This window comes from Sphingopyxis sp. (genome assembly GCF_016793825.1).
Lineage (GTDB): Bacteria > Pseudomonadota > Alphaproteobacteria > Sphingomonadales > Sphingomonadaceae > Sphingopyxis.
In genome coordinates this window covers 1-113657 of record NZ_JAEULM010000023.1, presented here as the reverse complement: position 1 = coordinate 113657, position 113657 = coordinate 1, and the positions used below count along the sequence as shown (strand labels likewise).

110 protein-coding genes, 2 tRNA genes, 1 other RNA gene and 1 riboswitch (1 of these 114 running past the window's edge) are annotated in these 113657 nt (G+C 64.2%); of the genes, 46 read left to right on the top strand and 67 right to left on the bottom strand.

Going from position 1 to position 113657, the window contains the following annotated elements; translation table 11 throughout:
* Positions 1-788, bottom strand: partial view of a phosphoserine phosphatase SerB gene (serB, locus tag JNM03_RS07790; protein WP_294035875.1) — the 5' portion only. 97 nt of this gene lie to the left of the window's left edge; the window shows 788 of its 885 coding nt (coding positions 1-788); its start codon is at positions 786-788; its stop codon lies beyond the left edge, outside the window.
* Between serB and miaA the strand changes: the two genes are divergently transcribed.
* The 8 genes from miaA (at position 787) to JNM03_RS07750 (ending at position 9623) form a co-directional block, all read left to right on the top strand.
* On the top strand, positions 787-1755 hold the full coding sequence (gene miaA / locus JNM03_RS07785) for a tRNA (adenosine(37)-N6)-dimethylallyltransferase MiaA (RefSeq protein ID WP_294035874.1): 969 nt from the start codon (positions 787-789) through the stop codon (positions 1753-1755). The two genes, serB and miaA, sit on opposite strands and share 2 nt — an antisense overlap.
* Positions 1756-1842: 87 nt before the next feature.
* Entirely contained in the window at positions 1843-3597 is a 1755-nt protein-coding gene (ilvB, locus tag JNM03_RS07780) for a biosynthetic-type acetolactate synthase large subunit (protein WP_294035873.1), read from the top strand.
* A gap of 163 nt (positions 3598-3760) precedes the next feature.
* The gene (gene ilvN, locus JNM03_RS07775) at positions 3761-4276 is read left to right on the top strand and encodes an acetolactate synthase small subunit (protein ID WP_294035872.1); all 516 of its coding nucleotides are present in this window, start codon (positions 3761-3763) and stop codon (positions 4274-4276) included.
* Positions 4277-4400: 124 nt separating this feature from the next.
* Positions 4401-5441 (top strand): ketol-acid reductoisomerase, encoded by a 1041-nt coding sequence (ilvC, locus tag JNM03_RS07770; RefSeq protein WP_294035870.1) that lies wholly within the window; start codon positions 4401-4403, stop codon positions 5439-5441.
* A gap of 187 nt (positions 5442-5628) precedes the next feature.
* Positions 5629-6231, top strand: a complete 603-nt coding sequence (locus JNM03_RS07765; RefSeq protein ID WP_294035868.1) for a DUF6151 family protein — start codon at positions 5629-5631, stop codon at positions 6229-6231.
* Positions 6232-6310: 79 nt separating this feature from the next.
* Entirely contained in the window at positions 6311-7444 is a 1134-nt protein-coding gene (locus tag JNM03_RS07760) for an 8-amino-7-oxononanoate synthase (RefSeq protein ID WP_294035866.1), read from the top strand.
* Positions 7441-8067, top strand: a complete 627-nt coding sequence (bioD, locus tag JNM03_RS07755; protein WP_294035864.1) for a dethiobiotin synthase — start codon at positions 7441-7443, stop codon at positions 8065-8067. Before JNM03_RS07760 ends, bioD begins: the two co-directional genes overlap by 4 nt.
* A 296-nt stretch (positions 8068-8363) precedes the next feature.
* Positions 8364-9623, top strand: a complete 1260-nt coding sequence (locus tag JNM03_RS07750; protein ID WP_294035862.1) for an adenosylmethionine--8-amino-7-oxononanoate transaminase — start codon at positions 8364-8366, stop codon at positions 9621-9623.
* Positions 9624-9663: 40 nt separating this feature from the next.
* Here JNM03_RS07750 and JNM03_RS07745 read toward each other — a convergent pair whose 3' ends face one another.
* Complete coding sequence (locus JNM03_RS07745; RefSeq protein WP_294035860.1) at positions 9664-10077, bottom strand: hypothetical protein; 414 nt, start codon at positions 10075-10077, stop codon at positions 9664-9666.
* 151 nt (positions 10078-10228) lie between these two features.
* On the opposite strand from JNM03_RS07745, the gene JNM03_RS07740 reads away from it, so the two are divergent.
* The 13 genes from JNM03_RS07740 (at position 10229) to JNM03_RS07680 (ending at position 21336) form a co-directional block, all read left to right on the top strand.
* Positions 10229-10630: a hypothetical protein gene (locus tag JNM03_RS07740; RefSeq protein WP_294035858.1), complete on the top strand. Its 402-nt coding sequence runs from the start codon at positions 10229-10231 to the stop codon at positions 10628-10630.
* 103 nt (positions 10631-10733) lie between these two features.
* Complete coding sequence (locus tag JNM03_RS07735; protein WP_294035856.1) at positions 10734-11387, top strand: YceI family protein; 654 nt, start codon at positions 10734-10736, stop codon at positions 11385-11387.
* 106 nt (positions 11388-11493) lie between these two features.
* Positions 11494-11982, top strand: a complete 489-nt coding sequence (locus JNM03_RS07730) for a rhodanese-like domain-containing protein (protein ID WP_294035854.1) — start codon at positions 11494-11496, stop codon at positions 11980-11982.
* Between the two features lie 203 nt (positions 11983-12185).
* Entirely contained in the window at positions 12186-13868 is a 1683-nt protein-coding gene (gene leuA, locus JNM03_RS07725; protein ID WP_294035852.1) for a 2-isopropylmalate synthase, read from the top strand.
* Between the two features lie 49 nt (positions 13869-13917).
* A riboswitch (cobalamin riboswitch) is annotated at positions 13918-14122 on the top strand.
* 115 nt (positions 14123-14237) lie between these two features.
* Positions 14238-16556: a 5-methyltetrahydropteroyltriglutamate--homocysteine S-methyltransferase gene (gene metE / locus JNM03_RS07720; RefSeq protein ID WP_294035850.1), complete on the top strand. Its 2319-nt coding sequence runs from the start codon at positions 14238-14240 to the stop codon at positions 16554-16556.
* Positions 16546-16938 (top strand): acyl-CoA thioesterase, encoded by a 393-nt coding sequence (locus JNM03_RS07715; protein WP_294035848.1) that lies wholly within the window; start codon positions 16546-16548, stop codon positions 16936-16938. The genes metE and JNM03_RS07715 overlap by 11 nt, the downstream gene beginning before the upstream one ends.
* A gap of 88 nt (positions 16939-17026) precedes the next feature.
* Positions 17027-17986, top strand: coding sequence for a hypothetical protein (locus tag JNM03_RS07710; RefSeq protein ID WP_294035846.1), 960 nt, complete (start codon positions 17027-17029; stop codon positions 17984-17986).
* A 315-nt stretch (positions 17987-18301) separates the two neighbouring features.
* The gene (locus JNM03_RS07705; RefSeq protein ID WP_294035844.1) at positions 18302-18508 is read left to right on the top strand and encodes a cold-shock protein; all 207 of its coding nucleotides are present in this window, start codon (positions 18302-18304) and stop codon (positions 18506-18508) included.
* 4 nt (positions 18509-18512) lie between these two features.
* Positions 18513-18770 carry a translation initiation factor IF-1 gene (gene infA, locus JNM03_RS07700; RefSeq protein ID WP_294035842.1) on the top strand — a complete coding sequence of 86 codons (258 nt, stop codon included), beginning with the start codon at positions 18513-18515 and terminating at the stop codon, positions 18768-18770.
* Positions 18771-18911: 141 nt separating this feature from the next.
* Positions 18912-19055: a hypothetical protein gene (locus tag JNM03_RS07695; protein ID WP_294035840.1), complete on the top strand. Its 144-nt coding sequence runs from the start codon at positions 18912-18914 to the stop codon at positions 19053-19055.
* 21 nt (positions 19056-19076) lie between these two features.
* The gene (locus JNM03_RS07690) at positions 19077-19292 is read left to right on the top strand and encodes a hypothetical protein (RefSeq protein ID WP_294035838.1); all 216 of its coding nucleotides are present in this window, start codon (positions 19077-19079) and stop codon (positions 19290-19292) included.
* 80 nt (positions 19293-19372) lie between these two features.
* Positions 19373-20266: a carbon-nitrogen hydrolase family protein gene (locus JNM03_RS07685; RefSeq protein ID WP_294035836.1), complete on the top strand. Its 894-nt coding sequence runs from the start codon at positions 19373-19375 to the stop codon at positions 20264-20266.
* 98 nt (positions 20267-20364) lie between these two features.
* Positions 20365-21336 (top strand): nitronate monooxygenase family protein, encoded by a 972-nt coding sequence (locus JNM03_RS07680; protein ID WP_294035834.1) that lies wholly within the window; start codon positions 20365-20367, stop codon positions 21334-21336.
* Here JNM03_RS07680 and JNM03_RS07675 read toward each other — a convergent pair.
* The 10 genes from JNM03_RS07675 to ccmC form a co-directional block, all read right to left on the bottom strand.
* Entirely contained in the window at positions 21326-21814 is a 489-nt protein-coding gene (locus tag JNM03_RS07675; RefSeq protein WP_294035833.1) for an AHH domain-containing protein, read from the bottom strand. The two genes, JNM03_RS07680 and JNM03_RS07675, sit on opposite strands and share 11 nt — an antisense overlap.
* On the bottom strand, positions 21811-22632 hold the full coding sequence (locus tag JNM03_RS07670) for a hypothetical protein (RefSeq protein WP_294035832.1): 822 nt from the start codon (positions 22630-22632) through the stop codon (positions 21811-21813). The genes JNM03_RS07675 and JNM03_RS07670 overlap by 4 nt, the downstream gene beginning before the upstream one ends.
* Positions 22633-22751: 119 nt before the next feature.
* Entirely contained in the window at positions 22752-24713 is a 1962-nt protein-coding gene (locus tag JNM03_RS07665; RefSeq protein WP_294035831.1) for a potassium transporter Kup, read from the bottom strand.
* Positions 24714-24778: 65 nt separating this feature from the next.
* Complete coding sequence (locus JNM03_RS07660) at positions 24779-25420, bottom strand: cytochrome c biogenesis factor (RefSeq protein WP_294035830.1); 642 nt, start codon at positions 25418-25420, stop codon at positions 24779-24781.
* On the bottom strand, positions 25417-25821 hold the full coding sequence (locus JNM03_RS07655) for a cytochrome c-type biogenesis protein (protein ID WP_294035938.1): 405 nt from the start codon (positions 25819-25821) through the stop codon (positions 25417-25419). Before JNM03_RS07655 ends, JNM03_RS07660 begins: the two co-directional genes overlap by 4 nt.
* 23 nt (positions 25822-25844) lie before the next feature.
* Positions 25845-26375, bottom strand: coding sequence for a DsbE family thiol:disulfide interchange protein (locus tag JNM03_RS07650; protein WP_294035828.1), 531 nt, complete (start codon positions 26373-26375; stop codon positions 25845-25847).
* Positions 26372-28339: a heme lyase CcmF/NrfE family subunit gene (locus JNM03_RS07645; RefSeq protein ID WP_294035826.1), complete on the bottom strand. Its 1968-nt coding sequence runs from the start codon at positions 28337-28339 to the stop codon at positions 26372-26374. Before JNM03_RS07645 ends, JNM03_RS07650 begins: the two co-directional genes overlap by 4 nt.
* Positions 28340-28394: 55 nt before the next feature.
* Positions 28395-28832 (bottom strand): cytochrome c maturation protein CcmE, encoded by a 438-nt coding sequence (gene ccmE, locus JNM03_RS07640; protein ID WP_294035824.1) that lies wholly within the window; start codon positions 28830-28832, stop codon positions 28395-28397.
* Positions 28829-28984 carry a hypothetical protein gene (locus JNM03_RS07635; RefSeq protein ID WP_294035822.1) on the bottom strand — a complete coding sequence of 52 codons (156 nt, stop codon included), beginning with the start codon at positions 28982-28984 and terminating at the stop codon, positions 28829-28831. The genes ccmE and JNM03_RS07635 overlap by 4 nt, the downstream gene beginning before the upstream one ends.
* A gap of 3 nt (positions 28985-28987) precedes the next feature.
* Entirely contained in the window at positions 28988-29722 is a 735-nt protein-coding gene (gene ccmC / locus JNM03_RS07630) for a heme ABC transporter permease CcmC (protein ID WP_294035820.1), read from the bottom strand.
* Between the two features lie 261 nt (positions 29723-29983).
* Here ccmC and JNM03_RS07625 point away from each other — a divergent pair, with 261 nt between their 5' ends.
* Complete coding sequence (locus JNM03_RS07625) at positions 29984-32587, top strand: TonB-dependent receptor (protein WP_294035818.1); 2604 nt, start codon at positions 29984-29986, stop codon at positions 32585-32587.
* 41 nt (positions 32588-32628) lie between these two features.
* Here JNM03_RS07625 and JNM03_RS07620 read toward each other — a convergent pair whose 3' ends face one another.
* The 3 genes from JNM03_RS07620 to JNM03_RS07610 form a co-directional block, all read right to left on the bottom strand.
* Positions 32629-32982 (bottom strand): YbaN family protein, encoded by a 354-nt coding sequence (locus tag JNM03_RS07620; protein WP_294035816.1) that lies wholly within the window; start codon positions 32980-32982, stop codon positions 32629-32631.
* Positions 32983-33073: 91 nt separating this feature from the next.
* On the bottom strand, positions 33074-34126 hold the full coding sequence (locus tag JNM03_RS07615) for a Glu/Leu/Phe/Val dehydrogenase dimerization domain-containing protein (protein ID WP_294035814.1): 1053 nt from the start codon (positions 34124-34126) through the stop codon (positions 33074-33076).
* A gap of 109 nt (positions 34127-34235) precedes the next feature.
* Positions 34236-34312, bottom strand: a tRNA-His gene (locus JNM03_RS07610).
* Between the two features lie 112 nt (positions 34313-34424).
* Between JNM03_RS07610 and JNM03_RS07605 the strand changes: the two genes are divergently transcribed.
* The gene (locus JNM03_RS07605; RefSeq protein WP_294035812.1) at positions 34425-35105 is read left to right on the top strand and encodes a 2OG-Fe(II) oxygenase; all 681 of its coding nucleotides are present in this window, start codon (positions 34425-34427) and stop codon (positions 35103-35105) included.
* Positions 35106-35205: 100 nt separating this feature from the next.
* Here JNM03_RS07605 and JNM03_RS07600 read toward each other — a convergent pair whose 3' ends face one another.
* Positions 35206-35949 (bottom strand): SIMPL domain-containing protein, encoded by a 744-nt coding sequence (locus JNM03_RS07600; protein WP_294035811.1) that lies wholly within the window; start codon positions 35947-35949, stop codon positions 35206-35208.
* Between the two features lie 134 nt (positions 35950-36083).
* Between JNM03_RS07600 and JNM03_RS07595 the strand changes: the two genes are divergently transcribed.
* A complete protein-coding gene (locus JNM03_RS07595; RefSeq protein ID WP_294035809.1) occupies positions 36084-37859 on the top strand; it encodes an ABC-F family ATP-binding cassette domain-containing protein in 1776 nt (591 codons plus the stop codon).
* Positions 37860-37912: 53 nt separating this feature from the next.
* Here the strand turns inward: JNM03_RS07595 and JNM03_RS07590 are convergent, their stop codons facing one another.
* Positions 37913-38395 (bottom strand): DUF6456 domain-containing protein, encoded by a 483-nt coding sequence (locus JNM03_RS07590; RefSeq protein ID WP_294035807.1) that lies wholly within the window; start codon positions 38393-38395, stop codon positions 37913-37915.
* Between the two features lie 87 nt (positions 38396-38482).
* Here JNM03_RS07590 and JNM03_RS07585 point away from each other — a divergent pair, with 87 nt between their 5' ends.
* Positions 38483-39043 (top strand): helix-turn-helix domain-containing protein, encoded by a 561-nt coding sequence (locus JNM03_RS07585; protein ID WP_294035805.1) that lies wholly within the window; start codon positions 38483-38485, stop codon positions 39041-39043.
* On the top strand, positions 39044-40222 hold the full coding sequence (locus JNM03_RS07580) for a glycosyltransferase (protein WP_294035803.1): 1179 nt from the start codon (positions 39044-39046) through the stop codon (positions 40220-40222). It abuts the gene before it with no gap.
* Positions 40223-40249: 27 nt separating this feature from the next.
* Here JNM03_RS07580 and secF read toward each other — a convergent pair whose 3' ends face one another.
* From secF to yajC, 3 genes are read right to left on the bottom strand one after another with little or no spacing between them, the layout of a single operon-like run.
* Entirely contained in the window at positions 40250-41230 is a 981-nt protein-coding gene (gene secF / locus JNM03_RS07575) for a protein translocase subunit SecF (RefSeq protein ID WP_294035801.1), read from the bottom strand.
* 16 nt (positions 41231-41246) lie between these two features.
* The gene (gene secD / locus JNM03_RS07570; protein WP_294035799.1) at positions 41247-42860 is read right to left on the bottom strand and encodes a protein translocase subunit SecD; all 1614 of its coding nucleotides are present in this window, start codon (positions 42858-42860) and stop codon (positions 41247-41249) included.
* A gap of 48 nt (positions 42861-42908) precedes the next feature.
* Positions 42909-43238: a preprotein translocase subunit YajC gene (yajC, locus tag JNM03_RS07565; RefSeq protein ID WP_294035797.1), complete on the bottom strand. Its 330-nt coding sequence runs from the start codon at positions 43236-43238 to the stop codon at positions 42909-42911.
* A 264-nt stretch (positions 43239-43502) separates the two neighbouring features.
* On the opposite strand from yajC, the gene JNM03_RS07560 reads away from it, so the two are divergent.
* A tRNA-Pro gene (locus JNM03_RS07560) sits at positions 43503-43579 on the top strand.
* An 87-nt stretch (positions 43580-43666) separates the two neighbouring features.
* Here the strand turns inward: JNM03_RS07560 and JNM03_RS07555 are convergent.
* Complete coding sequence (locus JNM03_RS07555; protein WP_294035795.1) at positions 43667-44164, bottom strand: hypothetical protein; 498 nt, start codon at positions 44162-44164, stop codon at positions 43667-43669.
* Positions 44165-44302: 138 nt separating this feature from the next.
* Between JNM03_RS07555 and JNM03_RS07550 the strand changes: the two genes are divergently transcribed.
* Positions 44303-45139 (top strand): serine protease, encoded by an 837-nt coding sequence (locus JNM03_RS07550; RefSeq protein WP_294035794.1) that lies wholly within the window; start codon positions 44303-44305, stop codon positions 45137-45139.
* 409 nt (positions 45140-45548) lie between these two features.
* Here the strand turns inward: JNM03_RS07550 and JNM03_RS07545 are convergent, their stop codons facing one another.
* Both JNM03_RS07545 and JNM03_RS07540 read right to left on the bottom strand, forming a co-directional pair.
* Positions 45549-45890 (bottom strand): EF-hand domain-containing protein, encoded by a 342-nt coding sequence (locus JNM03_RS07545; RefSeq protein ID WP_294035792.1) that lies wholly within the window; start codon positions 45888-45890, stop codon positions 45549-45551.
* Positions 45891-45989: 99 nt separating this feature from the next.
* Positions 45990-46967, bottom strand: a complete 978-nt coding sequence (locus JNM03_RS07540; protein WP_294035791.1) for an NADPH:quinone oxidoreductase family protein — start codon at positions 46965-46967, stop codon at positions 45990-45992.
* Between the two features lie 71 nt (positions 46968-47038).
* On the opposite strand from JNM03_RS07540, the gene JNM03_RS07535 reads away from it, so the two are divergent.
* Positions 47039-47614, top strand: a complete 576-nt coding sequence (locus JNM03_RS07535) for a glycosyl hydrolase 108 family protein (RefSeq protein ID WP_294035790.1) — start codon at positions 47039-47041, stop codon at positions 47612-47614.
* A gap of 54 nt (positions 47615-47668) precedes the next feature.
* Positions 47669-48082: a holin family protein gene (locus JNM03_RS07530; protein WP_294035788.1), complete on the top strand. Its 414-nt coding sequence runs from the start codon at positions 47669-47671 to the stop codon at positions 48080-48082.
* A 168-nt stretch (positions 48083-48250) separates the two neighbouring features.
* Here the strand turns inward: JNM03_RS07530 and JNM03_RS07525 are convergent, their stop codons facing one another.
* The 13 genes from JNM03_RS07525 to dapA form a co-directional block, all read right to left on the bottom strand.
* Positions 48251-48727, bottom strand: coding sequence for an SRPBCC domain-containing protein (locus JNM03_RS07525; protein ID WP_294035786.1), 477 nt, complete (start codon positions 48725-48727; stop codon positions 48251-48253).
* On the bottom strand, positions 48724-51381 hold the full coding sequence (gene alaS, locus JNM03_RS07520) for an alanine--tRNA ligase (protein ID WP_294035784.1): 2658 nt from the start codon (positions 51379-51381) through the stop codon (positions 48724-48726). The genes JNM03_RS07525 and alaS overlap by 4 nt, the downstream gene beginning before the upstream one ends.
* Before the next feature lie 63 nt (positions 51382-51444).
* A complete protein-coding gene (locus tag JNM03_RS07515; protein ID WP_294035782.1) occupies positions 51445-52185 on the bottom strand; it encodes a hypothetical protein in 741 nt (246 codons plus the stop codon).
* Between the two features lie 129 nt (positions 52186-52314).
* Positions 52315-52914: a hypothetical protein gene (locus tag JNM03_RS07510; protein ID WP_294035780.1), complete on the bottom strand. Its 600-nt coding sequence runs from the start codon at positions 52912-52914 to the stop codon at positions 52315-52317.
* A complete protein-coding gene (locus tag JNM03_RS07505) occupies positions 52904-53530 on the bottom strand; it encodes a glutathione S-transferase family protein (protein WP_294035778.1) in 627 nt (208 codons plus the stop codon). The genes JNM03_RS07510 and JNM03_RS07505 overlap by 11 nt, the downstream gene beginning before the upstream one ends.
* Entirely contained in the window at positions 53527-54360 is an 834-nt protein-coding gene (locus JNM03_RS07500; RefSeq protein WP_294035776.1) for an agmatinase family protein, read from the bottom strand. Before JNM03_RS07500 ends, JNM03_RS07505 begins: the two co-directional genes overlap by 4 nt.
* Before the next feature lie 159 nt (positions 54361-54519).
* A complete protein-coding gene (gene recA, locus JNM03_RS07495) occupies positions 54520-55602 on the bottom strand; it encodes a recombinase RecA (RefSeq protein ID WP_294035774.1) in 1083 nt (360 codons plus the stop codon).
* Positions 55603-55805: 203 nt separating this feature from the next.
* Positions 55806-56156 (bottom strand): response regulator, encoded by a 351-nt coding sequence (locus JNM03_RS07490; RefSeq protein ID WP_294035772.1) that lies wholly within the window; start codon positions 56154-56156, stop codon positions 55806-55808.
* Positions 56149-58485 (bottom strand): response regulator, encoded by a 2337-nt coding sequence (locus JNM03_RS07485; RefSeq protein WP_294035937.1) that lies wholly within the window; start codon positions 58483-58485, stop codon positions 56149-56151. Before JNM03_RS07485 ends, JNM03_RS07490 begins: the two co-directional genes overlap by 8 nt.
* Positions 58486-58616: 131 nt before the next feature.
* Entirely contained in the window at positions 58617-60680 is a 2064-nt protein-coding gene (locus JNM03_RS07480; RefSeq protein WP_294035771.1) for a M13-type metalloendopeptidase, read from the bottom strand.
* Positions 60681-60776: 96 nt separating this feature from the next.
* Positions 60777-61355 carry a DUF2062 domain-containing protein gene (locus tag JNM03_RS07475; protein ID WP_294035936.1) on the bottom strand — a complete coding sequence of 193 codons (579 nt, stop codon included), beginning with the start codon at positions 61353-61355 and terminating at the stop codon, positions 60777-60779.
* 47 nt (positions 61356-61402) lie between these two features.
* Complete coding sequence (gene smpB, locus JNM03_RS07470; RefSeq protein ID WP_294035769.1) at positions 61403-61888, bottom strand: SsrA-binding protein SmpB; 486 nt, start codon at positions 61886-61888, stop codon at positions 61403-61405.
* Between the two features lie 4 nt (positions 61889-61892).
* A complete protein-coding gene (dapA, locus tag JNM03_RS07465) occupies positions 61893-62774 on the bottom strand; it encodes a 4-hydroxy-tetrahydrodipicolinate synthase (RefSeq protein WP_294035767.1) in 882 nt (293 codons plus the stop codon).
* A 100-nt stretch (positions 62775-62874) separates the two neighbouring features.
* Here dapA and JNM03_RS07460 point away from each other — a divergent pair, with 100 nt between their 5' ends.
* Together JNM03_RS07460 and greB are read left to right on the top strand one after the other, a co-directional pair.
* Positions 62875-64902 carry a lytic transglycosylase domain-containing protein gene (locus JNM03_RS07460; protein WP_294035765.1) on the top strand — a complete coding sequence of 676 codons (2028 nt, stop codon included), beginning with the start codon at positions 62875-62877 and terminating at the stop codon, positions 64900-64902.
* 6 nt (positions 64903-64908) lie between these two features.
* Positions 64909-65394, top strand: a complete 486-nt coding sequence (greB, locus tag JNM03_RS07455) for a transcription elongation factor GreB (RefSeq protein ID WP_294035763.1) — start codon at positions 64909-64911, stop codon at positions 65392-65394.
* A 12-nt stretch (positions 65395-65406) separates the two neighbouring features.
* On the opposite strand, the gene JNM03_RS07450 is transcribed toward greB, so the two are convergent.
* A complete protein-coding gene (locus tag JNM03_RS07450) occupies positions 65407-67110 on the bottom strand; it encodes a caspase family protein (RefSeq protein WP_294035762.1) in 1704 nt (567 codons plus the stop codon).
* Between the two features lie 236 nt (positions 67111-67346).
* Here JNM03_RS07450 and JNM03_RS07445 point away from each other — a divergent pair, with 236 nt between their 5' ends.
* Positions 67347-68009: a hypothetical protein gene (locus JNM03_RS07445; protein WP_294035760.1), complete on the top strand. Its 663-nt coding sequence runs from the start codon at positions 67347-67349 to the stop codon at positions 68007-68009.
* 63 nt (positions 68010-68072) lie between these two features.
* On the opposite strand, the gene JNM03_RS07440 is transcribed toward JNM03_RS07445, so the two are convergent.
* From JNM03_RS07440 to JNM03_RS07400, 9 genes are all read right to left on the bottom strand, one after another.
* A complete protein-coding gene (locus JNM03_RS07440) occupies positions 68073-68225 on the bottom strand; it encodes a hypothetical protein (RefSeq protein ID WP_294035758.1) in 153 nt (50 codons plus the stop codon).
* A gap of 71 nt (positions 68226-68296) precedes the next feature.
* An RNA gene (rnpB, locus tag JNM03_RS07435) (RNase P RNA component class A) lies at positions 68297-68683 on the bottom strand.
* 151 nt (positions 68684-68834) lie between these two features.
* On the bottom strand, positions 68835-69524 hold the full coding sequence (locus JNM03_RS07430) for an N-acetylmuramoyl-L-alanine amidase (protein WP_294035756.1): 690 nt from the start codon (positions 69522-69524) through the stop codon (positions 68835-68837).
* 67 nt (positions 69525-69591) lie between these two features.
* Entirely contained in the window at positions 69592-70464 is an 873-nt protein-coding gene (locus JNM03_RS07425; RefSeq protein WP_294035754.1) for a protein-glutamate O-methyltransferase CheR, read from the bottom strand.
* The gene (cheB, locus tag JNM03_RS07420) at positions 70461-71573 is read right to left on the bottom strand and encodes a chemotaxis-specific protein-glutamate methyltransferase CheB (RefSeq protein WP_294035752.1); all 1113 of its coding nucleotides are present in this window, start codon (positions 71571-71573) and stop codon (positions 70461-70463) included. Before cheB ends, JNM03_RS07425 begins: the two co-directional genes overlap by 4 nt.
* A gap of 10 nt (positions 71574-71583) precedes the next feature.
* Positions 71584-71958 carry a response regulator gene (locus JNM03_RS07415; protein ID WP_294035750.1) on the bottom strand — a complete coding sequence of 125 codons (375 nt, stop codon included), beginning with the start codon at positions 71956-71958 and terminating at the stop codon, positions 71584-71586.
* Between the two features lie 61 nt (positions 71959-72019).
* Positions 72020-72457, bottom strand: coding sequence for a chemotaxis protein CheW (locus JNM03_RS07410; RefSeq protein WP_294035748.1), 438 nt, complete (start codon positions 72455-72457; stop codon positions 72020-72022).
* A complete protein-coding gene (locus JNM03_RS07405) occupies positions 72454-74841 on the bottom strand; it encodes a chemotaxis protein CheW (RefSeq protein WP_294035747.1) in 2388 nt (795 codons plus the stop codon). Before JNM03_RS07405 ends, JNM03_RS07410 begins: the two co-directional genes overlap by 4 nt.
* A gap of 146 nt (positions 74842-74987) precedes the next feature.
* Positions 74988-75629 carry a histidine phosphotransferase family protein gene (locus tag JNM03_RS07400; protein ID WP_294035745.1) on the bottom strand — a complete coding sequence of 214 codons (642 nt, stop codon included), beginning with the start codon at positions 75627-75629 and terminating at the stop codon, positions 74988-74990.
* Between the two features lie 155 nt (positions 75630-75784).
* Here JNM03_RS07400 and JNM03_RS07395 point away from each other — a divergent pair, with 155 nt between their 5' ends.
* From JNM03_RS07395 to JNM03_RS07385, 3 genes are all read left to right on the top strand, one after another.
* Positions 75785-76741 carry an RluA family pseudouridine synthase gene (locus JNM03_RS07395; protein ID WP_294035744.1) on the top strand — a complete coding sequence of 319 codons (957 nt, stop codon included), beginning with the start codon at positions 75785-75787 and terminating at the stop codon, positions 76739-76741.
* A 77-nt stretch (positions 76742-76818) separates the two neighbouring features.
* Positions 76819-77721 carry an RNA polymerase sigma factor RpoH gene (gene rpoH, locus JNM03_RS07390; RefSeq protein WP_294035742.1) on the top strand — a complete coding sequence of 301 codons (903 nt, stop codon included), beginning with the start codon at positions 76819-76821 and terminating at the stop codon, positions 77719-77721.
* Between the two features lie 65 nt (positions 77722-77786).
* Complete coding sequence (locus JNM03_RS07385) at positions 77787-78173, top strand: cupredoxin domain-containing protein (protein ID WP_294035740.1); 387 nt, start codon at positions 77787-77789, stop codon at positions 78171-78173.
* Positions 78174-78188: 15 nt separating this feature from the next.
* On the opposite strand, the gene JNM03_RS07380 is transcribed toward JNM03_RS07385, so the two are convergent.
* The gene (locus tag JNM03_RS07380; RefSeq protein WP_294035738.1) at positions 78189-78983 is read right to left on the bottom strand and encodes a transporter; all 795 of its coding nucleotides are present in this window, start codon (positions 78981-78983) and stop codon (positions 78189-78191) included.
* 64 nt (positions 78984-79047) lie between these two features.
* Here JNM03_RS07380 and mtgA point away from each other — a divergent pair, with 64 nt between their 5' ends.
* On the top strand, positions 79048-79761 hold the full coding sequence (gene mtgA, locus JNM03_RS07375; RefSeq protein WP_294035736.1) for a monofunctional biosynthetic peptidoglycan transglycosylase: 714 nt from the start codon (positions 79048-79050) through the stop codon (positions 79759-79761).
* A 314-nt stretch (positions 79762-80075) separates the two neighbouring features.
* Here the strand turns inward: mtgA and JNM03_RS07370 are convergent, their stop codons facing one another.
* From JNM03_RS07370 to aspS, 6 genes are all read right to left on the bottom strand, one after another.
* Positions 80076-80504, bottom strand: a complete 429-nt coding sequence (locus JNM03_RS07370) for a hypothetical protein (protein ID WP_294035734.1) — start codon at positions 80502-80504, stop codon at positions 80076-80078.
* Between the two features lie 110 nt (positions 80505-80614).
* Positions 80615-81151, bottom strand: a complete 537-nt coding sequence (locus JNM03_RS07365; protein ID WP_294035732.1) for a J domain-containing protein — start codon at positions 81149-81151, stop codon at positions 80615-80617.
* A gap of 99 nt (positions 81152-81250) precedes the next feature.
* Positions 81251-82036 carry a polyphosphate kinase gene (locus JNM03_RS07360; protein ID WP_294035730.1) on the bottom strand — a complete coding sequence of 262 codons (786 nt, stop codon included), beginning with the start codon at positions 82034-82036 and terminating at the stop codon, positions 81251-81253.
* 69 nt (positions 82037-82105) lie between these two features.
* Positions 82106-82987: a hypothetical protein gene (locus JNM03_RS07355; RefSeq protein WP_294035728.1), complete on the bottom strand. Its 882-nt coding sequence runs from the start codon at positions 82985-82987 to the stop codon at positions 82106-82108.
* 108 nt (positions 82988-83095) lie between these two features.
* Positions 83096-83968, bottom strand: a complete 873-nt coding sequence (locus JNM03_RS07350; RefSeq protein ID WP_294035726.1) for an alpha/beta hydrolase — start codon at positions 83966-83968, stop codon at positions 83096-83098.
* A gap of 2 nt (positions 83969-83970) precedes the next feature.
* On the bottom strand, positions 83971-85752 hold the full coding sequence (aspS, locus tag JNM03_RS07345) for an aspartate--tRNA ligase (RefSeq protein ID WP_294035725.1): 1782 nt from the start codon (positions 85750-85752) through the stop codon (positions 83971-83973).
* A 179-nt stretch (positions 85753-85931) separates the two neighbouring features.
* On the opposite strand from aspS, the gene rnd reads away from it, so the two are divergent.
* The gene (rnd, locus tag JNM03_RS07340; RefSeq protein WP_294035723.1) at positions 85932-87119 is read left to right on the top strand and encodes a ribonuclease D; all 1188 of its coding nucleotides are present in this window, start codon (positions 85932-85934) and stop codon (positions 87117-87119) included.
* Positions 87120-87143: 24 nt separating this feature from the next.
* Here the strand turns inward: rnd and JNM03_RS07335 are convergent, their stop codons facing one another.
* The 4 genes from JNM03_RS07335 to JNM03_RS07320 are packed head-to-tail and all read right to left on the bottom strand — an operon-like array spanning position 87144 to position 92693.
* Positions 87144-88631 (bottom strand): Ppx/GppA family phosphatase, encoded by a 1488-nt coding sequence (locus JNM03_RS07335; protein ID WP_294035721.1) that lies wholly within the window; start codon positions 88629-88631, stop codon positions 87144-87146.
* A gap of 5 nt (positions 88632-88636) precedes the next feature.
* Positions 88637-90805: an RNA degradosome polyphosphate kinase gene (locus JNM03_RS07330; RefSeq protein WP_294035719.1), complete on the bottom strand. Its 2169-nt coding sequence runs from the start codon at positions 90803-90805 to the stop codon at positions 88637-88639.
* Complete coding sequence (locus tag JNM03_RS07325) at positions 90796-91449, bottom strand: chromosomal replication initiator DnaA (protein WP_294035717.1); 654 nt, start codon at positions 91447-91449, stop codon at positions 90796-90798. Before JNM03_RS07325 ends, JNM03_RS07330 begins: the two co-directional genes overlap by 10 nt.
* Positions 91449-92693 carry a heavy-metal-associated domain-containing protein gene (locus tag JNM03_RS07320; RefSeq protein ID WP_294035716.1) on the bottom strand — a complete coding sequence of 415 codons (1245 nt, stop codon included), beginning with the start codon at positions 92691-92693 and terminating at the stop codon, positions 91449-91451. The genes JNM03_RS07325 and JNM03_RS07320 overlap by 1 nt, the downstream gene beginning before the upstream one ends.
* Positions 92694-92931: 238 nt before the next feature.
* Here JNM03_RS07320 and purM point away from each other — a divergent pair, with 238 nt between their 5' ends.
* The 3 genes from purM (at position 92932) to cls (ending at position 96626) form a co-directional block, all read left to right on the top strand.
* The gene (gene purM / locus JNM03_RS07315; RefSeq protein WP_294035714.1) at positions 92932-94038 is read left to right on the top strand and encodes a phosphoribosylformylglycinamidine cyclo-ligase; all 1107 of its coding nucleotides are present in this window, start codon (positions 92932-92934) and stop codon (positions 94036-94038) included.
* A gap of 144 nt (positions 94039-94182) precedes the next feature.
* Positions 94183-95130, top strand: coding sequence for a phosphoribosylglycinamide formyltransferase (purN, locus tag JNM03_RS07310; RefSeq protein ID WP_294035712.1), 948 nt, complete (start codon positions 94183-94185; stop codon positions 95128-95130).
* 50 nt (positions 95131-95180) lie between these two features.
* A complete protein-coding gene (gene cls, locus JNM03_RS07305) occupies positions 95181-96626 on the top strand; it encodes a cardiolipin synthase (protein WP_294035710.1) in 1446 nt (481 codons plus the stop codon).
* A 58-nt stretch (positions 96627-96684) separates the two neighbouring features.
* On the opposite strand, the gene ndk is transcribed toward cls, so the two are convergent.
* From ndk to JNM03_RS07290, 3 genes are all read right to left on the bottom strand, one after another.
* Entirely contained in the window at positions 96685-97107 is a 423-nt protein-coding gene (gene ndk, locus JNM03_RS07300; RefSeq protein ID WP_294035708.1) for a nucleoside-diphosphate kinase, read from the bottom strand.
* 115 nt (positions 97108-97222) lie between these two features.
* Positions 97223-97672: a DNA polymerase III subunit chi gene (locus JNM03_RS07295; protein ID WP_294035707.1), complete on the bottom strand. Its 450-nt coding sequence runs from the start codon at positions 97670-97672 to the stop codon at positions 97223-97225.
* 14 nt (positions 97673-97686) lie between these two features.
* Complete coding sequence (locus tag JNM03_RS07290; RefSeq protein ID WP_294035705.1) at positions 97687-99129, bottom strand: leucyl aminopeptidase; 1443 nt, start codon at positions 99127-99129, stop codon at positions 97687-97689.
* A 301-nt stretch (positions 99130-99430) separates the two neighbouring features.
* Here JNM03_RS07290 and JNM03_RS07285 point away from each other — a divergent pair, with 301 nt between their 5' ends.
* The 4 genes from JNM03_RS07285 to rsmA all read left to right on the top strand — a co-directional run bounded on the left by JNM03_RS07285 (position 99431) and on the right by rsmA (position 105131).
* Positions 99431-101740, top strand: a complete 2310-nt coding sequence (locus JNM03_RS07285; protein ID WP_294035703.1) for an LPS assembly protein LptD — start codon at positions 99431-99433, stop codon at positions 101738-101740.
* A 187-nt stretch (positions 101741-101927) separates the two neighbouring features.
* A complete protein-coding gene (locus JNM03_RS07280) occupies positions 101928-103268 on the top strand; it encodes a peptidylprolyl isomerase (protein WP_294035701.1) in 1341 nt (446 codons plus the stop codon).
* The gene (pdxA, locus tag JNM03_RS07275) at positions 103268-104287 is read left to right on the top strand and encodes a 4-hydroxythreonine-4-phosphate dehydrogenase PdxA (RefSeq protein ID WP_294035700.1); all 1020 of its coding nucleotides are present in this window, start codon (positions 103268-103270) and stop codon (positions 104285-104287) included. The genes JNM03_RS07280 and pdxA overlap by 1 nt, the downstream gene beginning before the upstream one ends.
* A gap of 34 nt (positions 104288-104321) precedes the next feature.
* A complete protein-coding gene (gene rsmA, locus JNM03_RS07270; RefSeq protein ID WP_294035935.1) occupies positions 104322-105131 on the top strand; it encodes a 16S rRNA (adenine(1518)-N(6)/adenine(1519)-N(6))-dimethyltransferase RsmA in 810 nt (269 codons plus the stop codon).
* A gap of 30 nt (positions 105132-105161) precedes the next feature.
* On the opposite strand, the gene JNM03_RS07265 is transcribed toward rsmA, so the two are convergent.
* The 5 genes from JNM03_RS07265 to JNM03_RS07245 form a co-directional block, all read right to left on the bottom strand.
* Positions 105162-105707 (bottom strand): tetratricopeptide repeat protein, encoded by a 546-nt coding sequence (locus JNM03_RS07265; protein WP_294035698.1) that lies wholly within the window; start codon positions 105705-105707, stop codon positions 105162-105164.
* Positions 105708-105718: 11 nt separating this feature from the next.
* Positions 105719-106909: an RsmB/NOP family class I SAM-dependent RNA methyltransferase gene (locus JNM03_RS07260; protein WP_294035696.1), complete on the bottom strand. Its 1191-nt coding sequence runs from the start codon at positions 106907-106909 to the stop codon at positions 105719-105721.
* A 182-nt stretch (positions 106910-107091) separates the two neighbouring features.
* Positions 107092-108549, bottom strand: coding sequence for an IMP dehydrogenase (gene guaB / locus JNM03_RS07255; protein WP_294035694.1), 1458 nt, complete (start codon positions 108547-108549; stop codon positions 107092-107094).
* Positions 108550-108749: 200 nt separating this feature from the next.
* Positions 108750-109049 (bottom strand): hypothetical protein, encoded by a 300-nt coding sequence (locus JNM03_RS07250; protein WP_294035692.1) that lies wholly within the window; start codon positions 109047-109049, stop codon positions 108750-108752.
* A gap of 70 nt (positions 109050-109119) precedes the next feature.
* The gene (locus tag JNM03_RS07245) at positions 109120-109467 is read right to left on the bottom strand and encodes a hypothetical protein (RefSeq protein WP_294035690.1); all 348 of its coding nucleotides are present in this window, start codon (positions 109465-109467) and stop codon (positions 109120-109122) included.
* 205 nt (positions 109468-109672) lie between these two features.
* Here JNM03_RS07245 and JNM03_RS07240 point away from each other — a divergent pair, with 205 nt between their 5' ends.
* The gene (locus JNM03_RS07240; protein WP_294035688.1) at positions 109673-110911 is read left to right on the top strand and encodes an MFS transporter; all 1239 of its coding nucleotides are present in this window, start codon (positions 109673-109675) and stop codon (positions 110909-110911) included.
* On the opposite strand, the gene JNM03_RS07235 is transcribed toward JNM03_RS07240, so the two are convergent.
* Together JNM03_RS07235 and JNM03_RS07230 are read right to left on the bottom strand one after the other, a co-directional pair.
* On the bottom strand, positions 110912-111850 hold the full coding sequence (locus JNM03_RS07235) for a helix-turn-helix domain-containing protein (RefSeq protein ID WP_294035686.1): 939 nt from the start codon (positions 111848-111850) through the stop codon (positions 110912-110914).
* A 141-nt stretch (positions 111851-111991) separates the two neighbouring features.
* Positions 111992-113536, bottom strand: coding sequence for a TonB-dependent receptor (locus tag JNM03_RS07230; RefSeq protein ID WP_294035685.1), 1545 nt, complete (start codon positions 113534-113536; stop codon positions 111992-111994).
* Positions 113537-113657: the final 121 nt, after the last annotated feature.

The window sequence follows — 113657 nt, the reverse complement described above, 5'->3', positions numbered from 1 at the left end:
GCGGGATGCGGGTGGTATCCGATCCCCAGACCCGCATTGGTAATCATCGGGATGTCGTTCGCGCCATCGCCGACCGCCAGCGTCTCGGCCAGCGGCAGGCCGTGCGTCGCCGCCTCGGCCTTCAGCGTCGCCAGCTTCGCGCCCGAATCGACGATCGGTTCGCCGACCTTGCCGGTCAGCTTGCCGCCTTCGATCACCAGCGTGTTCGCGACGACGGTGTCAAAACCGATCGCCTCGCCCACCGGGCCGGCAAAGGCCGAAAAACCACCCGTCACCAGCACCGCGCGCGCGCCGTGCGCTTTCATCGTCTGGACCAGCGTGCGGGCGCCGCGGGTCAACTTCACACGTTCCATCCGGCATTCGGTCAGCACCGCCTCGTCGAGGCCGGCAAGCAACGCGACCCGCTCGGCCAGCGCGCCGCGAAAATCGACCTCGCCGCGCATCGCCTTTGCGGTGATCGCCGCGACCTCGTCCTTGATCCCGGCATAATCGGCCAGTTCGTCGATGCATTCGACCGTGATCATCGTCGAATCCATGTCGGCGATGATCAGTTTCTTGGTCCGATCGCCCAGCGGCTGGACGACGATGTCGAGCGCGCCATGGTCCATCTTCGCCAGTTCCGCGCGCGCGCTGACCAGGCTGCCCTGAAAAACGATATCGGCCGCATCATGTTCGTCGATCCAGTGCGGCGCGCCGACATCATGTCCCGTCGCGGCAAGCCGGTCGAGCCCTTCGCGAACCACCTCGTCGGTCAGCTTTCCGGCTGCTATCAGCGTGGCTACGAACATGGCATCTCCTTCACTCTTCTCCGGGCGGCGGCCCGTCGCGCTTATTGCCGGACCCACCGCAAGCGGCAAGAGCGCTTTGGCGGTCGCGCTCGCAAAAGCGCTGATCGACACCGGCACCGACGCGCAGGTCGTCAACGCCGACGCCAGCCAGGTCTATGCCGACCTCGCGATTCTCTCGGCACGCCCCTCGGACGACGAGATGGACGGAGTGTCCCACCACCTCTTCGGCCACATCGACGGCGCCGACGCGCATAATGCCGCGCGCTGGTCCGACGAAGCGCGCGGCGTGATCGATCACGCCCATACGACCGGGAAGGTTCCCATTCTCGTCGGCGGGACCGGACTCTATCTGCGCACGCTGCTGTTCGGTATCGCCCCGGTGCCGGCCATCGACCCCGACGTCCGCGACGCGGTCCGTGCTCTCCCGGTTGACGAGGCTTATGCCGCGCTGGCGATCGCCGATCCCGCGGCCGCCGCGCGCCTCAACCCCGCCGACACGACCCGTGTGGCCCGCGCGCTGGAGGTCGTCCGATCGACCGGCCGGCCGCTTGCCGACTGGCAACAGGATCGCGAGGGCGGCATTGCCGGCGACATCGCGCTCGCCCCGCTTGTCCTCCTGCCGCCACGCGACTGGCTGCGCGACCGCTGCGATCGGCGGCTCGTCCAGATGTTCGAAGGCGGCGCGATCGACGAGGCGGCAGCGCTCGTCGCGCGCGATCTCGACCCCGCCCTGCCTGTCATGCGCGCGATCGGCGTGCCACAGATCGCCGCCTTGCTTGGCGGCAAGATCAGCCGCGACGACGCGCTCGAACAGGCACAAGCGGCGACCCGCCACTATGCAAAGCGCCAGTTCACCTGGTTCCGGCACCAGCCTCCGCCCGACTGGCCGAGGCATCACGAGTCACTAAACATCGATTCTATTGATCATTTCGCAATTAAATTACGCTATAGGCTGTTGACAAGATAGAATCATACACCTATTGCCCGCAACCTTGTTGCAGCGCACAAGCGCGTCCGTTTGTGTGCCCGCCGGGTGAAGGAAAGGAGTTTCGTCGTGACGGAAATGAGTGGTGCCGACATGGTGGTTCAGGCGCTGGTCGATCTCGGGGTCGACACGGTGTTCGGCTATCCGGGCGGCGCGGTCCTTCCCATCTATGACGCGCTCTTCAACCACCCGACGATCCAGCATGTCCTCGTCCGCCACGAACAGGCGGCGACCCATGCGGCAGAGGGCTATGCGCGCTCGACCGGCAAGCCGGGCGTCGTCCTCGTCACCTCGGGCCCCGGCGCGACCAATGCCGTCACCGGCATCACCGACGCGCTGCTCGATTCGATCCCGATGGTCGTGCTCACCGGGCAGGTGTCGACCGCGCTGATCGGCACCGACGCCTTCCAGGAATGCGACACGGTGGGCATCACGCGCCACTGCACCAAGCATAATTATCTGGTGATGGACCCCGACCGGCTCGGCCCGATCCTGCACGAGGCGTTCCACATCGCAACCCACGGGCGCCCCGGCCCCGTCGTGATCGACATTCCCAAGAATGTGCAGGTTGCGACCGGGGAATATGTCGTGCCGGAGAAAATTCAGCACAAAAGCTATCGCCCGCAGGTCGAACCCGATGCCGACGCGATCAGCCAGGCCATCGACATGATCGCCGCGGCCGAACGCCCGATCTTCTATACCGGCGGCGGCGTGATCAATGCCGGCCCCGACGCCAGCGCGGCCTTGCGCCAGCTTGTGTCGCTGACCGGCGCGCCGATCACCTCGACGCTGATGGGCCTCGGCGCTTTCCCGGCCGACGATCCGAAGTGGCTCGGCATGCTCGGCATGCACGGCACCTATGAATCGAACATGGCGATGAACCGCGCCGACCTGATCATCGCGGTCGGCGCGCGCTTCGACGACCGGGTGACCGGCCGCCTCGACGCCTTCGCGCCAGAGGCGAAGAAGATCCACATCGACATCGACCGCAGTTCGATCAACAAGATCGTCCCCGTCGACCTCGCGATCGTCGGCGACGCGGGCCGGGCGCTCGATGCGTTGATCGCGGCCTGGGCCGACAAGGGTCACCGGGCGCGCGACCTTGGCGAGTGGTGGCGCCGCGTCGATGGCTGGCGCGCGACGCGCTGCCTCGACTTCCCCGAAAAGAAGGACGCCGGCGCCGACATCATGCCGCAGCGCGCGGTGAAGGCGCTGTTCGACGCGACGCGCGGCCGCGACCCGATCATCACGACCGAGGTCGGCCAGCACCAGATGTGGGCCGCCCAGCATTTCGGCTTCTCGGCGCCCAACCGCTGGCTCACCAGCGGCGGGCTCGGCACGATGGGGTACGGCTTTCCCGCCGCGGTCGGCGCGCAGATCGCGCACCCGAACCGCCTCGTCATCTGCATCGCGGGCGAAGCCTCGCTCCAGATGAACATCCAGGAAATGGGCACGGTCAGCCAGTACCGCCTGCCGGTGAAGATCTTCATCCTCAACAATGAATGGATGGGGATGGTCCGCCAGTGGCAGGAACTGACCTACGAAAGCCGCTATTCGAACAGCTATTCGGACAGCCTGCCCGATTTCGTGAAGCTCGCCGCGGCTTATGGCTGGACGGGCCTGCGCATCGACACGCTCGGCGAACTGGAGGACGGCATCAAGACGATGATCGAGACCCCCGGTCCGGTAATCGTCGACTGCCGCGTCGCAAAGCTCGCCAACTGCTTCCCGATGATCCCGAGCGGAGCGGCGCACACCGACATGATCCTCCAGCCGAGCGACGTGACCGGGACGATGGACGACGAAGCCAAGGCACTGGTGTGATGATGGCAAACGCTTTCCATCCCCTCCCGCAAGCGGGAGGGGCAGCGAGGCTTGCGAACTTGTTCGCTAGCCGCAGCGGGGTGGGCATCGCCACGCCGCTTGCTCGCTCCGCTCGCGCCCACCCCTCGATCCCCTCCCGCAAGCGGGAGGGGAAGGAATAATCATGAAAATCAAGACCGAAGCCGGCGAGCGCCATGTGCTCGCCATCACCGTCGATAACGAAGCGGGCGTGCTGGCCAAGATCACCGGCCTGTTCACCGCGCGCGGCTATAATATCGAAAGCCTGACCGTGGCCGACATCAGTTCGGACCATGCGCTCTCGCGCATCACCATCGTCACCAACGGTCCGCCGCCGGTGATCGACCAGATCATCGCCCAGCTCGACCGGCTCGTCCCCGTGCACCGCGTCATCGACCTCGCCGACGGCGGCGCGCATGTCGAACGCGAGATCGCGCTGGTGAAGGTCGCGGGCACCGGCGACAAGCGGATCGAGGCGCTGCGCATGGCCGACGTCTTCCGCGCGAAGGTCGTCGACACGACGCTCACCAGCTTCATCTTCGAAATCACCGGTAACAGCGACAAGGTCGACCGCTTCATCGCGCTGATGCGCGAATGCGGGCTGGTCGAGGTCGGCCGCACCGGCGTCGTCGCCATCGGCCGCGGGTCGGAGGCGCTCTAGGGTTTACCACTAACTTCGTCATCCCGGCGAAAGCCGGGATCTCACCGTTGCCGAAGAACGCGAGGGCGGGATCCCGGCCTTCGCCGGGATGACGATCAAGCCATATACGAAGGGGTTTAGGACAATGCAGGTTTATTACGATCGCGACGCCGACCAGGATCTGATCAAGGGCAAGAAGGTCGCCGTCGTCGGCTACGGCAGCCAGGGTCACGCCCATGCGCAGAACATGCGCGACAGCGGCGTCAAGGAAGTCGCGATCGCGCTCCGCCCCGGTTCGCCCACCGCGAAAAAGGCCGAAGCCGCGGGCTTCAAGGTGCTGTCGAACAAGGACGCCGCCGAATGGGCCGACGTGATCATGATCGCCGCCCCCGACGAACATCAGGCGAAAATCTACGCCGACGACATCGGTCCGCACATGAAACCCGGCGCCGCGCTCGCCTTCGCGCACGGCCTCAACATCCACTTCGGCCTGATCGAGGCGCGTGCAGACATCGACGTCTTCATGGTCGCGCCGAAGGGCCCCGGCCACACCGTACGCAGCGAATATCAAAAGGGCGGCGGCGTCCCCTGCCTGATCGCCGTCGCGCAGGAAGCGCAGGGCGCGGGCGCGTCGGGCAACGGCTTCGCCAAGGCGCTCGCCCTCTCCTACGCCTCGGCCGTCGGCGGCGGCCGCAGCGGCATCATCGAGACGACGTTCAAGGAAGAGTGCGAAACCGACCTGTTCGGCGAGCAGGCGGTGCTCTGCGGCGGCATCACCCACCTCATCCAGGCGGGCTTCGAAACGCTGGTCGAGGCGGGCTACGCCCCCGAAATGGCCTATTTCGAGTGCCTCCACGAAACCAAGCTGATCGTCGACCTCCTCTATGAAGGCGGCATCGCCAACATGCGCTACTCGATCTCGAACACCGCCGAGTACGGCGACATCAAGACCGGCCCGCGCATCATCACCGACGAGACAAAGGCCGAGATGAAGCGCGTCCTCGCCGACATCCAGTCGGGCCGCTTCGTCAAGGACTTCGTCCTCGACAACCAGGCCGGCCAGCCCGAGCTGAAGGCCAGCCGCAAGGCCGCCGCCGCGCACCCGATCGAACAGACGGGCGCCAGGCTGCGCGCGATGATGCCCTGGATCGCCAAGAACCAGCTCGTCGACAAGTCGAAGAACTGACGGACCATCCTCCCTGCCGCGAAGCGACAGGGAGGGGGACCGCCGCGAAACGGTGGTGGAGGGGCAGAAACCTCGGCGTAACGGCCCCTCCGTCAGTGCTTCACGCTGCCACCTCCCCATGGCCTTCGGCCACAGGCGAAGATCAGGCGGCCTTCCGGATGACGAGGCAAGGCGCTAGGACCGGGGCATGTCCTCCGACCTTTCCTTCGCCTGCACCTGCGGCACGATCACGGGGACGCTGCTGAACGTCGGCCCCGATCAGGGCGATCATGTCATATGCCACTGCACCGACTGCCAGGACCTGACGCATTATCTGGGCCATGCCGCGCGCGTGCTCGACGCGCACGGCGGCACGCCGCTCTATCAGTCGCGCTGCGCGCGCATGAAAATTCGATCGGGCCGCGACCAACTCGCCTGCGTTCACCTGACCGACAAACCGACGCTTCGCTGGTACGCCGCCTGTTGCCGGACGCCCTTGTTCAACAGCTACAGGAACGGTCGGATTCCCTATATCACGACCCAGCTCGCCGCCTGCGACCCGGCGGCGCGCGACCGGCTGACCGGCGCGCCGCGCGGGCATCTCTTCACCGCGGACGCCATCGGCGACACCAGCGCATTGCCGAAAATGAGCATGGGCACGCTGATGCGGCGCTTCTTCCCGCGCATGGTCCGCGACATGCTGTCGGGCGATCGGCGACGCTGCGAATTGTTCGATCCCGACACGCTCGAACCGATCGCCGCTCCGCACCGGTTGACCGCCGAGGAACGACAGGGGCTGCGGCGCGACTGACCGCGGCTCGAAGGCTTTGCCTTTCGGGATATCCGGCGGCTCCCGCGAAAGCGGGCAGGACGAAAAAAGGAACAGGATCGTGACCTCCCCCTTCTCCGCGCTCCGCGCCGACCTCGCGTCGCTGGGCGCCGCCGACCGCCGCCGCACGCTCACCCCGCGTACCGGCATCGACTTCGCCTCGAACGACTATCTGGCGCTGGCCGGCTCCTACGCCCTCAACGAAGCGCTGACGCAAGGCTTGCGGCGCGGCCTCCCCGCCGGCTCGGGCGGTTCGCGCCTGCTGCGTGGCAACCATCCCGAACATGAAGCGCTCGAAACCCACGCCGCGCGCCACTACGGCAGCGAGACCGCGCTGTTCTTCCCGACCGGCTTCGCCGCCAACGCCGGGCTCTTCGCCACGCTGCCACAGCGCGGCGACCTCGTTGTCCACGACGAATTCATCCACGCCAGCGCGCACGACGGGATGAAGCTCGGCCGCGCCGGCACGGTCGCGGCGCGCCACAATGACGCCCAGTCCTTTGACGACCTGATCGCGCGATGGCGGCGCGGCGGCGGCGCGGGAACGCCGTGGATTGCGGCCGAAAGCCTCTATTCGATGGACGGCGACCGCGCTCCGCTCGCCGACCTCGCCGCCGTCGCCGACCGCCACGGCGCGGTGCTCGTCATCGACGAGGCGCATGCGACCGGCGTCTATGGTCCCGCCGGACAGGGGCTCGCGCACGACCTCGTGGGCCGCGAAAACCTCATCACGCTCCACACCTGCGGCAAGGCGCTCGGGGCCGAGGGCGCACTGCTCTGCGCGCCCGCGATCGTCCGCGACTTCCTCGTCAACCGCGGCCGGCCCTTCATCTTCTCGACCGCGCCGTCGCCGCTGATGGCGTGGCTCGTCCACCAGGCTCTCGAAATCGTCGCCAACGAACCCGAACGCGCCGCCCGCCTCCACGGCCTCGTCCGCCATACCGAAACGCGCCTCGCCAGGCTCGGCCTGCCCGCCAGCGGTAGCCAGATCTTTCCGGTCGTCATCGGCGACAACGCCCGCACGATGCGAATCGCCGCCGCGTTGCAGGCCGATGGCTTCGACATTCGCGGCATCCGACCTCCGACGGTCGCGCCCGGCACCGCGCGGCTGCGCATCGCGATCACGCTGAATGTCGGCGAACGCGAAATCGACGCGATGACGGAAAGGCTTTCGGCCGCTATGGCCGCGGCATGACCCGTTTCGTCATCACCGGCACCGACACCGGCATCGGCAAGACCATCTTCTCCGCGGCGCTGGCGGGCGCGACCGGCGCCCCTTATTGGAAGCCGATCCAGTCGGGTCTCGAAGAGGAAACCGACAGCGAAGTCGTCAAAAAGCTCCTCCCTCTTGCCCCGCAACAGCGCGGAACGATCCTCGCCGAAGCCTACCGGCTGCAAACCCCCGCCTCGCCGCACCTCGCGGCCGAGATCGACGACGTGACGATCGACCCCGACGCTCTCACCCCTCCCCCCGGCGACCTGATTGTCGAAGGCGCGGGCGGCGCGCTCGTCCCCGTCACCCGCACGCTTCTGTACGCCGACCTCTTCGCGCGCTGGCACATCCCGGTGATCGTCTGCGCGCGCACCAGCCTCGGCACGATCAACCACAGCCTGCTGACGATCGAGGCGCTGAAAAGTCGCGGCGTGCCCATCCACGGCCTCGCCTTCCTCGGCGATCCGGTGCCCGACAGCGAAGCGATCATCCCCGGCATCGGCGGCGTCCGCCGCCTCGGCCGGCTGCCGATCGTCGCCCCGCTGACGCCGGACAATCTGGCGGCCGCCTTCGCCGCCAACTTCGATCTCGCGGACTTTCAATAGGGTCAGGACCCATTCATTCCACGATCGAGGCTTGAAGCGATTTTGTTCAGGGCGAGGAGGAAAGGCGAAGGAATATGTCGATATTTTCAGACTTTTTGACGAAGCCATGGGCAAAATCGGTCAAATCCCGAAGGGACGCCGAAATGGCTTCGATCGCGGAATGAACGGGTCCTGACCCTAGCTCGTCATCCCGGCGAAGGCCGGGATCCCGCCAGTGCGTCCCGCCAGATTGCGTGAGGATGCGGGGTGGAGATTCGGCCCTTCGCCGGGATGACGATGCGATGTAAGGGGCGTCCATGAATCCCGACCGACAATCCCCCGTCTGGCACCCCTTCACCCAGCACGGCCTCGGCGACCCGATCCCCCTGATCGCCCGCGGCGAGGGCGCGCGCCTCTATGACGCCGATGGCAATCACTGGATCGATGCGATCTCGAGCTGGTGGGTCACCACTCACGGCCACGCGCACCCGCGCATCATGGCCGCGACCCGCGACCAGTCGGAAAAGCTCGACCAGCTCATCTTCGCGGGCTGGACGCACGAACCCGCCGAAACCCTTGCCGCCGAACTGGTCCGCATCACCCCCGATCCGCTCACCCGCGTCTTCTTCTCGGACTCGGGTTCGACCAGCGTCGAGGTCGCGCTGAAAATGGCGCTCGGCTACTGGTTCAACCTCGGCGAGGATCGCAGCCGCATCCTCGTCCTCGAACACAGCTATCACGGCGACACCATCGGTGCGATGTCGGTCGGCGAACGCGGGGTCTACAACCGCGCCTGGCAGCCCCTGCTCTTCGACGTCGGGACGATCCCCTTTCCGCACGAGGGGCGCGAACAGGCGACGCTCGACGCACTCGACGCCGCCTGCGCCCAAAAGCCGGCGGCCTTCATCGTCGAGCCGCTGATCCTCGGGGCCGGCGGCATGCTCGTCTACCCAGCCTGGGTGTTGGCGGAAATGCGTGCGATCTGCGCCCGCCACGACGTGCTGTTCGTCGCCGACGAGGTGATGACCGGCTGGGGCCGCACCGGGACGCGCTTCGCCTGCGATGCTGCGGGCGTCATCCCCGACATCGTCTGCCTGTCGAAGGGATTGACCGGCGGCGCGATCCCGCTTGCCGTCACGCTGTGCATCGAACCGATCTTCGCGGCACACTGGTCGACCGATCGTGCGAAGACCTTCTACCATTCGTCCAGCTACACCGCGAACCCGATCGCCTGCGCCGCGGCGAACGCCAATCTCGCCATCTGGCGCGACGAGCCGGTGCAGGCGCGCATCGATACGCTCGGCGAGGCGCAGGCGGCGCATCTCGCGATGCTCGCGCACGATCCGCGCGTCGCCAGCGCCCGCTCGCTCGGCACCATCGCCGCCTTCGACATCGTCGCGCCCGACGCCGGCTATCTGTCGAACCTCGCCCCCCGCCTGATCGCCTTTCACCGCGACCACGGCGTCCTCCTCCGCCCGCTGGGCAGCACCGTCTATGTGATGCCCCCCTACTGCGTCACGCCGGCCGACCTGTCGCATATATGGACGATGATCGCGGCATCGCTGGACGCGATCTAGCGGCCGGCGAGCAAAGTCCCAATATTCGTGCCCCTGGATATCAGCAGGAAAGCAGCGGCGATGTCGCCTGTGCAGAGTCGCGCACCGGCGATCCGAAAGTAATCGCCAGAAATCCCTGCTCTTGGTCCAGCGCCTTGCCCTGCGCGACGGTGCGGATGGCCTTCGCGGGAATTTTCGCTGCGGCGATGCGAGATCGCAGTTCTTCCGCCTGCCGCGCGGCGATCTTCATGTTTTCGGCCTCCGTTGGTCCTTTCAGCCATCGCGCCCAGACGATGACCGGTCGGTCGCCGTTCGCGTTGCGCTGGCGAAGCGACAGGAGCGTGCGCTGCCAGACATAGTCGCTGATCGGATAATCGTCGTGATTGGTACCAAACATTACCAGGCACGACTGGTCGGCGGCGACCGGCGCCTCGCCGGGGTTTGCGATCAGGACGGCGATGGCGACGGCGAGCATGGCCGAAAGATTACGCTCCGGCTGCTGACAAAGGCTTAACCAGCCAGAAGAAATGCCCCTCTATGCATCACCGCAGCCCCCTCAATTCGGCTGAGGTTCATCTTCGTCGGCTACAATGCTCGGCGGGGATGGTCGCCAGGGAATGCGCGTGATGAAAAGATCTGCCCCACTTCTGTTTCTCCTCCTCGCGCTCGCGGCGCCGGCACATGCGCAGGACGACGACCTTGCGCAGACCGGCCACCCGCCGCAGCGCACCTCGATCCTCTACACCTATGGCGACGATCCGTGCCCGCCCTCGACGGGGGACGAAATCGTCGTTTGCGCGCAGCGCCCCGAATCCGAACGCTACCGCGTGCCCAAGGAACTGCGCGAAGAGTTGAAGGACGATGCCCCCGTCGGCGGGGGAAGCTGGGCCTCGGCGGTCGAAGGCTATGACGACATCGCCCGTCTCGGCCGTCCGAACAGTTGCTCGGTCGTCGGTTCGAACGGCTTCACCGGCTGTACAGCCGCGCTGCTGCGCGACTGGTTCGAGGCACGCCGCGCCGCGCGATAAGCCGGTTCCGCCGGCATCGGAAACACAGCGTTTCGATCGCACCGATTGACGGCGCGGCCCCGGCTCGCCTAGCCTTGGCCTCCCCCAGACAGGAGCCCCCCGCATGATCCCCACGCGCCGTATCGCCCCCTTTGCCGCCCTCGCCCTCGCCGCGCTCGCGATCCCCGCCGTCATCGCCCAGTCGCCCTCGGGCGTTCCGGGCGCGCCCGACAAGGCGCGCGTCACCGCGGGCACCTATGCCGCCGACCCCAACCACACGCTGGTCCGCTGGGAAGTCGATCATTTCGGTTTCAGCCGCTACACCGGCATCTTTGGCGACGTCACCGGCACGCTCGTGATCGACCCCGCCAATCCCGCCGCGGCAAAGCTCGACGTGACGATCCCCGTCGCCAAGGTGACGACCGCGAACGCCGGCCTGACCGCACACCTGCTGCGCGCGGGCAAGGACGGCGCGAAGGCCGACTTCTTCGGCGCCGCCCCCGCCGATGCGCGCTTCGTGTCCACCTCGGTGGTCGTCGATGCCGACGGCGACGAAGCCAAGGTCACGGGCAACCTCACCCTGAACGGTGTCACCCGCCCCGTCACGCTCGACGTCGATTTCCACGGCGCCGGCGACAATCCGTTCAACAAGAAGGCGACGATCGGCTTCGAAGCGGAAGGCAAGATCAAGCGTAGCGACTTCGGCGTCGCCTATGGCATCCCCGTCGTCAGCGACGAGGTCGAACTCGAAATCTACGCCGCCTTCGAAAAGCAGTAAGCGGCCCGCGCCCGCCCTTTCCCACCGACGGGACCGGGCGGGCGGGCATTCATCGCGCAGCCAGCAAGGCGCGGATAGGCTCCCCTCCTCTTTACGGGAGGATCCTATGCGCACGCCCCTGCTCGCCGCTCTCGCGCTCATCGCCACCCCGGCATGGGCGCAGGCGAATCCCCAGATCGACTATCCCGCTTTCCAGGCGCTCGCCGCCAGCGTCGCGCCGCAGCGCGCCGAACGGCTGCTCGCCTTCGACGCCTTCAAGGCCGAGGCGGCAAAGCCCGGCGTGCTGCTCCTCGACGCCCGCTCGAAGGACGCCTTTGCGCGCGGGCATATCGCGGGCGCGGTCAACCTGCCGCTTACCGACTTCACCGCGACAAGCCTCGCGGCGGTGATCGGCGCCGATCCCGGCCGCCGCATCCTCATCTATTGCAACAATAATTTCTCGAACCACCGCGCGCCGGTGCCGCTCAAGTCGGCAGCGCTCGCGCTCAATATCCAGACCTTCATCAACCTTGTCGGCTATGGCTATCCCAATGTCGTCGAGCTTGCCGACGTCGTCGATTTCGACGATCCGCGGGTCGGCTGGGTCGCGGGCTGAGCGCCGTCCTGCGCAATTTTCGCATTCCCCCCTTGCATCGGGCGACATTTTCAACCAATAGCCTGCCCATGCGCGGCAACGCCCTTCTTCTTCTGCGACTTACACGCCCTTGGGCGTGACACTGGCTGCGCGCTAGTCGCGGCCACCCGCTCAAGGGTCCGATCGACACCGCACCGCAACCGACCAGAAGAAGTTTCAAACCCATGACCATGCTCCGCGACCCCTCGGTCAAGTACAGCGCCTTCCCGCAGGTTCCGCTCACGAACCGCGAATGGCCCTCGCGCGTCACCACGAGCGCGCCGATCTGGCTCTCCACCGACCTGCGCGACGGCAACCAGTCGCTGATCGATCCGATGGATGCCGAAAAGAAGACGCGCTTCTTCGACCTGCTCGTCAAATGCGGGTTCAAGGAGATCGAGGTCGGCTTCCCCGCCAGCGGCGCGACCGATTTCGACTATATCCAGAACCTAGTCCGCACCGGCCGCATCCCCGATGATGTGACACCGCAGGTGCTGACGCAAAGCCGCGCCGACCTGATCCGCACCAGCTTCGACAGCCTGGAGGGCGCGAAAACCGCGATCGTCCACGTCTATAACGCGGTCAGCCCGGCGTGGCGCAAGATCGTCTTCGGCATGGAGATGGACGAGATCAGGGGCATCGCGATCGAGGGTGCGAAGCAGCTCCGCGACAATGCCGCGCGCCTGCCCGGCACCGACTGGCGCTTCGAATACAGCCCCGAAACCTTCTCGACCGCCGAGCTCGATTTCAGCCTCGCCTGCTGCGAAGCGGTGATGGACATCCTGCAGCCGACCGCCGAGAAGCCGATCATCCTCAACCTCCCCGCGACGGTCGAGGCATCGACGGCGAACATCTACGCCGACCAGATCGAATATTTCTGCAAGAATCTGCCGAACCGCGACCGCGCGATCATCTCCCTGCACACCCACAACGACCGCGGCACCGGCGTCGCGGCGGCCGAACTCGGCCTGCTCGCGGGCGCCGACCGCGTCGAGGGCTGCCTGTTCGGCAATGGCGAGCGCACCGGCAACACCTGCCTCGTTACCATCGCGCTCAACATGTACACGCAGGGCGTCGACCCTTGCCTCGACTTCTCGAACATCGACGAAGTCATCCAGACGGTCGAATATTGCAACAACCTGCCCGTCCACCCGCGCCACCCCTATGGCGGCGAGCTGGTCTACACCGCCTTTTCGGGCAGCCATCAGGACGCGATCAAGAAAGGCTTCGCCGCGCGCGAACGCCAGAATGACGAACGCTGGCAAGTCCCCTATCTGCCCATCGACCCCGCCGACCTCGGCCGCAGCTATGAAGCGGTGATCCGCGTCAACAGCCAGTCGGGCAAGGGCGGCGTCGCCTGGGTGCTCGAACAGGACAAGGGCCTGAAACTGCCCAAGAAGATGCAGGCGAGCTTCAGCCACGTCGTCCAGGCGGTCGCCGACGAAACCAGCCGCGAACTCGGCGCCGACGACATTTGGCAGGCGTTCGAACGCACCTATCTCGCCGAGGGCGGCAAGCGCTTCCAGCTCGTCGACTGGGCCGAAACGCATACCAAGGGAGTGGGGGCGGGCGCCGACCGCATCTTCGCCGGCAAGCTCACCATCGACGGCACCCCGCGCAGCGTCAGCGGCCGCGGCAACGGCCTGATGAGCAGCGTCATCGCCGCCCTCGCCGAATCCGGCGGCCCGCTGATGGACATCGTCGACTATAGCGAACACGCGATCGGTCAGGGCAGCAATGTGCAAGCCGCAGCCTATGTCGAATGCCGCACCGCGGACGGGAAAAGCCTGTTCGGCTGCGGACTCGACACCGACGTCGCTACCGCGAGCGTGCGGGCGATCTTGTCGGCCGCGAACGGCGCGCAATAGAGATATAAAGAATTCTTTATATCTCTATTGACAACGATAGCTCCAGCCCTATTCTGAAGGCTGTCGAGGTTCTTCCAGTCGCTCCGGCGACAGGAAGCTAAGACGGGAAGCCGGTTCAAATCCGGCGCTGCCCCCGCAACTGTAAGCGGTGAGCGACGGTCGATACGTGTCACTGGTTCGGCAAGGAACCGGGAAGGCCAGACCGCCGCGTCGATCCGCGAGCCAGGAGACCTGCCTCGTCAGATACGTCCTCCGGCGGGGTGCCCGGTCAGGCCGCATGCATGGCTGCGCCCGACCTTGCTTCGCGGGCGCGGAGTCCCGTGCGTACGCGTCTGTCCGGCGCCTTGCTCCTTGCAAGGTGCTTCTATCATGACTGTCAGTGTCGCCACTCTGGGCTTTCCGCGCATCGGCCTTCGCCGTGAACTCAAACTCGCGCTCGAAAAATATTGGGCGGGCAAATCGTCACTCGCCGACCTGCAAACCGCTGCCACGGGCCTCCGCGCACTGAACTGGACACGGCAAAAGGCGCTCGGTGCCGATATCCTGCCCTCGAACGACTTTTCGCTCTACGACCATGTGCTCGATACTACCGCACTCGTCGGCGCCATACCGGCCCGCTACAACTGGACGGGCGAGGGCATCGACGCCGACCTCTACTTCGCCATGGCGCGTGGTGCACAACAGCCCGCCGATTGCGGACATGCCCATGGTGGCGAAACGACCGCGATGGAAATGACCAAATGGTTCGACACCAACTATCATTTCCTTGTACCGGAACTCGTCGCCGATCAGGTCTTCAAGATCGCCTCGACCAAGATTTTCGACGAGTTCAAGGAAGCCAGGTCGCTTGGATATGCAACACGCCCCGTCCTTCTCGGCCCCGTAAGCTATCTGATGCTTGCCAAGGGCAAGGCGGTCGAACCGCTCGCACTGCTTCCCCGGCTTCTCGATGTTTATGCCGAGGTTCTCACGCGCCTCGCCGCGCTCGGCGCCGATTGGGTTCAGATCGACGAGCCCTGCCTCGTTCTCGACCTGAGCGACGATCAGCGCACGGCGTTCGAACGCGCCTATTCCTCGCTCGCCACGCGCGGCCCCAAGCTGATGCTCACAACCTATTTCGGTGGCCTCGGCGACAACCTCGATCTCGTCGCCCAGCTTCCCGTCCACGGCCTCCATCTTGACCTCGTCCGCGCACCCGAACAGCTCGAACCGGCCGTCGCAAAACTCCAGCCGTACGTCCTGCTCTCGCTCGGCATCATCGACGGTCGCAACATCTGGCGTGCCAACCTTCCCGATCTTTACTGGCGCCTCAAGGAACTGGCGGCAAAGCGAGATCTCGTCATCGCGCCCTCCTGCTCGCTCCTCCATGTTCCCGTCGATCTCGCGCTCGAAACATCGCTTGACCCGGAAATCGCCCAATGGCTCGCTTTCGCGGCGCAAAAGGTCGAGGAGTTGGCCGCGCTCGCTCGGGCGCTGAACGAGAGTGAGGATGCAAGCTTCACCGCTTTCTCAGCTTCGCGGATCGCCGCGGTCGCGCGGGCCACATCGCCGAAAATCCATGACCCGGTGGTCATGGCTCGCGTGGACGCGCTCGACCAGAGCGCAGCGCGCCGCGCCGTTCCTTTCGCTGTCCGTCGTGAAGCGCAGCAACGTCGCCTGAAACTGCCCGCTTACCCCACCACCACCATCGGCAGCTTTCCTCAGACGCCCGAGGTCAGGAAGGCACGCGCCGCCCACGTCAAGGGCGACATCGACGACGCGGCCTATGCCCAGTATCTCCGCGTCGAAACGCGCGCCGCGGTCAAATGGCAAGAGGAAATCGGCCTCGACGTCCTCGTGCACGGCGAGTTCGAGCGCAACGACATGGTGCAATATTTCGGCGAGCAACTCGCCGGCTTCGCCTTCACTCGCTCCGGTTGGGTGCAAAGCTACGGCTCGCGCTGCGTCCGCCCGCCGATCCTTTATGGCGACGTCTCACGCCCGGCACCCATGACCGTTGAATGGTGGCGTTACGCCCAGGAACAGACAGACCGCCCCATGAAGGGCATGCTCACCGGGCCGGTGACAATTCTCAACTGGTCCTTCGTCCGCGACGACCAGTCGCGCGCGGCAAGCTGCCGCCAAATCGCACTCGCCATTCGTGACGAGGTACGGGACCTCGAGGCCGCCGGCGCCGCGATCATCCAGATCGACGAAGCGGCACTGCGCGAAGGCCTGCCGCTGCGCCGCTCGGAATGGCAGAATTATCTGGACTGGGCGGTCGAAAGCTTCCGTATCGCCTCCTCCGGCGTCCGCGAGGACACCCAGATCCACACCCACATGTGCTATTCGGAATTCAATGACATCATCCGCGCGATCGGTGCGATGGACGCCGACGTCATCTCGATCGAGACCGCGCGCTCGCAGATGGAACTGCTCGACGCCTTCGCCAGTTACGCATACCCCAACGAGGTAGGCCCCGGCGTCTATGATATCCACTCGCCCCGTATTCCGGCGGAGCGCGAGATGACCGACCTTCTTACGCTCGCGGGCAAGCATGTACCCCCGAGCCAGCTTTGGGTAAACCCGGACTGCGGACTCAAGACGCGCAGATGGGACGAGGTGCGCCCCGCGCTTGTCGCGATGGTTGCAGCGGCAAAATCGATGCGCGCCCGCGCACTCGTGAAGGGTGCGTATCATGCAAAATGACGTCATGCCGACATGCCAGCCGGCCATCCGCGTTACCGCCATGCCAGCCAACGCAAATGTCTATGGCGACGTTTTCGGCGGCTGGTTGATGGCGCAGATGGACCTTGCCGCTTCCTCGGTTGCCTCGCTCCACGCACGCGGCCGCGCGGTGACGATCTCGGTGGAAGGCATGTCCTTCCACCGCCCCGTTTTCGTCGGCGACGAGGTCTCGGTCTTCGGCCGCCTGATCAAGGTCGGCCGCAGTTCGATGCATGTCGAGGTCGAAACCTGGGCCCGTGATCGCCATTCGGACGAGGGTCTCAAGGTAACCCACGCCACTTTCGTCTTTGTCGCAGTTGGGCCAGACCGTCGGCCTCGACCGGTCGCGCCGCTTGAAAACTGACGAAAGGGCGATCCGGAAAATCGCCCTTTCCTACATTTCACCCATATGGTTCATTCTGTCGGTTTCACCCAACCGAAAGGACGAATCGATGGACGACGCCCCGCATAATCCCGCGCATATTCCCGCCCCCGGCAGCTATCACTGGACGCCGCGGCTCCAGCGCGACTTTCTGGAGGCGTTCGCCACCAACGGGTCGGTGAAGATTTCGGCGGCGAAGGTCTGCATGTCGCCCGCCGCCGTCTATCAGCTCAAACAGCGGCCCGAGGGGGCGGCCTTCCGGCTTGGCTGCGCGGCGGCGCTGCTGATCGCGCGCGGGCGGCTCGTCGACGAACTGCTCGACCGCGCGATCTGGGGGCATGACGAGACGACCGAGATGCAGCGCGAGGACGGCCGCAGCTTTGTGAAGCGCCGCCGCATCGACAGCCGCCTCGGCCTCGCGATGCTCGCGCGGCTCGACCGCATGGTCGAAACCCGCGCCCGCGAAGGGGAAGAGATGCTGGCCCAGATCGTCGCCGGCGACTGGCCGGGCTTCCTCGCGCTGTTCGATATCGAACCCGGCGCGGCCAGTGGGCAGGCGGACGGCGCCGGGACGGACGCCGGGGGCCATGGCGCCGCCCTCGCCCTCTGGCTCGCCGGCCGCGACAACCGCGCCAACCCCCTCGCCGCCCTGTGGCGCGGCACCGGAATCGCGAATGAAGTTGCGCAGATTTCTGCCGTTTCCGACGAAGCCCCCGCCGACGAACCGACGCCAGAGGAAGAAGCCGCCGCGATGACCGTCTGGCACGACCAGCAGCATGGCGAATGGCGCACCAACTTCCCCCCGCCCGATGACTTCGCCGGGACCGAGGAGGGCCGGTTCGGCGATGACGATTATGAACGCACCCTCGACCTTGACGAGGAAATCGCCCTCGACGCCGCTTTTGCCCAAGCCGTCGCCCCGCTCCGCCGTGCCGGCGAGGCCGCCCGCCGCGCCTTCTTCGCCCTCCCCGCCCCGGCGAACGACGCGGCGCCGGAGGACGAAAAGGTGCGGAAAAATGCCAGCGGTTAACGGTCCCCCCATCCTCGTCATCCCCGCAAAAGCGGGGGCCCGGCGAAGCAAATCGAACAGCGCGGCAGCCCTACAAGGAAAAGTTGCAACCGGGTTCCCGCGTTCGCGGGAATGACGATATCGTGCGGGACGAAATCCCCCAAACCTTGACTTTTCACGGAAATGCGCCATATTCGGAAAGCTAACGTCGCCTGCGACGGAAATTTGATGCCCGCGGGTTTATCCCCAGGCGGCGGATTCTTCCCTTCACACGCTACCAGCTCCACCGGCGCGTTTTGCCGGGGGATCATCTATTTCCGTGAAAGGAAACGACCCATGCCGATCGGCACCGTAAAATTCTTCAGCATCGACAAAGGCTATGGCTTCATCGAGAACGAAGATGGTTCGGGCGACAATTTCGTCCACATCACCGCCGTCCAGAATGCCGGCATGACCTCGCTCAGCAAGGACCAGCGCGTTTCGTACGACCTGGAAACCGGCCGGAACGGCAAGACCTCGGCAGTCAACCTCCAGTCGGCCTGACCCTTTGGCCAAAGAGGAACTGATGACCTTCGAGGGGCAGATCGACGAGATCCTGCCCGACGGCCGCTTTGGCGTCGTGCTCGAAAACGGTCATCGCGTCATCGTCTACACGGCCGGTCGGATGCGGCGTTTCCGCATCCGGTCGGTCGTCGGCGATGCCGTCCGCGTCGAAATGACGCCTTATGACCTGACCAAGGGCCGTCTCGTCTACCGCGAACGCGGCGGCGGGCCGGTCACGGCCGCTCAGCGCAAACGGCGCTGATGCGCGGATGGGGTCGGCGTGAATGCGCCGGTCCCGACCGACAGGGCGAGCGCCAAAGGCGCCGCCCGATCAAGAGACCGGCGCAAACGGCGCCGGCCTCCAACAACCAGAACACTCAGAATAAAGATAAAGATGATGACTATGAATTCTACCCATTCGATTTTTCCCGCTCTCAGCGCACTGCCGATGGCCGGCAAGGCGATCGCGACATCCACGTCGCACCGCCGCCGTCCCACGCTCTCGCGCCGCGAGCTCCGGCGTCTGATCGCCGAAATGGTCGATTGACCGCAATCAAAGGAAGCAGCCATGTCGGCCACCATCGATTTCTACCTCGCCCAGGCCGAAAAATGCACGGCAGAGGCAGGCACGTCGCAACTGACCCAGGTCCGCGACCGCAATCTGCGCGCCGCCGCGGCGTGGCAGGCGATGGCCGACAAGCTGCTCCACACCGAAACGCTGCGCGCCGAAAAGGAAAAGCTCGCGGCGGCGGTGCATCGCGCGGCTGGTTCGGCGAACGGCTGACCGCGGGTGCCTCGGATGGACCGGCGCCTTCGCCCGGGCAGGCCTTCCCTTTGCGGGCCGGGATGGCTTAAAAGCCGGCGATGACCGCACAGACCCAGCCCGACACCATCCGCGTCGCCACCGTTCAATACGGCCTGCGCGGCCTTTCCGGTCCCGACGCTTTCGAGCGGCAGGTCGATTATTTCGTGACCTCCGCCGCCGATTATGGCTGCGACTTCATCCTGTTCCCCGAACTTTTCCCGATGCAATTGCTGTCGTCGGGCGAACGCCTCCCCGCCGCCGAGGCCATGGCCGCGATCGATGCCGCCACGCCGCGCTTCGCCGCATTCATGGCCCGCCTTGCGCAGCAGCATCGCCTCAACATCGTCGCCGGTTCGCACCCCGTCCGCATCGCCAGCGGCGCGACCCGCAACCGCTGCCACGTCTTTCTCCGCGACGGCACCGCCCATCACCGCGACAAGCTTCACCCCACCCCGTCCGAACGGGAGGCCTGGGGGATCGAGGGCGGCACGGCCCGCGACGCCGATGTGATCCCCACCGACTGCGGTCCGATCGGCATCATGATCTGCTACGACAGCGAATTTCCGGAACTGCCCCGCCGTCTCGTCGATCAGGGCGCCGAAATCCTCTTCGTTCCCTATTGCACCGACGATCGCCGCGGCCACCTCCGCGTCCGCTATTGCTGCGCCGCGCGAGCGGTGGAGAATCAATGCTATGTCGTCACCGCGGGCGTCACCGGCAATCTGCCCAACGTCTTCAACATGGACATCCACCACGCCGAAAGCGCGATCCTGACTCCGTCGGACATGCCGTTCGCCCGCGATGGTATCGCCGCCGAGGTCACCCCGAACACCGAAGGCATGGCCGTCGCCGACCTGTCGATGACGGACCTGCGGCGGGCTCGGGCAAGCGGCGCGGTACGGAATCTCGCCGATCGCAGGCTCGACCTCTATCGCGTCGACTGGATCGACTAGGCATCGGCGCGCTATCGATATTGCGGGCTCGTCCCCCCTTGCGTGACCTTCCCTTTACGTTAAGGTAAGTTTCAAACCGCAACCGGAGAGTGTGATTCATGGCCCTTCCCCCGATCTTCGACCGCCTGCGCCTGCCCGTCATCGGTTCGCCGTTGTTCATCGTTTCCGGGCCGGACCTGGTCATCGCCCAGTGCAAGGCGGGGGTCGTCGGCAGCTTCCCGGCGCTGAATGCCCGGCCGCAGACCCTGCTCGACGAATGGCTCCATCAGATCACCGAGGAACTCGCGGCGTGGGATCGCGACAATCCCGATCGCCCCTCGGCACCTTACGCCGTGAACCAGATCGTCCATAAATCGAACGACCGGCTCGAACAGGATATCGCGACCTGCGCCAAGTGGAAGGTGCCGATCACCATCACGTCACTGGGTGCCCGGGAAGAGCTCAACCAGGCCGTTCACAGCTGGGGCGGCATCACGCTCCACGACGTGATCGACGACCGGTTTGCCCGCAAGGCGGTGGAAAAGGGCGCCGACGGGCTGATCCCCGTGGCGGCGGGGGCCGGCGGCCATGCCGGGCGTCAGTCGCCGTTCGCGCTGGTGCAGGAAATTCGCGAATGGTTCGACGGCCCCGTCGCGCTCTCTGGCGCTATCGGACATGGCCGATCGATCCTTGCCGCCCAGGCCTGTGGCGCCGACCTTGCCTATATCGGCAGCGCCTTCATCGCGACCGCAGAGGCCAATGCCGAAGAGGGCTACAAAAACGGCATCGTCGAAGGCCGCGCGGGCGACATCGTTTATTCGAACCTCTTCACCGGAGTTCACGGCAACTATCTTCGCCAGTCGATCGTCGCGGCGGGTATGGATCCCGACAATCTGCCCGAAGGCGATCTCAAGACGATGAATTTCGGATCGGGCGGCAACACGAAAGTCAAGGCGTGGAAGGACATCTGGGGTTCGGGTCAGGGCATCGGCTCCGTGACGGCCGTCCGTCCCGTCGCCGAATTCGTCGCCGAACTCGAAGCACAGTACATCGCCGCACGCCGCGAGCTCGAAGCGAAAGTCAGGCTCTGAACGGCTCGGCGAACAGCCGATCGATCGCCTCGTCCAGGTACGGCCGGTCGGCAAAAAGCCGCATCGGATCGTGGCGGTTGAGCCAGAAGGTACCGCCATGCCGGTCAGTCAGCGCGCGTCGCATCGCGTCCTGCAACAGCCGCAACCGCATGACCGCCGTACGTCGCGCCATCCGCAGATCGATCGGCGCTTGCACGGTAAAATGCACGCGAATGCGTTCGACCCTCGCCGCCATCACATCATTATAGCCGCGGTGTGGGCCACGATGAAGCGCGTGGCCCAACCATAGCGCCGCCGCTTCGGACGCTGGAAGCACCAGTCCGTTACTGCCAAAATGCTGGAGAGCGAAGCCTTCGACGCGCAAATGCTCAAACATCGAGGCCATCTGCGACCGGCGGAGCAGCGCGACGGGAACCAGATGATGGCGTTGGAACCCCGGCTGCGGCGATGGCGCGCCTCGCCAGCCACCGCCCCTCATCCAAAATCGCTGCCGAACTCGACCAACAACGTCCGATGCCCATCGCTGCCGTCCCGCGGCGACAGCAGCACCCATTCGCCAGCCTCAAGCCCGCGCACGCGCCGTGGCTCGATAACGGGACCACTCAAAACGATATCAAGCGACAACCGCGCGAGGCGCTTGACCATCTCGGCCACCGTCCAGCCCGGCGGCATCCGGCCTTCGATCTCCTGCCCACCAAACAGCGTCAGCCCTCGCGTCCGCACGACCTCACCCGCCCCCGTTTCACCATGGCGGAAGGCAACCAGATGCAGCACCGGCGGCATCCCACTCTTCAGCATCTCGGCGATCGAGGCGCGAAGCTGTGGCGCGTCCGACCATAGCCGCGCTGGCGACCAGAAGATGTGACCCGCGCCGAACAGGTCGATCAGCAACGCCATCATCTTGAAAAGCTCACGCATTCGGGTGGGCGACGGGTCTGCGATGTCATCGCGCTCGGGAACAAACACCCAGCATTGGCCGGTCGTACGCCACTCGGGGGGCAGGCTGGCAGCCAACAGGCTTGTCGATGGATTCCGCGGATCGGCGAGGTCGAAAGCTTCATCCGACGGCAGCCCAACGAGGATGGAGACCGATGCGAGACGCAGCCTGTAGAGCGGTCCGGCGATATTCACGGCTGGGACATGGTCGCCCGCCACGAGTTCGGGCCTCAGCCCCATGTGGCGCAGCCTGGTCTCGAGGCCGGCCGGTGGCTGGTCCTCCGCCGCATTACCAAAGATCAGCGCAAAGGGATCCGGCTGAACCGGAAGACTTGATGCGTCGTTGTATGCCGCCTGCATTCGTCCGCTTGCCCCTACCCCAGGGTTCGCTCCTGCATCGCAAGGACTGCCAGAATATTCAAACGCTTATTCGGACATTGCGACAAGTTAACCTCGTCGTTCCGGATGAGAGGGTCGGATCAGATCGCGACCTGGCTACCCAGTTCGACCACGCGATTTGTCGGCAAGCGGAAATATTCCATCGCGCTTTCCGAATTGCGCAGCATCCAGGCGAACAGCTTTTCGCGCCAGATCGGCATGCCGGGCTTGCTCGCAGCGATCAGCGTCTGACGCGAGAGGAAGAAACTCGTCTCCAGCATCTTGAATTCGCCGCCGCATCCCGTCGTGCGCTTCAAGGCCTCGGGCACATCCACCGGCTGCATGAAGCCATAATTCAAGATGAGCCGGTGAAAACCTTGTCCCAAGGCTTCGAGCTGGCATAGCTTCGCCTCGGGAACGAACGGAACATCGGCGATCTTGATCGTCAACAGGATGATGCGTTCGTGCAGCACCTTGTTATGCTTCAAGTTATGGAGCAGCGCGTGCGGCACCCCGTCTGACGAAGATGTCATGAACACGGCCGTGCCAGGAACGCGCGTCGCGCTGTTCGCCGCAGACTTCACGAACACCGGGATCGGCATCGCGCCTTCCGCCATTTCCTGCTGCATCAGCTTCCGTCCGCGCGACCAGGTTGTGAGCATGGTAAAGATGATAAGCCCGATCGCCAGCGGTACCCAGCCGCCATCGGGCACCTTGATCAGATTTGCCCCGAAATAGGCGATATCGACGATGAAAAAGACCGCGAGTACGGGCAGCGCCTTCCACGCCGGCCAGCGCCACAGCACGAACAGCACAACGCTCATCAGACAGGTATCGATGAACATCGCGCCGGTCACCGCAATACCATAGGCAGCGGCAAGATTGCTCGACGAACCAAAGAACAGGACGAGCAGGATGACCATGACCATCAGTCCCCAGTTGACTACCGGGATATAGATCTGACCCTGCGCCGATGCGCTCGTATGCTCGACCCGCAAGCGCGGCATGAAACCCAACTGGATCGCCTGTTGCGTCAGCGAAAAGGCACCTGAAATCACTGCCTGGCTTGCGATGATCGTCGCCAGCATCGCCAGGATCACGACCGGCACGCGCCACGTGTCCGGCATCATCAGGAAGAAGGGATCTTGAATCAGTTGCGCGGTCGGAGCAACCTCCGCCGCAAGAACCATCGCGCCCTGCCCCATGTAGTTGAGCATCAGCGCCGGCAACACGAAGCAAAGCCAGCTCAGTCCGATCGGAGCGCGCCCGAAATGCCCCATGTCGGCGTAGAGCGCCTCCGCGCCGGTGACCGCAAGAACGACCGCGCCCAGCGCGATGAACGCGGTAAAGCCGTCATAATAGAAAAAGCGCATCGCATTGATGGGGTTCAACGTATGCATGATAATCGACGGATGATCGACGATATGGAGGACGCCTAGAACCGCAAGCATCGTGAAATAGAGCAGCATGATCGGCCCGAAAAGCATGCCGACTTTCGCCGTCCCGCGCGCCTGGATCGCGAATAGCCCGATCAGGATGGCGAGCGCGATCGGCACGATATAGGGCTCGAACCCGCGGCTCACATATTGCAGACCCTCCGTCGCCGAAAGCACCGACATCGCCGGCGTGATCATGCTGTCACCATAGAACAGCGCTGTCGCGAAAACGCCCAGCAGCACGATCGGCCAGGTCCAGCGCTTGCCCTCCGATTGCCGGCTGATCAGCGCAAGCAGCGCGAGGCTTCCGCCTTCTCCCTTGTTGTCGGCCTTCATGATCGTCAGCACATATTTGAAGGTCACGACGAGCATCATCGACCAGAACACCAGGCTCAGAACGCCGTAGATGTGCAACTGGTCGGCCTCGATCGAATGGTGGCCGGCAAAGGTTTCGCGGAATGCGTAAAGCGGGCTGGTCCCGATGTCGCCGAACACCACACCCACCGCGCCGACAGCAAGCTTCAGCTTGCCATCCGAATGGTGCCCGTGTCCGTAATGGACCGTTTCGGCGGCGGCAGTCGGGCCAGAGCCCGCCCCGTTCGCCGCCAGTTGCGACTCAGCAGTCATTGCGCGCCTTTAGACGAGCCGGTGCGGGGTGGATAGCGTCCAAATCGGACCTCACAGCGAAGCGTCTATGGCACGTCTGGCGGCAACGCCGGCCCCATTGCCTGCCGCAGTTGCGCCAACCGCGCCTCAAGGTCGGATCGCCACGGCGCATCCGCGGGTGAACGCGCAAGAAGCTGGCTCCATACAGTCTCGGCACCCTTCAAATCGCCGCCCTGCGCCATTGCGAGTCCTGCAAAGAACGGCGGTGCCGGATGCGTCGGATCGCGCTTGGCTGCCTCGTCGAAGGCCAGCGCGGAAGCAGGTGACATCACGCCGCCGCCATGCGCGACGAGTGCGTTACCAAGACCAACCCATAAATCGACATTATCTGGATATTTCTGAAGCCCCTTTTCCAGCGCCTGCGCTGCGAGCTGTGTCTTGCCGGTGCGCATGAAGCCGTCAGACATGCCGATCCACTGCGCCGCAGGACCAAAGCGGTCGGCCATCCCCTGTTGCCGGTCGGTGATGACCTCACCAAAGCCGTCTGGTTCAGGCTCCTTCGCAACCGGCTTGCCGGGCAACGACGGGCTACCCTGCAGCGCATAGCCTGCAAGCCCGAGCATAATCGCAGCGCCTGCCAGCGGTCGTGAAATGGCCGGCAACTTGCCAAGCCAGATGATGCCGCCGGCCGTCAGTGCCGCAGCGATCAGGATCCAGAGCCAGATCATCCTTCCGCCTCCTCTTCGACGCCACCGCGCCGGAAGCGTCCGAAAGCAAACCATCCCCCAAGTATGAAGAACAGCAAGGGGCCGAACCACAGGAGCATCGTCGCCGCATCGAGGGGCGGATCATAGCTTACCCAATTTCCATAGCGCGCGACCAGCCACTTACGGATCGCGTCGGGATCTTCGCCGGCAGCGATCTTGGTACGCACCTCGTGCCGCATATCCCCCGCGAGCGGCGCATCGCTGTCGGCGATCGACTGGCCCTGACACACAAGGCAACGAAGCGTCTCCATCAGTTCCTTGGCCTTCGCTTCCTGCGCCGGGTCCCGAAGTTGCTGATAGGCATAGGGCGCCGGCGGCAATCTGTCCTGCGCCACTCCAGGAGCGGCGAACAAAGCCAGCATCGCCAGCAGGAACAGCCGTACCCTCACTTCATCGCCTCCAGCTTGGCGATGATATCGGGCACCTGTTCGGCGATGATAACACCTTGAATCTGCTCACGAATAATCCCCTTGCCGTCGATCAGGAAGGTTTCAGGCACGCCGGAGGAACCAAGCGCGATCTGGACGCTGCTTTGCTGGTCCGACCCGATGCGATCGAACGGATTGCCGACTTCTTGCAGGAACTGTGCGACGTCGTCAGGCCGATCGCGTATCGCGATGCCGTCGATCGGCACGCCGGCCGCCTTCAGCGCCTCGAGCTGCGGTGCCTCGGCGCGACACGGAATGCACCAACTCGCGAACACATTGACCAGACGCGGCCGGCCATCGGCAAGCTGACTGCTCTTCAGCCCGTCGACACCCGCAGTCGCGGGCGGAAGATCAAACAGCGGCATCGGCTTATTGATCCACTGCGATTCGATCAGCGTCTGCGGAGGAACGGCAAGGCGATAGATGAACGCGCCGAACAATAGCCCCATGATCGCCAGCGGAACGAAAAGGATCCAATGCCTTTTCATGCGAACCGCTCCTCGGCCTTCCGCGCCCGCCGTACGCGCCATATCTCCAGCAACTGCGCGCGGCCGAGCATCGACAGTGCCGCGCCGATCGCGATCAACGCCCCGCCGAGCCATATCCACCACACCAGCGGTTTCCACCACAGGCGAAGCTGATACCGGTCGGCGGTCCCGTCATCACCCGTCACCGGTTGGCCCAGCACGACATAGAGCTGACCGCCAGGCCGCGTGAGAAGCGCGGCCTCGTTCGTCTCGGTGGGTGCCGTGCCCATCAAGCCGGGGAACGTCCGGGCCTCCGGATGCAGCGTAAACGACGCTCCCGACGAAGTCGTGGCGATCAGCGTACCTCGGATCGCGGTATAGTTCGGTCCCGCGGTGGGTGTGACGCCCGCGAACTTAACCGAATAATCGTCGACCTTCACCGTCTCGCCGGGCGCGGCAGCGACGAGCCGCTCTTTGATGAAGGCGCTTTCGGCCGCCATTCCTGCAAGCGCGATAGCGACGCTGAAATGCGCGATGACCATCCCCCAGGTCGGCAACGGCGTGCGCCGCAGGTTGCGCTTCCACAACGGCGCCAGGCTGGCGACGGCGACGATGCCCGCCACGGTCATGCCAAGCAACGGCAGCACACCGACCTTGCCACCGAAAAGGACAAGTCCAAACAATATCACGGCGCCCGCGAAAATGGCGATGGGCAACCGGGACCAGAGCTTTTTGCCATCGTCCTTGCGCCAGTTCAGCAACGGCCCTGTGACCATGACCAGGCACAGGATCAGCGCCAGCGGGCCCGCAACCTTGTTGTAGTAAGGCGGTCCGACCGAGATTTTCTCGCCCATCGCCTCAGCGACGATCGGATAGAGCGTGCCCAGCAGAACGAGCGCGAGGATCGTGGTCAGCAACAGATTGTTGATCACGAGCGAGCCTTCGCGGCTCAACAGCGCGAATTTCTTGCCCTCAGCGACCGTACCTGCCCGCAAGGCAAACAACGTCAACGCACCGCCGATATAGATCGCCATCAACGCAAGCAGGAAGGTTCCGCGCTCGGGGTCGACCGCAAAACTGTGAACACTGGTCAGCAAACCCGACCGCACGATGAAGGTGCCGACCATCGACATGGAGAAGGCAATCACCGCCAGCATCACCGTCCATGCACGCAGCGCGTTTCGCGTCGCCGTCACGCTCACCGAGTGAAGCAGCGCAGCGCCCGCAAGCCAGGGGATAAGCGAGACATTCTCGACCGGATCCCAGAACCACCAGCCGCCCCAGCCAAGCTCGTAATAGGCCCAATAGCTGCCTGCCGTGATCCCAAGGGTCAGGAAAATCCAACTGCCCAGCACCCAGGGCCGCATCGCGCGCGCGAAGGCCGGACCAATCTCGCGCGTGACGAGTGCTCCGACCGCAAAGCTGAACGCGACCGAAATACCGACATACCCGATGTAAAGTGTCGGCGGATGAAAGGCGAGCCCGGGGTCTTGAAGCAGCGGATTGAGCCCCTGCCCATCGGGCGGGGCAACCGGCAAGCGTTTGAACGGGTTCGACGAAAAGAGCAGGAATGCGAAAAAGCCTAGACTCAGCGCAGCCTGCGCCGCAAGCGTTGCGACAAGCGTATCCTTGCGCAGCCGCTTCTCGAAAATCGCGACCAGCGCGCCCGATACGCCGAGGATCGTCAGCCATAGCAGCATCGATCCTTCGTGGTTGCCCCAAGCGCCAGCAACCTTGAACAGCATCGGTTTCAGGCTGTGGCTGTTTCGTGCAACCAGTTCGACCGACATATCCGATCGGACGAACAGCGTGATGAGCAAGCCGAACGCGACAGCGGTCAATACGCCCTGCGCGACGCTCGCCGGTCGCACCAGCGCGGCGAGATCGTCTTTGCCGGTGCGGACATACAGGATACCCACCACCAGCGACAGACACGCAAGCGCCGCCGCGATCCACAGCAGGGCGAGGCCGAGTTCGGCGATCACAGCACGCTCTCCGTCGCCCCGGCAACGGCGGGATTGGCGATGCGAGTCCGGCTGATCATTCCCCCGGCGCCAGTTTCATATTCTTCGGCATCTCGCCCATCTGCGGGGGCATATAGCGCTCGTCATGCTTGGCTAGAATACGGTCGGCGACGAAGATGCCGTCGGCGCGCATTCGCCCATCGGCCACCATCCCCGAATTCTCCGCGAAAAGGTCCGGCACGATGCCCTTGAACTGAACCGGGATCGACGCTTTGCCGTCGGTGGCGACGAAGTCGATCGTAAGACCATCGCTCTGGCGCCTGATGCTGCCAGCGGCAACCATGCCGCCCAACCGCATCGGCTCGCCTACCATGGTCTTGCCGGCCTTCACTTCGGCAGGTGTACGGAAATAGGCCGCCTCGTCGCGCAGCGCACTTGCTCCAAGCACACCCGCGCCCGCGACGCCGCACAGCGCCACCGCCGCCAGAATCAACCTTTGATGCTTTGCTTTCATTTTCGGTCCTTGCGCAGCGCATCGCTGCGCCTCTCAGCCTTCGCCATCGCGCGCCAGCTCGTCCATAGCACAGCGCCAGTCAGCACGGCGGTCAGAATATAGGCTGCGGCAACGAATGCCCACTGCCCGCCTCCGCTGATAACCCCCGACACGCCCTAATTCCCTTCGTCGTCGGCTAGCCGCCGCAGCCGCGCCGCAACGCGATTGTCGGCGATGATCCGTCGCATGCGCATCAGCACGATGGCACCGAATAACAGCGAGAAACCCAATACCGTCAAGCCCAGAGGCCAGAGCAGCGCGCCGTCGATCGACGACCCACCCAGCGTGATGCTCGGTCCTTGATGCAGACTATTCCACCAGACGACGCTGCGGTTGATGATCGGAATGTTGATCGCACCAACCAGCGCATAGATTGCGGCGCCGCGCGACAGCGATCCGCCCTGTCGCTGTCCCTCGTCGCCGCTCGTCAGCGCGACGAAACCGGCATAAAGAAACAGGAGGACGAGCATCGATGTCATCCGGCCGTCCCATTCCCACCAGGTGCCCCAGGTCGGCCGCCCCCATATCGACCCGGTCGCCAGACACAGGGCGCAGAACAGCATGCCGGGAACGGCAATCGCGCGTGCCGCGATGCCCGCCAGCGGATGCCGCCAGACAAGCTGCACCAACCCCGCCAGCGCCAGCGACGTCCATCCGCCCATGCCAAGCCAGGCCGAGGGAACATGGACGTAAAGAATGCGGGCGGTCTCACCCTGCTTGGCTTCGCCGGGCACCATCATTAGCCCGGCCCAGGCCCCGCCGATCACGAGCAGCAACCCGACACCGAGCAGCCATGGCGTCAGTGGCTTTGCAATCGCCAGAAAGCGGGTCGGGTTGGCGTAAGCGTGCATCGCGAGCCGAGCCTTAAGCGAGCGTCGAACGCGGGTCCAGCCAATTGCGCCCCCTCACACCCATCAAGGACCATCGTCCGTGGTAGTGGCTCGACATTGATAGGAAGGCGTGGCCCAATGTGACGGATTTGTCACATACGCCATGAAAATGCGGCATCCGGCACGCTGTTCGCCGATTTCTGGTAGCCCTTACGGTCACATAGCTCAATCTTTCCCGTGCCGGATGCCATCCGTATCCCGGCGACAACAGGGAATAAGACTATGAAGACTGCTTTCAGCACCTCCATCATCGCGCTTGGTACAGCGCTCGCCACATCCGGCTGGGCCGCTCCCGCCTTCGCTCAGGAAGGCGCAAGCGACAGCGACTCCAGCACGATCATCGTTACCGGCACGCGCCGTACCGACCGGACCGTCGCCGACAGCACCGTGCCGATCGACGTCATCAGCGGCGATGCGCTGCAGAACAGCGGCACCACCGAAACCAATCGCCTGCTGAACAACCTCGTTCCATCCTTCAACTTTCCGCAACCTTCGCTGACCGATGGCACGGACTCGCTGCGCCCCGCGACACTGCGCGGCCTCGCGCCCGATCAGGTGCTGGTCCTCGTCAACGGAAAGCGTCGCCACCTGTCATCGCTGCTCAACCTCAACGGTTCGGTCGGCCGCGGATCGGCAGGCGTCGACATGAACACCATTCCCCCGCTTGCGATCGACCGCATCGAGGTGCTGCGCGACGGTGCATCGTCGCAATATGGCTCGGACGCGATCGCGGGCGTGATCAATATCCAGCTCAAGAAACGCGAAGGCGGACGCGCTCAGGTCAGCTACGGCAAATATATCACGACGATGGAAGATGTGGCGGTGGTCGATACCGTGTCGCCCACCACGGCTGCTACCGGCGATCCGGCGATCACCTTCACCGGGAATGATCGCAAGCGCCGCGACGGCGGCACCACCACCTTCGCGACCAATATCGGCTTGCCGTTCGGCGACACCGGTTATCTGAATCTGACCGCCGAATATAAGGATCGGTCGCCCACCAACCGCTCGGGCGCCGACCTGCGCCGCAACTATGCGGGCATCGGCGACCCGCGCGAGGTAACGATCGACCGCTACTGGCATCGATACGGCGACGGCGCGTCCAAAGATCTGAACTTCTTCTTCAACGGCGGCATGGACGTCGGCTCCAGCTTCGAAATCTACAGTTTCGGCAGCTATGGCGTACGCGATGGCAATGGCGCGGGTTTCTACCGCCGCGCCCTTGACGTCCGCAATGCCGACTTCTCCAACGGCGGTTTGCCCTTCTATCCCGACGGTTTCCTGCCGATCATCACCAGCGAGATCCGCGACATCGCGATTGCAGGCGGCATTCGCGGCGAAGCAGCCGGATGGAACATCGACCTGTCGGCCAACTATGGCTCCAACCGCCTGAACTATGGGATCGAGAACACGTTCAACACCTCGCTCGGCGGCCGCGACAGCCCGCGCAAGTTCAACGCGGGTGGTCTCAGGTCCGGTCAGACGTCGATCAATTTCGACGCCAATCGAGGCATCGACTTCGGGCTCGGCGACACGACGCTCGCGCTTGGTGGAGAGTGGCGCAACGAAAACTACAAGATCGTGCCGGGCGAGGTCGCAAGCTATGTCGCGGGGCCCTTTGCCTTCACCAACGGTGCGGCGCCGGGTGCACAGGTCTTCCCCGGCTTCTCGCCGACCACGGCCATCGACAAATCGCGCGACAGCTTTGCAGGCTATCTCGAACTCGACGCCGATATAAGCAAGATGCTGAACGTGCAGGCGGCGGGACGCTATGAACATTTCTCGGACTTCGGGGATACGGTGAACGGCAAGCTCGCCGCTCGCGTGGAGCCCGTGGAAGGGCTTGCCCTGCGCGGTTCGGTATCGACCGGTTTCCGCGCTCCCGGCATGGCGCAGCAATTCTTCTCGACGACCTCGACCAACAACGTCGGCGGCACGCTGATCGAAATCGGCACCTTCCCGGTGGCGTCGCCGATCGCCGTCGCGCTCGGCTCCCAGCCGCTGAAGGCCGAAAAATCGCTGAACTTCGGCGGCGGCGTCGCGTTCAACATGATCGATGGGCTCAGCCTGACCGTCGACTACTATCGGATCAAGATAAGGGACCGCATCACGCTCACTGAAAACCTTCAGGGAGCGGACGTTGTCGCGATTCTCCAGGCGGCGAATGTTCAGGGTACGTCCGCGCGTTTCTTTATCAACGGGATCGACACGCGGACACAGGGCCTCGACATCGTGGGAAGCTATCGTGTCCCCGATTTCGGCCTCGGCACCCTGCGGCTTAACGTCGGTTATAATATCAACGATACGAAGATCACCGATCGGCGGACCTTCTCGGCCTTTACCGCGCAGCGGCTGTTTGCACGTCAGGAAAGCATCCGCCTGACCGACGGCCAGCCGTCGAACAAGTTCAACGCGGGGCTGACCTGGGATATCGGCGCCTTCGGGCTGACCCTGAACGCCAACCGGTACGGCAGCGTCCTTCTGCCCGACAGTGTGACGACGGTTGCTGCCAATGGTCAGGCGGTGACCGCTACCAACCCGGCAATCCGCGACGACATCCGTGTTGCCGGCGGGGACGCGCCCGGCGACATCACCCTGTCGCCGAAATGGGTCGTCGACCTTGAAGTACGCTACAAGCTGATGGACAGGATCGAATTCGCCGTGGGCGCCAACAATCTGCTCGACGAATATCCGGATCGGCTGCCGTTCGGCGTCGTCGACGGTGTGAACTATGGCGTTAACAACAGCTTCCTGCCCTATTCGTCCCAGTCGCCCTTCGGCTTCAGCGGGCGCTTCCTCTACGGCCGCATCGCGGTCGACTTCTAAGGACAGCGACGCCTTCGTGCAAAACGGTCAAGGCCGGAGGGTCACCCCTCCGGCCTTGTCCATATCCAGCTTCCGGTCACGACAGCCGCGATCACCGGCGCCATCACCCATGGCCAGGGGGAAAAGATGGCCGCCAGGACGATGCTGAAAGCGAACGCCAGCGTCGCCGCGACTTTGCCCTTCCGGCTGATCGCGCCCTTCTCCCGCCACGCGACGATATGATGCCCGAAATGGGGATGGGTCAGCAGCCATGCCTCCAGCCGCGGTGACGAGCGCGCAAAGCAGAAGGCGGCGAGGATGACGAAGGGCACCGTCGGCAGCAACGGCAGGAAAGCACCGATCGCGCCAAGTCCCAGCGAAGCCCACCCTGCGACCAGATAGAAATGCCGTTTCATCACCGATTGGCTTAGCGGAAATCAAACCGCGCGCCAGCCGGCAATTCCGTCACTTCGGCAAAGACCGGGGCAACGAACCGGGCAGGAAGGCTTACCCGCGACCGATCAGCTTCTGCGCCATGCGGTCGGCCACCACCGACGCCGGCGTCGCATTCGCTCTGCTCTCCGCCCAGATTTCGGCGAGCCGTCCCGGAATCTGATGGATGCGGCTTTCCACCTCTTCGCGGCTGCCCTTTCCCAGATATTCCAGCGCGACATTGATGATGCCGCCGGCGTTGATGACATAGTCGGGGGCGTAGACGATACCGCGATCATGGATGCGTTGGCCATCCGCCGCGGTCGCAAGCTGATTGTTCGCACCGCCCGCCACGATCGGGACGCGCAGCCTCTCGATGCTCCTTTCAGTCAGGATCGCGCCAAGCGCATTGGGGCTCAACACGTCGGCCTCGATCTCCATGATCGCCGCCGAATCGACAAGGTCGGCACCCAGTTCCTCGGCAAGCGCCTTGGCGCGGGTCAGGTCCACGTCGGCAAGCGTCAGTTTCGCTCCCTCGGCGGCCAGCCGCCGCGCGACGCCGCCACCGACGCTACCCACGCCCTGAATCGCGACGCGCACGCCTGCGGCGCTGTCGGACCCAAGGCCTTCCTTGATCGCAGCCTTGATCCCCAGATAGACGCCAAGTGCGGTAAACGGCCCCGGATCGCCGCCCGCGTCAGCGCCGCTCGCGACGGGCAGCCCGCTGACATGCTTCGTGTGCTTCGAAATCTCGACCATGTCGGCGTCGGTGATCCCGACATCCTCGGCGGTCACATAGGCACCGCCCAGCGATTCGACCGCCCGGCCGAAGGCTGCGAGCAGGTCGGGCGTCTTGCCGCCATTCTCGTCGGCCAGGATCACGCCCTTGCCGCCGCCCATCGGCAGGCCCGCCATCGCATTCTTGTAACTCATGCCGCGCGACAGGCGCAGCGCGTCGGTGATCGCCGCGGAACGCTGGGGGTAGTGCCAATAGCGCACGCCACCTGCACCGGGGCCAAGATGGGTGGAATGGACGGCGATGACGGCCGTCAATCCGCTCGCCCGATCGCGGAACATATGAACATGTTCATGATCGTCGAAATCGGCGAAATCCCAGACAGCGGACATGGCAAGAATCCTCACGTTAAAAAATTACGCAAAGATGTAATAATCAAATAGGTGCGCCGAGTCACGCCGTTTCGGCTGCCGTCCGCCGGCTCGCGACATTTGCGAAGAATGGGGCGACCAACGGGGCTCGAACCCGCGACCTCCGGTACCACAAACCGGCGCTCTAACCAACTGAGCTATGGTCGCCACATCAGCGACGAGAGTGCGCAAAGCAGCCTCGACAGCGCGCGGCGATAGGCGCGGCCGCCCCCTTTCGTCAAGCATTGTTCGCGAGCGATGGCCTCACTAAAAGCGCAGCATGGCTGACAATGAACAGGTCGACATGACAACCTCGGGCGCCGACTGCGCTGCCGATCGGCTTGCGGTCGTTCCAGGCATCCGGCGTTCGCCCTCGCCAACGCTTCAGCAGTTCATGCTTCCGCGCTTCCTCGATCCCGAGGCCTGCATCGGGCTAATGGCATTGATCGACGGCAACGCCCGCCCGTCGACAATCGCCGACCCCAATGGCGACGACGCATTTCGCACCAGTTCGACGTGCGACCTTGACCACCGAAACCCGCTCGTCGTTACCGTGAACAACCGGCTGCACGAACTCGTCGGCATCCCGCTTGAATATGGCGAGCCGCTGCAGGGCCAGCGCTACGACGTGGGAGAAGAGTTCAAGGCGCACACGGACTATTTCGACCCCGACGGCGCCGATTGGGAAACCTATTGCGCGATTCCGGGCCAGCGGAGCTGGACCTTGATGGTCTATCTCAACGAACCGGCCGCCGGCGGCGCGACGCGCTTTTTATCGACCGGCAAGATGCATCAGCCCGAAACCGGCAAGCTGCTCGCCTGGAACAACATCCGTCCCGACGGCACCCCCAACCCCGAAACGCTTCACCATGGGATGAAAGTGCGCAAGGGACGCAAATATATCATCACCAAGTGGTTCCGCGAACGCCCTTGGCCGTGGGCCCACGGCGAACTCGGCTGAACCCCGTCCGCATCGGGCGAAGCCGGAAGCCCCTGCAGCAGGACAAGCCCGCCCCGGCAAGCGCCTTGACGTCGCCCGACACGAACGGTGGCCAGATTGACTACCGAACGAGCCGGTACTGAAAGCTGAGCGTCAGCGTATTCGCGACCTGTCCGGGTTCGACCGGAGTCGCCTTGCCGGCGGCATCCATCGCCTGCAATCGTACCATCGGCATCGGCGGCTGAGCGCCGAAGCTGCCTTCGCCGATAGACACCAGCTCAACGCCACGATAGCCCGCAAGCTTGGCATAATCTGCTGCCTTGGCCTCGGCCGCTTTGATCGCACTGCCGCGCGCACCGACGAGCTGCGCATCGGGGTCCTTCATTCCGAACCAAGGGCCGTCGACATTGGTCCCGCCCGCCGCGACCAGCGCATCGAGCAACGGCCCGATATCATCGATCTTCGACGTCGTCGCGCGGACGCTGTTCGACACCTGATATCCGAGGAAGCGTGGCGGCTGGCCATCGCCGCGATTATTATAATCATATTGCGGCGACAGATTGATGCCGTTCGTCTGGATATCCTGCGCCTTGATCCCGCGCGCCTTGGCGGCGGCGATCAGCTTGTCCATCGCTGCGGCGTTGAGGCGCATCGCTTCGACCGCGGTCGGCGCGGTCGTCGTCACCCCGGCGCCGACAGTCGCCTGATCGGGACGCGAACGCACCTCCTCGCTCACCGAAAAGCTTAGGATCGGCCCCTGCGTCGTCGCTGTCGTCACGGTCGAACCTCCTTGCTGGGCCACCGCCGGGGCCGCGGCCGCCAACATCAGTCCGGCCGTCATAGCGGTGAGCATTTGCTTCGTCATTTCATTCTCCTGTGAACCGGAGTTCCGGCATTCGCTGATCTCCACTCCGTAACGCTGACGGAGCGGACCCGTTCCGGCCTTTGCATCCGTCGCGCTTGCATGAGGCTGAACGGGTCGCTAGCCCGCCGTTCATCATGGCAGCACCGATCTTATCATATGAGGGCCTGGGCCTCGTGCAGGGCAGCGGTTGGCTGTTCCAGGATCTCGACATCTATATTGGCGCGCGCGACCGACTGGCGCTCATTGGCCGCAACGGCGCGGGCAAGACGACGCTTCTGAAACTGCTCGCGAACCGCATCGACGCCGACAAGGGCAAGCGAACGATCGTCCCCGGCACGCATGTCGTGATCCTCGAACAGGAACCCTATCTATCGACGTTCGATACGTTGATGGACTACGCGACCGCCGGCCCGGACGCGCCCGAGGACCACGCCGTCGCAGCGATCGCCGACCAGCTTGGCATCGACATGAGCCGCACCGCGAGCAGCGCCTCGGGCGGAGAACGCCGCCGCGCCGCGATTGCCCGCGCGCTCGCGCAGGATCCGGACGTGCTGCTGCTCGACGAACCGACGAACCATCTCGATCTTGCGGCGATCGACTGGCTCGAAAACTGGCTGTCGCGCTACACCGGGGCTTTCGTCGTCATCAGTCACGACCGCACCTTCCTGACGCGCCTGACCCGCCAGACCCTGTGGCTCGACCGCGGCAGTATCCGCCGCAAGGAGATCGGCTTCGGCGGCTTCGACGAATGGACCGAAGCGGTATTCGCAGAGGAAGCGCGTGCGGCACAGCGGCTTGATTCGCGGCTGCGGCTTGAAGCGCACTGGCTCGAACGTGGAGTTACCGCCCGGCGCAAGCGCAATCAGGGTCGGCTTGAGAAGCTGAAGGAAATGCGCGCGACCCGTGCCGCGATGATTGGCGGGCCGGGGGTCGCCAAGCTCGGCCTCGCCAACGACGATGTCCGATCGAAATCGGTAATCGTCGCAGACCATATCACCAAGCGATTCGGGGACCGTACGATCATCAGGGACTTCGATTTTCGCGTCCAACGCGGCGACCGCATCGGTATCGTCGGCGCGAACGGGGCCGGCAAATCGACCTTGCTCAAGCTGCTTACCGGCGAGATCCAGCCCGACGAGGGCACGGTCACGCTCGCGCCAACACTCGACGGTATCGTCATCGACCAGCAACGCAGCCTGCTCGCCCCCGACAAGAGCGTGCGCGACATTCTTGCCGACGGTGGCGACTGGGTCGAAGTGCGCGGCGTCAAAAAGCATATTCAGGGCTATCTCAAGGATTTCCTCTTCGATCCCGCAATTGCGGAGGCAAGCGTCGGCGCGCTTTCTGGCGGCGAACGCTCGCGCCTGCTCCTCGCGCGCGAGTTCGCCCGCGAATCGAATCTGCTCGTCCTCGACGAACCAACCAACGATCTGGACCTTGAAACGCTCGATCTGCTTCAGGAAGTCATTGCCGACTATGAAGGCACCGTGCTGCTCGTCAGCCACGACCGCGACTTCCTCGATCGGACCGTGACCGTCACGCTCGGTCTCGACGGGTCGGGCAAGGTGGACATCGTCGCGGGCGGCTATGCCGATTGGGAGGCCAAGCGCGTGAAGCCTGGCGCCACCAAAACGAAAGCCGCAGCGGCCGCCCCGCCGCCGCCTCCGACCGCCCGCAAAAAGCTCAGCTACAAGGACCAGCGCGACTATGACATGCTGCCGGGCCGGATAGAGGAGATCGAAAGGGAAATGGCGAAGATCGAAACCGACCTTTCCGACGGCGGCCTGTTCACACGAGACAATACGCGCTTCACCGCGCTGACCGCAAAGCTCGACGCGCTGCGCAACGAAAAGGCGGCGGCGGAGGATCGCTGGCTGGCGCTGGCGGAAGAGGTAGAGGCGCTCGGATAAAAGCCGTCCGCGTTGGGCGTGATCAAGGCCTTGCGGCCGATCTCGGATTATCGTCATCGCGTTCCATAGAATCGTGCCAGCCGATCGAGCGCCAACCCCAGAACCAGCTTCCCGGACCGCGACGGCCAACCCAGCGCCTTCTCGGCGCCGCCAATACCCTCGCCCGCGCAGACAACGCGCCAGCAGATATCGGCGAGTCCAGGCCCGACCTGATCGATCGCGGCATGAAAACGCCGATGCGCATCGATCCGCGCCAGCGAAGCGTCCAACGCCCGTCCCCCGCCACGGCTCTTCGCGGGGGGCGCCGCGTCCCACCGCATCGTAACGCGCGCGGACAGTCCGGCACGCTCATAATCCGCGCGCAACCGTTCGCCCGCCGCGAGTTGCCCCGCAGTGAGCATCCCGCGCGCGGCAAGCCAGGCAATCGGGCTTTCCGCGATATTCACCGTGACGCGCCGCATCGTCTGCGACCCGATCTTGTCGGGATCGAGGCCATCGTCGGGATGGATCCGTGTTGCGAGTCGGCGTTGGGTCATGCGATTCTCCTTGATGGGTACGCCGCGCTTGACATTGGATTATTTTGTAGGAAAGAAAAAACCGATTTGGTTATTCAAGGATAGGCTATGATCAACAGCATCCGCGCCGTCCGCCGCGCCAAGGGCCTGACGCTCGAGGAAGTCGGCCAGCGCTGCGACCCGCCCACCACCGCCCAGACGATCGGCCGCCTAGAAACCGGCACACGCACGCTGTCGCTTGGCTGGATGAACCGCATCGCCCGGGCGCTGGGGGTCGAGGCCGCGGAACTCGTGCAGTTGCCGCAGGATACGCAGCTCACCATCACCGCGCACCTTGGCGCGGAAGGCGCACAGGCGCCGACGCGCGTCGAACAGGCGCTCACGGCACGCCCGAACGAAGATATGCTCGCCGTGCGCGTCACCTCGTCGATCGGCGATTATCGCGCCGGCGACGAAATCTGGTGTCGCCGGATCGAGACCGACTGGGCGGCGGCGTTGAATCGCGACCTCCTCGTGCCAAGGCCGGCGGGCCGCTTCTTCTTTGCGCGCCTGCTCAACGTCGATGGCGAGAAGCTCCATCTGCTCCCGCTCGGTACTGGTCAGCGGCAACAGGTCGTCAGCAATCCACCATGGGCCGCCGTCGCTGTCCGCTTGATCCGCACCCTTTAAGTGCCCGCCGAACGGCCCCTGCGCGTCCTTTCGATCGCGACGCTGTTCCCCGACTGCGCGCGACCGAACTTCGGCCTGTTCGTCGAGAAAAGCCTGCGCGCGCTCGCGACGCGGCCGAACGTCGCACTCACCATCGTCGCACCTGTTGGCCTGCCGCCCTTCCCGCTTTCGCTCCACCGTCGGTACCGTGCACTGCGCGATCTTCCGACATTCGAAGAGTGGGGCGGCCTTACCGTCCACCGTCCGCGTTTCAGGCTGATCCCGCGCTATGGTGCGCGCTTCAACCCCGCTCAGGTCGCACGTGCCGTCTTGAAGGCAGTCGACCGCCAGTCGTTCGATATCGTCGATGCGCAGTTCTTCTATCCCGACGGCCCCGCTGCCATGCAGGTCGCGGCTGCGCTCGGCCTGCCCTTTTCGGCCAAGGCGCGCGGTGCCGACATCAGCCATTTCGGGCATGATCCCGCCACAAAGGCATCCCTGATCAGGGCGGCCGAAAAGGCGGCGGGTCTCCTCGCCGTATCCGATGCGATGCGGCGCGACATGGCGGCACTTGGCATCGATCCGGCAAAGGTCGCGGTTCACTATACCGGCATCGACACCGCCCGCTTCCATCCCGGTGATCGCAAGGCCGCGAAGGCCGCACTCGGCATGGGCGATGCGCCCGCTATCCTGAGCGTCGGCGCACTGATCGCGCGCAAGGGACAAGCCCTCGTCATCGACGCGCTGCCGATGCTGCCCGGCGCGCACTATTGGCTCGCAGGAGCAGGCGAAGAGGAAGGACGCTACCGCGCTCAAGCGGAGCGGATCGGGGTCGCCGACCGCGTCCATTTTCCCGGATCGGTGGCCAATGCCGACCTCCCCCAACTCTATCGTGCAGCCGACGTCGTGGTCATGCCCTCGGCAAGCGAGGGGCTCGCCAATGCGTGGGTCGAGGCGCTTGCCTGCGGCACGCCCATCGTCATCAGCGACGCCGGAGGCGCCGCCGAACTCGTCACGTCACCGCATGCCGGCCGGATCGTCGAGCGGACGCCAGAGGCCATTGCCGCCGCCGTGCGCGCGATCCTTGCCAACCCGCCCTCGCAAGGCGATGTGGCCGCCAGCCTCGACGGCCGGTTCGATTGGGACCGAAACGGCCGCGAGCTTGCGGACCATCTCCACCGCTGCGCTGGCCGGTCGTAGGACGGACTCCGGCGTCAGCCGGAAAAGCTACACCACCGCGCCGTCGTCCTTGCGCTCGATGCGTTCCGCACCGGCGGAAGCTGCACTGGTGCGCGGCACAAAGCTGTCAGGGCCAACCTTCAGCCATACGAGGATCGGCGCCGACATATAGATCGACGAATAGGTGCCGATGAAAATGCCGAGCAGCATCGCCGCAGTGAAGCCAAAGATCACATCGGGTCCAAAGACCAGCAGCATTGTCAGCGCGATCAGCATCGAAAGGCTGGTCATCACCGTCCGCGACAACGTCTCGTTGAGGCTGAGGTCAAGCAGCGGGATAATCTCCATCTTGCGATATTTCTTGAGATTTTCGCGCACACGGTCGAACACCACAATCGTATCGTTGAGCGAATAGCCGATGATCGTCAGCAACGCCGCCACGATGTTGAGGTCGAACTGCATCTGCGTCAGCGCAAAGAACCCGAACGTCAACGTGACGTCGTGGAACAGCGCGAACAGCGCCCCGACCCCGAACTGCCATTCGAACCGTACCCAGATATAGATCGAGATGCCCAGCATCGCGAGCGCGAGGCTGAGCGCGCCGGTCCGGATCAGTTCGTCCGACACCTTCCCCGAGACAGTCTCGACCGATCCGGTTTTGGCCGTCGGAAACGCCTTCTGAATGCCCTGAACCAGTTGCTTGCCCGCGCGGTCGGCGGCAGCCTTGTCGCCTTCGGGAAGGGCGGTACGCACCGATACGGCCTTGTCCGACCCGAATTGCTGGATCGTCGGCTCGCCGAGCCCGATGGCGTCAACCTTTTCGCGAATCACGTCGATCGACGGCATCGCCTGGGTGAATTCGACGCGCACCGACTGCCCGCCGACGAAATCGACGCCCAGATTAAGTCCGCGCACCGCGACCAGCACGATCGACAGCACAATCGAGACGAAGCTGATCGCCATGGCGATGTTCCGCCATTTCAGGAACTGGATGTTCGTGTCGTCCGGAACGAGTTTCAGGAGACGCATGGTTCGCTCCCTTTCCTTAAATGTTGATCGACGTCGGGCGCTTCGCATGCAGCCAGCGGGCTGCAAACAGGCGCGTGACGGTAACGGCGGTGAAGACGCTGGTGACGATGCCGATGGTCAGCACCACCGCAAAGCCCTTGATCGGGCCCGACCCGAACCAGAACATCAGCGCCGCGGCGATGACGTTGGTGACGTTCGCATCGAAAATCGCACGGCTGGCTTCCGAATAGCCGAGTTCGACGGCCTGGAAGACTCGTCGTCCGCGTTTCAGTTCCTCGCGTATGCGCTCGTTGATCAGCACGTTCGCATCGACCGCCGCCCCGATGGTCAGCACGAAACCGGCGATGCCGGGGAGCGTCAGCGTCGCATTGAACGCCGCCATCGTCGCGATGATCAGGAAGATGTTGAAGAACAGCGCGATGCACGCATAAATGCCGAAGCGGCCGTACACCACCATCATCAGAACCAGCACCGCGACCGTGGCGATAATGCCCGCGATGGCGCCCTTGCGGATCGAATCCTTGCCCAGTTCGGGCGTGACCGTGCGTTCCTCGACGACCGTCATCTTCACCGGCAGCGCACCCGAACGCAGCGAGATCGCAAGATTGTTCGCGCTTGCGACGGAGAAGCTACCCGAAATCTGCGCGCTGCCGCCCAGGATCGGTTCGTTGATCGACGGCGCCGACAGAACCTTGCCGTCCAGGACCATCGCGAAACGCTTGCCGACGTTCTGCGCGGTAACTTTCGCGAAGGTCGCGGACCCACCCGAATCGAACCGGATGGTGACGACCGGCTGACCCGACTGCGGATCATAGCTTTGCTGAGCATTGATCAACTGTTCGCCGCTGATCATCACCTGGCGGCGCAGCACTTCAAACGGTGCACCGGCACTTGCGCCTTCGGCATAGGGGACAATTTCGCTACCCACCGGTGCCCTGCCCGCGGCGGCTTCGTTCGGATCGGCGTTGGGGTCGACCATCCGGAACTCGAGCCGCGCGGTCTTGCCGATCAGGTCTTTGAGTTGCTGCGGATCCTGAAGCCCCGGAACCTGCACGACGATGCGATCGTCGCCCTGGCGAATGATCGTTGGCTCGCGCGTGCCGAGGGCGTTGACTCGCTTGTCGATGATGTCGCGCGCCGTATCCATCGCGTTGGCGATCGCCTGCCGCTGGCCCGCCGCGGTCGGGGTCATCACGATGCGCGTCGTGTCGACAATGTCGATGCTCCAATCGCGCTGCCCGGTCATGCCGGCACCCTGTGTCTCGCTGAACAGCCGGTCACGCGCAGCGTCGAGTTTCGACTGATCGCGAACCAGGAAGCTGATCTTGCCGCCCGCGGTCGATAGTTCGCCGATCGCGATATCGTCGTCGGGACCGCGTTCGCCGCGCATCGCGGTTCGCACGGTCTTTTCCATATTCGCCAGCTGTGTCTTCTGAAGATCGGCGACGTCGGCCTCGAGCAACAGATGGCTGCCACCGGCAAGGTCAAGGCCCAGGTTCACCTTGGCCTGCAGGAAACCCGGCAGGTTCTGGGTGATTCTTTCAGGGACGAAGCTGGGAATGGAAAAGACGATGCCCAGCACCAATATGATACTGATGCCGATAGTCTTCCAGCGCGGGAAATCGAGCATGATATGTTCCGGTCAGTCTGGCGGCGCCGCGACCGCGGCGCCGGGGTCTCAGTCGTTCGCGGGCTTTGCGCCGGGCTGAAGAACGTCGGCGATGGTCGATTTCACGACCTTGATCTTCACCCCTTGCGCGATTTCGACGTCGGCGAAATCATCATCGACGCGCGTCACCTTGCCGACGATGCCGCCACCGGTCACGACCTGATCGCGGGGCTTCACTGCCGCGATCTTGGCGCGATGTTCCTTGGCCCGCTGCTGCTGCGGGCGGATCAGGAAAAACCAGAAAACGACGAAGATCAGCAGATAGGGCACCAGCATGATGAAACCGGCGGCCCCGCCCCCGGAACCAGCCGCCTGGGTCAGAAGCAGATTAGTCGACATGAATGAAAGACTTTCTCGTTGCAGCATCGGCTGTTCCAGAGCGGAACGCCAAGCAAAAATATGGCGCGGCGCCTATCACGCAGGGGCGTGGCGCGCAACATGTCGCTGCATCCCTCCCCACGGCAAGCGCCGTCGAAATGGGAAGCTCGACGGCCAGATCAAGAGCGCGGGCGAAGATTGCGCCCACGCGCGCTCCATCGCCCATCGCCGCTTGCATCGGCGCCCAACCCGCGCTAGGGGCCTCGCCTGCCCAAAAGGGCCGGTCGGGACGTAGCGCAGCCTGGTAGCGCATCACACTGGGGGTGTGGGGGTCGGAGGTTCGAATCCTCTCGTCCCGACCAATTATTTCAACAACTTAGCTAAACCTACCCGGCGCAAATCAGCGCTCGGGCAGGCTATGGGCGGGCTGCGAAGCCCTACCCCAGCCACTACCAATCGTCGCGTGCCGCTTTGCTTTGAACGCATTGCGCAACGGTTGCCGCTGAACCGACAAACGCCTCTTCAGCCTTGCACCATTGCGAGCCAGCCCACTTACCTATTGGATTCCAACCTACGTTGAACTGGTCGTTGAACCGCTCGAGGTTGGTTTGCTGGATACGAAAGCGCCCTTCTCTCGCTTCGAACGTGAAGCGACTTCGTATCTTCCAACGCGGCATGCTACCATACTCAATGGCGCTGTTAGCGACGATAATGCCGCCGTCCAAATCAGCGTTGATAATGAGTTGGCCGCCGACAGCACCCGACGCTAAGTACTGAGAAATGCACGTTTGGGCTCGGGTCGCGATTTCACGCGCGGTGCCGGGAGTTTGATACACTTTACTTGCGACTTCCCTCAGATACTCGGCAGCCTCGGCGTTTGTCGTCATCACGCCGCTCAATGCAATTACCGTCACGATTTTCAACGCATACTTAAGTTGGCCGTCCACCTACCCATTCCCTACCCAATAGTGGGCCTCGGAACGCGCGAATCATTTCATCGCTGATTTGCTTGAAATTTTCGTTGTTCAACGACGAATGTTCATCGCATCAATGAGGCGACGGAATAGAGTTACGGAGTGTAGAACATGAATAGCGACCGCGTATCCGATCAACTTCGCTACATGACGGTGCGCATTCTAACTGCAAGGGACAAAACGACGAACTGGACGGGCGCTGGCACCGGCTTTTTCTACCTATTCCAGAAGGGTGACAAGCAAGCTCCGATACTCGTTACGAACAAGCACGTTTTGGATGGTGCGGCGACGGTCGGACTAACGTTCCATGTTACGACCGATGAAAACAAAACGCCCGCTTCCGGTCCCGGCAGATTGATCGCATTTTTCGAAGAACAGATTCCCATTCTTCGTCATCCTGACCCTAATGTGGACTTAGCGGCCATACCGCTGGTGGGGATTATGAACCATGCTCGCGAAGCCGAAGGATGGCAGCCCTATATTCGATGCTTGGACAAATCGCATCTACCTTCGGCGCAAACTGTCGCCGATTTCGGCGCGCTGGTCGATATATTGATGGTCGGATATCCCACCGGACTAGTCGATTCAGTGAACAATTTTCCTGTCGTGCGCCGTGGCCTTACATCGACGCCTTACATTAGCGACTATCAGGGGAAGAAAGAGTTTTTGGCCGACATTCCGGTCTACGGAGGCTCGTCAGGTTCGCCGATCTTCGTTCTTAACGAAGGCTCGTTCGCGACCGCTAATGGAATTACGGTGGGGTCGAGGTTTGCACTAATCGGCGTACTCTATGCCGGACACACCGAAACGATAAACGGGCAGATTGTCGCAGAGCCGGTCCCAACGAATATTGGTCCCGTCGCCAAGGTAACGCACATCATCAATTTGGGCCTATGCATAAAGGCGAAGCTCATCGAAGATTTGGAAGCGCAAATTCCCGATTGGTAACAAAAAGCCCCGACCACGCATGGCATACCGTGGGCGGGGCAGTCGGGGGTAGCGAAGGAAGGTGCCCCCCTGACTAGCCGGACGGCAGGAAGGGAATCCGCTGTCCGATTTGGATGCGCTCCTTCGGCGACATTGCCCACAGTGGGGCTGCGAGAAGCGGGATCGTGTCTAGGTCGATCGCATCGGCCCCTGCCGCGCTGACGGCGTCGGCAATCGGCTGCGCGGGGTCCGTCAGCCCGATCAGCGCGCATAACCGAAGCGCGGCGCATACTTCACCCGATTTTCCGAAGCAAAGCTTCGGCCCTGCGCCGCCGCATACAAATATTGGCAAAATGCGCTCGACCGGATCGGCAGCGCCAGAGGCAGCGGCGCATCGCGCGCCGCTGCCTCTCCGGGTGGGAACCCGGACTCAATGCGCGTGCGGCTGAGCCTCCTCCGGCCCTTCCTGCGGCGGAGCCGAAGCCCGCGCCTTCCGCATCGCTTCCAGCTCGGCCTTGTCGACAAAGCCGTCGCCGTTCGCGTCGAGATGCTTCATGAACGCCTCGACCTTCTCGGGCGAGGCAAGCGAGGGATCACCCTGCCGTTGCGCCCGCATCTCGGCCATCTTCGTGATCTCGGCCTTGTCGAGCTTACCGTCGCCGTTGCTATCCATCATCGCGAACATCCGGCCGCCGTCCTGCGGCGGCTGGGCGGCGGCGATCGCTGGAAACGCAAAGCCGGCTGACACGGCAATCATCGTCAATATCTTCATTTCATGTCCTTTTGATCACATCGGCAGGCGTGCCGAACGGCCCCGACGCGGACATGGGGTCGGGAATGTCGCAAAACTATGGCAGGCGGCCTCGGCTTGTCACGGACGAAGCACGACTTTTCCCACAACCTCGCGACGCTCGATCATGGCAAAGGCATCGCGCCAGTCCGCCAGGTCGAGCGCGGCGTGGACGTGCGGCCGAATTCTACCAGTCGCCGCCAACGCATCGACCGCTGCGACATTCTCCGCTCCGCGCGCCGGAAAGCGACGGCCATATTCGCCCGCACGGACGCCGACGACGGAGAAACCCTTGATCAGCGGCATGTTGACCGAAACCTCGGGGACACGCCCCGAGGCAAAGCCGATCACCAGCAACCGCCCACCGAACGCAATGCAGCGCGTCGATTCGTCAAAGATGTCGCCGCCCACGGGGTCGAAGATGACGTCCGCCCCTTTGCCCGCCGTCAACGCCTTCACCTGCTCGCGAAATCCGGGGGTGGCCGCAAGGATCGCATCGGGCGCGTGCAGCCGCGCGATCGCGCCGCGCTTCTCTTCGCTGCTTGCCGCCGCGATGACTTTGGCTCCCAGCGCTTTCGCCAGATCGACCGTCGCCAGTCCGACCCCGCCCGCCGCGCCATGCACCAGCACCCATTCGCCTGCCTCCACCCGCGCACAGCGGACGAGCGACACATAGGCGGTGAGATAGGCGACCGGATAGGCGGCGGCGGCCTCCCAACCAAGGGCGGCAGGCTTGCTCCGCAGCGATACCGCCGGAACGACGCTAAATTCGGCCATCGCGCCGAAGCGGTTGCCGCCGACCACCGCGTCGCCCGGGTGCCAGTCGCCCACGCCCTCCCCCACCGCGTCGACCTCGCCCGAAAATTCCAGCCCCGATACGAACGGCAGGTCGGGCTTCAACTGATAGGCACCGCGCGTCATCAACAGGTCGGGGAAATTCACCGCGGCCGCGCGCACACGAACACGCACTTCGCCCGGCCCGGGAACCGGCTCGGGCAAATCCACCAGTCGCGCGCCGGCGTGATCGGGCAGCAATTCGCGCACCTGCAAAGCTCGCATCAAGAAACGCCTTTCCTATTATGTACCCATATGGTTTGTTTATACTATCCAATAAACCAAAGGAGCGAATCGTGCCACAACGCGACCCATCAAACTGCGACGCCGACGCACTGATCGATGCCGTCATCGACCGCGAAGGCCGCTATGTAAACCATCCTGCCGATCGCGGCGGTCCGACATGCTGGGGAATCACCGAAGCGGTTGCGCGATCGCAGGGTTATGAAGGGCCTATGCGCGACCTGCCACGCGCCGAAGCGACATCGATCTATCGCCGCATCTACTGGCTGCGTCCCGGCTTCGACAGGATTGCCCTCCGCGCCTCGAAAATTGCCGCTGAACTGTTTGACACCGGCGTCAACATGGGCACCGGCACCGCGGCCGCTTTCCTCCAGCGCGCGCTCAACGCGCTCAACCGCGCCGCGCGCGATTATCCCGACATCTCCGTCGACCGCGAGATCGGCCCGCGCACGCTGTCCGCGCTCGACGGCTTCCTGACGGCGCGCGGCAAGAGCGGCGAGACCGTGCTGCTCCGCGCGATGGAGGCGCTGCAGGGCGAACGCTACATCGCCCTCGCCGAACGCCGCCCGAGTCAGGAGGCGTTCCTCTACGGCTGGCTCGCCAACCGCGTCGGTCTGGACGCCCCCTGACGGCTCGCCATTGGGCTGAACTTTACTGAACTTTGACCAAATAGGAGCATGAAAATGAGCATCATCGAAGGTCTAATCGGCCCGGTCGCCAAGCTGATCGACAAGATCATCCCCGACCCCGAAGCGCGCGACCGCGCCAAGCTCGAACTGCTGAAACTCGAAGGAAGCCAGGAGATGGAGGCCATCCGGACGCAAATGACCGCGATCGTCGCCGAAGCCAACAGCGCCGACCCATGGACCAGCCGCGCGCGGCCCAGCTTTCTCTATGTCATGTACACGCTGCTGCTGTGGGCGATCCCGATGGGCTTGATCGCGGCGGCACGGCCGGAGATGGCAAAGAGCATCGCAGACGGCATGAACGCCTATCTGGCCGGCATCCCCGAACCGCTCTACGCGCTCTTCGGCACGGGCTATCTCGGCTACACCGCGGCAAAGGCATGGGGTCAGGCGAAAGGCGTGAACGGCTGAAAGCACCACCAAATTGGCCGTGTTCCCCCGCAAAGGCGGGGCAACGGCCTTTGAACGTTCACGCGGAGAGGCAATATTCGCGCAGAGACGCAGAGAAAAGGAGGGGCGCCAGAGCCGCCAAGCTGCTTATCCTCTGCGCCTCTGCGCGAATCCGATCCAAAATCGGCGTCAGCCTTCCACCACCGCCGCCAGATTGGCGAGCGACGAGTTCAGCCCCTCCAGATGGTCTTTCGCCGAAATCCCCGGCGGCACCTGATGCGCATCGATCGTCACCAGCGTACCGCCGCCCTTTCGCGACAGATACCAATGCATCGCCATCGTCCCCGAAAAACGGGGGTCGTCGGACTCGAACTCGACCTCCCAGACGATCAGCCGGCCGTCATCCAGCGTCGGGATATGCACCTCAACGATGTCGCTGTCGTCATCGCCTTTCGTTTCGACTTGCGCGTCGTCGAACGTCAGCCGCAGCCGGAATCCGCCACCGGCGCGCAGATCGCAATGATCGAACGTCCCGGTCGCCCCCTCGGGTGGCAACCAGCGCGCCAACATCGACGTGCTCGTGAACGCGGCAAAGACGTCGGGCAGCGGCGCCGCGATCAGCCGTTCGGAGTGATCGACGCGCCGCGTCTTTTTCGTCGGTTTCAAATGGTCGCTGCCAGAGCCGCGATCACCGCCGCAACCGCATCGTCTGCCGCCTTGCCGTCGGGGCCACCCCCCTGCGCCATGTCGGGCCGCCCGCCGCCACCCTGTCCGCCGAGCGCCGCAACAGCAGCCTTCACCAGATCGACCGCACTATGGCTGCCTGTCTTGTCGTCGGTCACCCCGACCGCAACCGAGGCGCGTCCGTCGTTGACCGCAACCAGCATCGCGACGCCGCTGCCGACCTGCTTCTTCAGCCCATCGACCGTGCCGCGCAGTTCCTTGGGGTCCAGCCCATCGACAACCTGCGCAAGGAAGGCGGTATCGCCCACCTGTTCGATCGCCGGCCCCGCGGCTGCACCGCCACCGCCGCCGCCCATCGCCAGCGCCTTTTTGGCGTCGGCAAGCTCCCGTTCGGCTTTCTTCAGGGCTTCGGCCAGCGCCGCGACGCGCGCCGGTACATCGTCGGGCGCGGTCTTGAGCGCCGCGGCGGCAGCCTTCAACGCCTCGTCACGACCGTTCAGCCACTGCCGCGCAGCCTCGCCGGTCAGCGCCTCTACGCGCCTTACCCCCGACGACACGGCGCTTTCGCTGACGATCTTGAGCAACGCGATATCGCCCAGCGCGCGGACATGCGTGCCGCCGCACAACTCGACCGAATAGCTGCGATCGTCGGCCGCCCCCATGCTCAGGACGCGCACCTCGTCGCCATATTTCTCGCCGAACAGCGCCATCGCGCCCGCCGCGATCGCATCCTCGGGCGTCATCAGCCGCGTCGTCACGGCTTCATTGCCGCGAATCTGGGCGTTCACTTCGGCTTCGACATCGGCGATTTCTTCAGGCGTCAGCGCCTTGGGATGCGAAAAATCGAAACGGAACCGATCCTCGGCGACCAGACTGCCCTTCTGTGTCACATGCCCACCAAGCCGGTTGCGGAGCGCTGCATGCAACAGGTGGGTCGCGCTGTGATTGGAGCGAATGCGATCGCGACGCGCGGCATCGACGGTCAGTTGCACGGTATCGCCGACCTTCAGGCGGCCCGCCTCGATCCTTGCCTGATGCGTGTGCAGACGGCCGAGCGGTTTGCCCGTGTCGCTGACGAAGGCCTTGGCGCCCTCCAACGTGGCGATCGTACCGGCGTCGCCCATCTGGCCGCCGCTCTCGCCATAAAAGGGCGTCTGGTTGGTCAGCACGACGACGGTTTCGCCGGCCTTGGCCTCGTCAACCCGAACGCCGTCCTTGACGAGCGCGATGACTTCGCCTTCACCCGCGGTCGCGCCATAGCCCGTAAATTCCGTGCTGCCGTTCGCTTCGGCAAGGTCGAACCAGATTTCGTCCGAAGCCTTGTCCCCGCTTCCCTTCCAGGCCGCGCGCGCCGCCGCCTTTTGCTGCGCCATCGCCGCATCGAAGCCCGCGCGATCGACCGAGATATCGCCGGCTCGCAGCGCATCTTCGGTGAGGTCATAGGGAAAGCCATAGGTATCATACAGCTTGAACGCGACTTCGCCGGGCAAAGTATCGCCCTTGCCCATGCCAACCGTCGCCTCGTCCAGCAGGCGAAGACCCTTATCGAGCGTCTGGCGGAACTTCGTTTCTTCGCGCTCCAGCGTCTCGGCGATCAACGGCTGCGCACGGATAAGTTCGGGATAGGCCGCGCCCATCTCGGCCGTCAGCGACGGCAGCAGCCGATGCATCAGCGGATCCTTCGCGCCCAGCAGGTGCGCGTGGCGCATCGCGCGGCGCATGATCCGGCGCAGCACATAGCCGCGCCCCTCATTCGACGGCAGCACGCCGTCGGCCACGAGGAAGCTGGATGCGCGCAGATGGTCGGCGATGACACGATGGCTCGCTTGCGTGGCGCCTTCGGCCGGAACGCCGGTCAGGTCTACCGACGCCGCGATCAGCGCCTTGAACGTGTCGGTGTCATAATTGTCATGGACGCCCTGCAGCACCGCCGCGATCCGCTCCAGCCCCATGCCGGTGTCGATGCTCGGCCGCGGCAAATCGAGCCGCTCGCCGCCCGGCAACTGCTCATATTGCATGAACACCAGGTTCCATATCTCGACGAAGCGGTCGCCGTCTTCTTCCGGCGATCCCGGAGGCCCACCCCAGATATGGTCGCCATGGTCATAGAAGATTTCGCTGCACGGGCCGCACGGCCCGGTATCGCCCATCGACCAGAAATTATCGCTGGTCGGGATGCGGATGATGCGATCTTCAGGAAGGCCCGCGATCTTTTTCCAAAGGTCGAAGGCTTCATCGTCGGTGTGATAGATGGTGGCGGTCAGCTTCTCCGGCGCGAGGCCCCAGGTCTTGGTGATCAGCGTCCAGGCGTGATGGATCGCCTGCTCCTTGAAATAATCGCCAAAGGAAAAATTCCCCAGCATTTCAAAGAAGGTGTGATGGCGCGCGGTATAGCCGACATTGTCGAGGTCGTTGTGCTTGCCGCCCGCCCGCACGCATTTCTGCGACGAGGTCGCCGTGCTGTAAGGGCGCTTTTCAAGCCCGGTGAAGACATTCTTGAACGGAACCATCCCCGCGTTGACGAACATCAGCGTCGGGTCGTTATACGGAACCAGCGGGGCCGAAGGTTCGATATGGTGCCCCGTCTCCCCGAAATAGTCGAGGAAAGAGCGGCGAATGTCGTTGGTCGATGTCATGCGCGCGATCTAGTGCGAGACAGCGCTTTTCTCAAGCACTACGCGCGAACCCGCGGCCATCCCCTAACGCCGGCACAGACGATCCAGTTCTTCGTCACTCATCCCCTCTTCGTCGATCAGCTTCTGCGATACATAACGCACATCATATTGCGAAATCTGATATTTACCTTCGGCAACGCGATAAACCAGTATCCCGCCACATGTGCCGGCAATTCCCGGATGCGAACTCAGGACCGAAAAAAATGCATAGGCACCCGGATAGCTCGCATCGGGCGGATTATTGAGCCATGCGTCCAATCTTGCGGTGAAGCTGCCGGTTCCCGTTTGGTGCATCTTCGCTTCACCGCTGAACCGGTTCATCTCTTCCGTCGTCGCTTCCAGTTGCGGGTCCATCAGCGCCGCCAACGCGCGCGCGTTCCCAGCGTCGAGGTAGGTCAGGAAGCGCGTGACGAACTGCGTCGCGGCTGCGACGTCGGCCGCACTCGCTTTCCAGTCGGCCGGCACGGGCTTGTACGGATCGGTAGCCGGATCAAAGCAGGAGAAGCTCTGCCGAAAATCCTTGATGACCGTCACGCCGCGCGCGACGTCGATCTGGTTATCGAAAAAATAGCGGCCGAACCGGACACTTTGCTTCCCGCATTTCTCTGCTGCCAGCAGCTTGATCCGATCAATGACCGGCGTGAACTCGTTCGCGTCGATAAATGTAACGGTCGCGGCATAACCGCGCCCCGGAACAACCTCTATCTTGATGTCTGGCGAACCGGATGCCGCCGCAAGCAATGCAGCCACGAAAATCGTCGCCATCAATATTCCCCCACCGATTCACGTGTTGCCAGTCCGGCCCCACCTGCCGCTCCGCGATTCGCTCGCGGTGCCCCCGCACGCAGCCGTGCGCGGGCCGATGGCGTCATACAAGCCGAAATTTTATCGATATCAAAAAGCTGTCGCGATCCCCTTGCCCAGATAACAGGGCAACTGGCGCAGCACATCGGCTTTCGGCACCCCGTCTTCTAACAGCTCTGGCGGCACTTCAGAGGTGTCGATCCGCACGACGGTGAAGGGAGTGCCGGGCACCGTCCGATGAACCGCGACATATCCGCAATCCATCGTCCCGTCCTTGCGATCGCCACGAAAATCGAACGCGGCGTAGAGACCGGGTGGCTGGCCCGCAGGATCGAGATACCAGCTCAGCCGCAAGATGCGGATCTTTCCGTCCGCCCACAGCGCTGGGCGTTTTCGCAGGTTCATTTCCCATTCGAGTCGCGGGTTCGATGCCTGGAACGACAGTCGCAGCATCGCGTACGCTGCCGCGAAATCACGCTTTGCAAGCGCCATCGTATAGGAGGCGAAACGGTCGACCGCGGCTTCCTCGTCGGTCGGCGACGGCGCGAAAGCCACGCCCTCCGGGGCGACGATCTCCCGCTCGACCTCCGGCGCCACCAGCGGCGGTGCGGCAGATAACGCCGGGCCACTCGAAAACAAAGCCGCGATCGCCAGAAGAGTGCGACCTCTGGCCTTGCGATCAATAGCCATAATAGGCGCCGCCCTTGTCCCGCGCGCGCCGCCAGGCCGCCCGGTCATGACAGCGGTTCACGAAATCGGCGAGCTTGGGATAGCGCGGCGCCATCCCCTGCATGATCGCGATCTCGGCCGGAAAGCTCAGCATGATGTCGGCGGCCGACAGGCTGTCGCCGATGAAGTGACCGCTCGGGAGAAGGCGATCTTCCATATAAGAGAAATGCGAATCGAGCTGCTGTGCGATCCTCGGCTCGAGCACCGCCGCCGCCTCACCGATCCGCGCCGTGTACAGCCGAAGCAGGATCGGCGTCATCGCGGACCCCTCGGCAAAGTGCAGCCATTCGAGGTGGGTGGTGTGATCGTCGGTACCCCGTTCAGGAACCAGGTGCCCGCCGCCATGCCGCTCGCACAGATATTCGGTAATCGCTCCCGATTCGGTAATCACGCGACCGTCGTCCTCGATGACGGGCGATTTGCCTAGCGGATGCACCGCGATCAGCGCGGACGGCGCCAGGTTGGTGATCGGATCGCGGTCGTAATATTTGATGTCATAGGCCGCGCCGATTTCCTCAAGCAGCCACAGGATGCGCTGCGAGCGACTGTTGTTGAGATGGTGTACGATCAGGCTCATGGCGCGTCTCCTTCGTGGACGGGATAGGAACCGTTGCGGTCGATCAGCGCTGCGAGCTCGCGGACAAGCTTGGCCCCCAGGATCGCCGTGACATCACCGATGTCACGGCCGGGATGATATTCGACGATATCGGCTCCGACGATCGGCGCTGTCTGCTTGTGCAATATGGCGAGTACCTCGCGCACCGTCAGCCCCCCGGGCTCCGGGTGCGCCACGCCCGGAGCGGCCGAGGGGTCGATACCGTCGAGATCGATCGAAATATAAAGCGGCCCCTCGAGGACTGGCACGGCGTCGGGCGTGAACCCCGCCATCGGCACGACTTCGACCCCGAATCGCTCGGCTTGCTCACGGCAATGCGCATTGAGCGTGCGGATCCCGACCTGTATCAGTCGCTTTGCATGACCAGCCTCGCAGATCCGCGCGAAGGGCGATGCATGGCTGCGCGGATTACCGCCGAAATCATCGTAGAGATCGGGGTGGGCATCAAAATGGAGAATGTTCACCGGCCCGAAGCAGATCGCCGCCGCAACGACAAGCGGAAAGGTCACCGCATGGTCGCCGCCCAGAGCAAGGGGAACTTCGCCATCTTCCTGAAGCATTGCGACATGACGGCGGATGGCCGCATCGTCGCGCGCCGTGTCTTCGCTGAGCGGCAAATCGCCATCATCGGCGAAGGCAATGTCGATGCCGATTTCGGGACCGAGTTCGCTCGCGAGATTGCCGCGATCGCTCCGAAGGGCGGCCCGGATGGCACCCGGTCCACCGGCCGCACCGCGCTCGAAACTGCTGTTGATGTCGGTAGGTAAGCCGAAGAGGCGGATCGCAGGCATGATACACTTGTAGTCGCTGGCCGACCCTGCGCAAGGCGCAACCATGCGGGAAACAACGGCAGGCGGGCCGACCTGCATGAGAGGGGCATGTGCAAATCTATAGCGGCCCGCCGCCGTCAGCCGACCGATCCGTTGGAGTACAAACCGGCCGGATCACCATCAATTGTCGTTGTCGTCGCCGTTGTCGTCAGGACCGGCCATCATTTCCTCAGCCACGGCGTCGGTCCGGCCGCGGATCGCGGCTTCGAGGCGTTCGCGAAGCTCGGGATTTTCGGTCAGAAAAGTCTTCGCATTTTCGCGGCCCTGGCCGATACGGATCGAGTCATAGCTGAACCAGGCACCCGATTTCTCGACGAGCCCGGCCTTGACGCCGATGTCGAGAATTTCGCCGATCTTCGAAATGCCCTGCCCGTACATGATGTCGAATTCGACCTGCTTGAATGGCGGCGCCACCTTGTTCTTGACCACCTTCACCTTCGTGGTGTTACCCACGATCTCGTCGCCATTCTTGATCTGGCCGGTACGACGGATATCCAAGCGAACCGAAGCATAGAATTTGAGTGCGTTTCCGCCCGTCGTGGTTTCGGGATTGCCATACATCACGCCGATCTTCATGCGGAGCTGGTTGATGAAAATCACCATGCAGCGCGAACGGCTGATCGAGCCGGTAAGCTTGCGCAGCGACTGCGACATCAGGCGCGCCTGCAGCCCGACATGACTATCGCCCATCTCGCCTTCGATTTCGGCGCGCGGAACGAGCGCCGCAACCGAATCGACGACAAGCACATCGATCGCGTTCGAACGCACGAGGGTATCGACGATCTCAAGCGCCTGTTCGCCGGTGTCGGGCTGCGACACGATCAACTCGTCGATATTGACGCCCAGCTTGCGCGCATAGACGGGATCGAGGGCATGCTCGGCGTCGACGAACGCGACCGTCCCGCCTGTCTTCTGCGCTTCGGCCAGCGTGTGCAGCGCCAGCGTCGTCTTGCCCGAGCTTTCCGGCCCGTAGATTTCGATAACGCGGCCGCGCGGCAACCCGCCGACGCCAAGTGCGATATCGAGCCCGAGAGAACCCGTCGAGATCGCCTCGACCTGCATCGCTTCCTTCGAGCCCAGCTTCATTACCGAGCCCTTGCCAAACGCGCGATCGATCTGCGCGAGCGCGGCGTCGAGCGCCTTCTGCCTGTCCGTTCCGTTCACTGATTTCCCCGATTCGACGAGTGATAATTGTCCGGCCATAACCGTCCCTTTCCAGCTCTAGAGCGACAGCATGAGCATCGCAACGCTGGACCCTATGTGCCACATTTGTTCTGCAGGAACAAGAGGGGAACAAATTAATCTCCCATCCTCCTTTTCATTCGTCCGGAAAAAGGTGAAGTCTTGGAGAATGTAGCAAGGAGAAGACCATATTCCGAAGGTCGCAGGGTGACGATACCCGGCCGTCAGGCCGAAAACTCGCGGATCGCCGCTTCGATGTCGTTAAGCCTGAACGGCTTGGAGACCAGCCTGCGCCCCGCGTGTTCAGCCGGGATGACGTCGCCCCCGCCAGAAGTGAAGGCGAACGGAATGTCGCGGGCCGCCAGCGCATCGGCGATCGGCCAGCCTTTTTCGTCACCCAGGTTGATATCGACGAGTGCGCCGAGGAGGGGCTCGTTTGCAATCAGCGCCAGCGCCTCTTCGTTCGTCGTCGCCTGCGCAGGCTCGGGCAGACCGAGCGCGTCGAACATATCGACCAGCATCATGCCGATCAAAACATCGTCCTCGACGAGCAGGATCCGCAGCGCTTCAATCATCGGACGCACGATGCGCGGCGTTGTCGAGCGCCGCCGACACCGCTTCAGCCAGTTGCGCGACCGAAAAAGGCTTGGGCAGGAAGGCGACATCCTCGATGTTGATCGATTGGCGGAGTTGTTCTTCGGCATAGCCCGACATGAAGAGTACCGGCAGTGTCGGCCGCTTCGCTCGCATCGCGCGTACCATCGCGGGGCCATCCATCGTCGGCATCACCACGTCGCTGAGGATCAGATCGATCTTGTCCATCCCGGCAAAGCGCTCCAACCCCTCTTCTCCCTGCGATGCGGTCACGACACTATAACCCGCACGGGTCAATGCGCGTTCCGCAACCGCCCGAACCATGTCCTCGTCCTCGACAAGCAGAATGGTCCCGGTACCCCATTGGCTCTTCTTAGGCTTCACCGTCGGCGTCGGAGTTACGGGCGCACCATTCTCGGCGCGATGGACAGGCAGGTAAATCGTAAAGCTCGTTTCGCCCGGTTTGCTGTCCGCGAAAATGAACCCCGCCGACTGCTTTATGATGCCGTACACGGTCGACAGACCCAGCCCCGTGCCTTTGCCTACGTCCTTGGTAGTAAAGAAAGGTTCGAAAATCTTGGGCAGCACGTCGACCGGAATGCCGGTGCCGGTATCACCGACCTTCAGCGCGCTATAGTCGGCGGGCGGCATGAATTCATTGCCCATTTGACGAACATCGGCCGCCGATACCGGATAGGTCTCAATCGTCAATGTCCCGCCACCCGGCATCGCGTCGCGCGCGTTGACCGCAAGGTTGATGATCACCTGCTCAAGCTGCCCGGGGTCGGCGCGCACCGCTCCGAGACCGCGACCGTGATGAACCGAAAGCTGCACCGTATCGCCGATCAGGCGCTTGAGCAGGTGTGATACTTCCGAAATCACGTCGGGCAGTTGCAGGATTTGGGGACGCAGCGTCTGCTGACGGGAAAAGGCGAGCAATTGCCGTGTCAGACTTGCGGCGCGGTTGGCGTTGCTGCGAATCTGCTGGATATCGTCGTAGTCGCTGTCGCCCGGCGTATGACGCATCAGCATCAGGTCGCACGACCCCAGCACCGCAGTCAGGATATTGTTGAAATCGTGCGCGACCCCGCCGGCAAGCTGTCCAACCGCCTGCATCTTCGACGCTTGCGCGACCTGACGCTTGAGCCTCGATTCCTCGCTCGAATCCTTGAGGCTCAGCAACACTGCCGCTTCGCCTAGTCCCCGCACGCCGACGACGCGCATCGACACAGGTTCGTCGCCCTGCCCGGCCAGTCGGATCGACAGATCGCCGCCGACTTGCTGCCCGCTGCTATGTCGACGGATCATGTCGGCGAGCGGGCTCTTGTCTTCACCGACCACCAAGTCGCCGGGATATCGCGGCGGCTTGCCCTCACCCACCCCGGCCGCCCGAAGGAACGCCCGGTTCATATAGAGAAAGCGCCCGTCCCGATCGACGAGCGCCAACCCAAACGGTAACAATGACAGCAGCGTCTCGACATAGGTCTGCGCTGTGCCGCGATCCGCAGGTCCCATTTCCTCGTCGAGCATCGCCAGCAGAACAGCACCGTTCATGTCGGCAGGAGTCAGCGGAATCTGGATCATCCGGACCGGCGTCGCGCGGTCGCCCTCGCGAGCAAAGAACAACGATCCGGCATCGTCGAGGCGCAGCATCGTGGCAACATCACGCCCCGCATAATGCGCCTGATCGCCTTCGCCGAGCGCACGCAGAAGGAAAGCATGGTTCGCCGTACGGAGCCTGCCTTCGGCGCTGACCAGCGCCGTCATGACACCGGCATGGCCCAGAGTGCGGCCAGCGGGACCATCGAGGTGCCGTACGACTTCGGTTGCCAGGTCGAGCCGCTCCAGGGCCGAAAAACGCCAGACAAGATAATCCTCGGCCTGCCCCGTGCGCGTTACCTGCGCTCGCAACGGCAGCGGACCGACGGCGATGTCATCAACATACCCCTCGCCATCGCGCCAGGCGTTACGACCGGCATTCTTCAGAAGCTCCGCCCCACGTCCCTCGAGCGGCAACCCCGGCGGCGTAACGAAACCACCCATCCAGGTCGCGAACAGGTCATTGGCGCAGACAAGGCGACCGGCCCGGTCCGTGACAGCGATCGCGACATCGTCATGGTTCACAGCCTGACGTAACATCGTCCAGTCGGGGGCGGCCGCCTCCCCAGCGACGCTTGCAGGAAACAATCGACGCGCCAGCAGGGTGCCGCCCACCGCAATCGCCAACCCCGCCAGAAAACCAGCCGCCAGCACGCCGCTGCGCGTCGCCCAGAAAAGCAGCGCGACGGACAGCAGGGCGAGGCCGCCGATGATAGCGAAATCGATGCGCGATAGAATCGCGCGAGCGGAGAGCGGTTCCGTGGAACCCGCCCTCCGGCTGAAATGTTCATCAGCGGAAGGCAGGCTTTGCGCGGTCAACGATTAACTTTCCCGGTTGCGCATCACCAGATGCGGACACGATCCTTCGGCGCCAAGTACAACTTCTGACCTTCCTTGACGCTATAGGCCTTATACCATGGGTCAAGGTTGCGCGAGACCCAAGACCGTTGAATCGACGGCGAATGCGGATCGGTCGTGATCCGCTGCGCCAGATTCTGTTCGCGATAGTTGCGGCGCCATACCTGCGCCCAGCCAAGAAAGAAGCGCTGGTCGCCGGTCAGGCCGTCGATCACCGGTGCTTGCTTGCCGCCGAGCGACTTTTTGTAGGCGTCATAAGCGATTGTCAGGCCGGCAAGATCGCCGATATTCTCGCCGAGAGTGAAAGTGCCGTCGAGATGCTCACCGGGCAGCACTTCATAGGCGTCATATTGCGCGACGAGCGCCTTTCCGGCGGCCTCGAATGCTGCAACATCCTGCGGCGTCCACCAGTCGGCAAGTTTACCCGTTTCGTCATATTTCGCACCCTGGTCGTCGAAATGATGGCTGATTTCGTGACCGATGACCGCACCGATACCGCCATAGTTGATCGCGGCATCCGCCTTCGGATCGAAGAAAGGTGGTTGCAGGATGGCGGCAGGAAAGACGATCTCGTTCATACCGAAATTGGCGTAGGCGTTGACCTCCATCGGCGTCATCCCCCACTCCCAACGGCGGATCGGACCGCCGAGGCGGCTGACATTGTCGTCATGCGCGAACTGGTTGGCGCGCAGCGCGTTACCGAACAGGTCGTCAGCCTTGATCTCCAGCTTGCTGTAATCTTTCCAGCGATCAGGATACCCGATCTTGGTCGTGAAATTGGCGAGCTTCTTCTTCGCCTTCACCTTGGTCGCGGGCTGCATCCAGGTCAGATTGCCAATGCGCGTGTCGAGCGCGGCGAGAACATTCTTGACGAGAACATCCATCGCGGCCTTGGTTTCGGGCGGGAAATATTTCGCGACATAATCCTGGCCGACGGCCTCACCCAAATTGTTGGTGGTAAAATCGACCGCGCGCTTCCAACGCTCCTGCATCTGCGGGGTGCCCGACAGCGCAGTGCCATAGAAGGAGAAGGCCTCTTTAGAAACCGCATCGGGAAGAACGCCCGAGAAGCCGTCGAGGCTACGGACGGTAAGGACGTCGCGGATGACTTCGATCGGCGCATCTGCAATCAGTTTGGCCTCGCCGGTAAAGGCGCTCGGCTGCGACACGAGAATCGTGTCCTCGTTGACACCCAGACCGCGAATGAAAGTAGACCAGTCAAAGCCGGGCGCGGCCTTGGCCAAGTCGGCGATCGTCATTTTGTTATAGACCTTGGTCGCGTCGCTGCTGTCGTTCTTGTCCCAATGGACCGTCGCGATCTGCTTTTCGAAAGCATAGATCGCCTTGGCTCGCGCCGCCGCATTCTGTTCACCAGCAAGCGTCAGGACATTTTCCAGATGCTGGAGGTACGCCGCCTGCAACTTCACGTTCCGTTCGCCATCCTTCAGGTAGAAGTCGCGATCAGGCATGCCGATGCCGCCCTGGAACAGAGAGTAGATATAGACGTCGGGATTCTTGTCGTCCTGCCCGACATAGCCGCCGAAGAAATGCTGAACGCCGCTGCGGTCGCCCTCGGCGAGCAGCTTGGCAAGACCTGCCTTGTCGACGGCACGGATTTTGGCCAACCAAGGCTGGATCGGGGCGAGGCCCTTCGCCTCGACCGAAGCCGAATCGAGGTAGGAAGAATAGGCGCGCCCGATCATGCTGCTCGGATCGTCTTTCGCCACGTCGAGGATTTCGCGCGTCCGCTTTTGCGACAGGTCGGCGAGCGCGGTGAACATGCCATAATTCGACTTGTCGGCCGGGATCACCGTGTTCTTTGCCCAGGTGCCGTTGGCAAAGGCATAGAAATCGTCGCCCGGCTGCACAGTCTTGTCCATGCCCGAAAGGTCAAAGCCGAAAGCACCAATTTCGGGCTTCGCGGCGGGCGCCGTGGGCGTGGACGAGGCGGGCGCCGTATCCTTCGCGAAAGCGGGCGCCGAACCAAGAAGCATGGCGCCGAGCGCCGCCGTCGCCATCAGGCGCGAAGAAAATTTCTGACGAGTCATGATAATCCCCAGATCAAACAAACGGAAACGCGCCGACGGCTCATGCTGCGGCCACGATCTTGCGATGGGACAGCTATACGCTAGGCGCTTCGCGGTTCAACCAGCGGCGGCGTCGCTCGTCGATGCCTCAAGTCGTTGGTCGCGCGCGCGGCGAATCTTGCGGCGCCAGCGGAGGCGAATCCAGTTGTCCCAGATCACCGATGCAAGAACGTAGCCAACGATGGCCGACACGACTGATATGATGAACAGCCCGGCAACGAGCGCCGGGGCCGCATCGGAAAAGAACCATCGCACCCACTCGCCCGCCGATGCCCCCTTGTCGATCATGATCGAGAAGGTGGCGACATTCGCATGGAGCCCGAACATATTGTTGCCGAGCCAGACCGAAGCCGCGATCAGCAGCGGCGTCGTCGCGGGATTCGACAGAAAGGTCATTGCCGCGCCGATCGGGATATTGGCCCGGAACGGCAGCGCCAGCAACGCGACGCCCAGAATCTGGACGCCCGGAATCAGCAAGAAAATGCCGACAAATAGGCCCAGTGCGGTACCGCGCCGGACGGACGTGCGCGTGAACCTCCACAAATGACTGTGCGCAACACGGTGCGAGAAAGGCTTGACGAAACGGCTCGCCAGCAATTCCTCCCGCGTCGGCGAGTTGCGGCGAATCCAGTTCATCAGGAACGCCTTGTCCTTGACCTTTGGATCCCGTGGCGCGCCGCTGCTCATCCGCGTTCCTTCATCAGGCGCTGCTTGTCGCGCTTCCAGTCGCGTTCCTTGATCGACTCCCGCTTGTCGTGCGCCTTTTTGCCTTTGGCGAGCGCAAGTTCGACCTTCGCACGGCCGCGGCTGTTGAAATAAACCGAGAGCGGCACCAGCGTCATGCCCTGCCGCATCACCCCAGCATGCATCTTGTTGATCTCGCGACCGTTGAGCAACAGTTTGCGCGGCCTCCGAGGTTCGTGATTGAAACGATTGCCGTGGCTGAATTCAGGAATGTTGGCATTGATCAGCCACACCTCGCCGCCGGTGACCTCCGCATAGCTTTCGGCGATGGTTCCCTCACCAAAACGCAGCGATTTCACTTCCGTACCCTGCAAAGCGATCCCCGCCTCGAACACTTGTTCGATCGCATAGTCGAAACGCGCGCGCCGGTTCTCGGCGACGACCTTCTTCTTGTCGAATTCTGCGGCGGACTGCGGACGGGCCATGACGTTAAACCTGGAGGACTCCAGCCGCGAACAGCGCGGCATCGACGGCCTTTCGGGAAGCATCGGACGCCGGAATGATAGGTAAGCGCACTTCCGACGAAAACCAGTCATGGACACGCGACAACGCATATTTTGCCGGGCCAGGCGAAGCGTCCGAGAACATCGCCTTGTGCAGACCGAACAGCCGGTCGTGGAGCGCCAGCGCGCCAGCCCAATCGCTCGCTGCGCAAGCGGCAGCGAAATCGGCACAAAGGCGTGGTGCAACGTTGGCGGTAACCGAAATGCAACCGACGCCGCCAAGCACGGCATGCGGAAGCCAGAGATCATCGTTGCCGCTGAGCTGACAGAAATCGTTGCCGGCGACTGCCCGGTGCATCGTTACGCGCGCCAGATCGCCGCTCGCATCCTTGGTCGCGACCACTTTCGGGATCTCGGCAAGCCTGCACATCGTCTCGGCGCTGATATCCGCCACCGTCCGCCCGGGGACGTTGTAAACAACGATCGGCAGATCACAGGCATCGGCCAGCGCCTTGAAATGCGCGAGCATCCCTTCCTGGGTCGGTCGATTGTAATAGGGCGCGACGATCAGCGCTGCGGCGGCGCCGGCCTGCTGCGCATATCGCATATGGCGGATTGCGGTCGCGGTATCATTCGACCCGCAACCGGCGATGACCGGCACACGGTCTTCAGCGGCTTCGACGCAAGTGTCGATGACGCGATAATGTTCGTCAAAGCTCAGTGTCGGACTCTCACCGGTGGTACCACATGGCACGAGTGCACGGCTTCCTTCGTCGATTTGCCATTTTACGAGCCGTTTGAACGCCGGCACATCGAACGCACCGTCGCGAAATGGCGTCACCAAGGCGGGAATCGACCCCGAAAACATGCTCCACTCCTTTACTAAAGACTCCGCGTGACCGATAGGAAAGACCGGCGCGCCGCTATTGGACGCCTATTCAGCGCCCCGCAAGGAGTTTGGTACTACCATGGCCGGCATGATTTCGCTGACCCGTATTTCCCGGCTGGCGCTCACCGCCGCCCTTCTCGTCCCTGCCGCCGTTCACGCAGGGGAACTCACTCCCGAACAAATGGCCTGGTATCGCGCCCAGATGGGGCTGGCCGCTTCGGCAGGGCCTCCGCCATCGACGAGTTCGGTCGGCGACGCTGTGATGGAATGGCGCCGCCTGACCGCAACCAACACTGCCTCGTTCGACCAGGTGTCGCGCTTCCTGATGGCGAACCGCGACTGGCCCGATGCCGACAAGCTTCGCGTACGGGCCGAAAAGTCGATCTCGCTGGACAGCTACGACCCCCAGCGCACGCTTGCCTATTTCCAGGCCTACCCCCCGCGGACCTCCAGCGGCGAACTGCGTTATGCGCTCGCGCTCAACGCAACCGGCCGGCGCGACGAAGCCAATGCGGCGGTGCGCCGTGCCTGGACCGGCGGCACGCTCGACGAGTTTGAAACCAATCGCGTTCTGACCTTCTTCCCGGGCGCTCTCAGTCTCGCCGATCATGACGCACGGATGGATCGCTTGCTGTGGCTTGGCGCGACGGGCGCCGCGAGCCGTCAGATCGCCTATACCTCGCCCGAAAAGCGCGCCATCTTTGCCGCGCGCCTGGCGATGCGCAGCGGTAGCGTCGATGCGGCGCTCCAAGCGTCGGCGGTCGAAAGCCTTAACCCTTCGCTTGTCCGGACCGACGCGGGCTATATCGCTGACAAGGCAACATGGCTTCGCAAGGCCAACCGTGCCGGCGAAGCCCGCGCCTTGCTTGCTGCGCCGCGGACGCTCGCCAAGGCGCCGACCGATCCCGAAGAATGGCTCGAAACGCTGCTGACCAATGCCCGGGCCGCGGATTCCGCCGGCGACAAGATGACGGCGTATAATATCGCAAAGCAGATAGACGACAGCTTTCCGCCCGGCGTCGTCATTCGCGAAGCGCCGCTCGGCGTCCGCGACGATTATACGTCGCTCGCCTGGCTCGCCGGCCAGCTTGCGTACAAAAGCGTCGGAAAGCCGGGCGACGCGGCGCGGCTGTTCCGGCTTTACGGCGAGGCCGCGCGCTCGGCGCAGACACGAACCAAGGGTTTCTATTGGGCCGGCCGCGCCGCACTGGCCGCCGGGGACGCGGCAACCGCAAACGCGCATTTCGCCGATGCCGCGCAACATTATGACCAGTTCTACGGGCAGCTCGCGCTCGAACGGCTGGGCCGTTCGCAGCCAAAGCCGTTGCCGACGCCGACCATTCAGGTCAGCAGCGACCAGAAGCGCGCTTTCGAGGACGACCGTCTCGTTCGCGCGGCTCGCGCGCTCGGCGAAATCGGGGCATGGCGCGAGCAGTCGCTGTTCCTGCGTGCGCTCGCGCAGCGTGCGACATCGCCTTCCGACCATGTTCTTGCGGGACAGCTTGCATCGGCGATCGGGCGGCCCGACCTCGGCGTGATGATCGGTCGCAGCGCGCAGGCAAACAGCCTCGATGCGGTCGAAGTGTCGGGATTCCCAACCGTCCGCGTCCCGTCGGGTCATGAGAGCAACTGGACCTTCATCCACGCGATCACGCGGCAGGAAAGCCAGTTCGACCGGCAAGCGGTAAGCCATGCCGGGGCGCGCGGCATGATGCAGTTGATGCCAGGTACGGCGCGCGAAGTCGCGGGCAAGCTGGGCCTCAGCTATGACGCCGGCTCCCTGACCTCGGACACCAATTATAATTTCACGCTCGGTTCGACCTATTTCCAGCAGATGCTGAGCTATTTCGGCGGCAGCTACCCGCTTGCGGTCGCGGCTTACAATGCCGGGCCCGGCAATGTGAACAAATGGCTGCGCGCGAACGGCGATCCGCGCGGCGGCGGGATCGACATGGTCGACTGGATCGAGGCGATTCCGATCTTCGAGACACGTAACTATGTTCAGCGCGTACTCGAAAACGCGGTCGTCTATGATACGCTGCGCGACGGCCGGACGCTGCCGAAGGCGCCGCTGAGCTTCTATCTCGGCAAGCCGACGCCGGGGTAACGCCCGGTGGCGGGGGACAAGACCAACATCATCAGCCCTGCCGGCTTTGCAGCGCTGCGCAGCGAGTATCAGCACCTGCTCGGCGACGAGCGGCCAAAGTTGGTCGAGGTGATCAGCTGGGCCGCCGGTAATGGCGATCGCAGCGAAAACGGCGACTATATCTATGGGCGGAAACGGCTGCGCGAGATCGACCGGCGGCTGGGTTTCCTGGCACGCCGGATGAAGGCGGCCCGGGTCATCGACCCTGCCGGACAACCGGACAAGAGCCGCATCTGGTTCGGCGCGACGGTCGAACTCGCCAATGACGACGACGTGCGGCGTACTGTCACGCTGGTCGGCGACGATGAAGCCGAGGCCGGCGAAGGCCGGATCGGATGGAACAGCCCCCTCGCTCGCGCGCTCCGCGGGGCGGCGGTCGGCGACCTTCGAACGGTCCAGCTTCCTGCGGGACCGAAGGAATGGGAAGTGATGGCGATACGCTATCCATCCTGACCCGTTGATCGGTCACTCACCGATTCCGGCGATCAGGTCGCGCTGATCCTTGCGCAGTTCAGGAAGGTCGCGGGCCAGCTTCGCCCAATAGGCCGCCTCCTTCGGATCGGCGGCGACTCCGCTCCCTTTCGCATAAGCCCAGGCCAAGATCGCCCGCGATCCCGCAAAACCGGCACGTGCGCCCACGCCGCAATCATCGATCGCGGCGGTGAGCGTCTTGTCGGCGAAATGCGCTTCGCACAGCCAGTGATTGCCTTCCGGATTGCCGCCGTCGGCGATGCTGCGCAGCCGCCCCATGTTCGTCACGCGCGCATCGGGAAAAAAGGTCAGAGCGAAAATCGCCGCCGGATGCCCTTTTTCCGCCGCTTCCGAATAAAGCGCCTGCGACCGGACAAAATCGGCGGGTCCGAACGTGCCGACCGCGAGCCGATAGGCCAGATGCGTCTTCGCTTTCGAAAAGCCCGCATTCGACGACGCGACGTAGAGATCGTAGGCGCGTTTGACATTGTCAGGCGTCGCGTCGTTTTCGAGCAGCAGATAGGCAAGCTCCTGCTGACCGGCAGGAAAATTCTGCGCCGCCGACTTCTCCAGATAGGCACGCGCGCGCGCCACATCCTTTTTCACGCCCACGCCAAGGGAAAACATATAGCCCGCAAGATGCTGCGCGAGCGCATCGCCGCCGTCGGCCAGGCCGATCAGTTCGGCGGCCGGGTGGCGCGAGAGGACATCCGCGATCAGGACCGGCTCATCCTCGATCGCGAGCCGGTCGAGTGAAACGTCGGCCAGCGGATTGACGCCGCCGCGCACGCCGGCCGGAGCCTTTGGCGCCGCCGCCGACAATGAACCGAAAGTCCCGCCGCCGCTGCCCGGATCCGACACGTCGGGCGGCGCGACGAGATAATAGTCGTCGAACCAGCTCCCGTAATGGAACGGCTGCTGGGGACCCAATTCCATCCCGTAAGTCCGCTTGTAAACTTCGCGCGATACAATTTTGAAATAGTCGGATATTTCAAGTCCAGGAATGCCAAGCTCCTTGACCACGGCCGCCGCAAAGGGGCTGACCGGCGAACCGACTGGCGCGAAGTCCAGCGCCGGGCGCCCCTTCGCGGTCGAATAGAAGACCGCGCCCTGTCCGATGTCGAGCAGCCCGAGCGGCGCGGACCCGGCTTCTCCCCGCGCGACCTCGGCATCCTCGATCCGTACGACAGGCTCTGCCGTGCGGCAGGCATCGACGAACAACAGCGTAAAAGCCCCCGGTGGAACAACACGCTTCACCAGCGCCTCAATCGACAGATAGCGCTTTTCGACATCGGCGCGGCGCGTCGCGGGCGGCGCATCCATTGGCACCAGCCAGTTGCGCCCGCCATATTCGAAGCCATGTCCGGCATAATAGAGGATAACCGACTTGGCGCCCCGCGCCTCGTCGGCGAATTCGGCGAGTTCGCCGTCGAGCGCCGCCTTGTCGGCGTTGCGGATGATCCGTGGCGCGATACCCGCCCTGGCGAACGCATCGCAGACATAGTCGATATCGTTCACCGCATTCTTGAGCGAAGGCCATTCCCAGTCGTTGTAGGCGCTGTTACCGATCAGAAGCGCAACGCGATCGCCCTTGAGCGGCGCCTTGCCGCAACTGGTGGCCTGCGCCATCGCGTGCGGCGCGGCACATAGCGCAAAAATCGCGGCAACCAGTATCCGCAACCATTTCCCACCCGTCATACCCGACCTTCCCCCGCGCGAATCCCCTGCCACGAAAAGTCGCAGAAAACTGCCCAACTTTACTCTGAAATCGCATTTCGGCTCGCCGCGCATCCTGCGATCACCGAGACCGGCGGCACAGCGGGAACGTAAGTCGGCCGGAGATTGTAGGAAAGCGAATTTCTCCTGTGAGCGCGGTCATAAACAATGGCATGAGGAGCGCCTATACGGATTGTCGACCGGTCGCGGAGGAATGCATGCAAACATCGATCATAGTTGGGGCTTTGACGGCGCTGTTGCTCGCGTCGGCAACGGCGCAAGCGATGCAGCGTTATGAGGTTCCGGTCCTGAGCGCCGATGAGATCGCCGCGACCCTGAAAGGCGGCGAGGAAATCGAAGCGCGCGTCGACGGCGACCTCAACGGCGACGGCGACGCCGACACCGCCTGGATCGTCCGCGGCGACGACGCACGGGCGCTCCATGTCCAGTTCGCGGTACGCGGCGAATTCGATTTTTATCACGAGCCGGCGGGCAGCATTGAACTCGACGCCTATCCTCTCGGTCCTGCCGACATGACGATTTCGAAAGGTGTGCTGGTGGTCAAGGATTTGACCGGCGGTACCACCGCCGTGTCGGCGACCTATCGTTTTCGCGGCGAGAAGGCGAAACCGAGGATGCGCCTGATCGGGCTGGATGCCACGCTCTACAGCCGTAGCTATGCGCATGACGGCGCCGAGATGAGTTGGAACGTCCTGACCGGCGACGTTACCGCGACGCGGATGAAACTGATCGGCGAGGGCGAAAACGCGACCTATGATGCATCCGCGGTCATGCGGTTCAAGCGGCCGGTCAAGGCCTGGTACATGGAGGATACGCCCGACGCCGCGGAAACGCTGGATATGGCGATGAAGGGCAAGTGACCCGCTCCATCCGTCGCGCACGATCTTCCCGTAACGCCCCGATAGCGTGCGGAAAGCCGCCCATCAGTCGAGCAGTGCGGGTACGATCCAGATGGCCGACAGCAAGATCACGGCGAGCAGCAGCGAAATCGCCAGGACATAGCGCACGCCCTGCCCCTTTACCCCGCCACTTGCTTCGGTTTCGCTGACTTCGACGTGGTCATCGACGACGTGCATGATACGCCTCCTTCTCGGGTCCGCATAGAACGCGGGCTGGATACGCAGGGTTCCCGCGCTGTCGAAGAGACGTAGCCAGAGGGTCTGTAAGCCGGGTTCTGTCCACCCCTTGCGGGGATGGGCGATCATTCCTCTAGGCGCGCGGTTACCCGAACGCTCAAGCAGTCAACCCGGACGGCGGGGCCGGAACCAGCCCTGAGTTTCCTCGTGCCATCCCTATTCGACCTTGCTCCCGGTGGGGTTTGCCATGCCGCGTCCGTTACCGTCCGCGCGGTGCGCTCTTACCGCACCCTTTCACCTTTCGCCGGGCCGAAGCCTTTGGCGGTCTGCTCTCTGTGGCACTTTCCCTGACTTCGGCTTCCCGAAGCCGCCGGACGTTATCCGGCACCGTGGTTTCCGTGGAGCCCGGACTTTCCTCCCCCTCGCTTGCGCGAAGCGGCGATCGCCCGACCCTCTGGCTGGGACAAGTATAGCGCGAATGGAAGGCCATTACGAGCCATTGTCGAAAGGCCTGTTTGAGGGTTGGAAGCGGACGTTCGACAATGCGCCAGACACCCCTCCCGCCTGCGGAGGGGAGAAGAACGTCCACTACCGGCCGTCAGCAGCCCATCAATTACCCTCGGGCTGCGGCAGCAACAAAGCCAGCAGGATCGCCCGGCATTCGCCATCGATCGTCCCGTCTATCAGTTCGGGACGAAACCGCCGCTGGAACGCGACGGTTGCCGCAAATCCGTCGGTCACATCATAGCCGAACCGTTCGAGTGCCAGCAAAAACCCGGCGTCGGTCCACAACGGGTCGGTCAGTTTCTTGCGGGGACGCGGGAGGGCCAGGCGGCGGCGGGCGAGTTCTTCCCATGGGAAAAGTTCGCCCGGATCCTGTTTGCGCGTCGGCGCGATATCCGAATGCCCGACGACATTGCCGCGCGTGATCGCATGACGGTCCTTGATCAGGTGGACAAGGCGCACCACCGACGCGACCTGCGGATCGGGGAACGGCACATAGCCCCATTCGTGCCCCGGATTGACGATCTCGATCCCGACGCTGGCCGAATTGATGTCGCTGACCCCGCGCCAGTGCGACTTGCCCGCGTGCCAGGCCCGCTTGTCCTCGGGCACCATATGGGTGATCTGCCCATCCTCGCTGACGACATAGTGCGCCGAGACCTTCGCCTCCGGATCTGCAAGCCGATCAAGAGCTTCGGCACCAGTCTTCATGCCGGTGTAATGGAGGACGATCATCGAAACGGGCAACGAACGCTCGTCGCAATTGGGAGACCAGCGTTCGATAAAATCGCTCATGCGCTTTGTGGGTCCGTCCTGCCTTTGCCTGTGCGTCGATTGCGCCAGCGGGGCGCAAAAAGCAAGGTCAGGCGGCGATCGACGGTGCGATTGGCGGCCGGCGGACTTGCTGGTCGGCAGGCTCATACAGGCCGCGGAGGCGCGGACTGGAAACGAACTGGTCAGTCTGCCCGAGGACCGTTTCGCCGGCGCCCAGCACCAGGAAACTCTGCGGCGCCGCCATCGCGCGAAGGCGTGCAAAGGCCTTTTGACGCATCGGCAACGAAAAATAGAGCAGCAGGTTGCGACAGAAGATAAGGTCGGCCGGGTTCGCCAGCGGCGGACGGTCCAGCAGCATGTTCTGCACTGAAAAATCGACCCGGCGGCGAAGGTCGGCCTTGGCAAGCCAGCCAGCCTCGGTCTGGTCGAACCAGCGCACCATGCGCTGGATCGGCAATCCCCGTTGGATTTCGAACTGGGTAAACAGGCCGACGCGGGCACGGCTGATCGCGTGATAACTGACGTCGGTGCCGACGATATCGATCTGCCACCCCGCCCATTTCGCTTCCTGTTCGGCAAGCAGCATGGCCAGCGAATAGGCCTCCTGCCCCGTCGACACGCCGCAATGCCAGACCGTCAAGCGGCGCTGACGTGCGTTGATCTGGCGAATATGCTCAAGCGCTGTATTAGCAATATCATCGAACACACTATGTTCGCGATAGAAAAAGGTTTCGTTGTTGAGCATCGCATCGACCGTATCGTCGAGCAGCTGGCGGCTGTTCGAGGTCACGAGCGCGGCCACGAGTGCGTCGAGATCGGCGATCCCGTGGCGCTGCATCACCGGCTTCAACGACATTTCGATGCGCCAGATGCGGTTCGGCGACAGCGTCTGTCCGGTACGCGATTCCAGCACGCCCATCAGGACACGGTAAGCCGATTCGCTGGCGCTGCCCCCCATCATGACCGGGTACGTGCCGAAAGATAGCTGCCGAGCATCAAGGCGATCGCGTCGGGATTGAGCGTGGCGGTGGCCAGCCCGGCCTTGGCGACCGCGCCGGGCATACCCCAGATGACGCAGCTTTCGGGCGCCTGAGCAAAGATCGTGCCGCCGGCAGCCTTGAGCCGCTCAGCGCCGTTTGCGCCATCGCGGCCCATGCCGCTCAGCACCACTGCCACCGCTCCCGCACCATAGGAATCCGCGACCGACGCAAACATCGGGTCAGCCGACGGACAGCAGCCATTTTCGACGGGCCGTCGGTCGAGGACAATTTCCCGGTGGCGCCCGATCGTCGCCACAGTCAGATGGGCGTCGCCGGGGGCCAGATAGATATGGTCGGGTTCGACCTTCATTCCTGCGGTCGCGACACGCACCATACGCTTCGTCATCGTCGCGATCTGTTTCGCGTAAAACTCCATGAAAGCGTCGGGCAGATGTTGGGTCAGCAGGATCGGAGCTGCGATGCGCGGGTCGAGTTGGGTAATGAAATTCGTGAAGGCTGGAATACCCCCGGTCGAAGCCGCGACGGCGATGCAGTCGAGCGATCGTTCGGAACCCACCACGACCGGCGCCGGCGGCACCGGCGGTCGATACGCGATGCGCGCCGCCACGGGAATCTCGCGCTGTTGGCCCAGCGACAGGATGCGTTCCGTCAGGACCTGTGCGAACCGGCCCGAGAAGCTGCCACGGCCAGGCTTGGCAAGCGTGTCGCTGGCACCGAGCGCCAGCGCCTCTATGGCCGCCGGCCCCCCTTCGACGCAGTTCGACGACAGGATCAGGACCCGGGCATTGGCCGCGCGGTTCAGGATATGCGGCAGCGCATCGATGCCATTCATCCCGGGCATTTCGACATCGAGCACGACGACGTCGACCGGTTCGCACGCCAGCACGGCAAGTGCATCGTGCGCCGATGCGACCGACGCACACACCTGGAGCCCGGCGGTCTGATCGACGATCCGTTCCAGGATGCTGCGAACGACCAGGCTGTCGTCGACGAGCATCACGCGAACGCGACGCCCCGCCGGAGCTTCGGTCGTGGCGGGAGTGGATGTCAGGGGGCGGGGGTGCGCCATGGCAACGACCTCAGGCAACGCCGACGAGTTGCATCTTTCCTTCGAGCGTTTCGCGGTCGAACGGCTTCATCACATATTCGTCGGCACCAGCCTCGATCGCGGCGCGAATATGATCGATGCTGTTTTCGGTGGTGCAGAACACAACGCGCGGCCGTTCCTCGAACCCGAAATCGAGATCGTTGAACGCGGTCAGAAACTCCATCCCGCTCATGACCGGCATGTTCCAGTCGAGCAGAATCACGTCCGGACGGTTGGCGCGGCAAAACGTCAGCGCCTCTTGCCCATCGGCCGCCTCGTCGACAGAAAATTCCATTGATTCAAGAATGTGTCGCGCGACCTTGCGGATGACTTTGCTGTCATCGACGACCAGACAAGACTTCGACATTTGTTCCTCCGCACCCCGGTTTCGCGCCATGCTAATCTGAAGGGGTATTCAGCTCGTTAATTCATGCGGCCTTCTGGACCGGCAAGGTGATGAAATGCGACGGATCGACGACGAGGAGCGACTGCCCTTCATGTTCGATCAGCGCCTCGGCGACGCGCGCCCAACCGGGCAACAGCCGGCCCGTGATGCGCGTTTCGGGCGCATCGATGAAACAGACGTCCTCGATCTCGTCGGCGAGCAGCGCGTAGCCATGCTCGGCGACGTCGACGACGACGACACGCTGGCCGGGTGCCACGGGGACGGCAGGCAAGCCGACGACGACATGCGGGTCGATCAGCGTGAAAACGCGGCTGCGCAGCGCGAAGAGCCCGGAAACATGGGGCGGTGCCGCGGGCACTTCGACAGGCGTGCCGACCGCGACAACCGAATGGATCGACCGCGACCGCAATGCGACGCGCGTGTCGGCGATACGTGCCACCAGATAGAGTTTGTCCATCATGCGCGGGTCCCTCCGACGCGGCGGCGCAGCGCGTCGAGCAGGCCGGCGCGATCGTAGCGATAGACAGTGTCGTCCTCGGGGCTCGCCGCCGCGACCGAGGTGCGCAGGCGGATCACAGGAAGGTCGCCGCCGCCATGCGCGCACGCCGCACTGTCGCCGGTGAGACACAACAAGATGTCGGCGGCTTCGTCCGACGTTTCGGAAACGACCCGGTAGCCCGCATTCCGCAGAATCGGAGCAAGGAAGCTGCTGCCCCAGCCATCATGGTCTTCGGCAATCCGGCAGACGGGCGGCCGAACGGACAACGCGGCCGCGCCGGTCGCATATTGTTCCATCAACCAGAAGGGATCGATGAGCTCGACGGGGTCGCCGGCGACAAGCACGACCCCCGCGATCAGTCCTGGCACGGCGGCGGGCAGGACCGCTTCGGGCAGACGGACGATGTCGATCACCGTGTCGATCGGATAACAGAGAACCGAGTGACCGTCGTGCAGCCGCAGCAGCTTCACCGCGCCCTGACCGTCTGGCAGCGCGGCGGCGTGAACCGGGAAGATATCTTCGCCGATCCGCGCCTGCACGCGCCCGGCGCTTTCGAAGAGCGCCGGCGCGGGAATTTCCTCGACGCGCTCGATCACCGACAGGCGAACGCCGCGCGTCCGGCCGTTCGTGTCCCGGAAGAGCAGGAGCTGCGCCGCGTTGCGGGCCGCGGAGGCCGCGGCTTCTGCCTCGACGGTTCGGTCCATCTGGCGGCCGGTTTCGGATGCGTCGATCGCAGCGGCGGCGACGATACCCTGGACATCGAGCAGCAGCACCGGGCGGCCATTGTCGGGCAGCGTCGTGCCCGCATAAAGCCCCGTCGCCATGATGATCGGCGCCGCCGGCTTGATCACCAGTTCTTCATGATCGTGGATCGCCGCGACGCTGAGCGCATAGCTTTGCCCCTGCCCCGGCTGAACAAGAACCAGCGCGCGATCTTCGATGTCGTCGCGGTCATCGCGGGCACGGCCCAGAATGGTTTCGAGGCGCAGCAGCGGAAACTGTTGCCCCCGGACGTTGACAAGCTCTCCGCCGCCCACGCGCTCTATCCGGACGCTGTCACTGGTTTCGAGAAGGATTTCGCGCACCGAACCTCGCGGAATGGCAAAATACTGCCCCGCCGCGCGTACCATCAGGCCCGAAATGATCGTCAGCGTCATCGGTACGCGCAGGACCACGGCAAGACCACGCCCCTCATCGTTGCGCAGTTCGACGATGCCGCCGATCTTTTCGACATTGGCCTTGACGATGTCCATGCCGACGCCGCGTCCCGAGATCGACGTGACTTTCGCCGCGGTCGAAAATCCGGGGCGAAAGACAAGTTCGAGCTTTTCCTTCGGCGTCAGCGCGCGCGCGTCGGTGGCCGTGAGAAGGCGCGAGGCGACGGCCTTGGCGACGAGCGCATCGGGCGACATCCCGCGACCGTCGTCGCGGACCTCGATCTCGATCTGGTTGCCCGACTGGCGCGCCGAGACCAGGATGGTCGCCGTGACGTCCTTGCCCGCTGCGACCCGGTCGTCGAGCTTTTCAATGCCATGGTCGATCGCGTTGCGGACGATGTGGATCAGCGGATCGCGGATATTTTCCATCATCTCGCGGTCCAGTTCGACCTCGCCGCCGCTTGTCGCGAAGCGGATCTTCTTGCCGAGATCCCGCGCGAGGTCGCGGACGATCCGGGGAAGCGGCGCAAAGAGTTTGTCGATGCGCTGCATCCGCATTTGGCTGACCGACTGGCGCATGCCGGCGATCGAATCGGACAGGCGGTCGAAAGACGCGATGAGCGATGGATTCGCGCCCGAATCGCGCAACATGCGCGCGAACTCGTTGCGGGCGAGGACAATGTCGGTCACGCCGGTCATCACGCTGTCGAGCAGGGGCAGCGGCACCCGGATCGAGCGCCACCCTTGCAAGTCAGTACTGAGATCATCCTCGCGCCGAAGCCGGATTTCAGGCATGTCGGCTGCCTTGGCGGGCGCTTCGTCGACGGGAATCAGGGCGCCAATTACGTCACCGTCCTCGCCCGGGGGCTCGACGCCCTCCTGACCCAGCGTCGTACAAAGCTGTGACAGGCGATCGATGATTGCCAATACGCCGGTGACGAGCGCAGCGTCCGCCGACCGATGACCGCGACGCACCTGATCGAGCGCATCTTCTGCGGCATGCGACAGCGCCGTGACACGCGGCAACGACAGAAAGCCGGAGCTCCCCTTGATCGTGTGGACGAGGCGAAAGATGGCATCGAGCTGCGCGCGGTCGGCGGGGTCCGTTTCCCACGCAACGAGCGCCCCGCCCGCTTCGGCAAGGATTTCCGCCGTTTCAGCCAGAAAATCGTTCAGCAGATCGTCCATTGCGGTACCGGTGCGCCCCAAAATCTCGGGCTCACAATGGCGGACAATGGTTAATGGACGGTTTGCTTTTTTCGGATCCGACAGAAGGAAATCGCGGACGATCGCCAATCGGCTTTCGTCGCGCTCGAGGTCGGATTCAAATAGGGTCAGCGGCCGCGCAGAACGGCCCCGACCAGCAGGGAGGTCGGCGTCTCGCGCGCGAGCATGACCGTACCGTCATTCTGTTTCGCGACGGCCTGAACAAGAACGGCCGGCGCGGTGCGCGACGTCATCGCGCTCGCGCCCTCGCCGTCGGCCAATATCCGTTCGACATCGGCATCGAGGAAGATGCGATCAGCCTCGACATGCAGCGCGATTTCGGTATCGCCACCCTGGTTTTCGCACCCGATATCGAGGCGCCCGCCACGTACCAGCGCATCGACGAGCAGCAGCGACAGGTTGAGGATGATTTTGACAGCCGGTTTCGGCAGCGGATCGCTGCCGATCATCCAGTTGAGATCGATGGCCCGATCGCCGATGATCCCCTGGATAGCCGATTTCGCTTCGTCGGCGGGCACCAGTTCCCCGAAGCCGCCGGCCGAACCGAACGCCAGGCGGAAGAATTTCAACTTGTTGGCCGACGTCCGTGCACTCTGTTCGAGCAGGTCGATGCAGCGGGCCCGCATGTCGGGGTCCTTTTCGTCGGCAAGCAGTTCGAGCCCGTTGGCGAAGGCGCCGACCGGGCTGAGCAGGTCATGGCACAGCCGCGAAGCCAGCATGGACGCGAAATCGACGCGATCGTCGGACATGGATGGATGCACTCCCCGCAGACCAGACCTTTCCGGTTCGCGCTTGTTCCCTAAGACAGGCGCGGGGGCGAGAGCAAGGGCGAAGCCGCGTCGAGCGCCGCTCCACCCCATCCAGCCATCTTGAATTTCCGCAGTTCGGCCCCACATCGCGTGCAATGTTGGGGGACGACGAAATACTTGCCGTGACACTTTCGGAGAGCGCGGTCGGACTGCGGCTCGACCGGGCGCTGGCCGAGGCGATTCCCGAGATTTCGCGCGAACGCCTGAAGACGTTGATCAAGGGCGGCCGCGTCGCCGATGCGACGGGAACCGTGTTGTGGGACCCCTCGGCCAAGGCCGCGGCCGCCGCGACGCTGAAGCTGCGTATCCCCGCCCCGGCTGCGGCGCACAATGTCGCGCAGGATATGGGCCTCGTCATCGCTTATGAGGACGAACATCTGATCGTCGTCGACAAACCGGCGGGGATGGTCGTCCACCCAGCCGCAGGCAATCTCGACGGCACGATGGTCAATGCGCTGCTCCATCACTGCGCGGGTCAGCTTTCGGGGATCGGTGGCGTCGCGCGGCCGGGCATCGTGCACCGGATCGACAAGGACACCAGCGGGCTGATCGTCGCAGCAAAGCACGACAAGGCGCACGAAGGCCTCGCGAAGCAATTCGCCGCGCACAGCATCGACCGCCGCTATCTCGCGCTCGCAAGCGGGCGTCCGATCCCCGCGAACGGTACTGTCGATGCGAACCTTGGCCGATCGAGCACCAACCGCAAGAAGATGGCGGTCGTTGCCGCCGGGCGCGGCAAGCATGCGGTCACCCACTACCGAACGATCGAACCGCTGAAGAACGCGACGCTGGTCGAATGCCGGCTCGAAACCGGACGGACCCATCAGGTTCGCGTCCATATGGCGCATATCGGTCACCCGCTGCTCGGCGACCCGGTCTATGGACGCGCCCGGAAGCCGCTGTCCGATATATTAAAAGCCCGTAATTTCGCGCGTCAGGCGTTGCATGCGGCCCATTTGGGTTTTATTCATCCGGTTACCGGTATCGCAGTCGCGCTCGACAGTGACATCCCCGCCGATATGCGGGAACTGATCGATGAATTGCGTGTTTAAGTTTCGAATGAAAATCTATCTCGACCGCCGGACCCAACCGCGGCATATTTCTCCTCTGAAAAATTAGGGAAGACGTCATGGCTAACAAAAGCAATGTTCCGGCAGTGGTGCCCGCGCTCGGCGGTGAGGCGAGCCTGAACCGCTATCTGGCCGAAATCCGCAAATTTCCGCTGCTGACGCCCGAGCAGGAATATATGCTCGCCAAGCGCTTTCAGGAGCATGGCGACAATGAGGCTGCGGCACAGCTCGTCACCTCGCACCTCCGCCTCGTCGCGAAAATCGCGATGGGCTATCGCGGTTATGGCCTGCCGGTCAGCGAGCTGATCAGCGAGGGCAATATTGGATTGATGCAGGGGGTGAAGAAGTTCGATCCCGAACGCGGATTCCGCCTTGCGACCTACGCCATGTGGTGGATTCGCGCCTCGATCCAGGAATTCATCCTCCGGTCGTGGAGCCTCGTGAAAATGGGCACCACGGCGGCGCAGAAGAAGCTGTTCTTCAACCTGCGCCGGATGAAGAATAACCTCGAAGCCTTCGAGGACGGCGACCTCAGCCCCGAACATGTCGCCAAGATCGCCACCGACCTCGGCGTGACCGAGGACGAGGTCGTCAGCATGAACCGCCGCATGGCGATGGGCGGCGACACGTCGCTGAACGTCCCGATGGGCGAGGATGGCGACAGCCAGTGGCAGGATCTGCTTGGCGACGAAGGCCCGTTGCAGGACGAGCGCGTCGCGGAAGCGCAGGAACGCGATGTGCGCCACTCGCTGTTGAACGAAGCGCTGGAAACGCTGGGCGAACGCGAACGTCACATTCTGACCGAACGCCGCCTGACCGACGACCCCAAGACGCTCGAGGATCTGAGCCAGGTGTATGACGTCAGCCGCGAGCGTGTCCGTCAGATCGAAGTGCGCGCGTTCGAAAAGCTGCAAAAGGCGATGCTGAAGCTCGCGGGCGACCGGCGGCTGGTCGGCGCCTGAACCGGGCGGAACAATGCGGGGCCGACTTGAGCCGGGATCCCCCCGGCTGTGAAGGAGTCTGTGCCATGCGTTTCGTGCCGTTAGCAATATTCGCCGCCGTCCTGTCCACTCCCGTCACCGCCGCCGAAGCGCCGGCAAAGGTGACGGTGACGATGGCGAATTTCAGCTATGCGCCCGCCGAACTGCATCTTCGCGCCGGCGAGGGCGTGACCATCCATTTCGTCAACACCGGATCGGGTGGGCACGACTTCACTGCCGAAACATTCTTTGCCGCCGCCACGATGGATGCGGCGAACCGTGCTCGCGTGGGCGGCGCGAAGGGGCGCGTTGCGCTGGGCAAGGGTGACAGCGTCGACGTGACGCTGGTTCCGCACGCCGGAACATATGATGTGCATTGCTCGCACTTTTTGCATGCGACGATGGGCATGACCGGCAAGGTCGTGGTCGATTGATCGATCGGCGCGGCCTCAGAAGCGCCGGACGTATCCCGCGTACAACTGAAAGTCCGGACTGTCGCGGTTGAGCCCGAGGTTCAGGCCGATATCCCACTGGCTATCCTCCTGAGGCTGCCACCCCGCCGACAACCCCGCGAGCCATTCGGTCGTATGGCCAGCCGGGTCGCGGTCGCGCGTGACGGACATTTCGGTCGACATCGACACCGTATCGGACAGGTCAAAGCCCAGCCCCGCCACGGTGCCATAGGTGAAATGACGGCCATCGCCGTCGGCATCGACCGCCGCATCAACATGCGGCGTCAGCCCGATCGATACCGTCCCTGCATCGATGGCAATCGGAACGAGCAGCCCCGCGCCCCAATCGCCCGCGCCTACCTCCTCACCGCCCGTCGGCAGGTTTGCATAGGGCATGGCAGCAATCGAAAAACCCGATCCGTCGGGATTGTGCAGATTCTGCCTTAGCGCGACCGTCACGTCGCCGGCATGGGTCCGGCGACGGGTGGTGCCGAGCACGGCGTCGCGTTCGCGCACGTGCCCGAGCGCGGTCCAGGCCACCTGTGCCTCCAGCGACAAGGTCAGGCCTACGCGGACCAGCGCCTCGCCGGTCAGGATCGTGTCGGTACGCTGCGCACCGTCGTCCTGGCGGGCCCAGTCGGCGAGCCCGAGTTCGAAGACCACTCTGCCTGGCTCGACGGTGCAAGGCGGAGTTCCGAGACCCGGCCGATCGGGGCAGAGGTCGCGTCCTTCTTCGGCCGCGGCCGCGGCGCTTGTCGCGAGCCCCGCCAACAACGCGAAAGTGCTGAGCATGACGCCGGGCCTTCGGCGACGATCGGGCCTTTTCCTTTGCATCCTGCTGGACTACGCCAAACCGATGCCAAGAAAAAGCAAGACGCGCGCGAAGCCGACGACGGGAGGACTTTTCAAGACGACGGCCAAGATCGTCTTTGGCTTCATCCTCCTTTCGGTCCTTTGGGTGCTCGTCTATGCGGTGGTGCCGCCGCCGGTGACGCTCACGATGCTCTTCGACGCCAACGGCATTACCAAGGACTGGACAAGCCTCTCGCATATCGACCGGACCATGGTGCGCGCCGCGATCGCGGCCGAGGACGGCAAATTCTGCAGCCACGACGGCTTCGACCGCGAAGCGATCGAACAGGCAATCGAACGCAACGCCAAGGGCAAACGCAAGCGCGGCGGATCGACGATCAGCCAGCAGACCGCCAAGAACGTCTTCCTGTGGCAGGGCAGCGGCTGGACCCGCTATATCCGCAAGGTCCCCGAAGTGTGGTTCACCTTCCTGATCGAAACGATCTGGGGCAAACGCCGGATCATGGAGGTTTATCTGAACGTCGCCGAAACCGGCGTCGGAACCTATGGCGTAGAGGCCGGTGCCCAGCGCTATTTCAAGCACGGCGCGGCGCGGCTGACCCCGCAGGAAGCGGCACGCATCGCCGCCATCCTGCCGCTGCCAAAGAAGCGCGAAGCGATAAGCCCGTCGGGATTCACACGGCGCTATGGCAACTCGATCCGGGCCCGGATCGGTGTCGTCGGCCGCGACGGACTCGACGCCTGCATCTACAAATAATGTGGCGATCCCCGCCCCGATCGCCACGATCCCGACCCCAATGGCGACCCAGCCACTCGTCGAGATCCCCTAATTTCGTCATCCGCGATCCGGCGTCGGACTGACCAACGCCGCAACCACGATCATCTGTTCCTGGCCCACCGGCCGCGCGCTGCTCCCATCCTTTCGGGCGTGCAGGCGTTGCTCGGTGAATTAGATGCCGATCGCGGAAAAAGGTTACAGACCGCCCGATACATCGCAGAATATGGCTCGGCGGCCCGTCGCGAGGTGGTCGGCCGCCATGCGGTTGCGAAGCTGCGCCTAGGGTCAGGACCCTAGTCGCTATGGCGCGACGCTTCTTCCATCGCGTTGAAGAACCACGCCCCTGCCGCGACCGCGACAACACCCACGCCGATGGCGACCCAGCCGACCGTCGACACGCCCTGCCGTCGGTCGGTCTCGACCGATTTCCCGTTGACCGTCAGCTTGTGGTCGGGCGCCAGCGCGATGCCGATCCGCGCTTCCATCGGCTGCCAGCCGACCGTGCTCGACTGGCGACTGCCGTCAAAATTCACGCTGTCGCGCGAAAGGCGCAGCTCAACGCGCGGGGCTTCCTTGTGGCGAGCGCCGCCAAACGGGACCGTCAGGCCGACACCAACGACACCCTCGGGCCGGCTGAGTGGTCCGCTTTGCGGCGCGATCGATTGTGCAGAGGCCGACGTCGCCAACGCCGCACTTAGAATGACCGTCGTGATTGCTCGCACTTTTCTTGCTCCCCTGATGGCCTCCTTTCGCGCACCCGCGAAAGCTAGTGGGGATTGGATGGCGAAAGCGACAAAAGGTGACAGCGACACGGCGGCATTGCCGAAAAAATTCAGGCCGGCTTCCAACTCCGCCGATCTTCGGCCTGTTTCAGCACCTCGAACGCCGCCTGCCCCGCGGCGAAGCGCTTCGCCGCCTCGGCATCGCCTGGCTTGACGTCGGGGTGGCATTCCTTCGCAAGGTTGCGCCACGCCTTCTTCGTCGCCTCGAAATCGGCATCGGGTTCGAGGTCGAGAACTTCGAGTGCGCGCATCTCGTCGGCACTGCGGCTGCCGTCGCCCGATCCGCCCCAGGCGTAATGCTGCGCCCGGGCGTAGCTGCGTGCACCGCGTGCTTCATCCGCGGCCCGTTCGGCCGCATCTTCGGCGCTGAGGCCGGCAAAATAATCCCAGCCGCGATTATATTCGGCGGCGTGCGCTTCGCAGAAATACCAGCGTTCCGGGCTGTTCGGCGACTTGGGCGCCGGGCAGTTTCCGGGAGAGGTGCAGCCGTGGCGATCGCACAAGCGCACCTTCTGCGCCTCACGCGAGGAGCCATAGGGGCGCCAGCGGGGAAAACCCCAGTCATCGGATCTCTTGGCGCGGCTCATCTTGCCCCATGTAGCGACTGGGACGCGAAATGGCTAGGCGGGGTGCCCGAAAAAGGCCCGTTACCTTACCATCGCCGCGCAACGGGAATGGACGACTGCTCAATCTTTCGGTGCGTAGCCGAACGCCTTGTACGCCAGCTTGGCGACAGCCGGATCGAGGTCGGGTGGCGTCATCGGCACCGCGGCCTCCAGAACTTCGACGATATGGGTCAGGGCCGCGATCCGGGCCGCCTTCTTGTTGTTGCCGTCGATCACCTTCCACGGCGCCCAACGGGTGTCGGTCTGCTGGAACATCTCCCCCATCGCGGCGAGATAATCCTTGCGTTTCGCCCGGTTCCGATAGTCGTCAGCGCCTGTCTTCCAGCGCTTCCACGGATCGTTGAGCCGATCGGCGAAACGTTCGTCCTGCTCCTTTTGCGTGATGTGAACGAACAGCTTGACGAGATTCGTACGGCTGCCGGTGAGTTGCGCCTCGAATTCGTTGATTTCGTCATAGCCCTTGCGCCACTCGGCCTCGGCCGCATAGCCCTCGACCCGCTCGACAAGCACCCGCCCGTACCAGCTCCGGTCGAAGATCGAGATTTCGCGGTTGCCGGGCAGCCGCTTCCAGAAACGCCAGAGGAAGTGCCGGGCCTTTTCCTCTTCACTCGGCGCGGCGATCGGCCACACTTCGAAATAACGCGGGTCGAGCGAGGCCGTCAGCCGCTGGATGATACCGCCCTTGCCCGCCGCGTCCCAGCCTTCGAACATGATGACGCTGCGCTGTCCATGGATGATATGCGCGGCCTGTAGCCGTTCGAGCCGATCCTCGAGCGCGGCCAGATCGCCAGCATAGGCGCCGTCATATTTGGCGCCGGATTCATAGTCGGAAAGCGAGATGGTCATGCCGCCCACCCTAGCGACGCGCAGGCGCCGGACCAAGCGTGCGATGTGTCCGTTTACGGTACAATGGGGTCAGTTCACGCCCATCAGCCGCTTGCGCGCGGCCCAGTCGGCTAACGCGCGGCGATGCCGGTCGATGCGCGCGATCCCTTCGCCGATATCGCGATTTTTGGACCCGAGGCGTTGCGCCTGCCCGTACCAGTCGATCGCCGCGTCGAAGTCGCGATCCATCTCGGCGCAGAGTCCAAGGTTGAAGGCAAGCGCCGCCGTTGGCTCCGCGGCGCGGGTCAAACCCGCCCAGGCCTCGCAGGCCGCGGACGGATCGCTCTTGGTCAGGCGGACCGCCTCCTTGAAGCTGTCGGCGGCCGGCTTCGCAAGGCCCTTGCGATTCTCGTCTACGCGAACATCGATAGCATAGCCGATGGGCGCAAGGTCGCGGCGGATCGCCTGCACCTGATCACCTTCGGCCCACTCGACATAGTCTTCGGCGGTGCGCGATGCCGCGCGATCGGGACACCAAGTCTGCTGGTCCCGCGCGCTGAGTGGCCGCGTGTAACGGATTGATCCATCCTTGATCGCGACGAGGCGCGCTGTCGTCGTAACGGTGATCGTACGGCGCCGGCAACGAATATCGACCTCGACCTCCTTCACGCACTTGTTCTTGTCGGCCGGGTCATATTCCGTGCACTTCTTGCGCTTCTCGGTAACGGGCACCTCCTCGACTGCCGCGCGTGTCGTACCGGTGAGCAGAGCATCGATGGGGGCGCCCGATTCGGGCGCGACGATCCGGTAATAGGAACGGCCGTCGAAGCGCGCGGCGCCAAGGGCCGCCTCCAGCCTTTGCGCCACGGCGGCGCCGTCCGTGCCCTCGAAGCGGTCGACCGCCAGACGGAGCAGGTCGTTGACGTTTGCGGAAGCGGGGTCGCTGCCGCTGATCGGCAGTGTTTCGGCCATGGCCGGCGCAGCAAGACACAAAATTGTCGCAGCAAACAGCGGACGCAGCATGACTTACCCCCCCGGTCGATCGGCCCGCTGGTGGGCTATCGCAGCCCGCCCGACGTGTCAAAGCGTAGCGGCGACGAGGTCGGCGAGGCGCTGCGGCGCTTCCATCGGGATGAAATGGCTATGCTCGGCCCATTGTTCGTCACGCACCGCGCCGAGCCTCTCACCCAGGCCGGGCCAGGCGGGACTCACCGAGAAATCGAGATTGCTCGTCCGGTCGCCCGTGCGCGCGCGGATCACGCTCGACGGGGCCGTGATCCGGCCGAGCCAAGCATAGGGGTCGGTATGCGCCGCACCCAGATATACCGACGCTTCGAGCCGCGGCGGACACGCGAGTTCCCACCCGTCCCCGTCATCGGCGGGCCGCAGGCCATAGCGGCAGTAATCGGCGAGAACGTCGGACCGCCAGTGCGCATAGGGTGGCCGTTCGGCAAAGCTTTCGAGCATTGCTTCCCACCCGCCCCAGCGATTGCGGCGCCGCGCGACCGGATGCTCCGACGGATCGGCAACGGCTTGCCCGGCCGCATGCGCATAAAAGACCGGGTCCATGATGACGGGGTCGATCAGGACGATGTGCCGGAATGCATCGGGGCGCTCGGCCGCGAGACGGCTCAGCACGTAACTGCCCATGCTGTGCCCGCAGCCAACGAGCGGCGTGCCGGCGAAGCGATCGACGAGCGGCAGCAGCACGTCCGAGGTCGCAGCCCAATCGGACAATGTGGCCGGCTTGTAACTGCGGCCGTGACCGCGATGGTCAGGCGCGATGACGTGCGTGCCCACGGGCAGCGCCGCAACGACCTGATCCCAAAGGCGCGCGTGAAAGCCCGTCGCATGAAGGAGCAGGACCGAAGCCCGGTCGCCCCGCTCGCCCCATTCGAACCAGCAGATGTCGCCGTCGGGCGTCGCCAGCAGATGCTCCCGGGGTTCGCTCACATTCAGCTCTTCGGGCCGTCCACCAGGCGGATGTGAAGTTCCTTGAGCTGCTTGTCACTGACCGGCGCCGGCGCGCCCATCATCAGATCCTCGGCCTTCTGGTTCATCGGGAAGACGACGACTTCGCGGATGTTCGGTTCGTCGGCCAGCAGCATCACGATGCGATCGACGCCCGGTGCCGAACCGCCATGCGGCGGGGCGCCAAACTTGAAGGCGTTGATCATCCCCGCGAAATTGATGTCGACGTCGGCCTGCGAATATCCCGCGATCTCGAACGCCTTGTACATGATGTCGGGGCGATGGTTCCGGATCGCGCCCGACGACAGTTCGACGCCGTTGCAGACGATGTCGTACTGCCACGCGAGGATGTCGAGCGGGTCCTTCGTCTCTAGCGCTTCCAGCTCGCCCTGCGGCATCGAGAAGGGGTTGTGGCTGAAATCGATCTTGCCGGTCTCTTCATCGGCCTCGAACATCGGGAAATCGACAATCCAGCACATTTCGAACTTGCCCGGGTCGATGAGGTCGAGCTGTTCGGCAACGCGGGTGCGCGCAAAGCCCGCGAGCTTCGCGGCTACAGCTTCCTTGCCCGCGGCAAAGAAGAGGCCATCATCCGGACCGAGGCCGAGTTCGGCGGCCAGCGCATCCATCTTGTCGGTGCCGTGGTTCTTGGCGATCGGACCGCCCCATTCGCCACCCTTGCGCGTCGCATAGCCAAGACCGGCAAAGCCTTCGCCTTGTGCCCAACTGTTCATGTCGTCGAAGAACTTGCGGCTCTTCTCTGCCGTGGCGGGCGCGGGGATCGCGCGCACCACGTCGCCCGCCGCGACGATATCGGCAAACCGCCCGAAGCCCGATCCGGTGAAGTGCGACGAGACGTCCGTGATGATCAGCGGATTGCGGAGATCCGGCTTGTCGTTGCCGTACTTAAGCATCGACTCGCGGTAGGGGATGCGCGGGAACGAGCCGGCCGGGGTCACCGACTTGCCGTTCGCGAATTCCTGGAACACGCCCGCAAGGACGGGTTCGATCGCGTTGAAGACGTCGTCCTGGGTGACGAAGCTCATTTCGAAATCGAGCTGGTAGAATTCGCCGGGCGAGCGATCGGCGCGCGCGTCTTCGTCGCGGAAGCAGGGCGCAATCTGGAAATAGCGATCGAAGCCCGCGACCATGAGGAGCTGCTTGAACATCTGCGGCGCCTGCGGAAGCGCGTAGAATTTTCCGGGATGGACACGGCTCGGCACCAGATAGTCGCGTGCGCCCTCCGGCGACGAAGCGGTGAGGATCGGGGTCTGATATTCGGTGAAACCCTGATCGACCATGCGGCGGCGCAGACTGGCGATGACGTTCGAGCGCAGCAGGATATTCTGGTGCAGGCGATCGCGGCGCAGATCGAGAAAGCGGTACTTCAGGCGAATATCCTCAGGATACTCCTGATCGCCGGCGACCGGCATCGGCAGTTCGGCGGCGACCGACTGGACCGACACGTCGCGCGCGCGCACTTCGATCGCGCCAGTCGGCAGGTTCGCATTCACCGTTTCGGGCGAGCGGGCGATCACGTCGCCGGTCACCGTCACGACGCTTTCCGCACGCAGCCCGTCGAGCATGGCGAAAGCAGGGTCGCTGCTGTCGGCGACGATCTGGGTCAGGCCATAATGATCGCGCAGATCGACGAAGAGGAGCCCGCCATGGTCGCGCTTGCGATGCACCCAGCCGGAGACGCGGGCGCTGTGGCCAACATCCTCGGCGCGAAGCTGGCCGCAGTTATGGGTGCGATAGGCGTGCATATTTTTCGTCTTTCAATGTCGAGTGCGCGCGGGAAAAAGCGCGCCGATATGGCCGCGCCTAAGGCAGGGCAGCGGCGCTTTTGTCAAGCGCGAAGGGCCAGTCTACCCCTTTGTTGCACTTTGTCCGGAGCGGGTATTTTTTCCTGCCCGCGACGGCAAATCGCTGTATAGGCTCCCTCATGCAAATCCACCCGCTTATCGAAACCAGCGCAGCACTCGTCGAATTTGTCGATTTGATCAAAAACAGCGATTTCATCGCGGTCGATACTGAATTCATGCGCGAGAACACTTTCTGGCCCGAGTTGTGCCTGATCCAGGTAGCCGACAGCGAACATGCCGCAGCGATCGATCCGATGGCGACGGGGATGGACCTGAAGCCCCTGCTCGACCTGCTGGTGAACAACGAAGATGTGCTGAAGGTTTTCCATGCCGGCGGGCAGGACGTCGAAATCATCTTCAACCTCACGGGCAAGACCCCGCACCCGATCTTCGACACCCAGATCGGCCAGATGGCGCTGGGTCAGGCCGAACAGGTCGGCTATTCGAACCTCGTCGAAGCCTGGATCGGCCTGCAACTCGACAAGGGCGCGCGTTTCACCGACTGGAGCCGGCGGCCGCTCGACAAGCGACAGATCGATTACGCGATCGGCGACGTCACCCATCTCGCCAAGATTTTCCCGATGATGCTGAAAAAGCTGGTCAAGACCGGACGCGGTCACTGGCTCGACGAGGAAATGGAAAAGCTCGCCGACCCGTCGCACTATGATCTGGATCCCAACAATGCATGGCAGCGGATCAAGGTGCCGTCGCGCAAGCCCGACGTGCTCGGGCGCCTGCAGGCGCTGGCCGCATGGCGCGAACGCGAGGCGCGAAACAAGAATTTGCCGCGCGGGCGCATCGTCAAGGACGAGACCCTTGCCGACCTCGCCGCACATCCGCCGAAAGACCAGGATGGCCTTGGCCGCGTCCGCGGACTGTCGGCGACGTGGCGATCGAACGACATCGGCGGCAGGCTCATGGACGCCCTTGCGGGTGCCAAGCCGATGGCAAAGGAGGACATGCCCGACCGCGCGCCCCGCGGGCCGGGCCTCGGCAAGGAAGGTGTCCTCGTTGCCGACCTGCTGAAGCTGCTGCTCAAGATTCGCGCCCGCGAATTGAATGTCGCGGCGCGACTGATCGCGCGAAGCGACGATCTGGAAGCGCTCGCCGCCGGAGCACGCGGCGACATCCCGATGATGCAGGGTTGGCGCCATGACGTGTTCGGGCATGCCGCTCTCGACCTGGTCGAGGGCCGCATGGGCTTTGCGGTGAAGGACGGCAAGCTGGTGATGAGCGAAATCGACGCCGCGACGGCGAGCGAGGTTTGACTGCTGCGCTCTCCGGCGCAGCGATCAGAGCAATGTGAGTTCCGGCTTGGCGTCCAGCGCCTGCGCAAGGATGCGCAGGCGGCGCTCGACCGATTCGCCCGCAAGATGATGCCAGCCCGCGTCAAGGCAAAGCCGCAACTTGCCATCGACCAGCGTTATGCCGCTGGCCTTGAGCGGCGCCTCCACCCCTCCCGTCAAGCGCTGTGCCAGCCGGATGGCGAGCCCCCATTGGCGCGCGCGGGCCAGCCGGTCCGGCGCGACAAGGCTGCCCATCGCCGGAAATTCCGCATCCGCGCCACCGAATCCGGCATATAGCGCGCGCGCCAGCAGGATCCGGCCCGGAATATCAATGCTGCGCCAATTGCCGTGCAGCCCGATTTCAGTGCCCCGCTCTGCACGGAAATCGGGATTGGCCGACCAGGCGACATCGCTGAGCAGGCTGGCGGCAAGGCGGACGCGGCTGTCGGCAGGCGACTCACCAGCGAAGAGCGGCGCGATCCAGTCGGCAATCGCGCGCCCGTGCGGCGCAAAACGCGCAAGGCGGCGCCCTTCGAACTCGGCCGCGACGATCAGCGGGTCCTGCGCCCGGGTATCCTGATCAAGCGACTGGTAGAGCAGGCCCTCGCGCAGGCCCGATGACGACACGGTCATTTCGGGGACGTCGAGGATGTTGACGAGCGCGGAGAGCAACGCTGCCGCGTCGGGCAAGGCGGCCGCGCGGTTCGACGCCATACCCGGAATCGCGCGCAATTCGTCGAAGCTGAGCCGCCGGGTCGCGCGCAGCAGGCGGCGGAGCGCGCCGCGTGGCAATATATGCTGGTCGAGAACCGCCAGCGGATCCTTCGTCAGTTCAAGGTCGAGCCGCGACAGCGCGCGCCACGATCCGCCCACGAGATAGAGCGGCAGGCCGACAAGGCCCTCACCCGGCCAGCCCGATGCCTTGAGCATCTTACGAATCGCGCGCTCGAAGGCCTGCTCGCCATCCTTGCGAAGCGCCGGCAAGCGCAGCACGCCCAGCGGGAACGACGCACGCCGGCCGACCTTGCCATGCGCAACTTCGGCAAGCTCCAGACTGCCGCCCCCAAGATCGACCGCGATGCCATGCGCGTCGGGAATGGCCGACAGCACGCCATATCCCGCCGCCTCAGCCTCCTCCTCGCCCGACAACAGGCGGATAGCGAGGCCTGAATCGGCGGCGGCGGCAATGAAGGCGGGACCGTTTTCGGCGTCGCGAACCGCTGCGGTGGCAACGCATTGCAGGTCCTGAACCTCCATATGCCGCGCCAGAAGCGCGTATCGCCGCAGCGCCAGCAGGCCGCGCTCGGCGTCCTCGGGGGCGATGCGACCGTCGGTCGACAAGCCCCGGCCCAGCCCGGCCGCAACCTTTTCGTTGAAGATCACGGCCGGCGCGCGCGCTGGCCCTTCATAGACGACGATCCGGACGGAGTTCGATCCGATATCGATCACGGCCGAGCGGTGCACCGTTTGGCGGGAGGAGCGGAGGAGGGCCAATTTTTTCAATCTTCGCGCATATGCACGTCGAGCGTCGGGACGTCGTGGCGTTTGTGCAATGCCGTGCCGCGGCCCGACAACGACGGGTTCGTCATAAAATAATGATGTAAATTAAATGGCTTATCGTCCGGTATGAGCCGCTTGTAGGTCCCGTCGGACTTCAGCACCCAGCTCTGTTCATTGTCGATGAGGTTCGCGACGAGAACCTGGTCGAGGATCTGGTCGTGGACGGTCGGATTCTCGATCGGGATCATATATTCGACGCGGCGGTCGAAGTTGCGCGGCATCCAGTCGGCGCTGGATATATAGAGTTTGGCGCGCTGATGCGGCAGGCCGGCGCCGTTGGCGAAGGCCCAGACGCGGCTATGTTCGAGGAAACGTCCGACGACCGATTTCACATGGATCGTCTCCGACAATCCCGGCACGCCGGGGCGCAGGCAGCAGATACCGCGAACGATGAGTTCGATCGGCACGCCCGCCGCGCTCGCTTCGTAAAGCTTGTCGATGATGTCGGGATCGACGAGGCTGTTCATCTTGGCCCAGATGCCCGACGGCAGCCCGGCTTTCGACGCGGCGATCTCGGTATCGATCAGTTCGCTCAGATGCTGACGCATGTTGAGCGGCGACATGGTGACGAGTTCCAGCCGTTCGGGTTCGACATAGCCGGTGATGTAGTTGAAGAGCTGTGCCGCGTCGCGCCCCGCGCGCGGATCGGCGGTAAAGAAGCTGAGATCGGTATAGATCCGGGCCGTCACCGGATGATAGTTGCCGGTACCAAAATGGCAGTAGGTGCGATAGCCCTGCCCTTCGCGGCGCACGACCATCGATATCTTGGCGTGGGTCTTCCACTCGATGAAGCCATAGACGACCTGCACGCCCGCACGTTCGAGCTGGTTCGCCCACAACAGATTCTGTTCTTCGTCGAAGCGCGCCTTGAGCTCGACCACCGCCGTCACCGACTTTCCCGCTTCGGCCGCCTCGATCAGCGCGCGAATGACGGGCGACTGATCGCCGGCGCGGTAGAGCGTCTGCTTGATCGCCACGACATCGGGATCGGCCGCCGCCTGCCGCAGGAAGGCAAGAACGACTTCGAAGCTTTCATACGGATGGTGGACGAGAATGTCCTTGCTGCGGATCGCCGCGAAACAATCGCCGCCATGTTCGCGGATACGCTCGGGAAAACGGGGCGAATAGGCCGGAAACTTGAGATCCGGGCGATCAACGTCGACAAGCGCCGACAGCGCCGCAAGGCCGATAAAGCCCCCGATCTTCGCAACGATCGCTTCATGGCCCTGAATGTCGGCATTGAGCACCGCGGCGATTTCCGCCGGCATGTCGGCCTCGAGCTCCATCAGGATCACACGGCCGCGCCGACGCCGGCGGATCGCGGTGCGGAACAGGCGCACGAGATCCTCGGCCTCTTCCTCGATCTCGATGTCGCTGTCGCGGATGATACGGAACACGCCCAGCGACCGGATGGCGAAGCCGGGAAAGATCAGATCGCCAAAAACCTCGATCAGATATTCGATCGGTACGAAGCTGCTCGGCTCGCCGGGTACGGGAACGAAGCGCGGCAGCGACGCGGGGATCATGACGAGTTCGCGGACGGTGTCGCCCGTCGCCTTGCGCTGAAGGTCGAAAATCACACCGAGGCCGCGATTGGGAATGAACGGAAACGGATGCGCGGGATCAAGGACCTGCGGCGTCAGGATCGGAAAAATCTGGTCGAGGAAGAATTGCCGCAACGCGAGTCGCAGCTTTTCGACGTCGGAGCCCGTGCCGTGGACGATGATCCCCTGTTCCGCGAGCAGGCGGTGAAGCAGGTGCCATTCGCTTTGCTGTTGATCGACGAGGCGGTTCACCTCGGCCTCGATCTCCGCCAGCTGTTGCCCCGGCGACCGGCCGTCGGCCGACGGATCGTCGATCCCCTGAAGCTGTTGTCCCTTGAGGCCGGCGACCCGGACCATGAAGAATTCGTCGAGATTGCTGCCCGAAATCGACAGGAAGCGAAGGCGTTCGAGCAAAGGATGCGCCGGATTGCGCGCCTCCTCCATCACCCGTCGGTTGAAGGCGAGCCAGGAAAGTTCGCGATTGAAGAAACGTTCCGGGCCGAAAGAAGGAACCGCCGTTTCGGCGTCGTTGTCCGCGCGTAAGGGGCCACCGGCTATCGACATGTGCTCGTATCCTGCCTTTCGAGGAGATCGGGATCGATCAGCCCCTGTGACAGTAATGTTTCACGAGTAAGACGAATGCTAACGCGCCGCGCTTTTTCCAGCGATGCGGCATCGAGGGCCGCGACGACGCGGTGGATCATCGCATAGCTGCGTTCCATGCGCGGAACGATATAGGACGGAATCTCGGGCGCTATCGCCATGCCACGCTGCGCGAAAAGCGCGTCGATCAGGTCGCGTGCGAGGCAGTCGTCGGGTTCGCCGATCGTCAGGACCGGCACGGCCCGCAACCGCGAGGCAAGGTCGGGAAGTCCGATATTCCATTCATGCGGCGGCGCGTCCGCGATGATCAGCAGCGGCGTGTTCGACGCCTGCGCCGCGTTCCAGGCGTGAAATATCTCTTCTTCGGACACGCTGTTGTGGCCATCGATGACGCGCCCGCCGGTTTCACGCGCGAACAGGCGCCCCATCAGGCTCCGTCCCGATCCGCGCGGTCCGGTCAACACGGCGGTGCGGACGGGCCAGGTCGAGACATGGCGGAGGTAGCGCACGGCATCGGCGTTGCTCGCCCCGACGATCAATGGCGCGTCGTTCGTGCCTCCCGCGCTCCAGTCGAGCGGCAGCGCAATCTGTCCGGAGACCACCATCAGCGGCTGATCCTGAGCTGGCCGCCGCCTTCCTGAACCTTGAACCCGCGCGCCGCGAGCGCGGCCTTGAGCGCCGCCAGATCGCCGCGGAACGACACGCGCATGACCGAAGTTCCGCCAAGCGCAAGGCTGGTCGTCGACGCCGACTGGACCCCCGCGGCGCCGGCTACGGCCCGTTCGGTCGCCGATACCGAATCGACGTCGGGCGAAGCGTACTGGACGGTGAAGCTCTGGACGCCGACCGCCGGCACCGCCGGCACGCTGCTATCGCTTTCGCTGGGCAGCGCATCCTCGTCGCCCGCCGCTTCTTCAGGAAGGTCCGTTTTTTCGACCGGCTTTTCGAGGACGAGATAGGCATCGGTGCGCAGCACGCCTTCGGCCAGCGCGGCGGTATAGAGGCTGTCCATTCGCGCGACCGCCTTTTCCATCATGTCGGGCAGCGCCGCGGCGCTGGGTCCCGTCATGGTGAACGTGCCGATCAGCTTGTTGTCGGGACCGAAGCGCGCCGCGAAATAGCCTTTGATCGGCCCGCCGGGATAGCTGTACTCGATCCGCGCAATCGGGGTCAGGACGTCGGCGGCGCCATATTGATCGAGGATCACGCGCCACCAGACGCGGCCGCGACGGCCCGTCTGGCCCGCGTTGAGCAGCAGGGTATCGGCGCCGGTGCCCGCGGTGCGAACATAGTCGATCGCACTCTGCCCCGTATTATATTCGGCCCAGGCACGCTGCCAGGCGCTGCGCTGTTCGAACACCTGCTGGATGCCATCGATCGAATAGACGGGAATGACGAGCAGCGGGGGCGAGCGCAGCGTGCGGCCGCTGACGCCGAGAATCTGGCCGGCGCGGACGCGATCGAACTGGACGCCGAGGCGCGCGACGTAACGGCGCGGACCAATCTGTTCCTGTTCGACGACGATCGCCGTCACGATCCCGTCGAGCACCGAATCGGTGAGTGCAGGACCGTCGGAGCCGTTCAATTTGCGGTAAAGCTGGGTCCAGCCCTTGCGCTGCGCCTCGCGCCAGCCCTTTTCGCGGGCATCCTCGGCATTGTCGCCCGTGACGTCGACGAGGATCCCGCTGGCAAGAAAATCGCCGCTGCTGTTGATCGGCGTGATGCCGCGGTCGCCGCGACTGATCTGCCCCTCGACGATCCCCGCGAGGAGAATTGCGAAGAACAGCCCAAAGAGTGCGGCCCAGCGCCAATCGCGGGGTGCCAGCGAGCGAAGGGAACCGCTGGACATAAAATGGGGAAAAGCGGCGGCAGTCATAAGGTTCTTGCGTCTTGTTCCCACCAAAAATGCAACCATCGCTCTTTTCGTCATTCCGGCGAAGGCCCGAATCTCGTCGCCGCGATCCGACACAGCCGCGAGATCGCGGCCGCCGCCGGGATGACGTCACCACCATGCCCTACGCGAAAGACAAGGTCACCGACAAGGAAATCATGGCATTTGTCGGCCGGAACCGTTAGGCGCGCTGGCCATGGATTCCAAGCATAACCAACCCGCCTCCTACACTTATGCCGGGGCCGGCGTCTCGATCGAGACCGGCAATGCGCTGGTCCGTGCCATCGCCCCGCTCGCCCGAGCGACGCGACGTCCGGGCGCCGATGCCGACCTTGGCGGATTCGGCGGCTTTTTCGACCTGAAGGCGGCAGGGTTCAACGATCCGTTGCTGGTCGCCGCAAACGACGGGGTCGGAACCAAGCTGAAGCTCGCGATCGATTCGGGCAGACATGACGGCGTCGGAATCGACCTGGTCGCCATGTGCGCGAACGACCTGATCGTTCAGGGGGCCGAGCCTTTGTTCTTCCTCGATTATTATGCGACCGGAAAACTCGACAATCAGGTCGCGACCGATGTCGTTGCCAGCATCGCCGAGGGTTGCAAACAGGCCGGATGCGCGCTGATCGGCGGCGAAACCGCCGAAATGCCCGGCATGTATTCGGACGGCGATTATGACCTCGCCGGCTTTTGCGTCGGCGCGGTCGAGCGCGAGCAGGTGCTGACCGCCGACAAGGTCGCGGCGGGCGATGTGATCCTTGGCCTCGCCTCTTCGGGCGTTCATTCCAACGGCTTTTCGCTGGTGCGGCGACTCGCGGCCGACAAGGGCTGGAAGCTCGATCGCCCCGCCCTGTTCGACCAGAATGTCCTGCTGATCGACGCGCTGATGGCGCCGACCCGCATCTATGTGAAGAGCCTGTTGCCGCTGGTGAAGACCGGCCGCATTCACGCGCTTGCGCATATCACCGGCGGCGGGCTGCTCGAAAACATCCCGCGCATCCTGCCCAGCACGCTGCACGCCCATGTCGATGCCGACGCATGGGCACAGCCGCGGTTGATGGCGTTCCTGCAGGCGCAGGGAAATATCGAACCCGAGGAAATGGCGCGCACCTTCAACTGCGGGATCGGCATGGCGGTCGTCGTCGCCGAAGCCGATGTCGCGGACGTCACGGCCGCGCTGGAAGCCGCGGGCGAGACGGTGTACCGGATCGGCCATATCGCCGAGGGCGCGAAGGGCTGCACCGTCAGCGGCGGTTCCGAGACGTGGAGCGCGATGGCGGCGTGGAGTGCGACGCATAATGCATGATCCGATCCTCCCTGTTGCGCAGCAATGGGGAGGTGGCAGCCCCGGAAAGGCTGACGGAGGGGCCGATGGTACGGCGCTTTCGCCCCTCCACCACCGCTTCGCGGCGGCCCCCCACCCCGTCGCTTCGCGACAGGGAGGATCGAAATGAAGGCCAGGGTCGCCGTCCTGATCTCCGGCGCCGGCACCAATATGGCGGCGCTGCTCTATGCCGCGAAGGCCGCCGACTGCCCCTATGAACTGGTTCTGGTCGGCAGCAACAATCCCGATGCGCCGGGGCTTGCGATCGCAAGGGCCGAAGGCATTGCGACCTGGAGCCTGTCGCACAAGGGCATGAACCGCGACGCCTTCGACGCGCTGGTCGACGAACAGTTGCGCGCCGCCGGCGCCGACTATGTCGCGCTGGCCGGATATATGCGTATCCTGAGCGACGATTTCGTCGCGCGATGGGCGGGACGGATGCTGAACATCCATCCAAGCCTGCTCCCCCGGTACAAGGGGCTGAACACCCACCAGCAGGCCATCGACGCGGGCGACGCACAGGGGGGATGCAGCGTCCATGTGGTCACTCCGGCGCTCGACGATGGTCCGGTCCTTGCGCAAACGCCGGTGACGATCCTGCCCGGCGACACTGCCGAAACGCTGGCCGAGCGCGTACGCTTTGCCGAGCACCAGCTTTACCCCACCACGCTCGCCGCCTTTGTGTCGCGCGACCGCAGCCCCGACTATCTGCTGGGCCGCGTCCGCGACCTTGCGATGGCGCTGCCCGAAGCCGACGAGGTCACATCGCACGGCATGCCGTGCTTCGGGATCGTCAAGGGCAAGAAATTCGCCTATTTCACCCACGACCACCATGGCGACGGCAAGACCGCGCTGCTCGTGAAGATCAGCGGGGCCGAGGAACAGGCGATGCTGATCGAGCACGACGCGGACCGATATTACCGCCCCGCCTATTTCGGCGACGGATGGGTCGGCATCCGCCTCGACCTTGGCGACACCGACTGGGACGCGATCGGCGAATGGCTCCGCAAGAGCTGGCTGGCGATCGCGCCGCGCAAGCTGGCCGGCCTGATGGGCGCGGCCGAAGAGTTCTAAGCCACGAAAAGCCGCTGGCATTTTGCGGCGAAGCGGGGTCAACTGGGGCGATGGAGTTCGATTTCGCCCTGCTTCTGTCGGCCGCCTACCTCGGCGTCTTTGTCGTCATCATCGGGCGCATCATTCTGCGGCCGCAGCGCGAACCTGCGTCGCGGCTCGCCTGGCTGATCGCCACGATCGCGGTGCCGGTCGTCGGCATCATCGCCTATCTGCTGCTTGGCGAAGCGCGGATCAGCGCCAGGCGGCGCGCCCGCTATGCGGCAATCGAGGCGCATTTGCCGCATCCGCACGAAAACGCCGGGGTCCGGCGCGGGCTGGCACGAAGCGCGTGGGCGGCGCCCTTTGCGCTGGCGGAGACGGTCAACGCCCTGCCGCCGACCGCGGGGAACCGCGCGCGGCTGGCGGCGGACAGCAATGCCGCGATCCGCGAGATGGTGGAGGACATCGATAACGCCCGATCGACCGTCCACCTCTGCTTCTACATCTGGCTGGCCGACAATAACGGCTTTCGTATCAAGGATGCGCTGATCCGGGCCGCACGGCGCGGGGTGAAGGTACGCGTGCTTGCCGATGCGCTGGGGTCGCGGGGGTTCATCCGGTCGGCCTACTGGATCGAGCTGCAGAATGCCGGGGTCGACGCCCGGATCGCGCTGCCGATCGGCGGGCTGGTCTGGACTCTGATCCGCGGGCGCTTCGACCTTCGCAACCACCGGAAACAACTGATCGTCGACAATCGCATCGCCTGGTGCGGCAGCCAGAACCTCGCCGACCCCGAATTTCGCGTGAAATCCAAATATGCGCCGTGGGTCGACATCCTGTCGCGCTGGGAAGGGCCGGTGGCGCGCGACTGTCAATTCGTCTTCGCCGCCGACTGGGAAAGCGAGCATGGCGACGATATCACCGACCTCTTGCAGGACGACGCGGAGCCCGCGCCGATAGCCGATCCGGGAATCCCGGCGCAGATCATCGCGACCGGCCCGAACGCACGCTATGCGGCGATGACCGCGTGCTTCACCTCGCTGATCCATTCGGCGCGGCGCGAACTGGTCGTCACGACGCCCTATTTCGTGCCCGACGAACAATTGCTCTTCGCCCTGCTCGATTGCGCGAGGCGCGGGGTCGATACGGTGATGATCCTGCCGAAACGCAACGACAGCCGCGTCGTCGCGGGGGCGAGCCGGAGCTATTATGCCGATCTTGTCGATGCGGGCGTCAAGCTTCATGAATATCGCCCCGGCCTTCTCCACGCCAAGACGATGGTCGTCGACGGCGAGGTCGCGCTGATCGGATCGGCGAACCTCGACCGGCGCAGCTTCGAGCTCAATTTCGAGAATAATATCCTGCTGCGCGACAAGGCGTTCGCGCGGGAAATCCGCGCCCGGCAGGACAGCTATCTGGCCGAATCCGATCCGGTCACCGCCACCGACGTCGCGGCCTTTGGGGTCGTACAGCGATTGTGGCAAAACCTCGTCGCGACGCTAAGCCCCCTGCTCTGAACAAAAAAGGCCGCCGGATCGCTCCGGCGGCCTTTTCAGATCGATTGTGCCGGCGGGCTTAGCCGACGATTTCTTCGGGTTTGAAGAAATAGGCGATTTCGATCGCGGCATTTTCTTCGCTGTCCGAACCATGGACGGTGTTCGCCTCGATGCTTTCGGCCAGTTCCTTGCGGATCGTGCCGGGCTCCGCGTTCGCCGGGTTGGTCGCGCCCATGATGTCGCGGTTCGCCTGCATCGCATTTTCGCCTTCCAGGACCTGGACGACCACGGGGCCGCTGATCATGAAATCGACGAGTTCGCCGAAGAAGGGGCGTTCCTTGTGGACCGCGTAAAAGCCCTCGGCCTGATCACGGGTCATGTGGATGCGCTTGGAGGCGACGACGCGAAGGCCAGCCTCTTCCAGCATCTTGGTGACGGCACCGGTGATGTTGCGGCGCGTCGCGTCCGGCTTGATGATCGAAAAGGTGCGGGTAACCGCCATGGGAAAGCTCCTGCGTTGCTGTGTTATATGGTGCGCGCGCCTCTAGCGGTGCTTTTGCTGCGCTGCAAGGAAAGAGCGAGAGCCGCCTGTCGCCATGTCGATCGCCGACGGAACGTCAGGGGCCTTCCGACCAGCGACCGCGATCGTCCTGTTTCCAGAAGCGATTGTCGACATCCTCACGCGCCGCGAGCGCGCGCCAGGTCGCGCGGGCATCGTCGATGCGGCTGTTGTCGAACAGAAGGAACGTCCGGTCGAAGCCCAGCGCGTCCTCACGCCATTCACCGTCGGCGAGCGCGATATGCGTCGCGCCGTTCGGCGGCGAGGCATCGAGCGTGCCCGAAAGGAGGATGGGTTCGACCGCCTCGTCGGGCGACCCCGCATGACCGTGCGGCAGAAAGCCCGCGGGCTGGAGCGTCCAGAGCGCTTCGTCGATCGCCTGTCGCTGCATTGCCGAGGCGGCGACCACCAGCAGGCGGTCGCCGTTGCCGACAATGCGCGTCGCGATGGCCGGAAGCACCCGCTCGACCGGATCGCGGGTCAGTCGGTAGAAGTCGACGCGCGCCATCCGCTCCGCGCCACTCAGCCTTCGTGGTTCTCTGCAATGTAGCGGTCGAGCAGGCGGACGCCATAGCCGGTCGCGCCCTTGCCATAGACCGCGCCGTCCTTGTCGGCCCACGCCATCCCCGCGATATCGAGATGCGCCCAGGCGACGCCATCGTCGACGAAGCGTTTCAGGAACTGCGCCGCGGTGATCGATCCGCCTTCGCGTGGGCCGATATTCTTCATGTCGGCGATCGCGCTGTCGATCAGCTTGTCGTACGCAGCCGACAGCGGAAAGCGCCACAGCTTGTTGTTGCTGGTATCTCCGGCGGCGATCAGGCGGGTGGCCAGCGTGTCGTCATTGGCGAAGATGCCGGCATATTCGTGGCCGAGCGAGATGACCATCGCCCCGGTCAGCGTCGCGAGATCGACGATGACTTTCGGGTCATAGGCCTTTTGCGCCCAGCAGATCGCATCGCACAGAACAAGGCGGCCTTCGGCATCGGTGTTGAGGACTTCCACCGTCTGACCCGACATCGTCGTGACGATATCACCGGGGCGCATCGCGTTGCCGTCGGGCATGTTTTCGACGAGGCCGACGACGCCGACGACATTCGCCTTTGCCTTGCGACCGGCAAGCGCCTTGATCGCGCCCGCGACAGCGCCCGCGCCGCCCATGTCCCATTTCATCATGTCCATGCCCGGTCCGGGCTTCAGGCTGATGCCGCCAGTGTCGAAAGTGACGCCCTTGCCGACGAACACGACCGGCGCGTCGCCGGGATTGCCGCCGTTCCAGCGCATCGCGAGGAGGCGCGGCGGGCGTGTCGAGCCTTGCGCGACTCCAAGCAGCGCGCCCATGCCGAGCGCTTTCATCTGGCGCTCGTCCAGCACCTCGATTTCGACGCCGAGATCGGTGAGATGCTGGCAGCGATCGACGAAAGTTTCCGGATAGAGGATGTTCGGCGGCTCTGCGACGAGCGTCTGGGTCAGTGCAACACCGTCGGCCACCGCGGAATAGCTGCCCCAGCGGGCAGACAGGTCGCCCGCCCGCGATGCGACGACGATCGTCCTGAGGCTCGGCTTCGCGGTGTCGGCGAGGCGAGTGCGATAGGTGTCGAGGCGCCAGTTGCGCAACCGCGCGCCCATCGCGAAAGCCAGAACATCGTCTTCGTCGATCGAGCCGGCGCTGGCGAAATCGACATGCAGCGTCTCGACGCTGGTCTGCAGCCGCGCGACAAGCGCGGCGCCCGCGCGCTCGAGATCGTGCACACTCCCTTCGCCGATTCCGACGAGCAGCAGGCGCCGGGCCTGTTCGCCGTCGATCGCAGCGGTTTCGGCGATCGCGCCCGCTGCGCCCTCGAACCGCGCCTGCTTCGCCGCCGCGCCGAGCAGCGCGCCGAGCGCCCCCGCCTCGCCCTTGCGGACCGGGAACGCGACGACGTCGGCAGACGCATCGATTTGCGCGACAAACTGGATAAGCATGCGATGACTTTCCTATGCGGAGATTGATGGGAACGTGCGGGACCGATAGGAGTTTCGCCTGCGAGTTGCAAATGAAGCGACCGACCCGCCCGAGTGGCCCCCGGAGTCGGGTCCAGTCCGCCCGCCGACCGGGCGACGGGACGGTTGCGGCCAGCGCCAGGGAGCGAAACGCAGGTGCATGATTATATTCCACGGCTCGCCGATGGAGCCATGGACAAAATCCGACAAATCCCGCAGGGACGCGGCAATGGCTTCGACGCTTCGGTGCCTCGATCGAGTAATTGGTAGGTTCTGACCCTGGATGAACTGGGATTTGTTCCATCGGTCGTTGCGCGCACGACCTTTCTGGTTCGTGACCGCGAGCGGCGTCGTGCTGATGGCGTGCCCTGCGGGCGCGCAGCAGGCAGCCGAGGCGCCGCGCGTCGAGGCGCCGCAAAGCCAGCCCGATCTGCAGAATCGCGATCTGTCCACCGCCGCCACCGATGCCCCGGCATCGAAGGCCGCGGATCAGATCGGCTTTGCCGCCGACAATATCAATTACGATAGCGACACCGACATCGTGGTCGCCGAGGGCAATGTCGCGATGAATCGCGACACCGTCGACATGCGCGCGGACAAGGTCACCTGGAACCGCAAGACCGGCGAGGTCGTTGCCGAGGGCGATGTCGCGATCAAGAATCCCGAGGGCGACACAGCCTATGGCGATCGCATCGTCCTGACCGATACGCTGCGCGACGGAGTGGTCGAAAACCTGCTGGTCGTACTCGACAATGGCGCACGCCTCGCCGCCGTGAAGGGCACCCGCTTCGACAACGGCAATATCGAGCTGGAGAACGCAGCCTATACCCCCTGCCCCGTCGCGGACGACAGCGGCTGCCCCAAGAAGCCGAGCTGGCAGGTTCGCGCCGTCCGGGTGATCTATGACCGCGGCAAGAACAAGGTGCGGTACAAGGGCGCCCGGATCGAGATGTTCGGACTGCCACTGATCCCGTTGCCGGGGCTCAGTCATCCGGCCAATCAGGAAGCCGGCAGCGGACTTCTGGTTCCGGAGATCCGCCTCGACCGTTCAAACGGTTTCGAAATCGCGGTGCCTTATTATCTGCGGCTCGCCTCCGATCGCGACCTCACCGTCACGCCGCACATCTACACCAGCGCGGCCCCGATGCTGGAAGGCGAATTTCGCGCCCTGACCGACATCGGGTCGTTCCGGATCAACGGTTATGCGACCTACAGCTCGGTCGTGCCGCTGAACGCCACCGGACCGGCCGTAAACGGCGAGAACGAGTTTCGCGGTTATCTGGAAAGCGCGGGCCGGTTTCAGTTCAGTCCGCGCTGGAGCCTGAATTATTCGGGTCGCATCGCGACCGACCGCACGTTCATGCGGCGATACGACATCAGCCGCGACGACCGGCTGCGTTCGACGTTCGAACTCGAACGGATCGGCGGCCAAAGCTATCTCTCGATCGCGGGATGGGCGACGCAGACCCTGCGCGCCGGCGACCGGCAGGGCCAGCAGCCGATCGCCCTGCCGATCATCGATTATCGCCAGCGATTCGCCGATCCCCTGCTCGGCGGGCAGGTCGAGTTGCAATTGAACACGCTCGCCATCGGCCGCACCGCCGGACAAGACACCCAGCGCGCCTTTGCCGGAGCGCAATGGAATCTGCGCGGACTGACCGGCATGGGCCAGGAGGTCACGTTGACCGCGCTGGTTCGCGGCGACATCTATCACAGCGACGGAAATCTGCTGACCGCCATTCCCGGCTATCGCGGCAAATCGGGATGGGAAGGTCGCGGCATCGCGGCGATGGCGGCCGATATGCGCTGGCCCTTCATCGGCGAATTCGCGGGCGGCACCCAGACCCTGACCCCGCGGGTGCAGATCGTCGCGACGCCGCCGCTCAAGAATCTCGACATTCCGAACGAGGATTCGCGCGCCTTCGATCTTGAGGACAGCAACCTGTTCGCGATCAACCGCTTTTCGGGCTATGACCGGTTCGAGGACGGCGCGCGCATCACCTATGGCCTCGAATGGAATTACAGCCGCCCGGGGTTCAACGTCAGTTCGGTCATCGGGCAAAGCTATCGCCTGTCTAACAAGCCCAGCCTGTTCCCCGACGGCACGGGCCTGACCGACCGGACATCCGACATCGTCGGACGCACGACGGTGGCGTACAAGGATTTCCTGCGGCTGACCCACCGCTTCCGGCTCGACAAGGATAATCTGGCGATCCGTCGTAACGAATTCGACGCCACGATCGGCAGCCGTTCGACCTATGCCGTGCTGGGCTATTCGCGGCTCAACCGCGATATCCTGTTGCTCGGCGAGGATTTGCAGGATCGCGAAGAGGCGCGCGTCGGCGGCCGCGTCGGTTTTGCCAAGAACTGGTCGATCTTCGGGTCCGCGATCATCGACCTCACCAGCAAGAACGACGACCCGCTGAGCGTCGCCGACGGGTTCGACCCGATTCGGCATCGCCTGGGCGTCGCCTATGACGACGAATGCCTGTCGATCGCGCTGACCTGGCGCCGCGACTATATCGATACCGGCGATGCGAAGCGCGGCAACAGCTTCTCGTTCCGGATCGCATTCCGCAACCTTGGCTTCTGATTGCGCCGAACGAAGGGGCGCGAAGGCGTGTCCGACGGTCCGTCTCGCATAGCCTCCGCTCAGCCCCCGTTCAGCGTTCCGCCTCTAGATCGAAAGCCAGTTATGACATGCCACTGCGCGTTTGCGCTGGACCATCGGGCACGTCCGCTGATACGGAGCGGGCCGGAACCTCTCGAATAGGGTGAAAATGACGAAAATTTCGACCATGATCGGGCTGATGGCCGCAGCGGCCGTGGGTGTGACACCAGTAGTCGCGCAGACCGTCTCCGACAATGAAGTGCCGACGACGAGCCTCAACATTCCGGGCAACGTCCAGCTTTATGGCGATGCCAAGCCGAACGTCTATCGCCCGTCGGCGACCGTGAACGGCGAGATCGTCACCGCGACCGACATCGAACAGCGCCTCGCGCTGATCCGGATCGCGAACAACAATATCGAGCTGCCGGCCGACGAGGCGCAGCGGCTGCGGACACAGGTGTTCAGCAACCTGATCGACGAAAAGCTTCAGATTCAGGAAGCGAAGGCCGCAAAGATCGAGATCGACGAAAATGTCATCAACGATCAGTTCGCCCGGCTTGCCGCACGCTTCAAACAGACGCCCGAGCAGTTCACCGAATATCTGGCGTCCAAGAATTCGTCCGCCGCGGCGGTGAAGCAGCAGATTCGCGGCGAATATGCCTGGGACCGGCTGCTGTCGCGGAACATCCAGTCGACGACCAACGTATCGACCGAGGAGGTCGAGGCGATCGTCAAGCAGATGAACGAGGCGAAGGGCCAGGACGAGTTCCACATCGGCGAAATCTATCTGTCGGCAACGCCTGAAAATCAGGCCGAGATCGTCGAGAATGCCCGCAAGATCATCCAGGCCTTGCAGGCCGGCGGCAGCTTTGCCGCTTACGCTCGCCAATTCTCCGAAGCGTCGACCGCCGTCGTCGGCGGCGACCTGGGCTGGGTCAAATCGGCGCAGCTCCCCGCGTCGATGGCCGATGCGGCAGGCCAGATGCAGCCCGGCCAGCTTGTCGGCCCGATCGAGGTGCCCGGCGGGGTGTCGATCATGCTGATGATCGACCGGCGCCAGGTGCTGACCGCGGACCCGCGCGACGCGATCCTCAGCCTGAAGCAGGTTTCGCTCGATTTCCCCGCCGGTACCACCGAGGCGCGGGCATCGGAGCTGGCAGGCCAGTTCGCCGAAGCGACGCGCAGCATCGCCGGCTGCGGCGGCACCGAAGAAGTCGCAGCGCGGCTGGGCGCGCATGTCGTGTCGCGCGACAATATCGAGATGCGCGCACTCCCCGGTCCCCTGCAGGCGACGCTTGCGACGATGCAGGTCGGACAGGTCACGCAACCGTTCGGCGCCGCGAACGACGGAATCAGCGTGCTCGTGCTGTGCGGCCGCGACATGCCGCAGACGGCAACCGCCCCCGACCTCCAGCAGATCGAACAGCGGCTGCTGGAAGAAAAGGTCAACAAGCGCGCTCAGCGTTATCTGCGCGACCTGCGCCGGGATGCCGTGATCGAATATAGCTGATGTCGACCGACGACCAGCGATGCCCGATCGCGGTCACCATGGGTGACCCGGCGGGCGTCGGCCCCGAAGTCGCAGCGCGCGCCTGGGCGGCGCGCCGCGACCATGACCTTCCCCCCTTTGTCGCGATCGGCGATATCGCCGCCGTCGAGGCCGTCTGGGACGGCCCCGTGGCGCGTATCGGCGACATGGGCGAAGCCGCGCGCGCCTTCGACACCGCGCTTCCCGTCTGGCACCTAGAGGACAGCGGACCGCTTACGCCGGGAGCGCCGACCCCGGCCGGCGCGACCTGTGCGCTTCACGCGCTCGAAACGGGAATCGGCCTGACGCGCACCGGAGCCAGCGCCGCGCTTGTAACCGGCCCCGTGTCGAAGCACGCGCTGCACGGCATCGGCTATACGCACCCCGGCCAGACCGAATTCATCGCCGAACGCTGCGGCATTACCGCGACCAACGCGGTGATGATGCTCGCGGGCCCGTCGCTGCGTGTCGTACCGCTGACCGTTCACATCCCGCTTGCCGAAGTGGCCGAGCGGCTTACGCCCGACCTGATCGTGGCGAAGGCGCGGATGGTCGCGCGCGGTCTGTCGCGCGATTTCGGCATCGCCGAGCCGCGCATCGCGATCGCGGGTCTCAATCCGCACGCCGGCGAAAGCGGCCAGCTTGGCGACGAGGAAATCCGCATCATCGCTCCCGCCGTGGCGCAGCTCGCCGAGGAAGGCATTGAGGTCGACGGCCCGCTCGCCGCCGACGCGCTGTTCGCGCCGGGGATCCGCAGTCAGTATGACGCGATCCTTTGCTGCTATCACGATCAGGCGCTGGCCCCTTTCAAGGCCCTGCACTTCCACGACGGCGTCAATCTGACGCTGGGGCTGCCGATCATCCGCACGTCCCCCGACCATGGTACGGCGTTCGATATCGCGGGCATGGGCAAGGCCGACGCTGGACCGACGATCGCGGCGATCGCGATGGCCGCGCGCATGGCCGCAGCGCGCGACAGCGCCTGCGCTCCGGCGCAGTAACGGGGCCGGAGTGCCGATCCAGCCGAAGCTTCCGCTGCCGCCCCTGCGCGATACGGTGCGTACGCACGGTCTGTCGGCGAGCAAGGCGCTGGGCCAGAACTTCCTGTTCGACGAGCAACTGCTCGACCGGATCGCGGCGCTGCCGGGTGACCTGGACGATCAGACGGTGTTCGAGGTCGGACCGGGGCCCGGAGGGCTTACGCGCGCGTTGCTGCGTGCGGGTGCAAGGGTGATCGCGGTCGAGCGGGACGATCGCTGCCTGCCGTTGCTTGCGGACCTGGGCGAAGCGTTCGACGGGCGGCTGACCGTGATCCCCGATGATGCGATGGCGATCGACACCGATGCGCTGGCCGGCGGTCCTTATCATATCGTCGCCAACCTGCCCTATAATGTGGGAACGGCACTGTTCACGCGCTGGCTTGAACCCGCCCGCTGGCCGCCGCTTTGGCGATCGCTGACACTGATGTTCCAGCTTGAGGTGGCGGAGCGGATTGTCGCGCCGGTGGGAAGCAACGCTTACGGACGGCTGGCCGTCCTCGCGCAGTGGCGATCAAACGCGCGGATCGCGATGAAGGTCCATCGATCGGCCTTCACCCCGCCGCCCAAAGTGATGTCGGCGATCGTCCATGTCACGCCCGCAACCGAACCCGAGGGCGTCAATCCGCGCACCCTGTCGAAGCTCACCGAAAAGGGGTTCGGTCAACGACGCAAGATGTTGCGGCAAAGCCTGAAGGGTCTCGACGGCGCGGTCGAAGCGCTTGAGGCGCTGGATATCGATCCGACGCGGCGGGCCGAGACGGTCAGTGTCGCCGAATGGGTGGCGCTGGCCCGAATTCTAAGCTGAGCCGGCTATCGCCACGCCCATGCCGGGCAGTCAGTTCTGGTTGCTGGTACCGACCGTTGCCACCGGCTTCGGCGCGATGGCTTCAGCGGCGACGACGCGCTTTGCATCGCTGTTCGCGATCGTCTTTTCGAGCGCGGCGATCTGTGGGCAACTGGTCTTGCACGCACGCTTCGCATCGGCGAGCTTTTCGCGCGCCAGCTCGATCGCACCCCGGTCGGCCAGCGCTTCACCCTGCCCGGTCAGCGCGACGATGTCATTGGGTTCGAGCAGCAGCGCCTCGCGATAGAGGCCGATCGCCTTGCCCGGCAAACCCTGTGCCCGCGCGACTTGCGCCATCGCGATGATCGCCGAACGATTGCGCGGGTCGGCGGCCAGCGCCGATTCATAGAAATCGACAGCGGCGCCAAGGTCGCCTGCGGTCTGGGCGCTCTCACCCTGCTTCTGCAGCGCGATCGAGCTAGGGAGGACGTCGCTGTCGGCGCGTTGCGCATCGGAGGCCACGGGCATGCTGGCAAGGACGAGGCCGGCCCCCAAAGCCAGGAAACTGACGCGCATCGCATTCTCCCATTTCTTCATTCGGGGCGATGCTAACATGGCGCTGTCAGCCGTGCGAGAAAAAATCCGTCGCACCCGTCGTGGGCCGGAGTCAGCAGAAAACCGCTGCCCGCAGCGCGTCCGATGCCGTCGGGCAGGAAGCTTCGATCGGCTGTCCAGCCGGGATGCCGCGTCAGAAATTCATCCACCTGAGCCCGCCCCTCGCGCGCGATGATCGAGCAGACAGCATAGAGGAGTTTGCCACCGGGCGCCACAAGATCGGCGCCGATATCGACAAGTTTCGCCTGATCCGCGCGATGGCGATCGAGCCGCGCGGGCGTCAGGCGCCAGCGCAGTTCGGGGCTGCGCCGCCAGGTGCCACTGCCCGAACAAGGGGCATCGACAATGACGCGATCCGCCTTCCCCTGCCAGTCGGCCAGCATCGCGGGTTCCTGCGCGGGGTTGAGCAACCGCGTCTCGATGCGCGTCGCGCCCGCGCGTTCGGCGCGCGGCGCAAGCTGCTGTAGCCGCGCGCGGTTGGCGTCGCAGGCCAGGATATCGGCGTCGTTATCGGTCAGCGACGCAATGGCGAGCGTCTTGCCACCGCCGCCGGCGCAAAGATCGACGATGGCCTGCCCCGGTCGGGCGTCGAGCGCGGCGGAGGCATATTGGCTTGCCGCATCCTGCACCTCGAACAGACCGTCGGCATAGGCGGCATGCTGCGCCGCCGCAGTTTCGGGCGGCAAGCGCCAGCCGCCGGGAGCACCGCGAATGGCGGCACCCTCGGGAAAAAGCCCGGCGAGATCGTCCGCCCCGGCCTTGATCCGGTTGACACGCAGGTCGAGCGGCGCGCGGGCGAGCATGGCGTCCCCCTCGCCCGACCCGATCAGCGGGTCGAAGAGATCGATGAGCGCCTCCGCCGCAAGCCCGGTTTCGCCGCGCGGTTCGTCGGGCACGATCGGGGCGGGACCATAGGACGAACCGTCGAACAGGTCGGCAAGCATGGGTTCGGCGTCGACCAGCGCGAGCATCGCGGCACGGCCCGATGCGGGCGCCGACCGCACGCGACGGATGGCGTCATAAACATGACCGCGGATCGCACGGCGATCCTTCGACCCCGCATAGCGACGCGCACGCATCGCCTCGGCGAAGATCGCGTCGGCGGGCGCCCCGCCATCGCGCGCCGAGGCGGCGATGGCATCGAGGATCTCGATCGCAGTCTGGAGGCGAGCAGCGGGAGTCATGAGCCCCCTCCCCTCCCGTAAACGGGAGGGGCAGCGAGACTTGCGAGCTTGCTCGCTAGTCGCAACGGGGTGGGCCATGAGGCGCCCAGCCAACCCACCCCGCTGCGACTAGGCAGCAAGCTGCCAAGTCTCGCTGCCCCTCCCGCCTGCGGGAGGGGATGGATGTGTCGTTGAGTCACGAATCATCCCACCGGATAATTCGGCGCCTCGCGCGTTATCGCGACGTCGTGGACGTGGCTTTCCCGCAGGCCGGCATTGGTGATGCGGACGAACTTGGCCCGCGCGCGCAGATCCTTGAGCGTGCGGCTGCCCGTATAGCCCATCGCCGCTTTCACGCCGCCGACGAGTTGGTGGATCACGTCCTTCGCGGCGCCCTTGAACGGCACCTGACCCTCGATACCCTCGGGCACCAGCTTCATCTGATCCTTGATATCCTGCTGGAAGTAGCGATCGGCCGATCCGCGCGCCATCGCGCCGACGCTGCCCATGCCGCGATAGCTCTTGTACGTACGGCCCTGGAACAGGAAGGTTTCGCCCGGCGCCTCGGCCGTCCCGGCGAGGAGCGAGCCGACCATCACGCTGGACGCGCCAGCCGCCAGCGCCTTCGCAATATCGCCCGAGGTCCGCAGGCCGCCGTCGGCGATAACCGGAACGCCCAGCTTTTCCGCCGCCTCGACGCTGTCGAGAATCGCTGTGAGCTGCGGCACGCCGACGCCGGCAACGACGCGCGTGGTGCAGATCGAGCCCGGGCCGATGCCGACCTTCACGCCGTCGGCGCCGCAATCGACCAAGGCCTTTGTCGCGTCACCAGTGGCAACATTGCCAGCGAGAACCTGAACGCGGTTCGACATCTTCTTGATGCGTTCGACGGTCGCGCCCACGCCCTTGCTGTGTCCGTGCGCGGTATCGACGACAATCAGATCGCATTCGGCGTCCAGCAGCGCCTCGACCCGTTCGATTCCCGAATCGCCCGTGTTGGTCGCTGCGGCGACGCGCAGGCGGCCGCTGCCATCCTTGGTCGCGTCGGGGAAATTCACGGCCTTTTCCATGTCCTTGACCGTGATCAGTCCGATGCAGCGATAATCTTCGTCGACGACGAGCAGCTTTTCGATGCGGCGCTGGTGCAGCAGCTTGCGCGCCTCGTCCTGACCGACGCCGGGGCGAACGGTTGCGAGGTTTTCGGCCGTCATGAGTTCGCGCACCGGCTGTCCCGGATTGTCGGCGAAACGGACGTCGCGGTGAGTCAGGATGCCGACGAGCTTGCCGCCGGGTTCGACGACCGGAATGCCCGAAATCCTGTGCTGCGCCATCAGCGCGGTGGCATAGGACAGCGGCGCGTCGGGGGTGATGGTGATCGGGTTGACGATCATCCCGCTTTCGAAGCGCTTGACCTGCCGTACCGCGGCGGCCTGTTCCTCGACCGTCATGTTGCGGTGAAGAACGCCGATCCCGCCGATCTGCGCCATCAGTATCGCCATGTCGGCCTCGGTCACCGTGTCCATCGCCGACGACAGGATCGGGATGTTGAGCGTGATCTCGCTGGTGAGTTGCGTCGAAAGATTGGCGTCCGACGGCAGGATGTCCGACGCGCCGGGCACCAGCAGTACGTCGTCGAAGGTCAGGCCGGTGATGATTTCCATGGGTGCCACTTTCTCATGCGGGCGGCGTCTGCCCCGCATTTTCGGAGCGACACGCGCGACTCGTTTGGTGGCGGCCCATGTAACCAGTCGAGCGGAAACGCGCCAGTGGGGGGAGGATGATTATTTCGGCCACCCCATGCGCCCGGAAAAAGACGGGATTGCGGCCGGCCAAAACGCCGCCGCAATCCCGTCGGCGCGCCCTATTTGGCGAGCAGCCAGATCAGCGCCGCGAGCATCACGACGAAGAACAGCGTAAAGACCGTCACCTCGACCCAGCCGAGACCCAGCGCGCGGGCATGCTCCTGCCGGAACGCCTCGACCTTGTCCTTGATGTCGGTCGTGCCGGTGACGAGCCCGATGTCGAGATGCCGCCCTTTCTTGAGGAAGGTTACCGCCTCCTTCACTTCGGCGGCATCGATATCGGGATAGCGGCGAAAGATGTCTTCCGCGCGGATAGCCTGGGCCGAGGCCGTGGCCCCGCCCTTGGTGGATTCAGTCATTTGCAATTCCATCATTTGCGTCCCCCGCGAAGGAGGACATGTTCATCCGTTCGCCCGAAGGCGTCGTCGATCAGCGGATGGAAAGACGTGGCGGCGCACGCGCCGCGTAAGGGGCGCCGTGCCAACCGGCCGCTTGCGCCAGCGGCTTTGCGGCAAAAGCGGGCGCGCCGGTCGCGCGCTCCACAAGCACAAAAACGACGGGCCCGAGCATGAGCGGATCGGGTCCGGAGCCGGTTCGCCGGTCGTCGTCGTCAGCGCGATGCCAGGATGTCAGCTTGACGGCAGCGGCGCGGCCGACATGCGCTGGCGCCTCGACGAGCGTGCGCACCGCGGATACCTTGTCCACCCCATCGAACGCGCGCGCATCATGCGCGACGCCGAGTGCCCCCAGCGACAGGATCGCAAGCCAGGCGAACAAGGCGCCCACGCGGCTGCGGCCGAGGGATAGGATCGACATCATCGGGGCCTTGTAGCGATTACAACCTTACGGGGAACTGACTCATTTGCCATGCGGGCGTGGACAGGCACCCCGACGATCGTTACGGGAGCCGACTAGCCATCCTTTCCGGCGGGCCCATTGCCTGCGCTTGCCGCACCCCGAATGTCCGGCTAGTCGCGATAGCGTGAGCCCCGACACACCCCCTCCCCCCTCGACCCTCGCTCCCTTCCGCTATCCCGCCTTTCGCGCGATCTGGATCGCGAACCTTGCGTCGAACATGGGATCGATGATCCAGTCGGTCGGCGCCGCGTGGTTGATGACCGAACTGACGCGCTCGCACCTGCTCATCGCGCTGGTCCAGGTGGGCGCGACGATCCCGATCCTGCTGCTTGGCGTGTTCGCGGGCGCGATCGCCGATAATTTCGACCGGCGGCGCGTGATGCTGGCGGCCCAGACGGCGATGCTGCTGGTCTCGGCAGCGCTGACAGTGACGACGTGGATGGGCGCCATCACGCCGCTCCTGCTGCTGTTCTTCACGCTCGCCGTCGGCTGCGGCACCGCGCTCAACGGGCCGGCATGGCAGGCGTCGGTACGCATGCAGGTCGGGCCAAGAGACCTGCCGCAAGCGATCGCGCTCAACAGCATCGCCTTCAACCTTGCCCGCAGCGCCGGCCCCGCGCTCGGCGGGCTGCTGATTTCGGTCACGGGACCTGCGCCAGCCTTTGCGCTCAACGCCATATCCTATCTCGCGCTGATCGTCGTTCTGCTGCGCTGGCACCCCGAGGTCGCGCCGCCAAAGCGGACGCCGATGTTCGCCGCGATCGCGACGGGACTGCGCTTCTGCTATCAGTCCGACCCGGTGCGCCGCGTGCTGATCCGCGGGTCGATCTTCGGTACCGCGGCGATCGCGCTGCAGGCGCTGCTCCCTTCGCTGGTTCGCGACCGCCTGCATGGCACCGAAACGATCTATGGCCTGTGTCTTGCCGCCTTTGGGACCGGATCGATCGTCGCCGCGCTGTTCGTCGGCGATATTCGCCGGCGCTGGGGCAGCGACCGGATCGTCAGCATTTCATCGCTGATCTATGCCGCCGCGATGATTCCGGTGGCGATGACGCAAAGCCTGCCGGCGATCCTCGGCTCCGCCTTTGTCGCGGGACTGGCGTGGGTGTCGACGCTGACGACGCTCAATGTCGCGATGCAGTTGCGGTCGCCCGAGGCGATCCTTGGTCGCTGCATGGCGATCTATCAGGCCGTCACCTTTGGCGCGATGGCGCTGGGCGCCTGGCTGTTCGGGCTGATCGCCGACCTGTGGACATTGTCCGCCGCGGTGCTGGCATCGGCGCTGTGGCTGGCGATTTCCGCCGTCCTTCTGCCCATGCTCGCGCCCATGCCCGGGCGCGACGAAGGCCGGATCGCGAACTGATCAGGCCGCGCCATCCTCTTCGATGGTGAAGCGACTGTTCGAAAGCTGCAATTCGTCACCACAATGGCTGCAGGCGACGACCATGTGAAGGTCGTGACCGCATGGGTCGTGGGTCAACAGCACCGGCGGCCCGCGCTCGTCGGAGAACCACCGATCGCCCCACTGGAGCAGCGCGAGCAGCACCGGATACAGATCGCGCCCCTTCTGGGTCAGCCGGTACTCGACACGGTCCGCGTGCGCCGAATAGGGCACGGTCTTCAAAATACCCTGTCGCACCAGCCGTTCCAGGCGGCCGGTCAGGATATTGGTCGCCATCAACGTATCCCGCTGGATATCGTCGAAGCGGTTGATGCGCGTGAACATCGCGCGGACGACCAGCGTCGCCCAGCGGTCGCCGAACAGTTCGATCATCGTGTCGACGAGCGGGCGTCCGCCCGGTCGCCGCGCGCCGACCTCGCCGCAAAAGCGGCGGCGTTCATAGGCTGGCGTCACCTGCACGAGCCCCGGCCCCTCGCGCCACGAGACGTCGCGCGGGTCGATTTCCTTGCGGCAATGTTCGCACGCCGGCACCGGTTCGGTCGCCGAGCCGCAGCTCGCGTGATGCAGCCGGACCTGGAAATCGCGGCTCGCCGCCTCCCATTTATGCTGCCAGCGCAGCATCATCAGCGCATTGGGAAACTGGTCCCGCCCCTTTTGGGTGAGCACATAATGGAAACCGCGCCCCGCCTTTCGGGGGCGCTTCGCCAGGCAATCCTCGTCGACCAATTTCTTGAGCCGGCCATTGACGACCGAGCGCGCCAGACCAGTCCGGGCGACGAATTCGTCGAAGCTGTGTATGCCAAGGAACGCCTGTTCCATGAGGAGCAGCACCGGCACGTCGCCGACGACGTCAAGCGCGCGCCAGATCGAACAGGCCCTGATGGTACGCTCATGTTTCAACCGGGAACCATCCTCCGCTTATCGCCCGCCTCCAGGGTCAGCGCCCTAGACCAAGGGTCGCGGGCGGACAAGGCTGGGCGGAAGAGGGAGCGTGCCCTGCCCCCTCCTCCGCACCGGGAGAGCCCGGTCGACGACCCTTCGTCAGAAGCGTCCGGTCAATTGCACCGCGATCGTGCGCGGCCGATCGACGATCCCGTTGTAGGCGTTGCCCGCGTTGCGCGTGATCGTGGTCGCCAGCGGCATCGAGCTTGCCGTCTGAAGGATACGCTGATTGGTCAGGTTGCGGCCGATGAGCGCGACCTCCCACTGGTTGTCGATCTGGGCGAGCGCCAGCCGCGCGCCGAGCTTGGCATAGCCGTCCTGACGGGTTCTGGGATCGAGGTTCGCCGAGGCGATGTAGGCCGACGAGAAATCGGCGTTGACGTTGAACGCGACCTTCATGCTGCTGCTGATCGGCGTCACATAATCGAGGTTCAGGTTGCCCGACCATTTCGGCGACAGCGCGTTGCGCTTGCCGGTGTAGTCGCAGAAACCGCCCGCGCCCGGCGTCTGCAGATAATAGCATTGGCCGTTGGTGAAGTTGGTGAACTTGAAATCGAGATAGGCGATGGCACCGCTGATCGTCAGCCCGTTCGCGATCGCGGCGCGAAAGTCCGCCTCGACCCCCTGCGTCTTCGCGCCGGCCGCATTGCGGACGTTGAAGTTCAGCGTGCCGTCGAAGATGTTGACCTGAAGATCATGATATTTGGTGCGATAGACCGACAGGTTGAACGCGAGATTGCGGCCCTTGTACTTGAGCCCGCCCTCGAAATTGTCGGCGCTTTCGTCGGCGAACATGAACGCGCCGGGCTTGGCGACGGTGGTCGATGTCGGCAGCGAGTTCGAACGGATATCGAAGCCGCCCGCCTTCGTGCCCTTCGCATAGGATGCGTATAGCATCAAATCGTCGGTCGCATCGAACTGGAGGTTGACCATCGGGTTGAAGCTGTCTTCGCTCAATTTGCCCGAAATGCTGTGCGCTTCGATATTGAGCGCGCGGAAGGTCGCGGCGACCACCAGCGGGTTGAAGGTGTTGAGCGGTCCCTGGACGATCGCGAGCGTGCGGCTGCCGGTCTTCTTTTCGTGGTTGAAACGCGCGCCAGCGGTAATGCGGAACTGGTCGGTCACCGACAGCTCGCCCTGCGCGAACGCGGAGATGAGGTCCGACGTCTGGCTGTAATCGCGGTCGTTGCGCGTATCGCCGAGCGCATTGAAAGGCGCACCCAGCGCCAGGAACGTCGCGTTGAACAGGGTGAAGTCCTGCACATCGAGCTTTGCGTTCTGGTAGTAGACGCCCGCAATATAATTGAACGCTTCGCCGCCCGGCGAGGCCAGGCGGAGTTCCTGCGAATATTGCCGATAATCTTCCCGCAGGTTCGTGCCGTCGAGGAAACTGATGCCCGAGAAATCGACGTCGACGATCTCCCGCGTCTTGTAGTCGAGCAGCGACGAGATCGAAGTCAGCGTGTGGTCGCCGAGTTCGAGGTCCATGTTGAGCGTCGCACCGAGCACCTTGTTGCGGCTCTGGTAACCGTTGTCGGCGCGCACATAGTCCGGGGTCGTATCGACGAAGAACGGTCCCTGGAACACGGTGTTGTAATTGCCCACCGCACCGAACACGTCGCGCGGCTGAGGATCAGCGTGCAATAGGCACCCCCTTCGTGGGGTGATCGGCGTGCAAAAAGGACCCCTTCATCCCGGGGATTTAGTCGGCCGACTGGTTTTGATCAGTTGGCGAGAACGGGATGTTGATCGTGGAGACAGTGGT

Bases quoted from the DNA above. Each gene is read 5' to 3' on its own strand.
- miaA (WP_294035874.1), top strand. From the start codon at position 787: ATGGCATCTCCTTCACTCTTCTCCGGGCGGCGGCCCGTCGCGCTTATT.
- ilvN (WP_294035872.1), top strand. From the start codon at position 3,761: ATGAAAATCAAGACCGAAGCCGGCGAGCGCCATGTGCTCGCCATCACC.
- ilvC (WP_294035870.1), top strand. From the start codon at position 4,401: ATGCAGGTTTATTACGATCGCGACGCCGACCAGGATCTGATCAAGGGC.
- JNM03_RS07765 (WP_294035868.1), top strand. From the start codon at position 5,629: ATGTCCTCCGACCTTTCCTTCGCCTGCACCTGCGGCACGATCACGGGG.
- bioD (WP_294035864.1), top strand. From the start codon at position 7,441: ATGACCCGTTTCGTCATCACCGGCACCGACACCGGCATCGGCAAGACC.
- JNM03_RS07750 (WP_294035862.1), top strand. From the start codon at position 8,364: ATGAATCCCGACCGACAATCCCCCGTCTGGCACCCCTTCACCCAGCAC.
- JNM03_RS07745 (WP_294035860.1), bottom strand. From the start codon at position 10,077: ATGCTCGCCGTCGCCATCGCCGTCCTGATCGCAAACCCCGGCGAGGCG.
- JNM03_RS07740 (WP_294035858.1), top strand. From the start codon at position 10,229: ATGAAAAGATCTGCCCCACTTCTGTTTCTCCTCCTCGCGCTCGCGGCG.
- JNM03_RS07735 (WP_294035856.1), top strand. From the start codon at position 10,734: ATGATCCCCACGCGCCGTATCGCCCCCTTTGCCGCCCTCGCCCTCGCC.
- JNM03_RS07730 (WP_294035854.1), top strand. From the start codon at position 11,494: ATGCGCACGCCCCTGCTCGCCGCTCTCGCGCTCATCGCCACCCCGGCA.
- leuA (WP_294035852.1), top strand. From the start codon at position 12,186: ATGACCATGCTCCGCGACCCCTCGGTCAAGTACAGCGCCTTCCCGCAG.
- metE (WP_294035850.1), top strand. From the start codon at position 14,238: ATGACTGTCAGTGTCGCCACTCTGGGCTTTCCGCGCATCGGCCTTCGC.
- JNM03_RS07715 (WP_294035848.1), top strand. From the start codon at position 16,546: ATGCAAAATGACGTCATGCCGACATGCCAGCCGGCCATCCGCGTTACC.
- JNM03_RS07710 (WP_294035846.1), top strand. From the start codon at position 17,027: ATGGACGACGCCCCGCATAATCCCGCGCATATTCCCGCCCCCGGCAGC.
- JNM03_RS07705 (WP_294035844.1), top strand. From the start codon at position 18,302: ATGCCGATCGGCACCGTAAAATTCTTCAGCATCGACAAAGGCTATGGC.
- JNM03_RS07695 (WP_294035840.1), top strand. From the start codon at position 18,912: ATGAATTCTACCCATTCGATTTTTCCCGCTCTCAGCGCACTGCCGATG.
- JNM03_RS07690 (WP_294035838.1), top strand. From the start codon at position 19,077: ATGTCGGCCACCATCGATTTCTACCTCGCCCAGGCCGAAAAATGCACG.
- JNM03_RS07685 (WP_294035836.1), top strand. From the start codon at position 19,373: ATGACCGCACAGACCCAGCCCGACACCATCCGCGTCGCCACCGTTCAA.
- JNM03_RS07680 (WP_294035834.1), top strand. From the start codon at position 20,365: ATGGCCCTTCCCCCGATCTTCGACCGCCTGCGCCTGCCCGTCATCGGT.
- JNM03_RS07675 (WP_294035833.1), bottom strand. From the start codon at position 21,814: ATGAGGGGCGGTGGCTGGCGAGGCGCGCCATCGCCGCAGCCGGGGTTC.
- JNM03_RS07670 (WP_294035832.1), bottom strand. From the start codon at position 22,632: ATGCAGGCGGCATACAACGACGCATCAAGTCTTCCGGTTCAGCCGGAT.
- JNM03_RS07665 (WP_294035831.1), bottom strand. From the start codon at position 24,713: ATGACTGCTGAGTCGCAACTGGCGGCGAACGGGGCGGGCTCTGGCCCG.
- JNM03_RS07660 (WP_294035830.1), bottom strand. From the start codon at position 25,420: ATGATCTGGCTCTGGATCCTGATCGCTGCGGCACTGACGGCCGGCGGC.
- JNM03_RS07655 (WP_294035938.1), bottom strand. From the start codon at position 25,821: ATGCTGGCTTTGTTCGCCGCTCCTGGAGTGGCGCAGGACAGATTGCCG.
- JNM03_RS07650 (WP_294035828.1), bottom strand. From the start codon at position 26,375: ATGAAAAGGCATTGGATCCTTTTCGTTCCGCTGGCGATCATGGGGCTA.
- ccmE (WP_294035824.1), bottom strand. From the start codon at position 28,832: ATGAAAGCAAAGCATCAAAGGTTGATTCTGGCGGCGGTGGCGCTGTGC.
- ccmC (WP_294035820.1), bottom strand. From the start codon at position 29,722: ATGCACGCTTACGCCAACCCGACCCGCTTTCTGGCGATTGCAAAGCCA.
- JNM03_RS07625 (WP_294035818.1), top strand. From the start codon at position 29,984: ATGAAGACTGCTTTCAGCACCTCCATCATCGCGCTTGGTACAGCGCTC.
- JNM03_RS07620 (WP_294035816.1), bottom strand. From the start codon at position 32,982: ATGAAACGGCATTTCTATCTGGTCGCAGGGTGGGCTTCGCTGGGACTT.
- JNM03_RS07615 (WP_294035814.1), bottom strand. From the start codon at position 34,126: ATGTCCGCTGTCTGGGATTTCGCCGATTTCGACGATCATGAACATGTT.
- JNM03_RS07605 (WP_294035812.1), top strand. From the start codon at position 34,425: ATGGCTGACAATGAACAGGTCGACATGACAACCTCGGGCGCCGACTGC.
- JNM03_RS07600 (WP_294035811.1), bottom strand. From the start codon at position 35,949: ATGACGAAGCAAATGCTCACCGCTATGACGGCCGGACTGATGTTGGCG.
- JNM03_RS07595 (WP_294035809.1), top strand. From the start codon at position 36,084: ATGGCAGCACCGATCTTATCATATGAGGGCCTGGGCCTCGTGCAGGGC.
- JNM03_RS07590 (WP_294035807.1), bottom strand. From the start codon at position 38,395: ATGACCCAACGCCGACTCGCAACACGGATCCATCCCGACGATGGCCTC.
- JNM03_RS07585 (WP_294035805.1), top strand. From the start codon at position 38,483: ATGATCAACAGCATCCGCGCCGTCCGCCGCGCCAAGGGCCTGACGCTC.
- secF (WP_294035801.1), bottom strand. From the start codon at position 41,230: ATGCGTCTCCTGAAACTCGTTCCGGACGACACGAACATCCAGTTCCTG.
- secD (WP_294035799.1), bottom strand. From the start codon at position 42,860: ATGCTCGATTTCCCGCGCTGGAAGACTATCGGCATCAGTATCATATTG.
- yajC (WP_294035797.1), bottom strand. From the start codon at position 43,238: ATGTCGACTAATCTGCTTCTGACCCAGGCGGCTGGTTCCGGGGGCGGG.
- JNM03_RS07550 (WP_294035794.1), top strand. From the start codon at position 44,303: ATGAATAGCGACCGCGTATCCGATCAACTTCGCTACATGACGGTGCGC.
- JNM03_RS07545 (WP_294035792.1), bottom strand. From the start codon at position 45,890: ATGAAGATATTGACGATGATTGCCGTGTCAGCCGGCTTTGCGTTTCCA.
- JNM03_RS07540 (WP_294035791.1), bottom strand. From the start codon at position 46,967: ATGCGAGCTTTGCAGGTGCGCGAATTGCTGCCCGATCACGCCGGCGCG.
- JNM03_RS07530 (WP_294035788.1), top strand. From the start codon at position 47,669: ATGAGCATCATCGAAGGTCTAATCGGCCCGGTCGCCAAGCTGATCGAC.
- alaS (WP_294035784.1), bottom strand. From the start codon at position 51,381: ATGACATCGACCAACGACATTCGCCGCTCTTTCCTCGACTATTTCGGG.
- JNM03_RS07515 (WP_294035782.1), bottom strand. From the start codon at position 52,185: ATGGCGACGATTTTCGTGGCTGCATTGCTTGCGGCGGCATCCGGTTCG.
- JNM03_RS07510 (WP_294035780.1), bottom strand. From the start codon at position 52,914: ATGGCTATTGATCGCAAGGCCAGAGGTCGCACTCTTCTGGCGATCGCG.
- JNM03_RS07505 (WP_294035778.1), bottom strand. From the start codon at position 53,530: ATGAGCCTGATCGTACACCATCTCAACAACAGTCGCTCGCAGCGCATC.
- JNM03_RS07500 (WP_294035776.1), bottom strand. From the start codon at position 54,360: ATGCCTGCGATCCGCCTCTTCGGCTTACCTACCGACATCAACAGCAGT.
- recA (WP_294035774.1), bottom strand. From the start codon at position 55,602: ATGGCCGGACAATTATCACTCGTCGAATCGGGGAAATCAGTGAACGGA.
- JNM03_RS07490 (WP_294035772.1), bottom strand. From the start codon at position 56,156: ATGATTGAAGCGCTGCGGATCCTGCTCGTCGAGGACGATGTTTTGATC.
- JNM03_RS07480 (WP_294035771.1), bottom strand. From the start codon at position 60,680: ATGACTCGTCAGAAATTTTCTTCGCGCCTGATGGCGACGGCGGCGCTC.
- JNM03_RS07475 (WP_294035936.1), bottom strand. From the start codon at position 61,355: ATGAACTGGATTCGCCGCAACTCGCCGACGCGGGAGGAATTGCTGGCG.
- smpB (WP_294035769.1), bottom strand. From the start codon at position 61,888: ATGGCCCGTCCGCAGTCCGCCGCAGAATTCGACAAGAAGAAGGTCGTC.
- dapA (WP_294035767.1), bottom strand. From the start codon at position 62,774: ATGTTTTCGGGGTCGATTCCCGCCTTGGTGACGCCATTTCGCGACGGT.
- JNM03_RS07460 (WP_294035765.1), top strand. From the start codon at position 62,875: ATGGCCGGCATGATTTCGCTGACCCGTATTTCCCGGCTGGCGCTCACC.
- JNM03_RS07450 (WP_294035762.1), bottom strand. From the start codon at position 67,110: ATGACGGGTGGGAAATGGTTGCGGATACTGGTTGCCGCGATTTTTGCG.
- JNM03_RS07445 (WP_294035760.1), top strand. From the start codon at position 67,347: ATGCAAACATCGATCATAGTTGGGGCTTTGACGGCGCTGTTGCTCGCG.
- JNM03_RS07440 (WP_294035758.1), bottom strand. From the start codon at position 68,225: ATGCACGTCGTCGATGACCACGTCGAAGTCAGCGAAACCGAAGCAAGT.
- JNM03_RS07430 (WP_294035756.1), bottom strand. From the start codon at position 69,524: ATGAGCGATTTTATCGAACGCTGGTCTCCCAATTGCGACGAGCGTTCG.
- JNM03_RS07425 (WP_294035754.1), bottom strand. From the start codon at position 70,464: ATGATGGGGGGCAGCGCCAGCGAATCGGCTTACCGTGTCCTGATGGGC.
- cheB (WP_294035752.1), bottom strand. From the start codon at position 71,573: ATGGCGCACCCCCGCCCCCTGACATCCACTCCCGCCACGACCGAAGCT.
- JNM03_RS07415 (WP_294035750.1), bottom strand. From the start codon at position 71,958: ATGTCGAAGTCTTGTCTGGTCGTCGATGACAGCAAAGTCATCCGCAAG.
- JNM03_RS07410 (WP_294035748.1), bottom strand. From the start codon at position 72,457: ATGATGGACAAACTCTATCTGGTGGCACGTATCGCCGACACGCGCGTC.
- JNM03_RS07405 (WP_294035747.1), bottom strand. From the start codon at position 74,841: ATGGACGATCTGCTGAACGATTTTCTGGCTGAAACGGCGGAAATCCTT.
- JNM03_RS07400 (WP_294035745.1), bottom strand. From the start codon at position 75,629: ATGTCCGACGATCGCGTCGATTTCGCGTCCATGCTGGCTTCGCGGCTG.
- JNM03_RS07395 (WP_294035744.1), top strand. From the start codon at position 75,785: ATGTTGGGGGACGACGAAATACTTGCCGTGACACTTTCGGAGAGCGCG.
- rpoH (WP_294035742.1), top strand. From the start codon at position 76,819: ATGGCTAACAAAAGCAATGTTCCGGCAGTGGTGCCCGCGCTCGGCGGT.
- JNM03_RS07385 (WP_294035740.1), top strand. From the start codon at position 77,787: ATGCGTTTCGTGCCGTTAGCAATATTCGCCGCCGTCCTGTCCACTCCC.
- JNM03_RS07380 (WP_294035738.1), bottom strand. From the start codon at position 78,983: ATGCTCAGCACTTTCGCGTTGTTGGCGGGGCTCGCGACAAGCGCCGCG.
- mtgA (WP_294035736.1), top strand. From the start codon at position 79,048: ATGCCAAGAAAAAGCAAGACGCGCGCGAAGCCGACGACGGGAGGACTT.
- JNM03_RS07365 (WP_294035732.1), bottom strand. From the start codon at position 81,151: ATGAGCCGCGCCAAGAGATCCGATGACTGGGGTTTTCCCCGCTGGCGC.
- JNM03_RS07360 (WP_294035730.1), bottom strand. From the start codon at position 82,036: ATGACCATCTCGCTTTCCGACTATGAATCCGGCGCCAAATATGACGGC.
- JNM03_RS07355 (WP_294035728.1), bottom strand. From the start codon at position 82,987: ATGGCCGAAACACTGCCGATCAGCGGCAGCGACCCCGCTTCCGCAAAC.
- aspS (WP_294035725.1), bottom strand. From the start codon at position 85,752: ATGCACGCCTATCGCACCCATAACTGCGGCCAGCTTCGCGCCGAGGAT.
- rnd (WP_294035723.1), top strand. From the start codon at position 85,932: ATGCAAATCCACCCGCTTATCGAAACCAGCGCAGCACTCGTCGAATTT.
- JNM03_RS07330 (WP_294035719.1), bottom strand. From the start codon at position 90,805: ATGTCGATAGCCGGTGGCCCCTTACGCGCGGACAACGACGCCGAAACG.
- JNM03_RS07325 (WP_294035717.1), bottom strand. From the start codon at position 91,449: ATGGTGGTCTCCGGACAGATTGCGCTGCCGCTCGACTGGAGCGCGGGA.
- JNM03_RS07320 (WP_294035716.1), bottom strand. From the start codon at position 92,693: ATGTCCAGCGGTTCCCTTCGCTCGCTGGCACCCCGCGATTGGCGCTGG.
- purM (WP_294035714.1), top strand. From the start codon at position 92,932: ATGGATTCCAAGCATAACCAACCCGCCTCCTACACTTATGCCGGGGCC.
- purN (WP_294035712.1), top strand. From the start codon at position 94,183: ATGAAGGCCAGGGTCGCCGTCCTGATCTCCGGCGCCGGCACCAATATG.
- cls (WP_294035710.1), top strand. From the start codon at position 95,181: ATGGAGTTCGATTTCGCCCTGCTTCTGTCGGCCGCCTACCTCGGCGTC.
- ndk (WP_294035708.1), bottom strand. From the start codon at position 97,107: ATGGCGGTTACCCGCACCTTTTCGATCATCAAGCCGGACGCGACGCGC.
- JNM03_RS07295 (WP_294035707.1), bottom strand. From the start codon at position 97,672: ATGGCGCGCGTCGACTTCTACCGACTGACCCGCGATCCGGTCGAGCGG.
- JNM03_RS07290 (WP_294035705.1), bottom strand. From the start codon at position 99,129: ATGCTTATCCAGTTTGTCGCGCAAATCGATGCGTCTGCCGACGTCGTC.
- JNM03_RS07285 (WP_294035703.1), top strand. From the start codon at position 99,431: ATGAACTGGGATTTGTTCCATCGGTCGTTGCGCGCACGACCTTTCTGG.
- JNM03_RS07280 (WP_294035701.1), top strand. From the start codon at position 101,928: ATGACGAAAATTTCGACCATGATCGGGCTGATGGCCGCAGCGGCCGTG.
- pdxA (WP_294035700.1), top strand. From the start codon at position 103,268: ATGTCGACCGACGACCAGCGATGCCCGATCGCGGTCACCATGGGTGAC.
- JNM03_RS07265 (WP_294035698.1), bottom strand. From the start codon at position 105,707: ATGAAGAAATGGGAGAATGCGATGCGCGTCAGTTTCCTGGCTTTGGGG.
- JNM03_RS07260 (WP_294035696.1), bottom strand. From the start codon at position 106,909: ATGACTCCCGCTGCTCGCCTCCAGACTGCGATCGAGATCCTCGATGCC.
- guaB (WP_294035694.1), bottom strand. From the start codon at position 108,549: ATGGAAATCATCACCGGCCTGACCTTCGACGACGTACTGCTGGTGCCC.
- JNM03_RS07250 (WP_294035692.1), bottom strand. From the start codon at position 109,049: ATGACTGAATCCACCAAGGGCGGGGCCACGGCCTCGGCCCAGGCTATC.